Raw genomic sequence first — 115,343 nt, 5'->3', positions numbered from 1 at the left:
GTTGAGGCCGAACTTCATGTTGCTGGTGCCCGATGCCTCGAAGCCTGCGGTGGAAATCTGCTCCGACAAATCCGCGGCCGGAATGATGCTTTCCGCCAGACTGACGTTGTAGTTGGGCAAGAACACCACTTTGAGCAAACCGCGCACGGTCGGGTCGTTGTTCACCACCCGGGCGATGTCGTTGGTCAATTTGATGATCAGCTTGGCCTGGTGATAACTGGCCGCCGCCTTGCCGGCGAAGATCTTCACCCGGGGCACCCAATCGACTTCCGGTTCGGCGCGAATCGCCTGATACAGCGCGACGGTGTGCAAAAGGTTCAGCAACTGACGTTTGTATTCGTGGATCCGTTTGACTTGCACGTCGAACATCGCGGCCGGGTTGACCGCAACGCCAAGTCGCTCATGAATGATGTACGCCAGGGCTTTCTTGCTGTGCAGGCGCTGCTCGGCGAAGGCCTTGCGGAACGCGGCTTTCTCGGCGAAGGGTTCCAGGCCGAGCAGACGCTCTTCGGCGTTGTCCAGCAGATCCGGGCCGAGGGCGTCGACCATCATCGAGGTCAGCTCAGGGTTGGCCTGGTAAAGCCAGCGGCGGAAGGTGATGCCGTTGGTCTTGTTGTTGATCCGGTCCGGGTAGAGCTTGTGCAGTTCGGAAAATACCGTTTTGCGCATCAGCTGCGTGTGCAGCCCGGACACGCCGTTGACGCTGTGGGAGCCAAGGAACGCCAGGTTGCCCATGCGCACACGGCGGCCGTTGTCTTCTTCGATCAGCGACACCGCGCGCAAGACCTCGAAGTCATGGATACCCTTGGCCCGCAGCGAATCGATGTGCTGGGCGTTGATCAAATAAATGATCTGCATGTGCCGTGGCAGCATCCGCTCCATCAAACCGACCGGCCAGGTTTCCAGCGCTTCCGGCAGCAGCGTGTGGTTGGTGTAGGACAGCGTGTCGACGGTGACCTGCCATGCCGCATCCCACGCGACGTCATAGACATCGACCAGTTGCCGCATCAGTTCGGCCACGGCAATCGAGGGGTGCGTGTCGTTGAGCTGGATCGCGGCATGATCGCCCAGGGTCAGGACCGAGGTGTGCATGTTGCGATGGCGGCGCAGCAAGTCCTGCAAGGACGCGGCGACGAAGAAATACTCCTGACGCAGGCGCAGTTCCTGGCCGGCTTCCGTGCTGTCCGCCGGGTAGAGCACCCGGGAAATGCTTTCGGCCCGGGCGACTTCTGCCACGGCGCCCAAGTGGTCGCCGGCGTTGAAGCGTTCCAGGTGCAAATCTTCCATGGCCCGGGCGCGCCACAGGCGCAACGTGTTGACGCTCGCTCCGCGCCAGCCGACGACCGGCGTGTCATACGCAATCGCGCGAACGGTTTCCGCTGGCGTCCAGACTTGCTTGGACTTGCCGGCTTCGTCGGTGACGGTTTCGACACTGCCGCCGAAACCGATCGGGTAAACGACCTCTGGCCGCTCGAACTCCCAAGGATTACCGAAATCCAGCCAGTGCTCGGTCTGTTCCTGTTGCCAGCCGTCGACGATGGCCTGGCGGAACAAACCGTGTTCGTAACGAATGCCATAACCGTGGCCGGCAATGCCGAGGGTCGACATGCTTTCCATGAAGCACGCGGCCAGACGACCGAGGCCGCCGTTGCCCAACGCTGCGTCGGGCTCCAGCAGGCGGATGCGCTCAAGGTCGACGCCGAGTTCAGTCATGGCCTCGCGGGCGACGTCCAGCAGGCCAAGGTTGCTCAGGCTGTCGTAGAGCAGACGGCCGATCAGGAATTCGAGGGAAAGGTAATAAACCCGCTTTTGACCTTTGCGGTAAATCTGCCGGGTGTGATCCATCCAGTGCTCGACCATGTGATCGCGCGCCGCCAGGGCAATGGCTTCGAACCAGTCGTGGTCGAAGGCGTGATCCGGGTCTTTGCCCACCGCGTAGGTGAGTTTGGTCAAGACGGCGTCGCGAAATGCGGCCACCTCTGCTTCGCGAACAAGTGGTTCTTGAGTCATTGAAAGGACCTCGAGCGAGCGTGGAGTTGTTGAGCCTAGACGGTCTGACAGGCCGTTGGAACTCTGGTTCGGCAGTTTTTCCCGTTAGTGTGAGATAGATCGACATTACCTTGCCGCGCACCGGAAAGAATGCAGGGGCCGTGCCGGGTTACAGGTGTTATCGGGCGAAATACGAAAAAATCTGGCGAAAGGTTGTTCAAAAATCCACCAGTCCCGGTATGATCGCGCGCCCTGATGCACGCTGGTAACAACCGATGATGAAGTCCAACCTGATCGCCGCCGCGGAGATCGATCGCCTCGATACCTGGGCCAAGTACTCCGCCCCGATGTGTGGTTCGTGTGTTTCCAGCTGCTGCACCCTGCCGGTCGAGGTCAAGATCAAGGATCTGATCCGTATCGGCATCGTCGATGAATTCGAGCGAGGCGAGCCGCCGAAGAACATCGCCAAGCGTCTGCAGAAGGAAGGGATCGTCGAGCGTTACAACCAGAAGTCCGAGATCTTCACCCTTCAGCGCATGAGCAATAACGATTGCCTGTACCTGGATCGTAAGAGCCGTCTGTGCACTATTTATGAAAAGCGCCCGGATACTTGCCGCAACCACCCGAAAATCGGGCCGCGGCCGGGGTATTGCGCGTATAAGCCCAAAGAAGTGGCGCGCGAGACCAGCGAGAGCCGTCGCACCCTCGAAAAGTTTTAACCCAACCCTGATCGTTCCCACGCTCCGCGTGGGAATGCCTCAACGGACGCTCCGCGTCCGCTTTAGGGACGCGGAGCGTCCCGGGCTGCATTCCCACGCAGAGTGTGGGAACGATCTTCAAACCCCAGACAAACAAAAACGCCCCCGACCTTGCGGTCGGGGGCGTTTTTTTAGCAGCTAACTAAGTCGAAACTCAGTTACCGGCTTTCTTGGCAGCGCGGGTACGCTCGCTTTCGCCCAGGATCTTCTTACGAAGACGGATGGACTTAGGAGTGACTTCGCACAGTTCGTCTTCTTGCACGAACTCAAGAGCTTGTTCCAGGGTGAAACGGATAGGCGGAACCAGAGCGATGGTTTCGTCTTTACCCGAGGCACGCATGTTGTCGAGCTTCTTGCCTTTGGTTGGGTTAACGCCCAGGTCGTTGTCGCGGCTGTTGATGCCGACGATTTGACCTTCGTACACGTCTTCACCGTGACCCAGGAACAGTTTGCCGCGAGCTTGCAGGGTTTCCAGCGAGTAAGTCAGAGCCTTACCGGTAGCAACCGAAACCAGCACGCCGTTCTGACGGCCGGACATGTCGCCGGACTTCATCACGTCGTAACGGTCGAAGATCGAGGTCAGGATGCCTGCACCGGAGGTCAGGGTCAGGAACTCGTTACGGAAACCGATCAAGCCACGAGCCGGGATGTTGTACTCAAGGCGCACACGGCCCTTGCCATCCGGAACCATGTTGGTCAGGTCGCCCTTACGGATACCGATCTGTTCCATGATCGAACCTTGCGATTCTTCCGGCAGGTCGATGGTCACGTTTTCGTACGGTTCGTGCTTGACGCCGTCAACCATGCGGATGATCACTTCCGGACGACCAACACCCATTTCGAAGCCTTCGCGACGCATGGTTTCGATCAGTACCGAGAGGTGCAGCTCACCACGGCCGGAGACTTTGAACTTGTCGGCGGTGTCGCCTTCTTCAACGCGCAGGGCAACGTTGTAGAGCAGTTCCTTGTCCAGACGTTCCTTGATGTTACGGCTGGTGACGAACTTGCCTTCTTTACCGCAGAAAGGCGAGTCGTTTACCTGGAAGGTCATGGAAACGGTTGGTTCGTCAACGGTCAGCGGCTTCATCGCTTCGACGTTCAGTGGGTCGCACAGAGTGTCGGAGATGAACAGCTGGTCGAAGCCGCTGATGCAGACGATGTCGCCGGCAGCTGCTTCTTCAACGTCGATACGGTGCAGACCGTGGTGACCCATCAGCTTCAGGATACGACCGGTACGCTTCTTGCCGTCGGCGTCGATAGCGACAACCGGAGTGTTCGGCTTGATGCGACCACGAGCGATACGGCCAACGCCGATAACACCCAGGAAGCTGTTGTAGTCCAGAGCGGAGATTTGCATCTGGAACGGACCTTCACGGTCGACTTTCGGCGCAGGTACGTTGTCGACGATCGACTGGTACAGCGGGGTCATGTCTTCAGCCATGTCGGTGTGTTCCAGACCGGCAATGCCGTTCAGGGCCGAGGCGTAGACAACTTTGAAGTCCAGCTGTTCTTCGGTAGCACCGAGGTTGTCGAACAGGTCGAAGATCTGGTCCAGAACCCAGTCCGGACGCGCGCCTGGACGGTCAACCTTGTTGATCACCACGATTGGACGCAGGCCGGCTTCGAAAGCCTTCTTGGTCACGAAACGGGTTTGCGGCATAGGGCCGTCTTGAGCGTCAACCAGCAGCAGAACGGAGTCAACCATCGACATTACGCGTTCAACTTCGCCGCCGAAGTCGGCGTGGCCCGGGGTGTCCACGATGTTGATGTGGTAGCCGTTCCAGTTGATGGCGGTGTTTTTCGCCAGAATGGTAATACCGCGCTCTTTCTCCTGGTCGTTGGAGTCCATCACGCGCTCGTCGTTGAGCTCGTTGCGCTCCAGGGTGCCGGATTGACGCAAGAGTTTGTCTACCAGGGTGGTCTTACCATGGTCAACGTGAGCAATGATGGCGATGTTGCGTAGATTTTCGATCACTTGTGTATCTCGATCAGAGGATTCGGTGTGCTGACAAGTCTTGGCAGCGATTTACAGTAGAGTCAGGCCTTGCCGTTACAGCTTGACGGCAGGGTCGGGGGGCCGGTGACGCAGGCCACAGGCATACAGCCCCGGGCTCTTAGCTCGGTCGATAAACGCGCACATTGGCATGCCCCTCACTGAGCAAATGGTGGGCATGCAGGCGACTCATCACGCCTTTGTCGCAATACAGCAGGTACTGGCGAGTAGGGTCCAGTTCCTTGAAACGAGCGTTCAATGCATAAAACGGCATCGTCTGCACCTCAATGCCAGCGAGTTCAAGCGGCTCGTCTTCAGCGGCATCCGGATGACGGATGTCGATGATGATCTGGCCCGCCAGAGCTTCGCTGACTTCTTCGATCTGCAAATCCTGGCCCAATTCGTCGATTACGCGATCGATCGGCACCAGTTTGGCGTTTTCGAGCGCACGCTCGAGCACTGCCATGTCGAACTGTTGTTCTTCGTACTCCACGCGTGGACGCTTGGCGTGGGTCTTGGGGTTCACCGAGATGACCCCGCAGTATTCCGGCATGTGCTTGGCGAAATCGGCAGTCCCGATTTCGTTGGCCAGGTCGATGATGTCCTGCTTGTGACTGGCGATCAGCGGTCGCAAGACCAGCTTGTCGGTCACGCAGTCGATCACGGACAGGTTCGGCAGCGTCTGGCTCGACACCTGGGAAATCGCTTCGCCGGTGACCAGCGCTTCGATCTCCAGCCGATCGGCAATACGGGAAGCAGCGCGCAACATCATACGCTTCAAAACTACGCCCATATGACTGTTATCGACTTTCCCGAGAATTTCTCCCAGTACTTCCTCGAAAGGCACACTGACAAATAACACGCGTTGGGAGCTGCCGTACTTCTTCCAGATGAAGTGCGCGACTTCCATAACGCCCAGTTCATGGGCTCGTCCGCCCAGATTGAAGAAGCAGAAATGGCTCATCAGCCCGCGGCGCATGATCTGGTAGGCAGCTACAGTGGAATCGAAGCCGCCGGACATCAGTACAAGCGTCTGTTCCAAGGCCCCCAGCGGATAACCGCCGATGCTGTTGTGCTGGCTGTGGATCACGAACAACCGTTTGTCGCGAATTTCGATGCGAACTTCGATTTCAGGCTCTTTGAGCGAGATTCCGGCGGCGCCGCACTGACGACGCAGTTGGCTGCCGACGTATTTCTCGACATCCATCGAGCTGAATTCATGCTTGCCGGCACGCTTGCAGCGCACCGAAAAAATCTTCCCGGCCAACGCATCACCGAAGTGTTGCTTGCACTTGGCGACGATGTCGTCGAAGTCGCCCAGCGGGTATTCGTCGACTTGCAGGAAATGCGCGATGCCCGGCATGCAGCTCAGGCGCTCGGTCATCTCCTTCAGGGCTTTGGGCTCGCTGACGCGGGTTTCCAGCTCGAGATTGTCCCACACACCGTTCACCACCACGGCCGGGTCCAGGTCGCGGAGCACGGTACGGATGTTTTTGGCCAACTGGCGGATGAAACGCATCCGTACCGGGCGGCTCTTGATGGTGATCTCGGGGAAGACTTTTACGATTAGTTTCATGAAAACAGCGCGCGCTGGGCCAGCCGAAAAAGGGGGGCGCGGATTATAGCGGAAATTGCTCAAGGTTTAACCAGTTAATGTGCAGAAGGTTTTGCGCGCACCAAAACAGGTCATTTGTGGAATATGGCGCTACATTACAGGGCGCTATTTCCAGCTTTGCTGCGCTTTACCTCTATATAAGCGTGAAAATGGGGCAAAAAACCCATGGTGGGGCACTGGCATGCAATTTGCTCCCTTGTGAGGCAGGTTGCCTTGGCAGAGTATTCGCGCCGGCATCACCCACATTCTAAGGGCATCCACTACTAAGCCCGAAGCCACCCGGAGGACACTATGTCGAAGTCGGTTCAACTCATCAAAGATCATGACGTCAAGTGGATTGATCTGCGCTTCACGGATACCAAAGGCACTCAGCATCACGTGACCATGCCGGCTCGCGACGCGCTGGATGAAGCTTTCTTCGAAGAAGGCAAAATGTTCGACGGTTCCTCCATCGCTGGCTGGAAAGGCATCGAAGCCTCCGACATGATCCTGATGCCGGACGACAGCACTGCCGTTCTCGACCCGTTCACCGAAGAGCCAACCCTGATCCTGGTTTGCGACGTGATCGAGCCTTCGACCATGCAAGGCTACGACCGTGACCCACGTGCGATCGCCAAGCGTGCCGAGGAATACCTGAAGTCGACCGGTATCGGCGACACCGTATTCGTTGGTCCAGAGCCTGAGTTCTTCATCTTCGACGAAGTGAAGTTCAAGTCCGACATCTCCGGCTCGATGTTCAAGATCTACTCCGAACAGGGTTCGTGGATGTCCGACCAGGACGTGGAAGGCGGCAACAAAGGCCACCGTCCAGGCGTCAAAGGCGGCTACTTCCCTGTTCCGCCGTTCGACCACGACCACGAAATCCGTACCTCCATGTGCAACGCCATGGAAGAAATGGGCCTGGTCATCGAAGTTCACCACCACGAAGTGGCGACTGCCGGCCAGAACGAAATCGGTGTGAAGTTCAACACCCTGGTCGCCAAGGCTGACGAAGTTCAGACCCTGAAGTACTGCGTACACAACGTTGCTGATGCATACGGCCGCACCGCGACCTTCATGCCTAAGCCGCTGTACGGCGACAACGGTTCGGGTATGCACGTTCACCTGTCCATCGCCAAAGATGGCAAGAACACCTTCGCTGGCGAAGGCTATGCCGGCCTGTCCGACACTGCCCTGTACTTCATCGGCGGCATCATCAAGCACGGTAAGGCGCTGAACGGCTTCACCAACCCGTCGACCAACTCCTACAAGCGTCTGGTCCCAGGTTTCGAAGCGCCAGTAATGCTGGCCTACTCGGCTCGCAACCGTTCCGCTTCGATCCGTATTCCTTACGTATCCAGCCCTCGCGCCCGCCGTATCGAAGCTCGCTTCCCGGATCCGGCAGCCAACCCGTACCTGGCCTTCGCTGCCCTGGTAATGGCCGGCCTGGACGGTATCCAGAACAAGATCCACCCTGGCGACGCAGCTGACAAAAACCTGTACGACCTGCCGCCTGAAGAGGCGAAAGAGATCCCACAAGTTTGCGGCAGCCTGAAAGAAGCCCTGGAAGAGCTGGACAAAGGTCGTGCGTTCCTGACCAAAGGCGGCGTTTTCAGCGACGACTTCATCGACGCTTACATCGCCCTGAAAAGCGAAGAAGAAATCAAGGTTCGTACCTTCGTACACCCACTGGAATACGAGCTGTACTACAGCTGCTGATCCGGTAGCGCCAGCACACGCGGCGTAACAAATGAGGCCTCCTTCGGGAGGCCTTTTTTGTGGGCGTAAGTTTTCAGGCAAAACATTTTTTGAAAATAGTTCTGTGAAACTTCCAGGCAATTTTCATTTACTGTCCCGGGACTTTTCGGAAGGACCATCAGATGAAATCAGCATCGGCCTCTATTTATTCACTAGCGTTGTTTCTTGCGGCGCTGACACCTGCCTGGGCCGCATCGGATAGTTCCCATACCACTGGTCAGGGCAAACACTGGCTGGTGGAAAAATCTTCCGATTACAGCCGGTTTCAAATTGCCCTTCTCAGCGGAAATACGCGCTATGAGGGCAAAACCGGCGAGGCCCTATTGGCGATAAGTTGTCATCCTGATAACCCGATGAGAATGTCCCTGACTATCCCGACCCAGCGACTTGGCTTCAATGCCGATGATTATGAAGGCCCGGGCGCGCCGGCAAACGGACCATTGCGCCTGACAACCGGCACACGCGCGCCCATCAGCTCTCTGGTCAGCGGTTCGGGCTCGGTAAGGAGCCTGCAAGAAGACGGTTGGGTATTCGAGTTTGGTACGAGCATCGACAAGCGCGAGTTGCATTACTGGCTCACTGACACAGCCCGTGGTCAACCTGTAACGTTGACACTGCCTTCGCTCAAGGGTGATACCCCACTGATTGCAGAGTTTGTATTGCCAGAAGACGACAGCGGGTTGCGCAAGGTTATCGGGCCTTGCATGGAAGCATCCGGATGAGCCGCTCTGCAATTTCTGACAAGCAATCGATCCATCTCCCATGACATTCACAGTTTCGTCTGGCATCAATCCATTTGAGTTGCTCGTAGCCTGTACCGACTTGCCTGCACTCAACGGATGGAACGATGAAGATCTACATGCTTACAACCCTGCTTGGCACCTTGACCGCAGGTGCCCTGTCGGGCTGCAACCCAGCAGCATCGACGGCGGCAATCGAACGTAAAGTTCTACTTCAAAGCAGTGCATCCTGGGACGACACGCCTTACATCGCCTACCCGAAGGCAGCACCTGAGCTGTCGCTCCTGAAACTCAAGATACCTGCGAACACTGCACTCGACTGGCACACCCATCCAATCCCCAATGCCGCGTACATTCTTGCCGGCGAGCTGACAGTCGAGAGCAAGGACAGCGGCCAGATCCGACGCTTCAAGCAGGGCGATGCGGTGGCTGAAATGGTTAACATCACCCATCGCGGCAAAACCGGTGACAAGCCGGTAGAACTCATTGTGTTCTATGCTGGCAGCCAAGGTATTCCACTGTCGGAGTAACCTTGATACCCACAGGGAGTCTGGATGCGGTCACTTTTGATATTTCTGCTGCTGTCTTTCGCTTGCCCTGTGATGGCGCAGATCTACAAGTACACCGACGCCGACGGCAACACCGCCTACAGCAATCAACCGCCCGATGGCGTGAAGGCTCAACCGGTCGAGTTGCCACCGCTGAACAGGGTTGAGCCCCAGGCGCCTCCTGCGCCACCGGCTGAAGCCAGCAGTCGCGAACAGCCGCGCAGCGCTTACGAGGTGCTGGAACTGACCAACTTGCCCACCACCGAAGCGCTGCGTGCCAACAACGGCACCTTCACTGTTAACGTGCTGATCAAACCCCGCCTGCAAGGCCCACATTTGTTCAGGCTGTTGCTGGACGATCAGCCTTACGGCCAGCCGAGCAACGTGCCAATCCTGCAACTGGTCAATATTGATCGCGGCACGCACAGCCTCGCGGTGCAGGTGATCGACGGGGAAACCATCGTTCAACAAAGTCCCACCGTGACGTTCACCGTACAACGGGTGCATAAGCCGTGAGGCTGTGGCTGCTGATCATCTGCTTGATCGCCCTGCCGGTGACGGCCGAGGTATTCACCTACATCGACGCCCAGGGCAATCGGGTTTACACCGACCAGCCAGGCTCCGGCAATGCCAAGCGTGTCCCGATGGCGCCGAGTAACCGCATGTCCGCCAACCCTGGCGGCGCAGCACCGGTAGCTGGAAAGAAGGCCGCAACAAAACCACTGTTTCACTACGACATGCTGAGAGTACTGGTGCCGGAGCCAGACGCCACGGTACGCAGCAGCGCTGGAGAGATTATTGTCAGCGTCACCAGCGAACCCGGTCTGCAACGTGGCCATCGCTACCGATTGCTCCTCGATGGCCAACCCACCGCAGATCCCGGCTTGAGCCCGGTGTTCGCCCTGAGCAACATCGATCGCGGCAGCCACAACCTCTCGGTGGAAATCCTCGACGAGCAGGGCCGCACGGTCGAGCGCACCGCCAACCAGCCGTTCCACATGCTGCGCATCTCTCTGGCGCAGAAGCGCCAGGTCAGACCCTGCACCCTCCCCGATTACGGCCAACGGCCGGAATGTCCGCTTAAAGACAAGCCCGCAGAGGAAAAAAATCCCTTCCTGCGCTTCTTCTAACGCCATTCAGGTTTGCGCACTATATTGGTGCAATTGGTTGCACCATACCCATATACCAACCCATTTTGGTTCGAAAGTACCCGTCAAAGCTGGCAGAACGCCACGCAAACGAGCGTCAAACGCCCGTTTCAGGCCTTAAACGCTTCTTTTCGGAGCCTTGGTTTGGTTTTTGCATTTTCCTCGCATCAGCGCTTTATTCATGCGCGCGCCCTGCTCCAAAAGAGGTCCTGATGACCATTAGCGACGCACTGCATCGATTGCTACTCGACAACCTGACCACCGCCACCATTCTGCTCGACGCCGAACTGCGCCTCGAGTACATGAACCCGGCGGCGGAAATGCTCCTGGCCATCAGCGGTCAGCGTAGCCATGGGCAGTTCATCAGCGAGTTGTTCACCGAATCCACCGAGGCGCTGAACTCCTTGCGCCAGGCGGTCCAGCAAGCCCATCCGTTCACCAAGCGCGAAGCGATGCTCACCGCCCTCACCGGCCAGACGCTGACCGTCGACTACGCGGTGACGCCCATCCTGGCCAACGGCGCCACCATGCTGCTGCTGGAAGTCCACCCCCGCGACCGCTTGCTGCGAATCACCAAGGAAGAGGCGCAGCTGTCGAAGCAGGAAACCAGCAAGATGCTGGTGCGCGGCCTCGCTCACGAGATCAAGAATCCCCTCGGCGGGATTCGCGGCGCGGCGCAATTGCTCGCTCGCGAACTGCCGGAAGAAAGCCTGCGCGACTACACCAACGTGATCATTGAAGAGGCCGACCGCCTGCGCAATCTGGTCGATCGCATGCTCGGCTCCAACAAGCTGCCGTCACTGGCGATGTGCAACATCCATGAAGTGCTGGAACGGGTTTGTCATCTGGTGGAAGCCGAAAGCCAGGGTTGCATCACTTTGGTGCGCGACTACGACCCAAGCATTCCCGACGTGTTGATCGACCGCGAACAGATGATTCAGGCCGTGCTGAACATCGTGCGCAATGCGATGCAGGCCATCAGCAGCCAGAACGAGCTGCGCCTTGGCCGCATCAGCCTGCGCACCCGCGCCATGCGCCAGTTCACCATCGGCCACGTGCGCCATCGCCTGGTGACCAAGATCGAAATCATCGACAACGGCCCGGGCATTCCCGCGGACTTGCAGGAAACCATCTTCTTTCCCATGGTCAGCGGCCGCCCGGACGGTACCGGGCTGGGCCTGGCCATTACCCAGAACATCATCAGCCAGCACCAGGGCCTGATCGAATGTGACAGCCATCCAGGCCACACCACCTTCTCGATCTTTCTGCCACTGGAACAAGGAGCCACATCGACATGAGCCGTAGTGAAACCGTGTGGATCGTCGATGACGACCGTTCTATCCGTTGGGTCCTGGAAAAAGCCTTGCAGCAGGAAGGCATGACCACGCAAAGCTTCGACAGCGCCGATGGCGTGATGAGCCGCCTGGCGCGCCAGCAGCCGGACGTGATCATCTCCGACATTCGCATGCCGGGTGCCAGCGGTCTGGACCTTCTGGCGCGGATTCGCGAACAGCACCCACGGCTGCCGGTGATCATCATGACTGCGCACTCCGATCTGGACAGCGCTGTCGCGTCCTATCAGGGCGGCGCGTTCGAATACCTGCCGAAACCGTTCGACGTCGACGAAGCGGTGTCGCTGGTCAAACGCGCGAACCAGCACGCCCAGGAACAGCAAGGCCTGGAAGTCCCGGTCGCCTTGACCCGCACCCCGGAAATCATTGGCGAAGCGCCGGCGATGCAGGAAGTGTTTCGCGCCATCGGACGCTTGAGCCACTCCAACATCACTGTGCTGATCAACGGCGAATCCGGTACCGGTAAAGAGCTGGTGGCACATGCACTGCACCGTCACAGCCCGCGTGCGGCTTCGCCGTTCATTGCGCTGAACATGGCGGCGATCCCGAAAGACCTGATGGAATCCGAGCTGTTCGGCCATGAGAAAGGCGCGTTCACCGGCGCGGCCAACCTGCGTCGCGGGCGTTTTGAACAGGCTGACGGCGGCACGCTGTTCCTCGATGAAATCGGCGACATGCCGGCAGACACCCAGACTCGTTTGCTGCGAGTGCTGGCGGACGGCGAGTTCTACCGCGTCGGCGGCCATGTGCCGGTGAAGGTCGATGTGCGAATCATCGCCGCGACGCACCAGAATCTGGAGACCCTGGTGCATGCCGGGAAATTCCGTGAGGACTTGTTCCACCGCCTCAACGTGATTCGTATCCACATTCCACGGCTGTCGGACCGTCGCGAAGACATCCCGACCCTGGCCAAGCACTTCCTCAGCCGCGCCGCGCAAGAACTGGCGGTAGAGCCAAAGCTGTTGAAAAGCGAAACCGAGGAATACCTGAAAAACCTGCCGTGGGGCGGCAACGTGCGTCAGCTGGAGAACACCTGCCGCTGGATCACGGTGATGGCTTCGGGTCGCGAAGTGCACATCAGCGACCTGCCGCCGGAGCTGCTGAACCTGCCGCAGGATTCGGCGCCGGTGACCAACTGGGAGCAAGCGCTGCGCCAGTGGGCCGATCAGGCGTTGGCTCGTGGCCAGTCGAGCCTGCTCGACAGCGCTGTACCGGCATTCGAGCGGATCATGATCGAAACCGCCCTCAAACACACCGCCGGCCGCCGCCGCGATGCCGCCGTTTTGCTGGGCTGGGGGCGTAATACCCTGACGCGCAAGATCAAGGAATTGGGGATGAAGGTTGATGGTGGGGATGATGATGAGGCGGATGAGGGTTAATCCCCCCACCTGATCGTTCCCACGCTCTGCGTGGGAACGATCCTCACCACTCTTCCGTGCACCGCAGCAATGCACCGTGAACCGCAATCGCGCATGGCAACCGATCCAAAACCCCGCCTTCATCTGCAAGAAAATCCCTATCACAGAAACACGAAAGCCCCGGAATACGGGGCTTTCGACGTTTCAGCGCGACATTCTGTTTCAACTTGTTAAAACCTGGCACGCCCCCTGCAATAGTCCATTCAGTGATTCGATTCACTACCCGGTTTCGGGGACCTTGGTACAGGCAGGCCGGGGATTCCCCTCTTTTACATCGGGCTCACACCGCACAAGCGACGAGCCCAAGCAGTTTTGGGGCCCTTGATACAGGCAGGTCAGGGGTTCCTTCTTTACACCGGGCTCACGTCGCAATGCGCGAGCCCTGCCGTTTTGGGAACCTTGGTACAGGCAGGCCGGGGATTCCCTCTTTTATTGCTCCCGGAGATGGATCTCCAGCCGCCAGCGGTCATCGACCTCGCTACCGGCCCACTCGCCCTGCAGTGGCCGGGCCGCCACCACCGTCAGCAACAACCCCCCATCGCTCAAACGCACGCGCCAGTTCGCGTTCTTGTCGTTGATTTTGAGCTGACCTTTCTGTGACTTTCCTTCAGCCTCGAACAGCAACGCGAGGCTACCGTCGACGAACTCGCCGTGAGCCTTGGGTTCGTTGTTGAACCACACCACCAGCCCATCGTTCGTCACCTCGACCTGCTGCAATTCGCTGGGGTCGGGAGTGGTCAGGCGACCGATCATCAGCCCCACCATCACCCCGACAATCGCCAGCGAAGCCATCACCCGCGGGAATAGTTTCGAACGGTTGTCCACAGGCGGCGTAGAATGCCGCTCATCTTTACCTTCGGAGCCGTGCATGTTTCACGTCATCCTTTTCCAACCAGAAATTCCGCCGAATACCGGCAACGTTATCAGGCTGTGCGCCAACAGTGGCTGCCACCTGCATTTGATCGAACCGCTGGGCTTCGAGATGGACGACAAGCGTCTGCGCCGGGCCGGTCTCGATTACCACGAGTATGCCACCCTGCAACGCCACGCAGACCTCGCCAGCTGTCTGGAAAGCCTTGGGCATCCTCGATTGTTCGCCTTCACCACCAAGGGCTCGCGGCCGTTCCACGATGCCAGCTTCGCCGAGGGCGATGCGTTCCTGTTCGGCCCGGAAAGCCGTGGCTTGCCGGCAGAAGTACTCGATGCCCTGCCCAGTGAACAGCGCCTGCGCCTGCCGATGCGTGAAGGCTGCCGCAGCCTGAACCTGTCCAACACCGTGGCGGTCGCCGTGTACGAAGGCTGGCGCCAGCTCGGTTTTAAATAACACCGCATAACAAATGTGACTGATCGTTCCCACGCTCCGCGTGGGAATGCCTCTAGGGACGCTCCGCGTTCCAGCAGCACCACTGGCGTCGAGCCTGGCACCGGTTGACGCGGAGCGTCACGGGCTGCATTCCCACGCAGAGCGTGGGAACGATCATCGCAACGCACCCAGCAGCATCATTCCGCCCATGAAAAAAGCGCCTGTTATGGCGCTTTTTTCGTTACTGCATCGAACGCTTACTGAACGGTTGGAGTCTCGCCAGCCGCCTGCATGCGTTGCAGCTCTTGTGCGTACAGCGCGTCGAAGTTCACCGGGGCCAGCATCAAGGCCGGGAACGAGCCGCGGGTCACCAGGCTGTCCAGGGTTTCGCGAGCGTAGGGGAACAGGATGTTCGGGCAGAACGCGCCGAGGGTGTGGCTCATCGAAGCGTCGTCGAGGTTCTTGATCAGGAAGATCCCGGCCTGTTGCACTTCAGCAATGAACGCCACTTCTTCACCGTTTTTCACGGTAACGGACAACGTCAGTACGACTTCATGGAAGTCGCCTTCCAGAGCCTTTTGACGGGTGTTCAGATCCAGACCGACGCTCGGTTCCCACTGCTGGCGGAAGATTGCCGGGCTTTTCGGTGCTTCGAAGGACAAGTCACGTACGTAGATGCGCTGCAAGGAGAATTGCGGTGCGGTTTCTTCTTCGCTAGCTGCAGTGTTCTGTTGGTCAGTCATCTCAGATCCTTTCTGATCTTGGGGTCTTATAGGGAAGGCATTCAGGCCTTGAGCATGGCGTCGAGCTTGCCGGCGCGCTCAAGGGCGAACAAATCATCACAACCACCCACGTGGGTGCTGCCAATCCAGATCTGCGGCACGGATGTACGTCCGGCCTTCTGAGCCATGGCGGCACGCACCTGCGGCTTGCCATCGACCTTGATCTCTTCGAAGGCCACGCCTTTGTTCTCGAGCAGGTACTTGGCTCGCGAACAGTAAGGGCAGTAATCGCTGGAATAGACGACGACGTTGCTCATTTCACTTCACCAGCGGCAGGTTATCGCCTTTCCAGCTGGAAATACCGCCGGAGAGCTTGGCGGCAGTAAAGCCGGACTTCATCAGTTCGCGGGCATGAGTACCAGCGGTCTGGCCCATGGCATCGACCAGGATGATGGTCTTGGCCTTGTGCTTTTCCAGTTCGCCGACGCGAGCGGTCAGTTTGTCGTGAGGAATGTTCACTGCGCCAACAATGTGACCGGCGGCAAAGTCCTTGGTCGAACGAATGTCGATCACAACGCCCGCGTCCTTGTTGACCAGCCCGGTCAGTTCACCAGTGCTCAGGCTGCGGCCGCCGCCTTGCATCTGATAAGCGATCAGCAACGCCAGCAGTACGACGAAGATACCGACGAGCAGATAGTGGTTAGTGGCAAATTCAATCAGGTGAGCAACCATCGAAGGAGGTTCCAGGGCGTTAAAATGTCGGCCAGTATACACAGCCACTATGGTGGGCCAAACCCCGTCCGGCGGTGACGCCGTCGGAACTTAGCTTTAAACTGCCACTCCCTTTTCCATCGCCCTCTATTAACTCAGCCACGAGTGGAATCCATGACTACCACGCCTAAACCTTTGGTCCTGATTATTCTCGACGGCTTCGGTCACAGTGAGAGCCCTGAATCCAACGCCATCTTTGCGGCGAAGAAGCCCGTACTGGACCGTCTGTGGGCCACCGTGCCGAACGGCCTGATCTCGGGCAGCGGCATGGACGTCGGCCTGCCGGATGGCCAGATGGGCAACTCCGAGGTCGGCCACATGAACCTCGGTGCCGGCCGCGTGGTGTATCAGGACTTCACTCGCGTGACCAAATCGATCCGCGACGGCGAGTTCTTCGAGAACCCGACCATTTGCGCCGCTGTCGATAAAGCCGTCGCTGCCGGCAAAGCCGTGCATTTCATGGGCCTGCTGTCCGATGGCGGCGTTCACAGCCATCAGGATCACCTGGTGGCCATGGCCGAACTGGCTTTCAAGCGCGGCGCCGAAAAAATCTATCTGCACGCCTTCCTTGATGGTCGCGACACGCCGCCGAAAAGCGCCCAGTCGTCCATCGAACTGCTGGATGCGGCCTTCCAGGCTCTCGGCAAAGGCCGGATCGCCAGCATTATTGGCCGTTACTACGCCATGGACCGCGACAACCGTTGGGACCGCGTGTCCCAGGCTTACAACCTGATTGTCGATGGCAACGGCGAATTCAACGCCGCCACCGCTCAGGAAGGCCTGCAAGCCGCTTACGAACGCGGCGAGAGCGACGAATTCGTCAAAGCCACCAGCATCGGCGAGCCGGTGAAAGTCGAAGATGGCGACGCTGTGGTGTTCATGAACTTCCGCGCAGACCGTGCCCGCGAACTGACCCGCGTGTTCGTTGAAGACGATTTCAAGGAATTCGAACGCGCCCGCCAGCCAAAACTGGCCGGCTTCGTCATGCTGACCCAGTACGCCGCCAGCATTCCTGCGCCATCGGCCTTCGCCGCGGGCAGCCTGGACAACGTGCTGGGCGACTACCTGGCGAAAAACGGCAAGACCCAGCTGCGCATTGCCGAAACCGAGAAGTATGCCCACGTGACCTTCTTCTTCTCCGGCGGTCGCGAAGAACCGTTCCCGGGTGAAGAACGCATCCTGATCCCGTCGCCAAAAGTCGCCACCTATGACTTGCAGCCCGAGATGAGCGCCCCGGAAGTCACCGACCGCATCGTCGATGCCATCGAAAACCAGCGTTACGATGTGATCGTGGTCAACTACGCCAACGGCGACATGGTCGGCCACAGCGGCGTGTTCGACGCCGCGGTAAAAGCCGTTGAATGCCTGGACCTGTGCGTCGGCCGTATCGTCGATGCGCTGGAAAAAGTCGGCGGCGAAGCCCTGATCACTGCCGACCACGGCAACGTCGAACAGATGTCCGACGAGACCACCGGCCAGGCGCATACCGCACACACCACCGAGCCGGTGCCGTTCATCTATGTCGGCAAGCGTGACTTCAAGGTTCGCGACGGCGGCGTACTGGCAGACGTGGCTCCGACCATGCTGATGTTGATGGGTCTGGAAAAACCGGCCGAGATGACTGGCACGTCGATTCTGGTGTAACCCGCCCTATCAAACACCGCCAAAACCTTGTGGGAGTGAGCCTGCTCGCGATAGCAATCTGATAACCAACATCGATGTTGAATATTAGGACGCCATCGCGAGCAGGTCGAATCGTCGCACCGTCGCTCCCACATTGGTTTTGGGTGGTTTGATAGAACAATTTTCTCCGCAACCCGGTCCAGTCATCACACAGCCCCAATTGGGCGTTTTTTTTGCAGCGCTTGGCGGGCATACTAGGCCGTCCCTTTCCCTGGTGTCGCCCGCCTCTATGCTTCGCGTCCTGATAGCCCTTGCCCTGACTTGCCTGCTCCAACCGGCCTTTGCTGACGAGCGCGCGCAAACCCAACAACAGTTGGACGCCACGCGTCAGGACATTGCCGAGCTGAAAAAACTGTTGGGTAAACTCCAGGAAGAAAAAACCGGAGTGCAGAAAGAACTCAAGGGCACCGAAACCGAGATGGGCAAGCTCGAGAAGCAGGTCGAAGCCCTGCAAAAAGAGCTGAAGAAAAGCGAATCCGAGCTGCAGCGACTCGATGCCGAGAAAAAAAAACTCCAGAGCGCGCGCATTGAACAGCAACGACTGATCGCCATTCAGGCCCGCGCGGCCTATCAGAACGGCCGTCAGGAGTACTTGAAGCTGCTGCTCAACCAGCAGAACCCGGAAAAATTCGCCCGCACCCTCACCTATTACGACTACCTGAGCCAGGCCCGCCTGGAGCAGCTGAAGAATTTCAACGAAACCCTGCGCCAACTGGCCAATGTCGAAAAAGACATCGCCATGCAACAGGCGCAATTGCTGGTGCAGAAAAGCAGCCTCGACAGCCAGCGTGACGAACTCGACAAAGTCCGCAAGGAGCGCCAGCAAGTCCTGGCCAAGCTCAGCGACGACGTGAAGGCCCGCGATCAGAAGCTGGCGGCCCGCGAGCAGGATCAGGCAGACCTGTCTAAAGTCCTTAAAACCATCGAAGAAACCCTGGCCCGCCAGGCTCGAGAGGCAGAAGAAGCGCGGCAAAAAGCGCTGATCGCCCAGCAGGAAGCCGAAAAAAAGCGTTTACGTGAGGCCCAGGCTGCAGCAGATGCTGACGCCACTGACGCCCCACGCAAACCCGTTAGATCGACACCCGGCGCCCTGGTATCAAGTTCAGGCGAGACCTTCGGCGGTCCCTTTGCTTCAAGTCGGGGAAAACTTCCCTGGCCTGTTGATGGTCGACTGCTGGCACGCTTTGGCGAATCCCGTGGCGACGACGCCCGCACCAAATGGGACGGTGTGATGATCAGCGCCTCCGCCGGCAGTCAGGTGCACGCCGTGCATGGCGGTCGCGTGGTGTTCGCCGACTGGTTGCGCGGTGCCGGGCTGCTGGTGATTCTCGACCACGGCAACGGCTTCTTGAGTCTTTATGGTCACAACCAGACGCTGCTCAAGTCTGCGGGTGACGTGGTTAAAGCCGGTGAGTCCATCTCCACTGTGGGTAACAGTGGCGGGCAGGACACACCAGCGCTGTATTTCGCTATTCGTCAGCAGGGTCACCCGAGTGATCCAGCGCAATGGTGTCGCGCGCAAGGATAAGCACGCGACCTAATTCAGGAGTTCGTTAGACATGCTGCATTTGTCCCGCCTTACCTCGCTGGCCCTGACGATCGCCCTGGTGATCGGCGCGCCTCTGGCGTTTGCCGCTCAACCGGCCCCGGTGATCGCGCCTGCGGGCACTGCTGCGACCACCAAGGCGCCGTTGCCTCTGGAAGAGTTGCGCACCTTTGCCGAGGTCATGGATCGGATCAAAGCCGCGTATGTCGAGCCGGTGGACGACAAGACCCTGCTGGAAAACGCGATCAAGGGCATGCTCAGCAACCTCGACCCGCACTCCGCCTACCTGGGCCCGGAAGACTTCGCTGAATTGCAGGAAAGCACCAGCGGCGAATTCGGCGGCCTGGGCATCGAAGTCGGTGCCGAGGACGGTTTCATCAAGGTGGTTTCACCGATCGATGACACGCCGGCCTCCAAGGCTGGCATTCAGGCCGGCGACTTCATCGTCAAGATCAACGGCCAGCCGACCCGCGGCCAGAGCATGACCGAAGCCGTGGACAAGATGCGCGGCAAGATCGGCCAGAAAATCACCCTGACCCTGGTGCGTGACGGCGGTGCGCCGTTCGACGTGACCCTGACCCGCGCCATCATTCAAGTGAAGAGCGTGAAGAGCCAACTGCTGGAGTCCGGCTACGGCTACATCCGCATTACCCAGTTCCAGGTCAAGACCGGCGACGAAGTCTCCAAGGCCCTGGCCAAGCTGCGCAAGGACAACGGCAAGAAGCTCAAAGGCATCATCCTCGACCTGCGGAACAACCCGGGCGGCGTGCTGCAAGCGGCGGTGGAAGTGGTCGACCACTTCATCACCAAGGGCCTGATCGTTTACACCAAGGGCCGTATCGCCAACTCCGAACTGCGCTTCTCTGCCACCGGCAAGGACGAAAGCGAAGCGGTGCCAATGGTCGCGCTGATCAACGGCGGCAGCGCCTCGGCCTCGGAAATTGTCGCTGGTGCCTTGCAGGATCAGAAACGCGCGGTGGTCATGGGCACCACCAGTTTCGGCAAAGGCTCGGTACAAACCGTGCTGCCGCTGAACAACGACCGCGCACTGAAGATCACCACGGCGCTGTACTACACGCCGAACGGTCGCTCGATCCAGGCTCAGGGCATCGTCCCGGACATCGAAGTGCGCAGGGCCAAGATCACCAACGAGCAGGACGGCGAGTACTTCAAGGAAGCCGATCTGCAAGGTCACTTGGGCAATGGCAACGGCGGCGCCGACAAACCGACCGGTTCCGGCGGCAAAGCCAAGGCGATGCCGCAGGATGACGATTACCAGTTGGCCCAGGCCCTGAGCCTGCTCAAAGGACTGAGCATCACCTCCGGCCGCTGAGATGAGCCTGCGGTTGTTCCTCGGCCTGCTGTGCTGTCTGGTGGGTGTCGCTCACGCGGCGCCTGCCACAACAGCAGCCACACCTCACAAGGCTTATCTGAGCCTGATCATCGATGACCTGGGGCAGAACCTGCCCCGGGATCGTCGCGTGCTGGCCCTGCCCGGCCCGGTCACCGCAGCAATCATGCCCGACACACCCCACGCCAGCGAATTTGCCCGCGAGGCCCATCGCGCCGGCAAGATTGTCATCCTGCACATGCCCATGGACCCGGCCACCGGCCCGTTCGCCTGGCACCCCGACCTGCCCATCGACGAACTTGAAAAACGCCTGAACGCAGCGTTCAAGGTCGTGCCCTACACCGCCGGCATCAACAACCACATGGGCAGCCGCATGACCTCTCAGCCGGCGGCCATGGCCTGGTTGATGGCGGACTTGCAGCGTCGGCACAAGCTCTTCGTCGACAGCCGCACCAGTGCGCAAACCGTGGCCGCCGCCGAGGCGCAGAAGATTGGTCTGGCAAGTGTTTCGCGGGATGTGTTCCTGGATGACGAGCCCACTGAAGCGGCAATTTTCACTCAACTGCAGACCGCTATCAGCCTGGCGCAAAAGCAAGGTTCTGCGGTAATGATCGGGCATCCGTATCCGCAGACATTAGCGGTGCTTGAACGTGAATTGCCCAAGCTCAAGGCTCAGGGCATTGACTGGATCGACATCAAACAGATGGTCAGTGTGCGCGGCAATCGCGCTACAGCCGCACACGGCAAGGATGGGCTTTACCGCATCCCTCCTGCCCGCTGATTGATCGGAACTTCTGATTTCACGATAACTATATATGTCTCTTGGTACTCAGCCTAATGCCACGATAGTGCTTATCTGAATTCCCGAGGAACAGTCATGAGAAATAAACTTACGCTAATTAAATACTGCACTTTTCTGATACTTTTGCTGTCCCAAGCCTCGCACGCAAGTGATCTCGGCGAGGGACTGACCAACCAATCAAATCCGATACTTTTGAAAAACAAGGATGCTAAATACAACCATTGGAATGGTATTGGAAAAATTTTCAAAGACAGCAAACCACTGTGTACAGCCAGCCTGTTAGATACCCGAGACGAAGACAACAATGCACTGGGCCCGGCTTATCTGCTCACGGCAGGACACTGTGTAGCCCAAGGTCTGGAACACCCTGTCACCGATATACCTTTTGAGGCAAGCGTAACATTTAACTTCTTCATCGATACCTCGGATGAATACAAGAGCTACAAAATTCAAAAAGTAAACTGGGCTAGCATGTCCACCACTGACATTGCTATTTTGGAGCTGGACACCCCTCTGTCTACGCTACTTGAAGATGGGGTGACACCACTGAAGCTGGCATACAGAGCCTCCAAGATAGCTAACGATATACTCGTTGTCGGCGCACCAGATAATCTTCCAGAATCCGGTCTGCGCCTAGCTGCTTGCTATCAGGAATCAACAGAAGCAACGCTTGTGTTGAAATGGTGGGCCTTTCCGAACACCCTGAAAAACAGGTGCAAGGGTATTCGTCATGGCGCTTCCGGGAGCCCTGCCCTTGATCGTGAAACAGGAAGTATTGTCGGCGTGTTATTTGCTTCTACATTTGTATCGTCACTAGATGAATTATGTTTCAACACCGCTTGTGAAGTGAAAAATGAAAAAACCGAATTGTCTCCTGAAACCAATTACAGCCACACGGCCGATTACTTACCAAGTTGTTTTGCAAAAGGAATTTTCAGCACCACATCTAGCTCTTGCACGCTGGAACCAACTTTCAATTTAGAACTGAACGATTACGCTCCATTGAGATACGCCACCGTACCATCTACTGGAAACCCGACGGTGCCTACATGGGGTCTGGATTTTTCGATGGACAAGCCTTACTACCGCTTTAAAACTGTCCGCGACGCCAGGGACTGTTTGTCCCCTCACTACTACAGCGACGTAATAAGCACCATCGGCGCTTTGATCAATACTCCTACAGGTCGCAAAGCAGGCATGTATTTTCTCTGCGTACTGGGCGTTGAATCAGCAGAGCAGACTCCGACAGCAGGGCTACTGAGAACCGTCTGGATTTCTCCAGCACAACTCGTAGAGGCAGAACCCGTCAGAATGGCAGAACCCATTATTACGTTGGGAGCCGACTGGAATTACAACGTCACATGGCGTCATTCGTTACCTTTGTATTTTAATAGCTTCTACTACGCCGGCCCGACAGACAAAACAAACTGCGGCGACATAAAGCGTGAAGATTATATTTATGCTTATGAAAATAACGCAGTGACTTTTACTGCCGAGCAGCTTCCTCTAACACTGTGCAGCTACAACAACAGCCTGGACTCCCGGTCCTCTGCGGTACGCACCGACTTGCTGACACTGCCTTGACACGATCTGACAGCTTCAGCTATCCATATAACCGACCGCCCCACTACGCACCGAAATTAACCAAATTAAATATATCGCCAAGGAATGGCCATGAACTACACACGCACCGTACTAATCGGTTGTTTATTCAGCAGCTTCCTTAGTCCTGCCCAGGCAGCCCCAAGAGACATTGGTGAAGGACTCAGAAATAATTCCATATCGAAAGCACTGAAAAATAGCGAACAACAATATTCGCTCTGGAGTGGTATCGGCTACCTGACCACTCAAGACAGTGCTTGCACGGCGACCCTTATCGACACCAGAAATTTTGAGAACAAAGCTGTTGGACCTGCTTATTTAATCACCAGCGGTCACTGCGTAACAGCTGAAATCGGAACGGCCAAGTTAAACCAGACATTTGATGCGAGCATAACTTTCAATTATTTTTATGACACGCCCGACAATCACAAGACATATAAAGTTCGAACAGCCAATTGGACCAGCATGGTCGGCACGGACATGGCTTTACTTGAAGTCGATAAACCTCTTGCACTGCTAATTGAAAACGGAATTGTCCCGCTCAAACTTGCACCCCTCCCGCCCCTGGACAGGCATGACGTACTCAATGTGGGCGCACCTGGAAAATTCGTGGAGAAGGGGCTGCGCTTGAGCGCATGTACTCAAGAGGTTTCCAGAACCATGTCCGACAGCATCTCAAGGTTCCCCGGGGGCTTAACGAATCAGTGTGCTGATTTACACCCAGGAAGTTCCGGGAGCCCGATGCTGGATCGTCGTACAAACGAGATCATCAGCATTACCTCAGAAAAAGGCTATAGCTACGCGGCAAATTTTATCTCCGACTGTTTTATTAATGGAGTCTTCACAAACAACTCAGAAAACTGCACATTACGGGAAGTTGATATTACTATCGACCTACCGAGTCTTTTCACAACACATACATACTCTCATTGGAATTCAGCGGGGAAAGAAATTTTACCGACATGGGATTACAAGTTCAGTATCAACAGCCCTTACTATCGCTACAAAACCACACGCGACGCCATAAATTGCCAAGACCCCAACCGGTACAGTGCCGCTATTAGTTCGACAAGTCCTCACATAAACAGCGCTATTGGCCCTCAGACTCGCATGCACGTCTTGTGCATTATTGGTGTGGAGTCACAAGAGCAGAAGCTCTCCAGTGGATTACTACGAAATACTTTCACGCACGCTGTCTATCTGGCAGAGCCGGCTCCTGTACCGAATATTACTCTGAACTCCAATCGGCACATCAACATCACATGGGAAAATTCATATCCAGAATACACCTCCCACTTTTTTCACTTAGGCCCGGCCGACTCCACACAATGCGGCAATCATGATGACCCGCGTTACAAAACCATAGCCGACAGCGGAGTTTTATACTTATTCTCACCTGTCAAACTCTGCAGCTACGCCCGCCGAGATACTGAACCACACCTATCCGCGATACGCTTTGACGTGATCACCCTTCCTCCAATCGAGCGGAATACAACATCCACTACAAGTACCGCGCCATGATGTCGTCGACCACGCCTTCCTTGCGTAGCTGATCCAGCGCGGCTTGCAACTTGGCCACGACGTCATCCGACACATCCTTGTTCAACGCCAGGTACAACTCGGCGCTGTTGAAGCGCAGCACGGTCTTGAGCCCGTTCACGCCGTCCTGACGCGCCAGATAGCGGCCTGCCGGATCACCCGTGGCCCACAGGTCGATCTGGCCGTTGACCAGTTTTTTTGCGTTGTCCTGATCGCGCAGCACAACGATCGGTTTCAGTCCTTGTTTGGCCAGCGTCTCGGCAATTGCATCACCCTTGTAGGCGCCAATCTTGTACTTGCGCGCCTGATCCAGCGTCTCGAGGGTGATCTTGCTATCGGCCTTGGCCAGCATGATCCAGTCATCCGGACCAATCGGACCGACCCACTTGAAGAGTTTCTCGCGGTCCGGCAACCGCGCCATCACGAACACGCCATAACCGGGTTTTTCCAGGGCGAGTTTGTAGATTCGCTCCCATGGGAAACGCAGCGTCAGGCTGTAGGGGATGTCGGCGCGCTTGAACATCTCACGGACAATGTCCACGGCAATGCCGTCGATGTTCTCGTCCTGAGCGAAGTTCTTGCCGTTCTTTGCCATGTTGTACGGCGGGAAGTTTTCCGTCAGTAACACCAGACCGGTGCCCTGATTTTCTGCGGCGTGAACTCCGTTGATGAACAACAGAGAAGCGCTGGCGAAGGCAAGAAGAAGACGTTTAAGCATGTCGGGCTACCGGAATCCATGGCGTGTCCAAGAGTGCCTTGAGCCCGCCATGCTGTCCACTGGCCTGTACCGTTTGTTTAACGCATCACGATGCCGCGATGAGCCATGTAGGCCTTGGCTTCCTGCACGGTGTATTCGCCGAAGTGGAAAATACTCGCCGCCAATACCGCACTGGCGTGGCCTTCGAGGATGCCGTCGGCCAAATGCTGCAGGTTGCCGACACCGCCCGACGCGATGACCGGAATCCCCAGCGCATCGCTGATGGCGCGGGTGACACCCAGGTCGAAGCCGTTTTTCATGCCGTCCTGGTCCATGCTGGTCAGCAGGATTTCACCGGCACCGAGGCCTTCCATCTTCTTCGCCCACTCAACGGCGTCGAGACCGGTTGGCTTGCGACCGCCGTGGGTGAAGATTTCCCAGCGCGGGGTTTCGCCCGGACCGGACACTTTCTTGGCGTCGATGGCGACGACAATGCACTGCGAGCCAAAATGCTGAGCCGCTTCGCCGACGAATTCCGGGTTGAACACCGCAGCGGTGTTGATCGAAACCTTGTCCGCGCCGGCATTCAGCAGATTGCGAATGTCCTGCACGGTACGCACGCCGCCACCCACGGTCAGCGGGATGAACACCTGGCTGGCCATGCGCTCGACGGTATGCAGCGTGGTGTCGCGACCGTCGACGCTGGCGGTGATGTCGAGAAAGGTAATCTCGTCGGCGCCCTGCTCGTCGTAGCGACGGGCGATTTCCACCGGGTCGCCGGCGTCGCGAATGTTCTCGAACTTGACGCCCTTGACCACCCGGCCGTTATCCACGTCCAGGCAAGGGATGATGCGTTTGGCCAGCGCCATGGTCAGTCCTCAGCCTTTGTACGAATCGCAGAAAGCTTGCGCTTCGGCGACATCGAGGGTGCCTTCGTAAATCGCCCGACCGGTGATGGCGCCGATGATGCCTGGCGCCTTGGCGTCGAGCAGCGACTTGATGTCACCCAGATTGTGGATACCGCCGGAAGCGATCACTGGAATCTTCGTCGCAGCGGCCAGGGCGGCGGTGTACGAAACGTTGCAGCCCTGCATCATGCCGTCTTTGGCGATGTCGGTATAAACGATCGCGGACACGCCGTCGGCTTCGAATTGCTTCGCCAGGTCGATCACCTGAATGGTGCTGATTTCAGCCCAGCCGTCAGTGGCGACAAAACCGTCTTTGGCATCCAGGCCGACGATCACTTTGCCCGGGAATGCGCGGCAGGCTTCAGCAACGAAAGCCGGATCTTTCACGGCTTTGGTGCCGATGATCACGTAGCTCACGCCCGCTTTGACGTAGTGTTCGATAGTTTCCAGGGAACGGATACCGCCGCCGATCTGGATCGGCAGGTTCGGGTAGCGCTTGGCGATGGCGGTGACCACTTCGCCGTTGACCGGCTGGCCTTCGAAGGCGCCGTTCAGGTCGACCAGATGCAGACGACGGCAACCGCCCTCCACCCACTTGGCAGCCATGCTCACCGGGTCATCGGAGAACACCGTGGAATCTTCCATGCGGCCCTGGCGCAGACGAACACAGGCACCGTCTTTAAGATCGATAGCGGGAATAATCAGCATCTGGCAAACCTTCAAATTCGAGTATTCAGCTTCGCTCGGAAATCAGTTTTTCTCGAGCGCCCACAGGTCGCTTTCGATGCTTTCGAACCTCTCTTTGAGGTGCGTCTGCACATCGAAAATCGCCCTGTTGTAATAGTGCGGCGCAATTTCACGGGTAAACAGCTCAAGGATTTCAGCCGCTTCGAACGAACCCAGGTCCAGTTCGAAGCGATCTTCCATAAAGCGTTTGATCTTGTGATTAGCCTCGTTCTCCTGTTCAGGAGTGAGGGTCAGGATCGGCGGCTTTTTCTTGACAGCCATTTACCAGCGACCATCCCACGCAGCGAAGTTCTGCAGCAATTGCAGGCCATGGGTATGGCTCTTCTCCGGGTGGAACTGCACGGCGAAACGCGAGCCATCGGCCAGCGCCGCGGCGAAATCAACACCGTAGTGACCGCCACCCACCACTTGCCGCGGGTTGCCGGCAGCGATGTAGTAGCTGTGCACGAAGTAGAAACGCGCCAGGTCCGGAATGTTGTGCCACAGCGGATGGGTGACCGTCTGCTTCACTTCGTTCCAGCCCATGTGCGGGACTTTCAAATGCTCGCCATCTTCGTGCAAATCCTTGCCGAAGAACTTCACCGCGCCAGGAAACAGGCCGATGCAGTCGACGCCGTCGTTCTCTTCGCTGCTGTCGAGCAAGGCTTGCATGCCGACGCAGATGCCGAGGAACGGGCGGTCCTGGCTGACTTCGCGCACCAGCGAATCGAAGCCCAGGCGGCGGATCTCTGCCATGCAGTCGCGAATCGCGCCGACGCCGGGGAAAACCACCCGGTCGGCTTCGCGAATCACAGCGGCATCGCTGGTGATCAGGACCTTGCCGGCACCGACGTGCTCGAGGGCCTTGGCCACCGAGTGCAGGTTGCCCATGCCGTAATCGATAACCGCGACCGTCTGCATTACAGAACGCCTTTGGTCGACGGCATCTGACCGGCCATGCGGTCATCCAGCTCTACGGCCATGCGCAGGGCGCGGCCGAAAGCCTTGAACACGGTTTCGATCTGGTGGTGAGTGTTGGTGCCGCGCAGGTTGTCGATGTGCAGGCTGACGAGTGCGTGGTTGACGAAGCCCTGGAAGAATTCCTGGAACAGGTCAACGTCGAAGCCGCCAACGGTGGCGCGGGTATAGGGAACGTGCATCTGCAGGCCTGGGCGGCCGGAGAAGTCGATCACCACGCGCGACAGCGCTTCATCGAGCGGCACGTAGGCGTGGCCGTAGCGACGGATGCCTTTCTTGTCGCCGATGGCTTTGGCAAAAGCCTGACCCAGGGTGATACCGACGTCTTCCACGGTGTGGTGGTCGTCGATATGCAGGTCGCCCTTGCTGACAATATCCAGGTCGATCAGCCCGTGACGGGCGATCTGGTCCAGCATGTGCTCAAGAAAAGGAACACCGATATCAAATCGGGCCTTTCCGGTGCCATCCAGGTTGATCGAGGCTTTGATCTGGGTTTCCAGAGTGTCGCGCTCGACTGACGCCTTACGTTCGGCCATCACCAGCTCCGCAAAATCATTGGGCGAAAAAGGCAATCATTATAGGGGCGCGGGGCCGAAACAGAAACACGCGACGTGATATCCCTGACGGGCTGAACCCGCTGTTGTCGGGGATAGACATGTCCATACAACTCATTTCGGCCCCTCCAAAAACAACTGTAGGAGCGAGCCTGCTCGCGATGGGGACCTCACATTCAACATCTCTGTCGACTGTCAGACCGCTATCGCGAGCAGGCTCACTCCTACAAGGGGTAATGCGCTTACTTAACTTAGTGGAACAAAACTGCAGTCTTCTGCAGGGTCACCCAAACACCCCACGCCAACGGAATACCCACCACCAGCCACGCAGCCACTGCCAAAGGCTTGGTGCCCGGATCCGCTTTCCACTCCAACACGGTGCTGCTGTCAGCCCCTTTGTCGTGGCCCAGCGCCTGTTCGGCGGCCAGTTCAGCGTCGGTCATGAAGTACTTGTCAGCCACCGGACGCACCAGCAGGTTGCAGATGAAACCCAGCACCAGCAGGCCCGCGAGAATGTATAGGGTGATGTCGTAAGCCGCGGCGCGTTCAACGCCAATGCTCAACTGATACTCACGCAGGTAGTTCACCAACACCGGACCCAACACGCCCGCCGCCGCCCAGGCCGTCAGCAGACGACCGTGGATCGCGCCGACCATTTGCGTACCGAACAGGTCCGCGAGATACGCAGGAACCGTCGCAAAACCACCGCCGTACATCGACAGGATGATGCAGAAGGCCGCCACGAACAGCGCCACGTTGCCCAGGTGACCGAGGTTCGGGATCAGCGCGTACAGGGCAAAACCCAGGGCGAAGAACACGAAATAGGTGTTTTTGCGACCCAGGTAGTCCGAGAACGAGGCCCAGAAGAAGCGGCCGCCGATGTTGAACAGACTCAACAAACCAGTGAAACCGGCAGCAATCGCCGCGATCGAGGCCAGTTGCGAAGCATCCAGCTGACCGAATGTCAGGCCGTTACCCAACAACGTGCCGGCAAACACTTCCTGCAACAGCGGCGAAGCCATGCCGAGGATGCCGATACCTGCCGAAACGTTCAGGCACAGCACCAGCCACACCAGACGGAATTGCGGAGTTTTCCACGCCACGTTCACGTGGACGTGACGGTGGGTGATCATCGAGTTGGAAGCTTTCTTCGCCGGAGCGGTCCAGCCTTCAGGCTTCCAGCCGGTTGGCGGAACGCGATAGGACAGTGCGCCACCGATCATGAACACAAAGTAGATCGCGGCCATCACCAGGAAGCTCTGCCATACGCCGACGCTGGTTGGCGAAGCGAAGTGGCCCATCAAGGCTGCAGCCAGCGGAGCACCGACCATCGCGCCACCACCGAAACCCATGATCGCCATGCCGGTCGCCATGCCGCGCTTGTCCGGGAACCACTTGATCAGGGTCGAGACCGGCGAGATGTAACCCAGGCCCAGGCCGATACCGCCTATGACACCGGAACCGATCCACATCAGCCAGATCTGGTGGGTATAGACCCCCAGCGCTGAAATCAGCAGACCGCCACACCAGCACAGGGCCGATACAACACCAGCCTTGCGAGGCCCGGCGTGTTCCAGCCAGCCGCCCCAAATGGCTGCCGAGCAACCGAGGAAGATAAAGAACAGGGTGTAGATCCAGCCGAGCATCGAGATCGGCCAGTCACATTCGGACGAGAAGACTTGCGAGATGAAGCTCATCTCCGGCGCGCAGGCCACGGCCTTGGTCACGCCCAGGGCTTTGGACAGTGGCAACCAGAACACCGAAAAGCCGTAGGCCATGCCGATGCACAAGTGGATGGCCAGGGCGGCCGGTGGTACCAGCCAACGGTTGAAACCGGGCTTGGCGATGATGCGCTCCTTGGACAGGAACGCGGGCTGGTCGGCTTTCAGGCCGTCCGCCGTGATGCTCGTGGTCATTATGTTTCCCCCAATTATTAGAATGGTTCGTCAGCGCTCCTCCCCCCCAGCCTTTATGCGCACGCATGACTGTTTTTGAGGTAAGGCTTCATTTTGGTGCGACTTCACGTCGCAGAAGGACGGACGAACGGGCAAAGGTTACCATCTGTACGTGACAGAAAAATCAAAGTGATATCACCTTTTGTATGTCATCAGTTCTCGTACCACCGAAGGAGCCCTCATGCCGATCATTGTCGAGCCGCTAAACGAAGCCACTTATCAGGATCAGCAAGATCTGCAGAAGATCTACCGCGATGCTCCGGACTGGCTGTTTGCCCCGTTTGCCGGGGAATTGCAGCTGATCGAAAGCTGTCTGCTGGACGGTTCGCTGATCGCCGGCCGCTTCAACGATCGACTTTTGGGCGCGGCACGTCTGCAACGGCACTCGGATGTCTGGCATTTGTCCCAATTATGCGTACGAAAAATTACCCGTCGTCGTGGCGTGGCCGAGCGCCTGGTGAACGAAGCGCAGAAAATGGCGTCGCAAGCGGGTGCGACATTGCATTTGTTGGCGCCTGCCGGGCATCTGGAGGCACAAGCGCTGGCGGCCAAACTGAAAATACCGCTGGATGAGTGGCCGACGTGATCGCTGACCGATCGTCCGCTGCGGGGCGCTATACTCCCCGGCTAAATTTCGAATTCGATTAACTACAAGGACTCGCCCATGAAAGCGTTCGGCAAAATCCTGGGTCTGGTACTTCTCGGGCTGTTGCTGATCATTGTGGCGCTGGGCTTTGCCCTGACCCACCTCTTTGATCCCAACGACTATAAAGACGAGATTCGCCAGATAGCCCGCGACAAGGCCCACATCGAGCTGACGCTCAATGGCGATATCGGTTGGAGCCTGTTCCCGTGGTTGGGCCTGGAATTGCACGAAGCCAGCGTTGCGACCCTGGCCAAGCCCGCTGAGCCCTTTGCTGATTTGCAGATGCTTGGTCTGTCGGTCCGCGTGCTGCCGCTGCTGCGCCGCGAAGTGCAGATGAGCGATGTGCGCGTCGAAGGCCTGAACCTGCGCCTGAACCGCGACAAGGACGGCCACGGCAACTGGCAAGACATCGGCAAGGTACCGGCGCCGGCTACCCCAACCACACCGTCCGCGACCACTGCTGAACCAGCGACCGAGACCACTGCCCAAGCGGAAAAACCGGCCCAGCCGATCCGCCTGGACATCGACAGCCTGACCGTCAACAACGCCCGCGTTGAATACAGCGACGAGAAAACCGGCAAGCAATTCAGCGCCGAAAGTATCCAGCTGAGTACCGGCCCGGTGCATGACTCCACGAATATTCCGGTCAAACTCACCGCATTCCTGGGCACCAATCAGCCGGTCTTGCGTGTGCGCACCGAGCTCAACGGCGAGTTGCGTTTCGAGCGTGCCCTGCAACGCTACAAATTCGAAGACATGAAACTCTCCGGCGAAGTGGCTGGCGATCCGCTGCAAGGCAAAACCATGACCTTCGCCGCACAAGGTCAGTTATTGCTGGATAAAGCAGCGAACGTCGCCGAATGGACCGGCATCAAGATCTCCGCCAACCAACTGCGCGCACTGGGCGAATTGAAGGTCAACGACCTCGACAAAACTCCGCAAATCAGCGGCGGCCTGTCCATCGCACAATTCGATCTGGCGAAATTCATCGACAGCATCGGCCAGAAGCTTCCAGCGATGGCTGAAGGCAGCCTGAGCAAAGTCGAACTGGTCAGTCGCCTTGCCGGCACGCCGACCAGCGTGATCCTGGACAACATCAACCTCAAAGTCGACGACAGCACCTTCAGCGGTCGCATCGCCGTCGAGGACTTCGCCAAACAATCGCTACGGGCGAATCTCAAGGCCGACACCTTCAACGTCGACCGTTATCTGCCACCAAAATCCGCCGAAGCCAACAGTGCGACGCAGGTGCGTCAGGCCGAAGTGGCCAGCACCGAGGCCGACGCCATGGCTGGTCCGGGCAACACCCCGCTGCCGAACGCCCCCACCAAAGATGCCTGGAGCAACGAGCGCCTGTTGCCGGTGGAGCGCCTGGCCAAGCTCGACGTAGACGCCGACCTCACCTTCGGTCAGTTGACCCTCGATAAATTGCCGATCCAGAACGCTGCACTCAAGGCCACAGGCCAGGGCGGCCTGCTGACCCTGGAAAGCCTTCGCGGCGACCTGTACGACGGCAACTTCGACGCCAAAGGGACGCTCGACGTGCGCCAACAGGTGCCCGCGCTGAACATGCAGACGAGCATCACCAAAGTACCCGTGGAAAAAATCCTCGAAAGCCAGGGTAAAAATCCGCCGGTCAAAGGCCTGGTGACACTCAACAGCAACCTGACCGGCAGCGGCAACAGCCAGAAAGCGCTGATCGAAACCCTCAACGGCAACGCCAGTTTCATCATCAACAACGGCGTGCTGCTCAATGCCAACCTCGAACAACAGCTGTGCAAAGGCATCGCCACCCTGAACCGTAAATCCCTCAGCGGCGAACCACGGGGCAAGGACACACCGTTCCAGGAACTCAAGGGCAACCTGACCTTCCGTAACGGCGTGGCCAGCAACCCGGACCTGAAAGTGCGCATCCCGGGCATGACCGTCAACGCCGACGGCGATGTCGATCTGCGGGTGCTGGGCATGGATTACCGCGTGGGCGTTATCGTCGAAGGCGACAAGAGCGACATGCCGGACCCGGCCTGCCAGGTCAACGAGAGGTTTGTCGGCATCGAGTGGCCGCTGCGCTGCCGTGGCCCGCTGGAACTGGGCGCCAAGGCTTGCCGCCTGGATAACGACCGCATGGGCCAGGTCGCAAGCAAACTGGCTGGCGAACGGATCAGCGAAAAAATCGATGAAAAGCTTGGCGACAAAGTCAGCCCTGAGCTGAAAAACGCGTTGAAGGGGCTGTTCAAGAAATGAGAGCCGAGCAGTTTTCATCGGCGGTGCTGGACTGGTACGACCGCCACGGCCGCCACGACTTGCCCTGGCAACAAGGCATCACCCCGTATCGGGTGTGGGTCTCGGAAATCATGCTGCAGCAAACCCAGGTCAGCACGGTGCTGAACTACTTCGATCGGTTCATGGCCTCTTTGCCGACGGTCGAAGCCTTGGCCGCTGCGCCGGAAGACGAAGTCCTGCACCTGTGGACCGGCCTCGGTTACTACACCCGTGCGCGCAATTTGCAGAAGACCGCGAAGATTGTCGTCGCCGAGTACGGCGGCGAGTTTCCGCGGGATGTGGAAAAACTCACCGACCTGCCGGGCATCGGCCTGTCCACGGCCGGCGCCATCGCCAGCCTGAGCATGGGCCTGCGGGCGCCAATCCTCGACGGCAACGTCAAACGGGTGCTGGCGCGCTTTACCGCGCAAGAGGGCTATCCGGGCGAGCCCAAGGTCGCCAAACAGCTCTGGGCGAATGCTGAGCGCTTTACACCGCATGACCGGGTCAACGCCTACACCCAGGCGATGATGGATCTGGGCGCCACACTTTGCACCCGGAGCAAGCCGAGCTGCCTGCTCTGCCCGCTCGAAAAAGGCTGCGAAGCGCACATGCTCGGCCTGGAGACGCGCTACCCGATCCCCAAACCGCGTAAAGCCGTGCCACAGAAGCGAACGCTGATGCCGATGCTCGCCAACGGTGACGGCGCGATTCTGCTTTACCGTCGCCCTTCCAAGGGCTTGTGGGGCGGCCTATGGAGCCTGCCGGAACTCGACGACCTCGACGACCTGCAACATCTGGCTTCGCAGCATTCGCTGGAGCTTGGCAGCCAACAGGCGCTGCCGAGCCTGGTACACACCTTCAGTCATTTTCAGTTGTCCATCGAACCCTGGCTGGTTCAGGTCCAGGAGGCCGGCCATCACGTGGCCGAGGCCGACTGGCTCTGGTATAACCTCGCCACCCCGCCGCGCCTGGGCCTTGCCGCCCCGGTCAAAACCTTGCTCGAACGCGCGGCTGCCGTATTGAACGCAGGAGAGTCGTCATGACCCGCACCATCATGTGCCGCAAGTACAAAGAAGAACTGCCCGCCCTGGAGCGCGCTCCATTTCCTGGCGCAAAAGGTCAGGACATTTTTGACCACGTCTCGGCCAAGGCCTGGGCCGACTGGCAAAAGCACCAGACCCTGCTGATCAACGAAAAACGCCTGAACATGATGAACGCCGAAGACCGCAAATATCTTCAGGGCGAGATGGACAAGTTCTTTTCCGGCGAGGAATACGCCAAGGCTGACGGCTACGTTCCGCCGGCAGAATAATCCCGCTTTTTCGAGGGTCGGAACGTAAGCGACGGTAATAATTAAAATTTTTTTGAAAACTTTCTTGACGACCCCCTGAAAAACCAGTTTAATGCGCCCCGTTGCCCAGATAGCTCAGTCGGTAGAGCAGGGGATTGAAAATCCCCGTGTCGGCGGTTCGATTCCGTCTCTGGGCACCAAATACCGAAAACCCTGAATCGCAAGATTCAGGGTTTTTTTTATGCTCGCGATTTGATCAGGTATCGTGCAAGCGTCTCTCTTCGGCTAGTTTTCAGTATTCCAGTGGAAAACCAGATTGCGAGCGGCACCACTTCCTATCTCCGCCGTATCACGCCGTTCCTCACCATTGCGTGTCGCGACGACGGTGTACTTGCCTGGTGGCAGCTGTACGTAAACCAACGGGCCAGCCTCGCTCAGCGTCAGCACGGGTTGCCCCGGATCTTTCTGAATGACCAGATTTACATCCGGAACATATTTGCCCTCCGCCCCGATGGAGAAAGTCATGTGCAGGTTGTAGCCCTGCGTTTGCTGGATAGCTTTCGCCTCATCCTCTCCGATCCCCCCGTTCAGGTAAGTAATCCCGTTTTGCTGTTGCTGTTGCACTTGCACACCTGTGCTGTCGATCGGTTCAAGACTGGCGGCGTTAAGCACGACTGGCAACATCAGTACGCCGACGGCGGCGATGGGCAGCATGAATGAATGGACGTTCTTCATGATGGCGACTCCCGGGTTGCTTGGAACCCAATCGTTACTCCTTTTAGATTTGTTACCGAATGTTCAAGTTTTAGATCGATTAGCACTTGAGCTCACTGCGAATCGGACTACGAGATGTACTCCTCTTACACGGGCTATCGTCGGCCTGGTCCTGCAAAGCAAACTCGCCTTTCCTTCCGATTTACCAGCAACGCCCGGCATCGCGGACTACCACTCTTTTGCCATCCTTTTCCGCCTGTTTCCTTCAGCCGCGGAAAATGTCATGAGTCCTCTCAAACCCGGTAACACTCAAGATTCACAGATCATTTCACTGCTCGGAAATCTTGGCGAGTTGATCCGCGAAGCCCGCCAGAAAGTGTTGCGAGCGGTCGATACCGTCCAGGTGCAAACCTGTTGGCAGATCGGACGGCATATTGTGGAGTTCGAGCAGGAGGGGGCCCGGCGGGCGGGATATGGGAAGCAGTTGCTGGCGACGCTGGCGAAGAGTCTGACAACAGAGTTTGGCAAAGGCTTTGACATCTCCAACCTTCGCTACATGCGCCTGTTCTATCAAGCATTCCCAATTCGTGACGCACTGCGTCATGAATTGAGCTGGACCCACTACCGCAGATTGCTACGAGTCGAGAACGATCACGCTCGCCATTGGTACATGAACGAATCAGCGATGCAGAACTGGTCAAGTCGCGCCCTCGAGCGCCAGATCAATACCCTCTATTACGAACGCTTGCTGGCGAGTCGCGACCGGCCGGCCGTCAAACAGGAAGCCGCCACCCATATCGAGCAGATGAACGCCAGCCCTCGGGATTTCATCCGCGACCCCGTGCTACTGGAGTTTCTCGGCCTGCCCAATGCGGGCTTGGTCCAGGAAAGCGAACTTGAACAAGCCTTGATCAATCAACTACAGGGCTTCCTGCTCGAACTGGGCAAAGGCTTCGCCTTCATCGCTCGCCAGCAACGCATCAGTACCGAGAGCAAAGACTTCTACATCGACCTGGTGTTCTACAACTACCTGCTCAAGTGCTTCGTCATCTTCGACCTCAAGCGCGGCGTACTGACCCACCAGGATGTCGGCCAGATGGACATGTACGTGCGCATGTACGACGACCTCAAGCGCGGACCGGAGGATGGCCCCACCGTCGGCCTCATTCTCTGCGCACAAAAAGATGAATCGGTGGTGCGCTATTCAGTGCTGCAAGGCAACGAACAACTGTTCGCCAGTACCTACAGACTGGTACTGCCGAGCGAGGAGGAACTTCGCGCGGAGCTGGATCGGGAATGGGCGGTGCTTGAGGAGCGAATACTCAAGCACAGGCTCCGATAAGCACGGGTGGATTGTTCATGCGCTGCGCGAAGACTATCGTTGGCAGCTACCCGCAAAGGTCCGACGCCGATGAATTTGCAGGACATGCCCTCACTGGCCCCCACTCAAGCCGAGTTGCCACCGCGCATATCTACGGCAGGCGAACCGTTCAAGGAGCCCGCCGCAGACGACTACAGCCTCGGCGGCTTTACCTGGCGGCACCCCCGTCACGACGCTACCCGCCCGGTGGTCATCATCAACGCCGCCACCTCCGTCCGCTGCCGCCACTACTCGCGATTCGCCGATTACCTGTTCGCCAACGGTTTCGACGTGATCACTTACGACTACCGTGGCATCGGCGAATCGCGACCCGCATCGCTGAAAGGGTTACGGGCTTCATGGTCAGATTGGGGCGCGCTGGACTTTGAGGCGATGCTCAAGCGCGCTCAGCGTGAATTCCCCGGGCAACCCATCGATGTTGTAGGCCACAGCTTTGGAGGCTGTGCAGCGGGCCTGGGAGCTTCCGGGCATTTGATTCGACGTCTGCTGACCGTCGGTGCGCAATTCGCTTACTGGCGCGATTACGCACCCGCCTATCGCTGGCGGATGTTCGGCAAGTGGCATCTGGCGATGCCGTTGATGACATTGCTTTGCGGCTACTTCCCCGGCAAACGTCTCGGCTGGCTAGAGGACACCCCCGCTGGCGTGGTTCGCGACTGGAGCATGCCCACCGCGCACTACGAGAAACGCCCCAGCGGTCGCGTTCTTCACGCAAAGACCGGGCGCCTGCCCTTCTCATCCGTCACCGCACACACCCTGGCCATCAGCATCAGCGACGATCCTTACGGTACGATTCCAGCCATCGAACGGCTGCTGGGTTACTTCACCAACAGCACGAATGCCCACTTGCGAATCGCCCCCGAAGACATCGGCGAACAAGAAGTCGGACATTTCGCCTTTTTTCGTAGCCCATACCAAGCCACACTATGGCCCATTGCATTGTCCTGGTTGCAGACCGGCAAACTGGCCCCCGACACACCCGGGCGGCTAGTGCCACGCAACTGACTGATGCTCCCACTCATCGGAATACGGAACGAGCCCATGGCATCCGCCAACAAGCAGAACAAACGCGCCACCCGCGCCAAAGCCAAGGCCAAGCAGAACCGCACCCAACGGGCCGCCGCGCCGGTCGAGTTGGACCCGAACGACGACCGCATCGACTTTGAATCGGTGGACCTGACCGACCTGTTCAAAGAAATGAGCGACGCGCAAAAGATCAGTCAGCAAGCCATGTGCAAGGCATTCCTTGAACACCCGCTGCTCGCGCTGGTGCTGGAGCAGGAGGGCGAAGAAACAGCGACAGATTTCATCATCGCTGCGCTGATCGAGTACCGCCAATGGTCCACCGAAACGGACGAAGCCAGTGCCCTGGCCTGGATTGAGTCCCCGGCCTTCCAAACTGATTACGTGGCAGCTTCCGAAGCTATCGCGGCCCAAAACCAACAGAAACCGAACTGAGTTCCCATGGCCTCCCTGAACAAGCAACAGAAACGCGCCAAACGCGCCAAGATCAAAGCGAAGCAAATCAATATCCACGGCAGAAAACCCGCTGCACTGGACGATGACCTGGGCGAAATCGGCGAGCCGATCCCGGAATACACCCTGGCGATGTTCAGCAAAATGCGCGATGCAGAGGCCACCAGCCGCAACGACATGCTGCTGACCCTGCTGTCAGACCTCGCCGAAATCATCAGCGACCATCCAGAACTGCTGGACATGGAAAACGCCGACAACGAAGCCATGGCCGCCACTCACCTGGCCGCCGACATGCTGATCGATTACCGCATGTGGGCCGACGGCATGGACCGCGACACCGCCCAGGCCTGGCTGACGGATCCGCAGTTCATCACTGACTTCGGCGCGGCGCTCGACAGCTATCGCGAGTCGCTGGATGCTCAGGAAGTAAAGGCCGAGTAAACACTCGCCTCAGAAACAAAAACGGCCGCTTGTCATCACTGACAGCGGCCGTTTTGCGTTATGCGGTGCGAATCAGTTCAGCACCACCGCCCCCATCTTCTGCAGCTTGCGACGACGAGCCACAAACAAACCGGCAGCCACCACCAACAAACTCAGCAGACCAGTAGAGAGAATCTCCACGCGATGCGCTTCCTGGAACAGCATGATGGTCAGGGCCGCCACGATGAATACGATCACCGCGTAGGTCAGGGCCGGGAACAGCCACATGCTGAAAGCGATTTTTTCACCGCGTGCCATGCGCTGCTTGCGCATACGCAGTTGCGAAATCGCGATCACCAGATACACCAACAACGCGATAGCGCCGGAGCTGGCCAGCAGGAATTCGAACACGGCGGCCGGGGCCACGTAGTTGGCGAAAACCGCAATGAACGCAGCGCCGGTGGACAACATGACGGCCCAGTACGGCGTGCCGCTCTTGTTGGTGCGCTGGGAAACGGCCGGTGCATCACCGCGCTTGCCCAGAGAGAACATCATGCGCGAAGCGGTGTACAGCGCCGAGTTCAGGCAACTGGTCACAGCAACCAGCACCACGATGTCGACGATCAGCTTGGCATTCGGGATGCCCATGCGCTCAAGCACGGTCTGGTAGGAGCCGACGGCTGCCAGTACCGGATCGTTCCACGGCACCAGGGCCACAACGATGAAGATCGACACGAGGTAGAACAAGCCAATCCGCCAGATCACCGAGTTGGTGGCCTTGGAGATTTGCTGGCCAGGGTTCTTCGATTCCGCGGCCGCGATGGTCACGATTTCGGTGCCCATGAAGGAAAACATGGTGGTCAGGATCGCGCCCAACACTGCGCCCATGCCGTTCGGCAGGAAGCCCTGAGTGTCAAACAAGTGGGAAACGCCGCTGACCTGGCTGGTCGGCAGGAAGCCGAAAATCGCCAGAACGCCGAGGCCGATGAAGCCGACGATCGCGATGACTTTGACCAGGGCGAACCAGAATTCGAATTCACCGTAGTTCTTCACGCTGAACAGGTTCGTCACCGTCAGCAGCAAGGTGATGACCAAGGTGAAGGCCCAGATCGCCACATTCGGGAACCAGGCGTGCAGGATGGTCGCGGCGGCGTTGGCTTCCAGCGGAATCACCAGTACCCAGAACCACCAGTAGAGCCAGCCGATGGTGAAACCGGCCCAGTGACCGATCGCGCGATCGGCGTACGTCGAGAAGGAGCCGGTGTCGGGTGAAGCCACGGCCATTTCGCCAAGCATGCGCATCACCAGCACCACCAGCATACCGGCGGCAGCGTAGGCCAACAGCACGGCCGGGCCTGCAGCAGCGATGGCGTGGCCCGAGCCGACGAACAGGCCGGCACCGATAACCCCGGCGATCGACAGCATGGTCACATGACGCGGTTTGAGCCCCTGTTCGAGGCCATTGGAGCTTGGGGTACTGCTCATTGAAACTACCTTTTGTAAGGAAAAGCGATGACGTCCACCCGGCGTGGCGTTCCTTCTCGTAAAAAGAAACCAACAGGGCGTTCCGTATTCTGCACGCAATAATTGCGCCAAAATATTACAAAGCACCCAAACATGGGGCTCTCCGCCGGACCGGACAGTCATCGCAAGTCATTGAGATTAATGGCAATTCGCCAGAGCGTTACCCTGCGACCCACTTTCAGGAACGAAGTGGCGCACCAGAAACACACCCAAAAATAACGCGATGCACAATAAAAGTGCGGATCAGGAACGTTTGGCCGGTTAGCGCTTCCAACCCCCCGTCAAAGCTGGCAACATCGCGCCCTTTTTTACGGGACAGCCCCAGCCTTTTTATCGACAGGCAGGGTTCAAACGGCTGTTCGGTTGATAGCAGCGCGACAGTCTGCTGTACCGATGCGACAACCTGCCACACGCCAGCTGTTTAGCGTCCGTAGCGCTGTTGGCTGTCATTCAGACGCTATGCTAGCTTGGCCGCCTCGCCAGGAAGGCCGCCAATAGCAGGAGCGAAATACTTATGAGGAACGCACATGGCTGAGGCCACGCCCGCGCTTGAAATCCGCAACTTGCACAAACGCTACGGACAGCTCGAGGTACTCAAAGGCATCTCGCTGACCGCCCGCGACGGCGACGTGATCTCGATCCTGGGTTCTTCCGGTTCCGGCAAGTCCACCTTCCTTCGTTGCATCAACCTGTTGGAAAACCCGCATCAGGGACAAATCCTGGTGGCCGGCGAAGAACTCAAGCTCAAGGCCGCCAAGAACGGCGAACTGGTTGCTGCCGATGGCAAGCAGATCAACCGCCTGCGCAGCGAGATCGGTTTTGTATTTCAAAACTTTAATCTCTGGCCGCACATGAGCGTGCTCGACAACATCATCGAAGCGCCGCGCCGCGTACTCGGCCAGAGCAAGGCCGAGGCCATCGAAGTCGCCGAGGCCTTGCTGGCCAAGGTCGGCATCGCGGACAAACGCCACGCCTACCCGGCGCAACTCTCCGGCGGTCAGCAACAACGCGCGGCCATTGCCCGCACGTTGGCGATGCAGCCCAAGGTGATCCTGTTCGACGAACCTACCTCCGCCCTTGACCCGGAAATGGTCCAGGAAGTACTTAATGTCATCCGCGCATTGGCCGAAGAAGGCCGCACCATGCTGCTGGTCACCCATGAAATGGGTTTCGCCCGTCAGGTGTCCAGCGAGGTGGTGTTCCTCCACCAGGGCCTGGTAGAAGAGCAAGGATCGCCACAGCAGGTGTTCGAAAACCCGCTTTCGGCGCGCTGCAAACAATTCATGTCCAGCAACCGCTAACGGAGCTACCCGCATGCAGAACTACAAAAAAATCTTCCTGGCGGCTGCCGTCACCCTGGCCTTCAGCGCCGGTGCCGCCGCCGAGACCTTGAAGATGGGCATCGAAGCGGCCTACCCGCCGTTCAACAACAAAGATGCCAGTGGCAATGTCGTCGGCTTCGACAAAGAAATCGGCGACGCCCTGTGCGCCAAGATGAAAGTCGAATGCACCGTGGTCACGTCTGACTGGGACGGCATCATTCCGGCCTTGAACGCCAAGAAGTTCGACTTCCTGATCTCCTCGATGTCGATCACCGACGAGCGCAAGCAAGCGGTGGACTTCACCGACCCGTACTACTCCAACAAGCTGCAATTCATCGCGCCGAAAAACGTCGACTTCAAAACCGACAAGGCTTCCCTGCAAGGCAAAGTGATCGGCGCACAACGTGCGACCCTCGCTGGCACCTGGCTGGAAGACAACATGGAAGGCGTCGAAATCAAACTTTATGACACCCAGGAAAACGCCTACCTCGACCTGACTTCCGGTCGCCTGGACGCCATCCTGGCGGACAAGTACGTCAACTACGAGTGGCTGAAAAGCGACGCCGGCCGTTCTTATGAGTTCAAAGGCGACCCGGTGGAAGAAAGCGACAAGATCGGTATCGCTGTACGTAAAGGCGATGAGATTCGTACGAAGCTGAACACCGCACTGAAAGAAATCGTCGCTGATGGCACCTACAAAAAGATCAACGACAAGTATTTCCCGTTCAGCATCTATTGATTCTGACCTGTCGGGCCGGCGCCGTTATCTGACGGCGCCAGTCCCTGGCATTGCCTGCGCGATTTGAAAAGAAATCCATGACTATCGATCTCTACGGATTCGGCCCGGCGCTCGCCGCTGGCGCGCTGATGACTGTGAAACTGGCACTCTCGGCCTTGTGCCTGGGGCTGGTGCTCGGTCTGCTCGGCGCCTTGGCCAAGACTTCCCCGTACAAGCCGCTGCAATGGCTTGGCGGCACTTATTCAACCCTGGTTCGCGGCATCCCTGAATTGCTCTGGGTACTGTTGATCTATTTCGGCACGGTCAACCTGATGCGTGCCCTGGGCGAGTTCTTCGGCAAGCCCGACCTCGAACTCAATGCCTTCGCCGCTGGCGTGATTGCGCTGGGGCTGTGCTTCGGCGCCTACGCCACGGAAGTGTTTCGTGGTGCGATTCTGGCTATCCCCAAAGGTCACCGCGAAGCGGGTGTGGCGTTGGGGCTGTCGAAATTTCGCATCTTCACCCGACTGATCATGCCGCAGATGTGGCGCATCTCACTGCCGGGGCTGGGCAACCTGTTCATGGTCCTGATGAAGGACACGGCACTGGTGTCCGTCATCGGCCTGGAAGAAATCATGCGTCATGCACAGAACGCCGTGACCTTCGCCAAGCATCCATTTACGTTCTTCATGGTCGCGGCCTTCATGTATCTGGGCCTGACAATACTGGCCATGGTTGGCATGCATTTTCTGGAAAAACGCGCCGCCCGCGGCTTTGTGAGGACGACGTAATGGAATGGGAAGTCATCTACAAATGGCTGCCGAAGTTCATCCAGGGCGCCACCCTGACATTGGAGCTGGTGGGCATCGCCGTGATTCTCGGCCTGCTGCTGGCCATCCCATTGGGCATCGCGCGCTCGTCCAAGCTTTGGTACGTTCGCGCGTTTCCCTACGCCTACATCTTTTTCTTTCGCGGCACACCACTGTTGGTTCAGTTGTTCCTGGTCTATTACGGCCTGGCGCAGTTCGACGCGGTGCGCGACAGCGTCCTGTGGCCTTACCTGCGAAGCCCGTTCTGGTGCGCCACGGCTACCATGACGTTGCACACGGCGGCTTACATTGCGGAGATCCTGCGCGGCGCGATCCAGGCGATTCCGCCCGGTGAGATCGAAGCGGCACGCGCATTGGGCATGTCCAAGGCCAAGGCGCTGTTTTTCATCATCCTGCCGCGAGCGGCACGGATCGGCCTGCCTGCCTACAGCAACGAAGTGATCCTGATGCTCAAGGCCAGTTCTCTGGCGAGCACCGTCACCCTGCTGGAACTCACCGGCATGGCGCGCACCATCATTGCCCGCAACTACCTGACGGTGGACATGTTCTTTACTGCCGGTGTGTTCTATCTATTGATGTCGTTTGTATTGGTGCAGGCGTTCCGTCAGTTGGAGCGCTGGCTGCGCGTCGATGCCTGCCAAGGGCGTTGATTCTTACGTGCTGACGGGCGAGGCCCTGCTCGCCCGCTTCACGGCGCTGGATGCTTTTCTGACAAAGCATCAGGCGCTGTGGAAACCTCGTCCATTTACTCACCTGCGGCTTCCGTGGGAAGCGTCCTACCCCGAGTTGTCTGCATGGCTACGCGGCAGGTCATTGGACGATGCGGAAAATGCTCATAACCAACCTGCTCTTCTGCAGGCGCCGGAGCCATTCGCTTCACTGGCGGCGCTATCCCTCGAACTGAGCGCTGTAGCTGAATTGCCGCCTCACGCACTCGAATCAGCTGGCCATCGGCTGAATGTCGATGTGCCGGGGCGCAAGTGGCAGCAGATCGAGGCGTTTGCCAGTCGGCTGAAATTTGCTGAGGCGCCGAAGCATTGGCTGGATTGGTGTTCGGGCAAAGGACATCTGGGGCGACGCCTGTTACAAACCGGTCAGCAGCTCACTTGCCTGGAATATGACCCGACGTTGGTCGCCAGTGGCCAGGCACTCAGTCAGCGTCATCATTTGCATGCGCTTCACGTCGAGCAAGACGTGCTCGCGCCGGGGGCTGCCTCTTTACTGAAGGCCGGCCACACGCCGGTAGCGCTGCACGCCTGCGGTGATCTTCACGTGCGGCTGATGCAACTCGCGAGCGCCACCGGTTGCAAGCAGTTGGCCATCGCCCCTTGCTGCTACAACCGGATCAGTGTGAGTGAATATCAGGCGCTTTCCTCTGCGGGTATGCGATCCGACCTACAACTGTCGCTCGAAGATCTCTCGCTGCCGATGAACGAAACCGTCACCGCCGGCGCTCGCGTCCGACGCCAGCGCGACACCTCCATGGCCCGGCGCCTGGGTTTCGACCTGCTGCAACGGCAACTTCGCGGCGTTGACGAATACCTGCCCACCCCGTCGCTGCCCAGTGCCTGGCTGGATAGATCCTTTGCCGATTACTGCCATCATTTAGCCGCGCTCAAGGAGTTATCCACAATCGGAGCGCACGATTGGCCAGCGCTCGAAGCCACCGGTTGGCAGCGACTGGCTGAAGTGCGCAATCTCGAGCTGCTGCGCGGACTTTTCCGACGCCCATTGGAGCTTTGGCTGGTACTCGATCGTGCCCTTTTCCTCTCCGAGCAGGGGTATGCGGTCCGCCTCGGCACCTTCTGCGAAACCCCGCTTACACCGCGTAATTTCCTGATCCTGGCTGAGCGCCCTTAAAACGCTCCAGCCTGTGGATAACTCTGGGGATGAAATTATCGTGGATCCAATATATCCGGCTGTTTCGGGGCAGAAACACAACTGTACAATTTTCGTACACCTGTAAAAAAAGCGGGAAAACAGGTATTTGCGAGCAAATGAGAACGGGTCCGCAAATTTGCCTCTAAACAGGTGCGGTACAGATCCCGTTGTGCATAAGCATTAAGACAAAACAACATAACGACCGGCGAAACCTCAACTATCGTTGCCAAACGCCAGATTTTCCTGGCGCTCAAACAGCAAGGAGCTGGGAAGATCATGAGCACATTGAACAGTGCACAGGAAGCCGTCGATACCGTCGCCAACCAAGCCATTGAAGCTGCGCTGCAGCAAACCTTCGCGGTGGGCGGCGCCATCATCAACAACGCAACGGGCGAGGTCATCGCCGCGCTGCACAACAACGTGCTGATGCCTATCCCCGGCGGTGGCACCACGTACTTTCTACCTCATGACCCGACCGCCCACGGCGAACGGCAATTGGTGGACTGGTACTACGAAAACGCCGCGCCATTGAACCTGCCACCGCCCAATCAGTTGACCGTCGTCACCACGCTAGACCCGTGCGCCATGTGCGCCGGTTCGCTGCTGACTGCAGGATTTAACGTCGCCGTCAGTGCGATCGATGACTACGCAGGCATCAACTACAACAGCCAGTTCACCTTTCCATCGCTGCCGCCGCAGATCCGCCAACAGGCGCAAGACACCTGGGGTTATTACGCGATTGCGGCGCCGGTCAGCCGTGCCTATCAGGGCTCGACCAGTCCGGTGTTTGCTGGCCAGACCATCGACTCGGCGGCTTACTTCCTCACCAGTTCGATCTTCTCCGCCAGCGTCAACACCGTCCGCGAGGCCAGCAACAACAGCGGTCTGCCGCCGGATCAACTGCAAAACCCGGCAAACCTCCCGGCCACCAGCAAAGTCCGCCAGGCACTGACTGCGCTCAGCCCGTTTGCATTGACTGTGCAATCGGCCAACCCGCGTGACCCCGGCGCAGAACTCGCTCCGCCGCTATTGAAGACTGCGCAACAAAGCACAGTGTTCAACTCGGTAGCCCTCATCGATCCGTTCGGCAACCTGCTGGTGTGTCTGGGCGGCGTCGAGAACCAGTCGCCGATTCGGACAGCGTTCATGGAAACCACCCGCAACTACGCGGTCATGCGCTGGACCCTGATGAACGACCCCGACCCAGCGGTTCGCGCCCAGGCCGAGCAATACCTGACGCATCCAAAATACGGCACCTTCGTCTTCCTCTACGCCCCCGACCCCACCACCCCGCAGGCCGTGATGACCTTCGGCGCGTACGGTTCGACCATGGAAGGCCCGGTTCCACAGAGCTATCCGTCCAACCTCCAATACGTGCTGCTGCCGGGCAACACCACCCCGCAAGCCTTGTCGACACTGGCCCAGAACCTGCCGCCGTTCTACACGCAAAGCGTGCAAGTGGCGCCCGCGCAGGTGCTGAGCCAGGACTTGATCAACGCGGTTAAAAACGGCGTGTAACGCTTTAAAGCAATCGCATTGGCCGGCCCCGCAGAAGCGCCCGTGGGGCGGGCCTGACGCCTGCGCAAAAATAGTCTGAATTCAGGGGTTTACAGAACCAACCCAATCGCTATAATCGTCGCCCAACACGCCGGTATAGCTCAGTTGGTAGAGCAACTGACTTGTAATCAGTAGGTCCCGGGTTCGACTCCTGGTGCCGGCACCACATTAGGCTCCATTGCATTCCACCGAATGCTCTGGAAGCCCCGAAAACCCGCCCTTTGGCGGGTTTTTTCGTTCCAGGACCCTCTGTCGGGATCCAACAAAATCCCCCTTCCCCGAGGGTATGTTAGGGGTACTGCGATTTTCCGGTCAGGAGCGCGTACCCCTATGCCACGTCTAGCGATCCCTCTCAGCGACCTGCAATGCCGCACGGCCAAAACCCGCGAACGCGCCTACAAACTGTTCGACGGCGGCGGCATGTACCTTTTCGTCAAACCCAATGGCGTGAAGACCTGGCGCTTGAAGTACACCAAGCCCAGCGGCAAGGAAGGTACGCTCATCATCGGCAATTACCCCATCGTTACCCTTTCCGTCGCACGACGTAAGCGAGACGAAGCCAAGGCGTTGCTGCTCGACAATCTCGACCCAATGGAAGAAAAGAAGAAGGCCAAGATCGTAGCCCAGCGGGCGGCACTGCTTTTCGAAACCGTTGCTCTGGAGTGGCACACCGACATGTCCCGTCGCTGGACCGAAGGACACGCAAAAACCGTGATGAGCCGACTGCGTACCCACGTCTTCCCGTTGATCGGCCAACGCCCCATCGCTGAACTCGATACCCATGACCTGCTAGAGATCACCCAGCGCATCAAGGAACGCGGCACCATGGATGTGGCGTTAAGGGTACAGAACTACTTATCCACCATCATGCGCGGGGCCAAAAGGGCTCGGCAGATCACCATGAATCCTGCACTGGATCTGGCAGGCTCGATTCACGCGCCGCGCACAGTCCATCGCCCGGCCCTATCCCTCAACCGCCTACCCGAACTGCTACACCGTATCGACAACTACAACGGCCGCGAGCTGACGCGCCTTGCTGTGCTACTGACTCTGCATGTATTCGTCCGCTCCAGCGAACTGCGCTTCGCTCGATGGAGTGAGTTCGACTTCCAACGTGCCATGTGGGAAATCCCCGATACGCGCGCACCGATTGAAGGGGTACGCAACTCCACACGCGGGACCAAGATGAACGGCGACATTCAAATGGTTCCGCTATCGCCGCAGGTCATCGAAATACTGGAGCGCCTGCGCAGCCTCAGTCGCTTTTCAGAGTTGGTGCTACCGGGCGACCACAAGTACTGGAAGCCCATGTCCGAGAACACGGTGAATACCATGCTCCGCAACGTCGGCTATGACACCAGCAAGGACGTGTGCGGCCACGGCTTCAGGACCATGGCCTGTAGCGCCCTGCTGGAGTCCGGGTTATGGACCGACGCAGCCATCGAAAGACAAATGAGCCACAAGGAACGCAACCGCGTGCGTGCCGCGTATATCCACAAAGCTGAATTTCTGGAGCAGCGCCGGCTGATCATGGCGTGGTGGAGCAACTACATCGACGCCAACCGCCATGGGCATGTGACGCCCCACGAATTCGCTCACCCCGTCGGCGACAACATCACCGCCCTACAAAATAGCCGTGGCGCATCCAAACGTGGGTAAGCCTGTGAGATCACCGTTGTCCGCCCTTCCACGCGGGTCCATCCAAGCGGGGCTGCAAAGCCGCCCTGCTTGGATGGACCTCACTTAAAAAATCTAAAGCCCACGCAACTGTCTGTGGAAAACCACGGATTTCCACCGGTGGATAATTTCATCCACAGCCGCAGAACTCCCGAAAATTCGAGCCTTGACCCGAATTATCCACAGGCGTAGAAAAGATCGGGCAAAGCGCTGTCGTTGACAGCAACCCAGGTAGCCAGAACCTTTAAGGCTACGCCACACCGTGGTGGTTCTCCCAAAGTGCGATTAGCGTCCGGTGGCTCGCACGGTCACTCGCCGAGTGATGGATGCCTACTTTTACCAGTGTGCCCACTGCGGCAACTCATCCCCTTTCATAGCTGCCCTGCAGCAACCTATCCGCTTGGCCACTCCCGTGCGCCAACCTGCGCCCGTCTCTTTCTCCCGGAAAGAGACGGGCGCTCCAACCGCTGCTGCAGCCCAACTCGTACAAGGCTTTGCGGCATTCCCCCTCGTGACAATCGGCGTGACAAACACCGAAGTCACCGGCAACAGCGATGCAGATGATGGTGCCGCAGCCCAGAGAATGGACTGCACCTGACTGACAGTCAGGCACGCCCCGGTCATCGCATCACTGCCTTCACCTAACTCAGGATCTCGCGGCGCTGGCCTCGTCAGCCAGTGCAGCCTCCACCCGCCCACTTCTTCGGAAGTGCTCAGGAGGTCAGATCATGAGATGCCCAAGCTCCCGGTCGTAAGGAGCCGCCAGTCCCGCGTTAGTGGACAACCCTCACAGGTCGCAGGGGCCTTGATCCCTGATAACACTCAGCATTCTTGGCGGGATGACGTGAGGAAGGTTTTAAAAGTTTTGGCTTAGAGAGGAGTTCGATCATGGCATTGGTCGGTAGACGGGATGGGCGCAATTTTGGCTATGGCCGGCAATTGAGCTATGCGGGGCCGCAAGCGCTGAAAGATCTGTTTGGCGGTGGGCATTACGGGACGGTCAAAGCGCACACTGATCGCTGGCAGGCGTTTGTACGCTGGTGTCGGTCGGAGGATGGACCAGGATTTAACGATGCGCGGCAGATTAATTGGCAGACCTTGCTGGACTACGCCGGACATCTGCGCCAACAAGTTGAACGAGGTGAGATGGCCATCGCGACTGCGCAAAACCGGTTGTCCAGTGTGAATCGGACCATGGCCGCGCTTCGCGGTGATCCGTATGTGAAAGTGCCGAGCCCGAGTAAGGCGCTGGGAATGCAGCGCACCAGTGTTCGTCGTTCAGTGCCGCAAGGCCAGGACCGCGAACAGGTGAAGCGGATCGTAGAGGTGCTTTGCGAAAACCAGCAGCCGCGCGCCGCGGCCATCGCTCAGTTAGCGCGAGCCACCGGTATGCGCTTGCGCGAGGCGATTTTGGCCGACCTTCCCCGTCTAAAACGTGAAGCCAAGCAATTCGGAAAGATCAACATCCAGGACGGCACCAAAGGTGGCCGTTCAGGCGCATCAGCACCTCGTTGGATTACGGTAGATGATCATATTCGTGACGCACAGAGGTTTGCCGAACAGGTCTCGCCCGACGGTAGCCGCAACCTACTTGCACCGAACGAACGCTACCTCGATTTCTTGCAGGGAATCGTCAGCCCCGCACGGGACATCATCCATAAGCACGACCTCAAAGGCTTCCACGAATTGCGGGCAGCCTATGCTTGCGAACGCTATGAGCAAATCACCCATCATCTCGCCCCCATCAACGGAGGCAATTGCTATCAACTCGACCGGCGCCTAGATCAGGATGCCCGAGTACAAATCAGCTATGAGCTGGGGCACGGCCGTATCGTCGTGGTGGCCGCTTACATTGGTGGTCGAGCGTGAGCACGGCATTCGATATGGATCTGTTCCTGGTGAGCGTCCTGACCGGGTCGTATACCACGCGTCAACGCCACCTGCGTCAGGCGAAGGCTATCCAAACAGCAATCGCTGAGCGCTGGCAACGCGACAATCCATGGACTTGGCAGAGAAAACACCTTGCGTGGTTTTTGAATCACCACCTAAACCAGCACACTGAATCGACGCGCTATTACTATTTGCTGACCATGCAATTACTCACTTATCGCCTAGGAAAACCTTGGCAGTTCAACCGCTAGACGAAGGTCAGAAAACGGCCAAGAGAGGACGTTGGTGGACAGCGGCCGCCGGCCCATCTGCCATTCGTAACCACAGCTATCAGCCTAAAAGATGTATTTCAACGGGACTACGCGCCTGAAGGCATTTCACTTGATAGCAGGGCGAGATCTGGGGCCGAACGATACTGCTGAGCATCTTGATTCCGCTGCTACAATATTGACATGCCTTATAATAGCCGGCCAAATATGCTTGGCACACCAGCCGCATTCAAGGACGCTTTCAATGCGCCATTCTTTTTCAGGGATAATCGTCAGGTATTTATCTGACACCGAGACACCAGTTCAATGTGACTGCGATCAGAGAAAAGCGGTCCCTTCAGGCGATCAGCCAAAGCAGACAGCCCCGACGCCCTCCACTGCATCTGAAGGCGAGTCCGATAGCCACGTAGATAATGATGCTCACTTTTCAACTCGTAGCTGGAAAGCTTTTACAAAAAAAGCAAATGCAGAACGTATTGCTGAGAAAGAGGCTGAAAGACGTAAGGCCACTGGTGATCTATGTGAGAGGGAGCTAGAGGACGAACTCCATGTAAATCTTTGGGAGACGGGGCGAGATCGTATTTCTCCATTTATGGATGTTGGAGTAATGATTGGTCAGCGGGACAAGTACTGCGCGGTCGTAGTTGACTTGCCATGGAAAGTCGAGCTGAAGGATGTTAGCGATTTAGGGGCAAGATTAAATGGCGAAAAAAGCGTAGCTGCAATATTTAACGAAGTTGTACACTACGATGGTTTCGCGGAAGGAAATTTCGCCAATATTAGCTTTCGAAAAGATGGCAAAGATGAAAAGCCGTTTTCACTTCTTAGGCTCAATACGCAGCTTTTTAAAGTTGAACCCATATTCTTGAGCGATGAGAACCTTTGTACTCGATTAACTATTGCACTACCAAGTCGTCCCGGCTTTGTAAAGCCAGAAGATAAGCGACAATCAGCTTATATAAGATTTCGAATCAGAAATATCCCATCAACCGTATATAGCGTGAATTTCTTACAGAAAGACCGAGCGCTCATTAGTTCCAATACAGAAACTCGCATTATTGACTTTAGAATTAATGTTTTACGTGGAGTCCCTGAAGAACTATTAAGCGGTAACGAAAAACTAGAATTTCCGAAATTCAAGCGAATTCATTGTTTTTTGACAACTATTCGCGATGAAGTCTGCGTTTCTGACACTAAAGACTATAAAGGTTATCGCTCCTTAATGGACGAAGAGGTCTGGAATGAATATATTCGCTTGGATAATAGCGTAGGGATTTCGGAAGAGAATAGTGTTAGAAACTATCTGGGATACCAATGGACGGCAAGTAGAGAGGACAGCACAAGAGTAAAGGACTTGATAGTGCTCGGTCGATTTTCCAAGGTGAAATCGGATTATCTATCGATTATTAGATTTATAGCACTAGTACTGATATTCGGAGTTGCTGGTAGCGCTTTGTGGGAAATCACCAATGAGTGCGTAATACAAAAATTCCCTAATGGTTGCGGTGTAAAAACTGGCTGGCTTTCTATGTACCTAGGTATTGGCCTCCTAATAATCGGGTCGAAGCCATTATTTGAAAGTGCAAAAAAAAGAATGCTACGATATTTACGTAGTAAAAATTAACTTCCTTTGGTCGCTCGAAACACGTTTAAAGCTTGGCTCAGGCTCGATCAAGCCGTTGAAGCTCAGCTCGTCTTTCCGCGGACGATAATAACTATAGTATTTTTTTGCAAGCTCGAAGCCATAATATTTAAAAAGCTTCTCAAATACATGCTTTTGCTCTTCGGCGATTGAAAGTAATGGCGCGCTATTATTCAGCGCCTCGAAAGATCTTTCAAACAGCTTCAGACCTACACCAGTTCCTTGGAACTTCGGCAGGACACGTAAACAGCACAGTTTCTGTTCTACTGAATCATCCTTCACGATTGCTAGGCCAGCGAGTTGACCACGGCTGTGCTCCAAGAGTATTGATCTCTCACCCGATACTAGACCAGGAATAACCTTATGATCCAGCCATTGATTAAATTCTGGATAATAACCAGATAACTCGTAAAGGTGCCCCATGATAAGAGGCATTAATTCATCGTGCGCCCACGGATTCGCAATAAGAAACTTACGATCAATGACTTTCAATAAGCTAGAATCCCACGCCATATCCCCCCCGAACACTGGTCTTGTCACCACTGAGAGCTCCTATACAAGCTCAAGCTCTCGCTGCTGGTCACAGTCGGCAGCTTTAATATAGCAGAAAGATTGAGGGGGAGAGATCCCCACCCCGATATCCGATAGGTTTTTAGGCTTTTCATATTCGTGAACAGCACCAACCGCAATCGCCACCGCTAAGCTTTTACCTTCGTAGTAGCTGTCGAAATATTTTTTATCAATACCCGCATAGCGCTTCGTCCGCTTCCAGATATTTGTAGGTGAATCACTATAAATCTTCAAAACCTCAAATTCACCAACGACTTTACCAACTGGTTTTGTTGCATAAATCACTACAGTTTTGATTTCGCTATTAGTAAAAGACACTTTTCGAAATTCAAATTTCTTTTCACCGCTAAGGATTTTGCTGGCATACTCGGGCTTAATTGACAATAATACTTTCATTTATTTCACCTTTATCCGCGATCCATCTTAGCTGAGCTTCTGTAATCCGGGTGAAATCCCATCGAGTACGAGTGCTAATTAAACATTCTTCAATTAATCGCTTTCGGATAATTCTTTTTTTCAATGCTGCATTGTAAGTAAATTTTATTATATATGATTTTTGCTTGCTGGTAAAATACTCTTTTAACTGCTCAATAGTAAATATGCTATAAGGCTTTGCATATTTAATAAACTGAGACTCATTTTTGAATGATCTTATTTGACGAACCTCTTCTACCACGCCTAATGATGAAACCACTGAACGGTAATACGCTTTTCCCTTCCCATCGTTGGTTCGGTAAATAGCAATAATGTCGCCGGACTTCAGGCACTTTGTACGATTTATGCCTGAGATATAAATTTTGTGAATGCTGTTCGTGTGAGAAACATCTTCCAATATGTCATGGCTCTCTCCATTTAGTATCGAGTCAGGCAAAAATGAGGAATGGTATTGGGGATAGATAGCCAATAAATAATATTGTTTATTGGAAACATCGAAGTGAGGAAAATCTTTGACTACATCTCCAGAAATCTCGTTCAAAGTTCGGATCAAGACGTGTTCTGATCCATTATGACTAATTTTCTCTCCCCGCTTTTCAAATCCATAACGCTCTAGTAATGCAATGAGCCCATCGTGCTTGTCGAACACTGTTACGTAAATATAATCAACACCTAGGCTCATTGCATGATCAAAAACTTTTTTTACGAATCGTTCTCCAAGCTTTGTGCCATGGGCGTTGATTTTCAATGTGCCCACTTTAAGAGCAGTCCCCGCCGGGAGAGGTGGATCGATAGTAATGTCAGAGGCAGCTTCCTTTTTTAAATATAGGAAGCCGTCCATCCTACGGCGGGAATTATAGAAGACGTAGGCTTCCTCTCCCGCGTCTGACTTCTTCAAAAACCAATCTGCGAACTCACTATAGTCAGCTTTTAATGAGTCAAAAAAAATGTCATTGATGTTAATCTCGGAGAATTTCTTATATTGCAGGCCGTTCACTTGCCGCTCCTTGATCCGTAGATCATCTTTTATTGCTACTTTCGAGATCTGATATAAATTTCACAATTTCTTGCAATTCATCTCTTTGAAAAATCGCAATAGGAATACCACTTTCTCGATGAAATCTGAGCGCGCCTTCTCGCTCTGCTATAACTAAGTTTTCTAATACATACAATTCCCAGCTGGCAGAATCTCGTAGATTTAAGCGTGCTAGTATTTCTGCGGGCTGATCCTCAATCAAAAGTACTGCGTCAATGTTTAATGCTAAAAAAACATTAATGTCGACCGTCAGGATTTTTCCGGCATTATCTAAAAGCGCGAAGTGGCCATCCAGAATATTCTTTTGATTGGTATTTTGAAGATCATGTACTGCTTGTATTAAATGATCCTGATTTGTTGAAATGTCACTCGTTCTTTTTACGTCGTCCCAAGTCGTCTCGCCCCGACGCTGTTTAATTAGTGCGCTAGCGCTGACGGCAACATAGCCCAGACTACTTGCCAGAAAGTTGCAAATAGTTGTTTTGCCAACACCATATACACCCGCCACAAATATCATCATTGGGCGAAAAAAGCATAGTGGTTGCATCGAGTTACAACGGAAGGCTTTGCGATAGTTGCGTTATACATAGAATCCGTCCCGTAGCCTGTCAGTGGACTACCACCCTTTGCATGACGGTACCAACGTCAGTAACGCATGTCCATGGCTCTCGAGGCGAATACTATTCCATCTGCTTGAGCGATTACGTGCCGGGATGGTGACTGACCAATAAAGGCCGCTATAGACCATTGCAGTCGCTGGCAGTAGTGAACTTTAACCGCTCATCTCTCGCCAAAACGGCGAGCCGATCGCAACGTTTCTTGATACCTCAATGCAACGAAATTTTATACCCGTAACTCATTATGAGTTATTAGAAACTGTGTCGATGAGCAAGAGTTCATCGGTTAGGCACCGGTAAGGGGCCGTACGGTCTGTGCCGCTGAAGCCTGTTCTCATGTTTCCCCTCTGTGCATTAGTACCCGCCGTCGAGTCTGTACCCCCGACGAGAAACGACGAGGGCCGGCATCGATCATCTGGCGAGCGTATTGGCCGTCTGCTGCCTGTCGCCACGGCAGCTTTTGGCGGATTCCTGCCTATTCTCTACGGAAGGGATGATCGACAACGTTCGAATTCAGGAGGTTTACCATTCGTATGCGGCTCTGAATTACTTACAGACCGACAATGTACTGACATCTAAAAAATCCCGAATTCGATTCCACCTAACGCCATAACTAGCTGATTTATTTATAGTTACTAGTTGGGGTACGTCGAATTTTCCAACGAACTCCAGACGCCCGAAAAACCTCGTCTCGCCGAAACATACCGTTCGTCTGGTGCCGGCACCATACAAAACAAAGGCTCGCAGAAATGCGGGCCTTTCGTTTATGCGCGATACGTAATAAGTCACGTAATAAGCGCAAAACCTTCTAGGCCACTTACGACAGCGCGGCGTCTGCAATGGAAGCGAGCACATGAAATGGAAAGTGCTGGACTGGAAGTTTGCGCTTACGAGTCTGATCGCCATCGTCAGCGTGGTGATACCTTTCTATTTCTGGAAAGCAGACTTTACCGCTCATTCACTCACAGTCCGCCTTGTCTCTTCATCAGACCTTGAGCTGCCTTCTGACTCAAAGATTCACGATCTCCAGATAACCGTTAACGGATCGAAAATCGATTCACCCCATATTTACTCACTTGCACTTATCAATACCGGCTCGAAACCTATTCTCAGCGCCGACTTTGAAACATCGCTCGAAGTACGCACAAAAAACGATTCCAAGCTGATTACGGCTCAGATCACAGGGTCAGACCCTGCAGGTATACCCGCCAAAGTATCGATCGAAGAAAACAGGCTTAAGTTTCTGCCTTTCCTCTCGAATCCAAAGGATCAAGTCACTGTCACCATCGTGAGTTCAGGTCCACTTGATCTAGTAGCGCACGCTAGGATCGCGGGCGTGCGAGACATTATTTTTGAAGACATGACGCAAAATCAGTCGCGGCCATTTACAGCATCTCTCACTGGCGTCGTAGCCGTGACTAGCTTGACCTTCTACCTGTTTTTCCTGGGTATAACTGACTTTCGATCGGTTACTAAGATTGGACCAATGATAAAAATCCCTACGACCATGGTCTGTGTGATGTCAGGTGTGTATTTCGCAAGCAAAACCTGTTCAGAGCTGGGTTTAACGGGCTATTTCATTGCCGGAATGATGTTTCTAATTTTCGCACTCGCATGGGTATTCGCGACCTTCCTGACCCGAAGTAATCGCGCTCTGAATCCACCAAGCCCGTGATCCGGTCAAGCTGATAATGAGCGTTCAGGAAAAAAGGGGACGGATCTATTTTTCCGTCTGATGCCGGCACCATACAAAACAAAGCCCTCGTAGAAATACGAGGGCTTTTTTGTTTCCGGGGTTTGGAAATCTGCTTTATCCCCTTGGAAAATAATGCTCTCTGACTAACGTTTTCCCGAGTAGCTACCCTTCACAACACGCCCGATGTAGCTGTTCAACCCCCGCCCCGCCACTGCTAAACGTTGCATCTCAGCGACCATCACTGTGCCGGGCCTAGCCGAGTCGTAGATATACGTCTTATGCGTGCCGCTAGCGAATTGAACAGTGATTGATCCTTGTCCTAGCTCATAAGCGACAACATTCGAATCGCCACTGAGATTTTTATACCGCTCCATCGAATCACCTATAGATAATGCGTGGCGAAATGCCACTCATCACCCCACGATAGTTCGGATTCACTGCAGCCTCAGGTTATTTTTTCAAAATAATCTCTGATCTCATTCAAGTCCGCGCATCCGATTGAAACAGCGTCAGAAAGGACAAGATTTTTTCATTTTTTGCATCCCCCTCACAAACTCATCAGTTCCGTTTCTCTACAAAAAAAGCCCTCGTATTTCTGCAAGGGCTTTGTTGTTTCCAGGGTTGGGAAAAACGGCCTTAGTGACCCGCACTCTGCCCACCATCCACATGCAGGATCTCGCCAGTGACAAAGTTCGCGCTGTCCAGATAAACAACAGCCTGCGCAATATCACTGATCTCGCCCATATGCCCGACCGGGTGCAGATTCCCCAGCGCTTCATGAGTTTCTTCACCATGCATCGGCGTCTTGATGATGCCCGGGGAAACCGCATTCACCCGAATCCCGCGCTTGGCGTATTCAATGGCCAGGGACTTGGTTGCCGCGTTCAATCCACCTTTAGTCAGCGAAGCCAGTACCGACGGCACGCCGTCGATGGCGTGGTCCACCAGGCTGGTGGTGATGTTGACGACGTGGCCTTTGCCTTGTTTTTCCATCTCGGTGATCGCGAGTTGGGTGATGTAGAAGAAGCCGTTCAGGTTCACCGACAGCACGTTGGCGTAGTCTTCCGCGGTGTAAGCAGTGAACGGCTTGGCAACGAAGATCCCGGCGTTGTTGACCAGGGTGTCGATGCGGCCGAAACGTGCGATGGCTTCACGGATGACTTGCTGGGCGACTTCCGGGTTGCCGATGTCGCCCGCCACGGTGAGGATGTCCGGGTCGGTGGACGGTTTGATCGAACGCGAAGTGGCGACAACTTTGTAATCCAGATCACGGAAAGCTTTGACCATGCCTGCGCCGAGACCTTGGGAAGCGCCAGTAATTACGATGACTTTTTTCGAGTTGCTCATGATGAACCTCAACTAATAAATGGTGGTTTGAAAAAGTAAGTAATCAGGCTTCGGCGGGGGCCTTCGCCATTTGTCTCAACATTTGTTCGTAGTACTCGACCGACTGCGAACCAGACACCAAGTGACGACCGTTCAGCACCATGGCCGGAACCGAATTGATGCCGCGCTGGCGGTAAAACTCTTCAAGCTCACGCACTTCTTTGGCGAACGCGCCGGACGCCAACACCTCTTGAGCAGCCGCCGCATCCAGTCCCGCTTCAGCAGCCAGACCCACCAGCGTCTCGCGATCGCTCGGGTTCTGGCCGTCGGTGAAGTAAGCGCGCAGCAGGATCTTCTTCAGTGCGACCTGCCGCCCTTCCTGCAACGCCCACATCAACAACCGGTGAGCATCAAACGTGTTGTAGAAGTGGCTGCGTTTCTCCAGATCAAACTTGAAGCCGATGGCCTCACCGCGAGCGATCTGCATCGCTTTGCCGGCGGCGACGTCTTCGGCGGTTCGTCCATATTTGCGCATCAAATGCTCAACCGCTTTCTCGCCGACTGCCGGCATGTCCGGGTTCAACTCGAAGGGCTTGTAGGTCAGCTCCACCGAAACCTCACCGGCCACGTTCTCGATCGCCTGCTCCAGCGCCGTTGCTCCCAAGGCGCACCACGGGCACACCACGTCGGAGATGAAATCGATGGAGACGGTCGCGGTCATGACTGCCCCTCCCCCTCAGCCAGCTGCTTGCGGTACTGGGTGGTGGTGATGCCGGCGTAGCCCCAGTTATCGGTGTCGACTTCTTCGATCACGATGTGGGTCAGGTGCGGGTCCTTGTTGAGGACGCGTTGCAGGGTTTCAGTGATTTCGGCGATCACCTGAGCTTTCTGCTCAGAGGTAACGCCATCGCGGGTGATGCGTACGCTTACGAAAGGCATGAGGAATCTCCAAGTGACCTTCCCTTCGGAATGAATGGGTCGGCGTTGGAGCTCAATGTATGGGGTTGGCTGGAGGGGATAAAGGTGGGGGCGGGAACATCATTAGTTACTTGATGTAATGAGTTATGTCTCGCAGACACAATACGTTTGCATCAAAAACGATCAATCGACTAGCCTGCGTTTATCGCAAATTTTAGATAACTCAAAGTAGGGAGGCGTTCATGGCAGTTCAATTTTTCGACAGCCCATTCCATGCCACGCATGACAGCGAAGTCGCTAGCAAAACAGCGTTGAAGATGGAGCTATCGATATTTATCACTGACTACATCAAAACCCTGGGCCTCAAACAAAGTGAGGCTGCAGCCAGGTTGAACGTGACCCAATCACGCGTCTCAGAACTCACCACTGGCAAGATCGAGAAATTTACGATCGATGCGATGATGGACATGCTGGATAAACTCGGTTTTCGAACGACTTTTACCCTGCCGTCCAACGATGCCGGGGCTTTGCCTCAGATCGTCATTTCACAAGCTAACGGCTGCTAGACGTTGTGCGATTTTGCAGTAGGACTCAGCCCCTTCTGTTGTAGTCCGTCTTGTTACGTGTCGCTATTTTCCTGTTTCGGCGACACGTTCTTGGGATGTGTCGCTGAGGACGACACGTAAGTGTCGATGCAATCTTGTATTCGCAACGGCCTGGTCTTGGAGACTTGAGCCGCGCGGCTCTCATTCATTTCGCGTACAGATTCCAGCAAATCCTTTTGAAACTGATCCAATTCAATGTCCATTCCGAATATCTCCTTCAACAAGTCGGCAAGGCCATCAGCATGCCTTCTTCAAAATTATGAAAGTTATGGCTGCCCAATAATCATTGCCCAGCCATAAAAATCACTAAAACCTTCAACCCACGCCACCACCTAGCCACGATTGCGCATCCTCCGCCCGCAAGCTACCTTCAACCCGTCGCTGCCAATTCGGCGACCGGGCCTGATAACCCGAGTAAGATACAGGCGCACAAGCGCCCCAAATCACGATTGCTGGCGTTTTTTTTGTGCCAACATTTCCGTGTAATGGCGGCTGTGCGTGGGAGACCTTCGGGTCTGCCGGGTTCCTGTATCTCCGGTTTATCAGCCCGCGCATAGCTGCCACCCATTCGCCTGATAACGAACGTGGTAGCTCTAACTTTGATTCAGGAGTTTTTGCTAATGCCCGCTATCGATCCGTCCAAAATTTGCGTTACCGCTTCACTGGTTACCACCCACCACCGCCCAAAAACCGGAGGTGCCCAATGACCAATCCCCAAGACCTGAAAACCATCGGCCTCACGCCTTTCTCCTTCCACGGCAACCAACCGCTGTTCCGCATCAACGCCGGCGTCCCGGTCATCCAGGCCCTCTCCCACGCCTCAGATCTGCTCCACATCGCCAAACTTCTCGCATCTGACGCCGCCATGGTTCGTGACACCGACCGGCATGCCTGGGCGTCGCATTTTTTGCAGGAGATGAGTAAGGCGATCATCGATGACGTAGCGAAGGTGCTCGATGCACCGGGTAACAACCGAGCCAGTAACGTCGCGCCCTAAACAAATCGCACACAAGAAAAAGCCCCGAATCAATCGGGGCTTTTTGCGTAAGTCGGTCATCGACCCACTGGCTGATTCGGGTGATATCGATCACTCACGCTACTGTCTATCGGCTCCTCCCCCCGAACCGACTGAGCCACAGCTTCGATAATGGCGGCCCAAATATCCGGCCTTGCCAGCACAGGCATTTCCTTTGCCAATACGTTGCTCAGCTTCCCTTCGTTCTGCTCTATGGATCGCAAGAGCCGATCAGCCTGTTGATCAGGCATCTCAACGACCTCCTTGATTGCCTGCCTGGCCCTTATGTGACTGCGCAAATACCGCGACTCTTCACGCATCTGTTCGGTGATGGTGCGGCGAATGACGTTAGACATGAAAACAACGTGTGGCCCCAGGTTCGGATAGCGCCACACCGGGCGGGCCTGATCCTGGCCTGTGAATTCAATATTCGAGACCACGCCGTCAGGATATTGCGTACGAGTGTTGGCGAATGCTACCTGGTCTCGTATGCCTTGCATGAGCGGTTTTGAAACCTGATCCAGCACGCTGTCATAAAGACGCCGCTCAGCAGAGTCGTCGGTGATAACAGCTGAAATCGGAAGAATCACCGGGTCTGGAATGGCCCCATCACGACGCAGAATGTCGTTGATCAGGAAGCGATGGACCCGGCCGTTGCCGTCGGCCAGCGGATGGATATACACAAAAGCGAACGCTGCTACAGCACTGCGCATGACTGGGGATTGCCCTTGAGTACGATTCAGAAAGATGCGAATGCCTTCCAGCATCCGCTCCAGATCGCTTTCCGGGGGAGCGACATAATGGACAATTTCCTGATAACGAACAGTTTCGCCAACAAACACCGGAGATTGCCGGATCCCCAGGCGTGTCAGTGTGGTCACTGCTCCGAGGATTTCTTCTTGCATCTCAGCTAGTGCGGCATCGGTGAGCGGCAGTTCGCCCTGACCTGTTCGTCGCGCCAACACATCTGCGAAACGCTGGATACGTGTTGAACGATCTGCCTCCCCTTCAATGGCGAAGCTGGCTTTACTTTCCCTGAGCGTCATCCATGCGGCGGCGCGCAGCAGAAGCGCTTCGCCAAACTCTGCGGTGAGTTGGCCAAAGAGGTGAGGCACATCAAGGTCCGCTGCTGACTTGACTGCTGCAGTCTTGACGACAATTGGGCAGAAGTAGTTCGAGCCCGGCAGGTTGTCATTCACTCGCCAACGCGGCACTTTCACCGCCTCTTCAGGTGAAGCCGCCACCATTAGATCGGCGTTGATGGCGTCGACATACTTACCGCCTATAGGTTCTGGCGCCTGCAACCGCTCGCCAGTGAGCCACTCAAACAAGAACGCCGACCTACGGGCATATTGGCCGGTGGGCTCGTCATTCAACCAGCCTTGTACCGGTGCAGGACCCACCTTGGTAAACAGTCTGGTCAAGAACTCAAGGTTCGGGACTTCATGCCGCAGGTGAAATTGCAGATGGGATGAAAGGTCCGGATCGGGGCGCATGTTTTCCGTATAGGTCTCAAGACGAAACCCGTCTTCGACCTGAGTTGACCGTCGACTACCGACCTGACTTAACACGGATAGCCGTGCCATCGGCCGCACGTCAAATGTCGTTGCCAGCCAGGCAGCACCGATGGGGTCTACGGGAAACTCGCTCACGTCACACTCCTTTTAAACCTCGACCAAATCAAACCACTACAAATGGAGAGTAACGATCAAAATCAGATCCCGCTGCATAAAAATGATTATTTTTCGGTGCTGATGCATAAAAACGAACATTCAGAGCACATAAAAATTGAGCTCCGCTATTGAATTGGGCACCGTCGAACTGACCCCAACCGCATAAAAACGATTTTACTTGCTCAAAAACGATCATAAATCTGGCTTTTTGCACAAAACCGTTTCGAATCCGGACATTCCCACTGAGCCCCTCACGCAATGAAACCCGCAACGCCGCCCCCTTTCATCCAAAAAAAAGCCCCGAACCAGTCGGGGCTTCTTCTTTCTCAGCCTTGCATCAGGCCTCGATAACGCAACCGATCATCAGAAAATGTTGATCGGGTAATCCACGAACACACGCACTTCATTACCGCTGGAGTTGTACTCACTCGATTTCTGCGACACACGCAGGATCGAGCTGCGCAGTTTCACGCTCAGGTCTTTGGCCGGGCCGCTTTGCACGACGTACTTGAACTGGTTGAAGATTTCGCGCTCGGTGCCGCCTTCGCTGGTGGAAGTGGTGATGTTGTCGCCGCGCACGTAGGCGAAGTTGTAGCTCAGGCCTGGAATGCCGAAGGTGCTGAAGTCCAGGCCGTAGCCCAGCTGCCAGCTGCGTTCGTCTTCGGCGTTGAAGTCGGACCAGTAGGAGTTCGCCAGGTAGATGGTGTTGCCGCCATCGCCGACGCGACCTTGGTCCTTCTGGTAGCCACCGTAGGCATAGCCCAGGTTGCTGTCGCCGGTGCTGCGCTGGTGGGCGAGCGTGAACGAGTGCGCGCCGGTGGCGAAGGTGGCGGCCAGGCTCCAGATCTTGTTGTCGTCGCCGGTGACGATGCTTTGGCCGGGCACGGTGTTTTCGCGGACGTAGGAACTGTCCAGCTTGGTGCGGTAGCCGTTGAAGTCCAGGGTCAGGGACTGATCCTTGTCGATCGGGAACACGTAGTTGGCGTTCACGTATTGCTTCTTCAGCACGTCTTCGACGTCGGAGGCGTACAGCGCAGCCTTGAACTGTTCGGTGAACTGGTAACTGCCGCCCAATACGTTGATCGACTTCAAGCCGCCGCTGTCATGGCCTTCAGCGCTTTTGCGCGATTCGGCGGTGAAGCGGCCGGCGTTCAGTTCCAGGCCGTCGATCTCCTTGGAGGTGATCAGCGTGCCGGTGTAGCTTTCCGGCAGCAGGCGACCGTTGTCGTAGCTCAACACCGGCAGCACTGGCATCTGGTCGCCGTAAGTCAGAACGGTGCTGGATACGCGGAATTTTACTGCGCCGCCGGCTTTGGCCAGGTCGCCGGCCGGGTTACCGCTGTCGCCTTCCTTGAAGAAGTCGATGCCTTGGCCGCCGCTGTGGCTACCACGGTCCAGACGCAAGCCGTACAGACCGAAGGCATCAACGCCCACGCCGACGGTACCTTGGGTGAAGCCCGAGGTGTAGGTGCCGATGGCAGCCTGACCCCATTCACGCTGGTCGGCGTTGCCGTCTTTTTTGTCGCGATTGATGTAGGCATTGCGCAGCAGCACTTTGAGGCTGCTGTCTTCAACAAAACCCTTGGACTCGGCCTGGTCGTTAGCCATGACCTGTGTAGCACTCAACATCCCCAGAGCGATCAGGCTGATTCGCTTGTTCAACATTTTGTTCTTTTCCTTATGATCGGTTGATACGCACTGTGTCGAACGGCTGAAACGGCGCTATCGCACTCTTTTTTCACCCCAAACAAAAAGGCCCGCGCACGAAGAAATCGTGGCGGGCCTTTTTGTTATTTTTATGAGTCGTGGCGGTTGGCCACAGGCGTGGGGCGAATCCTAGCCGCGCCCTTAATGGTGTGTCAATTTCATGAATCGTCTGTGAATAGGCGAAAAACGTCTAAGAAATCACTTGTAAACGTCAATCGGCGCAGCCGTTCAGGCCACAGGCTTGAAGCTCCGATGATGACGTTTGTGCGGGAAGCGACTGACTCAGCCATGCCGCGAAGGCTTGCGGCTTGCCGAGCCACGGGCCGATATCGATCAGGGTAAATTGGCCGTTGCGTTCCAGGGCGAAGGTAGGGAAACCCTGGCCGCCGACTTCGGCCAGCAACGCTCGACTGTCCTTGATGTGGCGATCGGTTTCAGCTTCCTTGAAAGCAGCCTGGAACGCTTGAGGTTCCAGACCGAGGTCTTTCGCGAGTTCTAACAACACCGCTTCATCGGCAATGCGCCGACCTTCCTCGTAGTGAGCACTCTGCAATCGCCCCAGCAACTCCAGCCCTCGGCCGGCAATCTGCTCGGCCGCCAGCACTGCGGCAATCGGCGGTGCGGAATCGAACACCGCCGTCTCATCACGCAGCAATCCCTCGAAATACGCCTCGCCGAACGGCTGGCCGGTGTACTCGGCGATACGCCGGTCATGGGGCATCACGTAGTTGCGCAGTTGTGGCGAGACGGTCTGGCGATTGGCGCCGGTCATCATGCCGCCGCCGTGGGCGATCACTGGCAATACAGCCTGGGCGGCGTGCACCAGCGGTTTTGCGCCATAGCACCAGCCGCATAACGGGTCGTAAATGTAGTGAAGGATCATGGGAAGGCTCCGGCAAAAGCGTAGGAAAACGAGATGCCGGCAGATTAGTCCTCCACCCGTTTCTGAAAAACGCTGGAATGGCTTTCAGTCTGTTTCATGAATCGGTCGAATGGCCTCACGGCCCCACTGTAGCCATCTCGACACAATTAGAAATAATCAAACAGCGGAACCTTTCAAGAATAATTAACGGAAGCAAATAACAAGCATTACCATTCGCGCCCTCGAATTTCTCTACCCTTTCGGATGCGCTTCAGATGCCTGCCCCCTTTCGCCTCACACCCGTCACCCTTGGGCTTTCTGCATTTCTCTCGGCCGGTTTTGCCTGCGCCGCCCCCACTGTTTTACCCGAGACGTCGATCAGCGCCGAAGCCGAAGCCGATGACCCACGCGTGAAAGAAACCAGCACCGCGACCCGCACCGCCACGCCGGTGCGCTACGTTCCACAAGCCATCGACTCGATTAAAACCGCGAACGTCGTGGATTACGGCACCAACGACCTGGGCACCGCGTTGAGCGGCATCCCCAACGTCAGCAGCGGCGCCGACACTCGCTTCGACAGCCTGCGCATCCGCGGTTTCGACGCCAGCAACGACTTCTACCTCGACGGCATCCGCGACGACAGCCAATACGTGCGCGATTTGCACAACATCGAACGCATCGAAGTGCTCAAAGGCCCGGCCGCTGTTTTGTATGGTCGTGGCAGTCAGGGCGGGATCGTCAATCGGGTCAGCAAACTGCCCGAGTTCGGTCGCCGTTCGACCCTCGAGGCCCAGGGCGGCAGCGACGATTTGCGCAGCCTCTACGCCGACCTCAGCACCGACCCGAGCGAGAACATCAGCCTGCGCCTGAACATGGGCAACATGGATCAAAACAGCTTCCGCGATGGCGTGAGCGGCAATCGCCAACTGTTCGCTCCGTCGATGAGCTGGCAACTGACGCCGGACCTGAACTGGCTGGTGCAGTACGAATACAGCCGCTACAACCGTACGCCGGATCGCGGAATCCCCGGGGTAAACGGACGCCCGGCGGACGTAGGACGGGATACGACCTACGGCAGCGAGCACGATTTCATCGACGACAAGTCGCAATCCCTGCGCTCGAAGCTCAGTTATGAACTCAGCGACAACTGGCAGCTGCGCCATACCCTGGGCGTGTTCAAGCTCAACAGCGATTTCGACAACACCTACCTGACCGGTTACACCCCGGCGACCAACAAGGTCACGCGCCAGCACTGGCAACAGGACCTGAGCACCCGCAACGTCTACAACAACGTCGAGCTGGAAGGCGGTTTCGACACGTTCGGCCTTGAGCATCGCTTGCTGACCGGTATCGAAATCGGTAGCCAGCGGCGCGACCCTACGCTGTACAACGCGGCCACCGGGCGCGGGACTCAGCCAGTGCCGGCGCTGGACCTGTACAACCCCGACCGCAATTTGCGCCATACCGGGCGGATGCAAGTGTCCAGCAGCTCTCACACCGAAGTCGAAAGCCGTGCGGTGTACGTGCAGGATCAACTGCGCCTGAACGATCAATGGCAACTGCTGGCGGGTTTGCGTTACGACACTTTCGATATCGAGTCGACCAACAAGCTGCGGGACATTTCCGAAGATCGCGACAGCCATAGCACCAGCCCACGTGTAGGACTGGTATGGACGCCGCTGCAGAATCATTCCTTCTACGCCTCCTGGACCAAGACCTTTTCCCCGGTCGGCGGCGGTTTGATCGGTATCACCCCAGGCGCCGCCGGCAACAGCAACGACCTGAGCCCCGAGCTGACCAAGCAAAAGGAAATCGGCGTGAAAAGCGATTGGCTCGATGATCGCCTGAGCACCACGTTGGCGATCTACGAACTGGAACTTTACAACCGTCGTACCAGCGATCCCGATAATCCGACCGTCACCTTGATGACCGGCCTGCAACGTTCCCGCGGGATCGAGCTGACGGGTACCGGCAAAATTGCCGGCAATTGGTACGTGCGCGGTGGCGTGGGTGTGCAGGACGCGACGGTCGAGAAGGACAACAACGGCTTTGAAGGCAAACGCATCAGCAACGTGGCCAAGCACAACGGCAGCCTGTTCCTGACGTGGAAACCGGAAATGGGCTGGTACGCCGAAACCGGTCTGACCCTGGTGGGCCAACGTTACGCCGACAACCTCAACACCACCGTGCTGCCGGGTTATGGCCGCTGGGATGCCTTGGCCGGGTTCCGGCAGAAGGATTGGGACCTGCGCGCGGCGCTGAACAACATCAGCGACAAGACCTATTACTCGTCGGCCACCAGTGCGGCGCAGATTCAACCGGGCGAACCGCGCAGTGTGGTCGTGACCGGGACCTACAGCTTCTAAAAAACACCCCCGACTTGATCGTTCCCACGCTCCGCGTGGGAACGATCAAATCAGCACGATCATCTCCAGTGATCACGAAAAAACCTTCGCCCATAAAAAAAGCGCCGCCATCCCGGCAGCGCTTTTACCAATCCGTTGTTTTTCTTCTTATCCTTCCATCACATCCCACAACGCTTCCAGTTCCGCTTCGCTGAATAAACCAGCGGGGTAGCGTTCGATCATCGTCCGGCGCGGATCAGGTTCTCTGATCTGACGCGTTCCATTGGACTTCAACCAGTGCGCCAGGATCTGGAGCGATTCGCTGTTTACTGCCAGGGGATGCAACGCCCGCTCGCTCACTACATTCATTTCGGCGTTCATTTCCGCGCTCTCTCCTGGATTGTGAGCGGCTAACTTATCCAAGGTTTATGACAGAACATCGCAGTTCTCCCCCTCCCTGTTTACCCCCTGAGCGATACAAGAGCTGTGCCAAAGTTTCATAACTGTCGACGAGCGGATACAAAAAAGCCCGCAGTCCTGTAGGGCTGCGGGCTTTGTGCCAAACCGTGAGCGAAAACGTTTGCCTGGATTATTTTGCAATCAACTCAAGCTGTTACAACCGCACTCACTCTTTGTGGGAGGCTGGCTGTTGTTGGGTAAGGCAGTGGATGTTACCGCCTCCCAGTAACAGTTCGCGGCCGGGCACCATCACCACTTCGTGCTGCGGGAACAGATTCTGCAAAATCTCTTTTGCCGGGCCATCCAACGGATCATCAAAGCTTGGCGCGATAATGCCGCCGTTCACGATCAGAAAGTTCACGTAGGAACCGGCCAGACGCACGGTCGGATTACGTTCCTGAGTCCCGTCAACCGGATCCACACCGGCGCACTCTTCTTCGGTCGCATACAGCGGCCCCGGAATCGGCATTTTGTGCACCGTGAATGGGCGACCCTTGGCGTCGGTGCTGCTCTCCAGCACTTTCATTGCCGCCTGGCAGCGCGGGTAGTTCGGATCCTGCGGGTCATCGGTCCAGGCCAGCAACACTTCGCCCGGGCGCACGTAGCAGCAGAAGTTATCCACATGACCGTCGGTTTCGTCGTTGAACAAACCGTCCGGCAGCCAGATGATTTTATCCACAGCCAGATTCGCGCTGAGCACCGCTTCGATTTCTGCACGGTTCATGTGCGGGTTGCGATTGCGGTTAAGCAGGCATTCTTCGGTGGTGATCAGCGTGCCTTCGCCATCGACGTGGATCGAACCGCCTTCAAGCACAAAGCCCTCAGTGCGGTAGCGCTGGCTGCGCTCGATCTCGAGGATTTTGCCGCCGACCTGGGAATCGCGATTCCACGGCGAGTACAACCCACCGTCGAAACCGCCCCACGAATTGAAGTCCCAGTTCACACCACGGACTTCGCCACTGTTATTGATGACAAACGTCGGGCCCGTGTCGCGAACCCAGGCGTCGTCGCTGGACATTTCCACCACACGAATATTCGGCACGTCCAGGCGGGCACGGGCGTTTTCGTATTGACCGGCGGAAACCGCCACGGTCACCGGTTCGAAACGCGCAATGGCTTTGGCCACCGCGACGTGCGCGGCTTGCGCCGGTTTGCCACCCAGGCGCCAGTTGTCCGGGCGCTCGGGCCAGATCATCCAGGTCTGGGTTTGCGGCGCCCATTCGGCGGGCATGTAAAAGCCATCGGCGCGAGGCGTGCTGTGCAAAGTGGTCATGACAATCAGGACTCCAGGGAACCGTCGAGGGTTTTCAGTGTGCCATACAGGTTCGGGCGACGATCACGGAACGAGCCCCAAGCGCTGCGGATGTGTTCCAGTTCGTCCAGGTCGAAGCTCTGAACCAGTACGCCTTCTTCGGTTTCGTTGAGTTCTTGAACCTTCTCGCCGAACTGGTTGGCGATGAACGACGAGCCGTAGAACGTAATGTCGTAGCCGTCCTGCTCTTCGTTGCCGATGCGGTTGCTGGCGATCAGCGGCATCAGGTTGGCGCCGGCATGACCTTGTTGCACGCGCTGCCAGTGATCGCGGGACGAAATGCTCTTGTCGTGTGGCTCGCTGCCGATCGCGGTCGGGTAGAACAGGATTTCCGCGCCGAGCAACGCCATGCTGCGGGCGCATTCCGGGAACCACTGGTCCCAGCAGATGCCCACGCCGATTTTCGCGTAACGGGTGTTCCAGACTTTGAAGCCGGTATCACCCGGGTTGAAGTAGTACTTTTCGTGGTAGCCAGGGCCGTCCGGGATATGGCTTTTACGATAAATCCCGAGGTTGCTGCCGTCGGCATCGATGATCGCGATGCTGTTGAAACGCGCACGGCCCGCCCGTTCGTAGAAGCTGATCGGCAGAACCACTTGCAGTTCTTTGGCAACTTTCTGGAAGTGCTTGATGGCGACGTTCTCTTCAACGGTCGTGGCCAGCTGCAGGTAATCCGGGTTTGGCTTCTGGCAAAAGTACGGAGCCTCGAACAGTTCCTGGATCAGGATGATCTGCGCGCCTTGCGCCGCGGCCTCACGGACCAGCCGCTCAGCGGTCTCGATGTTGGCTTCAAGGTCCCAGGAACAGGCCATCTGGGTGGCAGCAACGGTAACGATACGGCTCATGAATCATCTCCGGGGCAATGCTTGAGGGTCGAGTGTGGCAATCGACCGATGACAGAAATGGGAAGCACCAGGCGTGGTGAGGCCACACCGGAGCAGCGGTGACTTTATAACCGATAAAAATCGGCTTTTAAAGCCACCAACAAACTTTTTGTCATATTTTCTTGAAGATAAGCCGATATCTATCGAATTAGCGCCGTACCAATGTGGGAGTGAGCCTGCTCGCGATTGCGGTCGAATATTCAACATGGATATCGACTGATCCTGCCCAATCGCGAGCAGGCTCACTCCCACAGGGATGTGTGTTTACAGACCCTCAGCGAGACCCTTACTGATCATTCCCAGCGTGGGAACGATCAGAGTCTAGAGCCCCTCGTCCAGGACTTTGGAGAGCATGTCCACGAAGAAGTCCACGCTCCGGCGCGAGGTCACCATCGGCGGTTTGATCTTGAGGACGTTCAGGTAATCGCCCGTCGGCTGCATGAAAATCCCCAGCTCGCGCAATCGGTCACACAGCGCCGTGGTTTCTTCGGTCGCCGGTTCCAGGGTTTCGCGATTGCGGATCAACTCGACGCCCAGATAGAAGCCGGAACCATGCACCGCGCCCACCAGCGGATGACTATCGATCAGCGCTTCAAGCCGTTCCTTGAAATACCCGCCCACGACCTGAGCGTTTTCCCAGAGCTTTTCTTGCTCCATCACATCCAGCACCGCCATGCCGATCTGGCAACTGACCGGGCTGCCGCCGGCCGACGAGAAGAAGTAACCCTCGGCCTCCAGCGCTTCGGCGATTTCCCGACGGGTGATCACTGCGCCCAGCGGCTGGCCGTTGCCCATGCCTTTGGCCATGGTGATGATGTCCGGCACCACGCCCTGCTCTTCGAAACCCCAGAAAAAGTTGCCCATGCGGCCATAACCGACCTGCACTTCGTCGGCGATACAAACGCCGCCCTGAGCACGAACCAGCGCATAAACCTGCTTCAAATACCCTGGCGGCAACGAGATACCGCCGGCATTGCCGTACACCGGTTCGCAGATGAAACCGGCCAGTTGGCGCTTCTGCTCGGCAATTTTCGCCAGGTTGTGTTCGACGCTGCGCACGTAGTCCGGGGCGCTATCCGGGCCACGGAACTCGCCACGATAGGTGTTCGGCGCGGTGACCGGATGCACCCAGTCCGGACGGCTGCTCAAAGCCTTCGGGTTGTCGGCGATCGAGGTCGAGACCGCGTCCGCGCCCACTGTCCAGCCGTGATAGGCCTCCAGCACGCTGAGCATGTCGCGACCACCGCTGTAGGCCCAGGCCAGGCGAATTGCCAGGTCATTGGCCTCGCTGCCGCTGTTGACCAGGAATACCCGGTCCATGGAATCCGGCGACAGTTTCAGCAAACGTTCGGAGAACTCGGCCACCGCCGCGTAGTTGAACCGCGAGTTGGTATTGAGCAGCGACCACTGACGACTGGCGACCGCGGCCATACGCGGATGACCGTGGCCAAGCACCGCGACGTTGTTGAGCATGTCGAGGTAGGAACGGCCTTGCATGTCGATCAGGTGATTGCGCCAGCCGCGTTCGATGCGCGGCGGGTCGACGTAATAGTGTTTCTGCGTGCGGGCGAAACTGGCGTCACGGCGCGCCAGCAAGGTCTGCGAATCGAGCTCCTCTTCGGCGTCACAGGCCAGCCCCAGCAGCATCGCCGGTGACGGGCACAACGCTTGCCAGGCCGCGGCGCGGGACGGCGTGCAAAACAACGGCGCCGTGAACGAAGCGCCGCGGCACAACTGCACGATCAACGGCCCGCTGACCGAACCCAGCACCTGGCCTTTGACCAGCGCAGCGCCCGTGTGCAGCGACGGCGTCACGCCCCATAGGCGCACGCTCAACTGCGGACCGTCCAGTTGCAGCACGCCCACCGCAGGCTGATGCACCACCCCGGCGAACGGCGATTCGACCGCCGTGCCGTGGGGCACGCGCAATTCGACGTGCAATGGACACGTGTCGGGTTCAGTGGCGCAGTCCGGGCGGGTGCGGGACAAGCGATATTGCCCGTAACGACTGGCCGCCAGACCATGAGCCACGGCAGCTTCAGTCAGCAGACGCTGATCGATCCCCTCCTGCTCCCAGTTGCCGGCCTCGAAATGCGGACTGAGCACGCCCAAATCGATCAACGCAAACTCACGCCCCACCAGGCTCGGCAGCAGCGGCGCGAAACCTTCGCTGCCGATGCTCGGCAGGTTCTGGCCGACGGCGGTGAGGATCGCCGCTTCCATCAACGCCAACGGCACCGAGGTGGCAACGCGGAAAATTTCCCATTCGTGGCTGAGGTTGTCGCGGCTGTATTCGTTGCCCGGATCGATGCTGACCTGCTGTTCGCCGCTGAGCACCAACACCGCCGCGCGGGCGACGATCAGCGGCCAGAGCGCCAGGAGCTCTTCATGGGTGAGCGGATTGACCGCGTGATAGGCCTGAACCGCCGGCAAAATGTAAAACGGATCACCATCAGCGTGGTGCAGCAGCGCCGCGCAGGTTACCGACAGATCAGTGATACGCCAGGTACGAACCAGGTCGCCGAAATCGATCACCCCCTGCAGTTGCCACTGGCGTTGCGAATCTCGCTGCCACACCACGTTGTCGTCGGTGATATCCATGTGAATGGCCTGCACCGGCAACTTATCCACAAGCGGCTGCAAATGACGCTCGGCCTGTTCGGCCACATCGGCGATCAACCCGCGTTGCTGGTCGTCGTTGATGACCGGCAGCAAATGCGCGATCAGCGCGCTGGCGTGGCGGGCGTCCCATTGAAGCGTGCGCTCAAGGCCCGGATGGTCGAAACCGGCCAGCGCCAGGTCCATTTCTCCGCAGAGCCGACCAAAACCGGCCACCACTGGACCGGGCAGATGATCCAGGTGCGTGAGCGACTGGCCTTCGATGTAATCGAGCAAACGCACATGCACCGCTTGGCCGCCGACCTCCAGGGTGAGAAGGTCTTCACCGTTTTTGGCAGGAATCACTCGTGGCACATGCACATCTGGGTGTTCCGCCAAATGCTTGAGCCCTGCGTGCTGGGCGTGCAGCTCCTGCGCCGAGTAATCGCCACGGCAGATTTTCAGGACAAAACGCCCCTGGTCGCTGTCGACCCGATAGTTAAGATCCTGCTGGCTGCCGAGGGCCTGTAACCTTCCACTCAGGCCGAAATGTTCCTTCAGCAGCTCAAGCGCTTGCTCCGCAGTCACTTGCGGGCTGGGCAAACTGGCGCGATGAATCAACGTGGCAAGTGGCATACAACGACCCCTGAAATTTTATTAGGCGCCTATATCGCCACTGCTTTGGGTGATACGCAACCCCCCTCGCCAGCCTGCCCCCTTCCTGAGGCTCGGATCAGTGGATGAATCAGCAAAGAAATCACCCCCCTCGCACCGGCCGCCACTTTGCGCAAGAATGTCGCCCATTAACGCCTATTGCTGGAGAAACCCCATGAATGTAGTCACCACCGACCTGCCTGGCGTTCTGATCATCGAACCCAAGGTATTTGGTGACGAACGCGGTTTCTTCTATGAAAGCTTCAATGCCAGGGCTTTCAAAGAGGCGACTGGCCTGGAGACGAATTTCGTTCAGGACAACCATTCCCGCTCGCAAAAAGGCGTATTGCGCGGTCTGCATTACCAACTGGAAAACACCCAGGGCAAACTGGTTCGCGTCACAACGGGCGAAGTCCTCGACGTGGCGGTGGACATTCGCCGCAGCTCGCCACATTTCGGCAAATGGGTGGCCGTGCGTCTGTCTGCCACGAACCATCGTCAAATGTGGGTCCCGGAAGGCTTCGCCCATGGTTTTGTGGTGCTGAGCGAGTTCGCCGAATTCCTCTACAAAACCACCGACTATTACACCCCATCCGCCGAGCGCTGCATTCGCTGGGACGATCCGGACCTGGCCATCGATTGGCAATTGGACGAAGCACCACAACTGTCTGGCAAAGATCAGGCCGCCGCGCTCTTCAAGGACGCTGACGTCTTTTCCTGAAACGCCGTCTGAATCTTCGCCGCACAGGCGTGCCCGACACGGCGCGCAGACTGCGCCCGCAAGCCTAGGCATAATGCGCCTGTACCCACAGGCGCTCGATGCTCATGACTCCGACCCTCCCCCGCAGACCCCGCTGGCGCAGCCTGGCCCTGCTCGCGCTGTGCCTGGCGCCATTGCTGTGGCCGCTGGAACATCTGGCCGAGCGTTACTACCGCAGCGAACTGGCGGGGCAGAACCGGCAGACCCTCGACCTTTACGTCGCCAACCTGCTGGGCACCCTGCACCGCTATGAAGTGTTGCCGCAGATCCTCGGCGATCTGCCGGCCCTGCGAGCGGTCCTCGGCGCGCCCGACGATGGCGTCACCCAAGGCAACGCCAATCGCTTGCTGAAAAACATCAGCGCCCAGACCGGCGCCGAAGTCATGTACCTGATGGACACCACGGGCAAGACCCTGGCCGCGTCCAACTGGGACAAACACGACAGTTTCGTCGGGCGTAATTTTTCCTTTCGGCCGTACTTCAGCGAAGCCATGGCCGGGCGGCTCGGGCGTTTTTTCGGTTTGGGCACAACCTCGGCCAAACGCGGCTATTTCTTCGCCGCCGCCGTGCGTAGTGGCGAAAAAATCATCGGCGTGCTGGTGGTCAAGGTCGACCTGGACCACACCGAAAGCCTCTGGGGCAAAACCCCGGAACAACTGCTGGTGACCGACCATAACGGCGTGGTCATTCTCACGTCGCGGCCCGAGTGGCGATTCCGCTCGACCCGCCCGTTGGGCGAAGAAGAACGCAAGGCGATTACGGCGATTCAACCTTATCCGACCCGTGATCCCAAACCATTGCGGCTCAACCCCAACGCCTGGCTGACGCAAACCCAGCCCATCGCTGAAACCGGTTGGAACGTCAGCATCCTGGCCCCACGCACCTTGATCGATCGCCCGGTACGCACGGTCGTCGCCATCGGTGGCGCGGCGTTGCTGGTGTTGATGTTGCTGCTGGGGCTGATGATGCAGCGCCGTCGTCATTACCTTGATCGAATCGCCTTCGAAGCCAAGGCCCGTCGCGAGCTGGAAGGCCGGGTAGCCGAGCGGACCAGCGACCTCGAAGGCCTCAACCGTCGACTGAAACAGGAAGTGCTGGAACGCGAACACGCCCAGCAAGAACTGGTTCGCGCTCAGGATGATCTGGTGCAGGCCGGCAAACTGTCGGCCCTTGGCACCATGTCGGCGAGCATCAGCCACGAATTGAATCAACCGCTGGCGGCGATCCGCAGCTACGCAGAAAACGCCGAGGTGCTGCTCGATCATCAGCGTACCGACGAAGCGCGGGGCAACCTCAAGCTGATCAGCGACCTGACCGGGCGCATGGCGTCGATCATCGCCCACTTGCGCGCCTTCGCTCGACGCGATCGCCACGCCCCGGAAAGCGTCGCCCTGCAACCGGCGCTGGACGATGCACTGGCGCTGCTGGCCAAGCGTCGACGCAGCATGGAAGTCGAGCTGATCCGCGACTTGCCGGCCGCCACCCTGTGGGTCGAGGCCGGGGAAACCCGTCTGCGTCAGGTGCTCGGCAATCTGCTGGCCAACGCCTTGGACGCCCTGACGGAAAAAGGCCCGCCGCGTAAGCTCTGGTTGAGTGCCCAATCCACTGCCGACGGCGTCAACCTGTACATTCGCGACAATGGCCCGGGGTTCTGCCTGGAGGCACTTGGCCGCGCCAGCGAGCCTTTCTACACCACCAAGACCCGCACCCAGGGGCTCGGGCTAGGGCTGGCGATTTGCGAAACCCTGATGCGCGCCTTCGGCGGTGAACTGTCGTTCGCCAACCACAAGGAAGGCGGCGCCCTGATTACCCTGAAGTTGCGTGCAGGCGCACCGGGTGTGAACCTGCAACCGTCCGAGGACCGAAGTGCATGACCATCGACAACCGCATCCAGGTCGTGCTGATCGACGACGATCCGCACCTGCGCCAGGCCCTGAGCCAGACCCTGGACCTCGCCGGCCTGAAAATCCTGCCGCTCGCTGAAGCCAAGGGCCTGGCCGCGCAACTGGAACGCGACTGGCCCGGCGTGGTGGTCAGTGACATCCGCATGCCGGGCATGGACGGTCTTGAACTGCTGACTGAACTGCATGCCCAGGACCCGGAACTGCCGGTGCTGCTGATTACCGGCCACGGCGATGTGCCGCTGGCGGTGCAGGCCATGCGCGCCGGGGCTTATGACTTTCTGGAAAAACCCTTTGCCAGCGACGCCCTGCTCGACAGTGTGCGCCGCGCCCTGGACCTGCGCCGTCTGGTGCTGGACAACCGCAGCCTGCGTCTGGCCCTGAGCGATCGCAATGCGCTGAGCGCCCGACTGGTCGGGCAATCGGCGCCGATGCTGCGCCTGCGCGAGCAGATCGGTGCATTGGCGGCGACCAAGGCCGATGTGCTGATCCTTGGCGAAACCGGCGCCGGCAAAGAAGTTGTCGCCCGTGCATTGCACGATCTGTCGAGCCGTCGCAACGGTCCGTTCGTGGCGATCAATGCCGGCGCCCTGGCCGAGTCGGTGGTAGAAAGCGAGCTGTTCGGTCATGAGCCAGGCGCCTTTACCGGCGCGCAAAAGCGCCGCATCGGCAAGTTCGAATTCGCCAATGGCGGCACGTTGTTCCTCGATGAAATCGAAAGCATGAGCCTGGATGTGCAGGTGAAATTGCTGCGTTTGCTGCAAGAGCGGGTCGTCGAGCGCTTGGGCGGTAATCAGCTGATCCCGCTGGACATCCGCATCATCGCGGCGACCAAGGAAGACCTGCGTCAATCCGCCGATCAGGGCCGCTTCCGTGCCGACTTGTATTACCGCCTGAACGTTGCGCCGCTGCGTATTCCGCCGCTGCGCGAGCGCGGCGAAGATGCGCTGATGCTGTTTCAGTATTTCGCCGATGAAGCGAGCGCTCGCCACGGTCTGCCGCCCCACGAATTGCAACCGGGACAACGCGCCCTGCTGCTGCGCCACACCTGGCCGGGCAACGTGCGGGAACTGCAGAACGCGGCCGAACGCTTTGCCCTGGGCCTGGAACTGGCCCTGGACAATAGCGCCGCCGATGGCGCTGCCGGCATGACGGTCGAGCTGGTCAGCGGCGGTCTCAGCGAACAAGTGGAAAACTTCGAGAAGAGCTTGATCGCCGCCGAACTGGCGCGCTCTCACAGCTCGGTGCGCAGCCTCGCCGAAGCCCTTGGCATCCCACGCAAGACCTTGCACGACAAACTGCGCAAACACGGGCTGAACTTCGCCGACGGTGGCAGCAGCCACACCGACGAAGCCGATTGAGCTACCGTCAAATCATCATCTTCGAACAAGAGATCCGTGCATGAGCCGCGACAGCCGTCATCTGGAATCAGTCCTCCATCGCGACATCCCCCTGACGCGGGATATGGGCCTCAAAGTGCTCGATTGGCACGACCAGCAACTGCGCCTGCACTTGCCGCTGGAGGCCAACGTCAATCACAAAAGCACCATGTTCGGCGGCAGCCTGTATTGTGGCGCCGTGCTGGCCGGTTGGGGCTGGCTGCATTTGCGCTTGCATGAAGAAGGGGTTGAAGGCGGGCACATCGTGATTCAGGAAGGACAGATCAGCTATCCGCTGCCGGTGACCATGGACGCGACAGCGATTTGCCATGCGCCGAGTGCGGCGGTGTGGAAGAAGTTTTTGGCGATGTATCGGCGGTATGGACGGGCGCGGTTGACGCTGCAATCGCGGATCGTCAATGCCGACAGTGATGACGATGCGGTGAAGTTTACGGGGCAGTACGTGCTGCACCGGTGATCGTCGGTGATCGTTCCCACGCTCTGCGTGGGAACGATCTTAACGGCGGGCGAGTTCCAGCAGTTTTTCGCGCCACGCAGCCTTGGCCGGCAGCGCCAGGAAAAACTCATTCAACAACGATTCCCGCGCCGGATAACTGAACGGCGCACCGCTCAAATCCAGCACCTCACCGCCCGCGCCTTCCAGCACGCCTTGCGCCGCCGCCGTGTCCCACTGCGAAGTCGGCGCCAACCGCGGATAACAATCCGCCGCCCCCTCCGCCAACAAACAGAACTTCAATGAACTGCCGATATTAGCCAATTGCAGTTCACCCAGACTGTCGCTCAACCCGGCCAGCAGGCGCTCTTGTTCAGGGCTGGAATGCCGACGACTGGCGACCACCGTAAAGGCTTCACCTTCAGCAGGAACCTCGCGAACCTGAATCGGCGAAGGCGCCGCGTCTTTGTCGCCACGCCACGCGCCCAGACCCGCACCACCGACGTAGAAGCGCCCGTTGGTCGGCATCGACACCACGCCAAACACCACTCGCCCCTGCTCGATCAGCGCGATGTTGACGGTAAATTCTTCGCTGCCGGAGATGAACTCCTTGGTCCCGTCCAGCGGGTCCACCAGCCACCAACGCTGCCACCCGGCGCGCACGCTCTGGGGAATGTTGGCGTCTTCTTCGGACAGCACCGGGATGCTCGGGTCCAGCGCCGTCAGCCCGGCCAGGATCACATGATGAGCGGCCATGTCGGCGGCCGTGACCGGGGAATCGTCAGCCTTGGCGGTTACAGCCGTACCGATGCGCCAGAACGGCAGTATCGCTTCACCGGCCTTCAGCGCCAGTTCAACAACAGGCGCCATCAACGGATGAGGGAAAATCATGGCTGGAATGCTCCACGCTGAGTCAGTAGATCACGGGCCAGATACAGCGCTGCCAATGCACGGCCCTCAGTGAATCGCGGGTTCTGGGCCAGGGCCGACAACTCACGCAGGTTGATTTTGTCCACGCCCATCGGCTCAGGCTCATCGCCTTCCAGGCTTTCTTCGTACAGATCAGTGGCCAACACCACTTGGATCTTCTGGCTCATGTAACCGGGCGACAGCGACAATTCAGTCAAATGCTCCAATTGCCGCGCGCCGTACCCGGCCTCTTCCTTGAGCTCCCGCTCGGCCGCCGCCAGCACGTCCTCGCCCGGCTCGATCAAGCCTTTGGGCAAGGACAGCTCGTATTCATCGGTGCCGCCGCAATACTCTTCAACCAGCACGGCGTGGTCCGCATCCAGCATCGCCACGATCATCACCGCGCCATAACCGGCGCCCTTGCCGACCAGTCGCTCATACGTGCGCTCTACGCCATTGGAAAAGCGCAACTTCAGCTCTTCGACGCAAAACAAACGGCTGGTGGCGACGATCTCGCGGGCGAGGATGGTGGGTTTCTGGCGCATGAGCGGCTCCTTGGCGATAGCGCGTTACTATACCCGGCCTATCCTGATTGTTTACGTCGGATATCTTTTTTACCGCTGGAGAAGTTTTTTATGTCCCTGCTGCCCTGGCGCGACATCGACACCGTTCTGCTGGATATGGACGGCACGCTGCTGGACCTGCACTACGACAACCATTTCTGGATGGAACACCTGCCCCAGCGTTACGCCGAATTGCACGGGGTGAGCCGGGCCATGGCCGAGATGGAATTGCAGCCGTTGTTCGAACGCAACGCCGGCCAGTTGCAGTGGTATTGCCTGGATTTCTGGAGCGCCGAGCTCAAGTTGTCGGTGCGCGAACTGAAACTGGAAACCGCGCATTTGATTGCCCTTCGTCCGGATGCGGACACCTTTCTGGCCGCCATCAAACAGGCGGGTAAACGCGTGGTGCTGATCACCAATGCGCATCGCGATTCGCTGTCATTGAAACTGGAAAGAATCGAACTGGCGCCGTATTTCGAGCGGTTGATCAGCTCGCACGATTACGGTTTTGCCAAGGAGAACCCGCAATTCTGGGATGCCTTGCAGGCGGACATCGGCTTTGATCCGGCGCGCAGCCTGTTTATCGACGACACCTTGCCGATCCTGCGCAGTGCGCGGAATTTTGGGGTGGCGCATTTGTTGGCCGTGAGCGAGCCGGACAGCCGCAAAGGGCCGAAGGATACGGCCGAGTTTGCGGCGGTGGGGGATTATCGGGAGTTGATTGCCGGGCTCTGAGACCGCGTCGCCTGCATCGCGGGCAAGCCACGCTCCCACAGGATCTGTGTCGTTCGCATCCATCGTGAACGACACAGATCCTGTGGGAGCGTGGCTTGCCCGCGAAGGCCATCACACGGTCTTAGCGTTACTCAGGAATACGCAACGACTGCCCCGGATAGATCTTGTCCGGGTGAGACAGCATCGGCTTGTTGGCCTCGAAGATTTTGTTGTACTTGTTGGCGTCGCCGTACTCAGCCTTGGCAATCGCGCTGAGGGTGTCGCCCTTTTTCACAGTGACGAACCGCGCCGCCTGAGCAACCGGGCCCTTTACGGTGATCTGGTCATCCACACTAGCGACACCGGCAATATTGCCCACCGCCAGCAGGATTTTTTCCTTCTCTTCCTGACTGGCGACTTCGCCGGTCAAGGTGACTTTGTCGCCCTCCACCGTCGCCTGCACATTCGGGTTACCCAGGCCGACTTTGCTGATGTGTTCCTTCAATTGCTCGCTGGCATTGGCGTTGCCTGGCGTCAGCAGATCGATAAGTTTTTCGCCTGCTTCTTTCACAAAGCTAAAAATACTCATGGTGCGCTCTCCTTGGGTTTTGGGTTCCAGACGCAAAAGCCTAGCCCAAGGCCGTCACTTGCGGTTCCAACCCGACCAATGACGCCGCTTCCCCGCAAGCGCTAGAATCCAAGCCTTCCCGCGCCCTGGAGCGAAGATGGACATCAAGCAACTTAAATTCCTCATCGCCCTCGACGAAACCCGGCATTTCGGCCAGGCCGCCGCGCGTTGTCACATCACCCAGCCGACCCTGTCCATGCGCCTGCGCAGCCTCGAAGAAGAACTCGAGTTGCCGCTGGTCAATCGCGGACAGCGCTTCGAAGGTTTTACCGCACCGGGTGAACGGGTGCTGGCGTGGGCCCGCACCGTGTTGGCGGCCTACGACGGCTTGCAGGCCGAAGCGGCTGCCTGTCGCGGCAATCTGGTCGGTACGTTGCGTCTGGGCGTGGTGCCGCTGTCGAGCTTTGATCCGCTGCCGCTGATGCAACGCCTGCACGCCGAACACCCGAACCTGCGCTTCGAACTCTCGGCACTGAGTTCCGAGCAGATCCTCGAACAACTGGCAAACAATCGCCTGGATCTGGGCGTTTCGTACCTGGAGCGACTGGATGGCGAACGCTTCGATTCCCTGGCATTCAACGAAACCCGCATGGGCCTGCTCTACGATCAGCGCTTCTTCAGTTTCGACGAGGCGCCGCTGAGTTGGGAATCGCTGATCGAACTGCCGCTGGGCATGCTTTCCAGCGGCATGCATTTTCGCCAGTCCATCGACCACAACTTCCACAGTCGCGGCCTCACCCCGCAACTGTTGCTGCAAACCGATGCCGTCCACCAATTGTTACAAGCGGTGCACGGTGGATTCTGCTGCGCCGTGATGCCAATGGACGGCGGCCTGGAAAAACTCACCGATCATTTGCGTCTGCACCCCATCGAAAATGCGCAAACCCTCGCCCGGCTGGGGCTGATCATGCGTCGCAGCGCCCCGCGGTCGGCGCTCGCGGAAGCCTGTTTCGCGATACTTCAGCAATCGCTGCCTAGCTCTTGATCGACGTCATCTATCGGTAGATCAGTATTAGCGATTAGACGCGACAAGTTGACGCGCCTAGGCTTAAGGCAGCCTAACCCTTCGGTGATACCTCATGAACGCCAAGCGCCCTGCCTGCGCGGCGCCAGCCCTCGAAACGCCAGCGCCCGCCGCAAGCCAGACCTACAGTTACTGCGACCTTCAAGACACGGAATCGGCCAGCACCGCGCTGGCCGAAGAAGTCGCGTTGGCGATCGCTTATAACGGCATCAGTCAGGCGGTCATGCTGGTGACGCCGACGGACCTTGAAGACTTCATCGTCGGCTTCAGCCTCGGCAGCGGCATCATCGAAGACGCCTGCGACATCTATGACCTGCAACTCAGCGGCTCGGGGTCAGCGCAATACGCGCAAGTGACCATCGCCAACCGCGCCTTCTGGAACCTCAAGCAACAGCGTCGGCAAATGGCTGGCACCAGCGGTTGCGGCCTTTGCGGCGTGGAAGCGGTGGAACAGGCATTGCCCGATCTCAAGGTGTTGCCCGGCGCGCCCTTGCCGCCCGCCGAATGGCTCGATGGCTTGCGTCAGCGCATCGGAGCATTCCAGCCTCTTGGCCAGTACTCCGGCGCGGTACACGCCGCCGTGTTCATGGACAGTCAGGGCCAATTGCTGCTGGGTCGCGAAGACATCGGCCGACACAACGCCCTCGACAAACTGATTGGCGGACTGATCCGTCAGAAGATCCCGATCACCGGCGGGCTGGTGATTGTCACCAGCCGTTGCAGCCTCGAATTGATCCAGAAAGTGTTGCGCGCAGGTATCCAGACCCTGGTCAGCCTGTCGTCGCCCACGGGCCTTGCCGTGCAATGGGCCCGTCGCCACAACCTCAATCTCATCCACCTGCCGCAGAAAAATGCGCCGCGGGTCTACAGCCCCGCGACGGAGAACCCAGCGTGAGTCAACATCAACAAGCCGACCAGAAACCCGTTCCGCGTTACAAGCCCTACAAAGGTCCAGCCGGTGGCTGGGGCGCGCTGGCCAGCGTTGCCCGCGCCTGGTTGACCAGCGACAACGCGCTGAAAAACCTGCGCATGATGCTCAAAACCAACAAGAACGGCGGGTTCGACTGCCCCGGTTGTGCCTGGGGCGACTCCAAGGAAGCCGGCATGGTGGCGTTCTGCGAGAACGGCGCCAAAGCGGTGAACTGGGAAGCGACCAAGCGCCGTGTCGACGGTGCGTTCTTTGCCAAACACAGCGTCAGTTCGTTGCTGGATCAAAGCGACTACTGGCTGGAATATCAGGGTCGTCTGACCGAGCCATTAAGCTATGACGCCGAAACCGATCGCTACAAGCCGATCAGTTGGGACGCTGCGTTCTCCTTGATCGCCAAGCATTTGCAGGGCCTGTCGAGCCCGGATCAGGCCGAGTTCTACACCTCGGGCCGCGCCAGCAACGAAGCGGCGTACCTGTATCAATTGTTCGTGCGTGCCTATGGCACCAATAACTTCCCCGATTGCTCGAACATGTGCCACGAGGCCAGCGGTGTGGCCATGGCGCAAAGTGTCGGCGTCGGCAAAGGCACCGTCACCTTCGACGACTTCGAACACGCCGACGCGATTTTTGTCTGGGGCCAGAACCCTGGCACCAACCACCCACGGATGCTCGAACCGTTGCGCGAAGCGGTAAAACGCGGTGCTCAGGTGGTCTGCATCAACCCGTTGAAAGAGCGCGGCCTGGAACGTTTCCAGCACCCGCAACACGCGATCGAAATGCTCACCAACGGCGACAAGCCGACCAACACCGCGTACTTCCGTCCGGCATTGGGCGGCGACATGGCGATCATGCGCGGCATGGCCAAGTTTCTGTTGCAGTGGGAGCGTGACGCACAGAAGGCGGGTGAGCCTGCCGTTTTCGACCACGACTTCCTCAATGAACACAGTGTCAACGTGCTGGAATACCTGGGCATCGTCGACGACACCTCGTGGGAGCAGATCGTCCAGCAATCCGGACTGACGCTGGTTGAAATCGAGCAAGCGGCGCGGATGTACGCCAAAGGCAAGAACGTGATCATGTGCTGGGCGATGGGCATCACCCAGCATCGTCATTCGGTGGCGACCATCCAGGAAATCGCCAACCTGATGTTGTTGCGCGGCAATATCGGCCGGCCCGGCGCCGGTCTGTGCCCGGTGCGCGGCCACAGCAACGTGCAGGGTGACCGGACCATGGGCATCAACGAGCGTCCGCCGGTGGCGTTCCTCGACTCACTGGAGCGTCGCTTCAAGTTCAAGGTGCCGCGTGAAAACGGTCACAACGTGGTCGAGGCGATCCATGCCATGGCCGATGGCCGCGCGAAAATCTTTATCGGCCTGGGCGGCAACTTCGCCCAAGCCACCCCGGACAGCTCACGGACCTTCCAGGCCCTGAGCAACTGCGACCTCACCGTGCAAATCAGTACCAAGCTCAACCGCAGCCATCTGGCCCACGGTAAAGAGGCGCTGATTCTGCCGTGCCTGGGCCGTACCGACATCGACATCCAGACCGAAGGCCCGCAAGCGGTGACCGTCGAAGACTCGTTCAGCATGGTTCACGCCTCCAACGGCCAGTTGCAGCCGCTGTCGAACCAGATGCGCTCGGAGCCGGCGATCATTGCCGGCATCGCTGCCGCGACCCTGGGCAGCCAACCGGTGGACTGGAACTGGCTGGTGGCCGATTACCGGCGCATCCGCGACCTGATTGCCGACACCGTGGTGGGCTTCAAGGACTTCAACGAAAAGATCCAGAACCCGGGCGGGTTCTACCTCGGCAACAGCGCCGGTGCTCGCCGTTGGAACACCGCGTCGGGGCGCGCCAATTTCCGTGCGAACGTCCTGCCCAAAGACCTGGTGCACGAACGCACTCGCGCCACCGGCGTATTGCCGGACCTGATCATGCAGTCGATGCGTTCTCACGATCAGTACAACACCACGATTTATGGGCTTGATGACCGCTATCGCGGCGTGAAAGGTCAGCGTGATGTGTTGTTCGTCAACGAAGCCGACATCATTCGGCTGGGGTTCAAGCCAGGGCAGAAGGCTGACATCGTTTCGATCTGGGACGATGGCCGCGTGCGTCGGGTGAAGGGCTTTACGCTGCTGGCGTTTGATATCCCTGCCGGGCAAGCCGCGGCTTATTACCCGGAAGTGAATCCGCTGGTGCCGCTGGAGAGCATTGGGGATGGCAGCCATACGCCAACGTCGAAGTTTGTGGCGATCCGGTTGGAAGCGGCGAGTGAGACTGGACTCATCATGGCCAAGTCGGCCTGACCCTGATCGTTCCCACGCTCTGCGTGGGAATGCCTCGATGGACGCTCTGCGTCCGCTTTGGGACGCGGAGCGTCCCGGGCTGCATTCCCACGCAGAGCGTGGGAACGATCAATCGAATATTCCGGATCAATCACTTTCCAAACGCCCACAAAAAAGGCCGTTTTGCATGAAAACGGCCTGTCCGAAGTAGTTAAAGACCGGCGAAAAACGCTTAAGTTCCGACTAAAAAACAGTAACTTATAGAAATGTGCTCAAGTCGTGTTACTCGTCGGATTTCGATTGTCACGACCATGACACGGCCTCAGGATCGCGCCGTCATCCCCTTGAGGTTCCTCTATGAAGTTCTCCTCGATTCTCTTGTTGTCCCTTGGCCTGGTCAGTGGCTTCGCTTCTGCCGGCGGCACCACCGAAGCAGGTGTGGGCGGCGCATTGGGCGGGGTTCTTGGCTCGGTCGTCGGTCAGTCATTAGGCGGCAATACAGGTTCCACCATTGGCGCGGCGCTGGGCGGCGCGGGTGGTAGTGCTGTTGGCGCAGACAAACGCAGCCGTGGCGAAGCCGCTATTGGCGGTGCGTTGGGCGCAGCAGGCGGTAACGTGGTCGGCCGCAGCGTGGGCGGCACCACCGGCAGCCTGATCGGCTCCGCAGCAGGCGGCGGTGCCGGTGGTGCGCTGGGTAACTACATGGGCAACAAGAGCGATGACGATGATGATGATCGTCGTTCCTATCGTGGTGGCCATGGTGATCGTCGCTACTACCGCGACGGCCATCCGGGGCGCGGTCACGCCTATGGTCATCGCAAGCACAAACATCGCTATCGCGACTGAGGTTGAATCACCTCGTTGACCGGTAGATCAAAAAATCGCAGCCCAAGGGCTGCGATTTTTTTTGCCCGTCAAACCACCAACCGCTGCAGTGCCTCGCGCAAGCCGGCAGGAATCGCCACCGGCTGATTAGAGGCCCGATCCACAAACACATGCACAAAGCGCCCTGCCGCGCAGGCTTCGTCTTCCCCGGCCTTGAACACCGCCAATTCGTATTGCACCGAACTGTTGCCCAACTTGCCCACCCGCAAACCGATTTCGATTCGGTCAGGGAAGGCAATGGACGCGAAGTAATCGCAAGCCGAACTCACCACAAAGCCCACCACTTCGCCATCATGGATATCCAGCCCCCCGACTTCGATCAGGTAGGTGTTCACTGCTGTGTCGAAGAAGCTGTAGTAAGTGACGTTGTTGACGTGACCATAGGCGTCGTTGTCATGCCAGCGGGTGGTGATGGGCTGGAAGTGCGGGTAGGTGGCGCGTTGAGTCATGGGTTCTCGCCTTGAGGATCGTTCCCACGCTCTGCGTGGGAATGCAGCCCGTGACGCTCTGCGTCACATTCAGGAGCGGACGCAGAGCGTCCATGGAGACGTTCCCACGCAGAACATGGGAACGACGATCAGCCGTAGTGGAGTCTACCGATCCGAAAACCCTTTACCCTCCGCCGCCAATTCCCCGATCAACCGCGCCGGGTTCCATTGATCGCCCTGCCTCGTTTCAAGTGCCAGCAACCGTTGGTGAATATCCGCCAGCCCTTGTTGATCCGCCCACGCCATCGGCCCGCCCTTGTCCGCCGGGAAGCCGTAGCCATTGAGGTACACCAGATCGATGTCGTGCGCCGATTCGGCAATCCCTTCCTGGAGGATCTTCGCCCCTTCATTGACCAGTGCCAGCAAGCAGCGCTCCAGGATCTCTTCGGGGCTTATCTCGCGGCGCTGGAACCCTAGTTCTTCGCTGACCTGCAAAACCAGCGCATCGACTTCAACATCGTGCTCAGCCTGGCGACTGCCCGGCTCATAGTGGTAATAGCCATTGCCACTCTTCTGGCCGAAACGACCCAATTCGCACAGACGATTGTCCACCTGAACCTCAGGCGCATCCTGCCCTTCACCCGCCAACTGCCGAGCGCGCCACTCCAGATCGATGCCGACCACGTCGTACATGCGGAACGGCCCCATGGCGAAACCAAAACCTTGCAGCACCGCATCGACCTGATGTGGATAAGCGCCTTCGAGCAACATCTTGCGCGCTTCGAGCACATACGGATGCAGCATGCGGTTGCCGATGAAACCATGGCAGTTGCCCGACACCACGCTGACCTTGCCCATGCGTTTGCCCAGTGCCAGGGCGGCCTCAAGCACCGCCGGTGAAGTCTGTGCACCGCGAACGATTTCCAGCAGTTTCATGATGTGCGCCGGGCTGAAGAAGTGCAGGCCCAACACCTGTTGCGGACGACGAGTAGCCGCAGCGATGGCATCGATATCCAGCGCCGAGGTATTGCTGGCCAGAATGGCTTCGGGTTTGAGCAGACCGTCCAGTTCACGGAAGATTTTCTGCTTGAGTTCGAGGTTTTCGTACACCGCTTCGATCACCAGATCGACATCGCGGACCGCCGCGTAGTCAGCAGCCGCCGTTACTCGTGCAATGCGTGCGTCCGCCTCGGCCTGATCGATCCGTCCCTGAGCCACGTTGTGGGCGTAGGTTTCCGCCACGGTGGCCAGCGCCTGTTCAAGCATCTGTGGATTGTTATCGACCCATTGCACCGGGACGCCGGCGTTGGCCAGGCACATGACGATGCCACGGCCCATGGTGCCTGCGCCAATGACGGCGGCGCGCTGAATAGTGAACGGTGTCTGGCTCATGGTTGTTCTCTTGTTGGCGATCCAAAGACAGCCTTCACCATAGTCAGCCACCGCGCGTTTTTGAAATTTATTCCTGTGATGAGCGACATTCAGCGGATGGATGACCGCCCACCTGATCATTCCCACGCTCCGCGTTCGGCTGTGAAAGGGACGCGGAGCGTCCCAGGCTGCATTCCCACGCAGAGCGTGGGAACGATCTAGCGTGGCAAATACGCCTCGGCCCACGTCCGGACTTCGGCATACGGATAATCTTCCAGCGCCGCAAACCCGGGAATCGAGCGAGCCTTGAGCTTGGTGAACAGCGGCACGCCGATGCCACATAAAAACCGCGTCACGCGCTCCGCAGACGGAACGTTGCCGGTGTGCTGTTCATGCCTGTGGATAAAATCACCGCACAACGCCTCGAAGTTTTTATCCACAAGCACCGGTAATTCCGGTGGCGTCGGCAACCGCGCCACATCCCCGTGACACACCGAACAATGCCCGCACTGCTGCGGCGCATTTTCATCGCCGAAATACTCGGCCAGGCGATAACCCAGGCAATGGTCCGTGGCGAACAGATCCAGCATGGCGTGAATCCGCGCGATCTCGGTTTGCTCATGGCGGGTGAAATAGGCGTGCAACTCTTCGCTCAAGGCTTGGGCATCAAAGTCGGTTTGCAGCAGGCTGTAGACCTCGGTCATCTGCTTGCTTTCGAGCTCGACCCAGCCCTTTTCCTGGAAATAATCCAGCGCCTTCACCACCCGATTACGCTCGGCCTGATGCTGTTCATAAAGCGCATCGAAATTCACTGTGGCCCAGGTCCGTGCGCGGCTCGAGGTCTGGATGATCGCCGCGACGAAATCCTTGCGCTCACCCTCGAAGCGGGCCAGCAAAGCCTCTGGTTCCTGCAAGTATTTGAAGCGGTATTCGGCGTAATAGGCGTAACGCGGTGCAATGATTGCGCGCAGTTCCAACTGCACCAGCAAGGTCTTGAGCGGCAGTTGGCGGATGTTGCTTTGGTCCGACAACGGCCCCAACAGAAACTCCCACTGCCCCTCGGGCGCGGCGGCTTGCAACTCGTCGAGCACATGGCGGATGCCATCGAGCTCAGGCGTATCGCCGTAGACAAAGTTTTCCAGCACATTGAGGCTGTCGCGGTTGGCCAATACCAGGCAGTCGGACGGCTTCCCGTCACGCCCGGCGCGGCCGATTTCCTGGCTGTAGTTTTCGATCGATTTGGGCAGGTCGAAATGCACCACGTTGCGGATGTCGCTCTTGTCGATGCCCATGCCGAACGCGATGGTGGCGACGATGCAATTGGACCGCCCGCCCATAAAGCGCTTTTGGATGGCTTCCCGATGTTCGTGGGGCAAACCGGCGTGATACGCCTCGGCCTGTATGCCGTTGCGCCCCAGGTGTTCGGCGATGTGCTCAGCGGTTTTCTGCAAGGTGACGTAAACGATGCTCGGCTGGCCTGGACGTTCGCTCATCCATTCGACAAGGCGTCGGCGTTTGTCCTGACCGCGCACCGGTTCCACTAACAGATTGAGGTTTGGCCGATAGAAACCGGTGGTCACCACATCGTCGGCGGCAATGGCGAACTTGGCCTCCATGTCGGCGATCACCTTGGGTGTTGCGGTGGCGGTCAGCAGCAGCGCCTGAGGGATGTTGAACTGGCGCTGATAGTCGGGAAGCTTGAGGTAATCGGGGCGGAAATTGTGGCCCCATTCCGAGATGCAGTGCGCCTCATCCACCACCAGCAACGAGATGGGCACTTGCTGCAGGAAATTGCGGAAACGCTCGTTCTTCAGGCGCTCCACGGAGATCATCAAAATCTTCAGCTCGCCAGACTTGGCCCGAGCCATGACGTCGCTGGCATCATCGCGGCTCTGGGCCGAATCGATACTGCCCGCCGCAATGCCGTGGCGCTGCAGAAACGCCAGTTGATCCTGCATCAACGCCAACAGCGGCGAGACCACCAGCGTCAGGTGCGGCAGCAGCAAGGCCGGCAATTGGTAACACAGGGACTTGCCCGAGCCGGTGGGGAAAATCGCCGCCGCCGAACGCCCGGCCAACACCGCGCTGATCGCCGCTTCCTGGCCGGGCCGAAACTGCGGATAACCGAAAACCTGTTCCAGGGTGTTGTGCATAAGCTGTCACTCCGTTGACCGCTGCGAAGCCCAAAGCCTAGCCGGCAAACGCAGCGAGTCGAGAAAAGGTCAGGGACCAAAACGATACGGGATGATACAGCGTCTATCGGGACGAACCTTCGCCACAGGCTGAAACATACAAGGCACTTTGCCGCTAATTCCCCGCTCCATTCCACTGGTAAGGTTCAACTTCGAGAAAAATCACTATCCGCGAAAATGGTCATCACGGCAGGACGCCTGGTGTACGCGGATATTCATGAAGGAACGACCATGCTTCAAATACCCAGTTTTTCAATTATCTTCGCGCTTTTGTTGCCATTCCTCTTAAGTGGATGCCTGACAAACCCCACGCAGCCCCCCATCGATCCGGCCCCGTTCGAAACACTGGAGTATCGAGCCCAAAAGGGTTTGGCGATCGTTCACGCTTCAACCCTTTACGCCCGCGGTGGCACCGGTCAAGGCGTGGCCGTGGCACTGGTCGATTCAGGCCTGAATAGCAACTTGGCGGAATTCCAGGGAAGAATCCGCGATCCGGGCTTTGACCATGTCGAGAACCAGGTCGGTACCGTTGACAGAATCGGTCACGGCACCCAGATGGCTGGCATTCTGGCGGCCAACAAGGATGGTCAGGGCATGCATGGCGTTGCGTTCAATGCACAACTGATCCCCTTTCGTTTCGGTGACGACAACGAGCCATTTTTCTTCGACCGTGAGATTGCGCAATCCTGGCAGTCCGGTTTCGACAAGGGCACGCGCATCTTCAATAATTCGTGGGCCAACGCCATTCCCGCGACCGAGATCAATGAGGCCCGTTATAAGCAGGTCATGCCTGAGTCGCTGGTGACCGCCCGAAAACTGGTCCGGGGCGGCGCGGTATTTGTGTTCCCGACCGGTAACGAACTGAAACGAGAGCCGCTGGTCGAGCCCGGTTTGCCGATCGCCATACCTGAACTGGAAATGGGCTGGATCGCGGTGGTTGCGCTGAAGAACGACGGCAGCGCCATCAATGCAAAATCCAACTACTGCGGTGTGGCTGCGGCCTGGTGCATCGCCGTGCCGGGCGGCGATTCGGGCGCCGACCAAGGTCTGCTGACCACCCACAAGGATGGCCAATACGCCCAAACTGCCGGCACCTCTCCTGCGGTCGCGCTGGTCAGCGGTGCCCTGGCAGCACTGCATAGTCGCTATCCTGAGCTCACCGCGCAGCAAGTGCGCGAACGCCTGCTGGCGACCGCGAACCGGACCGGCATCTATGCAAACAGTGAAGCCTACGGCCAAGGATTGATGGACCTGGACGCAGCCTCGCGCCCAGTCCCGGAATCCGAGATCGGTGCGACAGGGCAATCAGATTTGTCGTCCCCCATCTAGGGCACCAATACCGTCACCCATAGCTGCTCTTTTAAGCACCTTCTCGTGAAAAACCTGGCTCTTGCTCGCCAAAATGGCATGGGCCGGGCTGATTTCGCCGGTGACATCTACAGCATCCACCGCACCACATGCCCCGGCCCACAACAACAAAATCGAGGCCATTGCATACCTAATTCGTGATAAGCGTTGGGCGGACATTTGGAAACGTCCTACTGATTCTGGCGCGCCCCATACAGAGGTTTGATGGGTTGCGCCTGACAACCCCGTAGGAAATCTGCCGTCTAAGGGTTTGGGCATAAAAAACCTCGGAAAACACGTAGGTTCGGTCCGAAAAGGCAGGAAAAGCCCCTACAAAACCTGTCCATCGAAGCCGTATTGCCGCGCGGCGCCGTGCCCTTCTATAGTCTGCGGCGCGGCTGAAATCAGGGTGTCGGCCTGCCGGCGAGATTGCCCGAATTCCTATAGGACTGACCTAAATGCAAGACCGCTATCGTCCCCTCAAAACCAGCTACAGCGAAACGCCCGTCCTCGTCATCGACACCACGGCCAGCACCGGCGCCGTCCTCGACGCTGCGCACCAACGTCTGCGCGCGGCCAGCGATTTGCTCGAAACGCTTTATTGTCTGTGCTTCAAACAAGCCGACGTTAAAGACATTCCTCATATCGTGAATGCTCTTTATTTATTAACGCAGGATGGTTGCGAACTACTGGAAGTTGCCAAACAAAGAATAGGGCACTAAAACCTCTAACACACTACAACCCCGGTAACAACTAACCACTTCATTATTTAAATAACTCAAACTAGCCTGTACGCTCTTAAACCAAACAAGAGCACAACAATGACTACATTAACTATTTTCTTTTGCGGTACCGGCTCGACCAAATTCGACAACCAAAACCCAACTTACTGGAATGGCGAACTGGTTTCGGCACTCGCCTCCCATCATGCTGGCCGAGAGTTTGCCGAATGGATCGTGATCGACGGTCCCGGCACCAGCAACCTGCAAGCTGATGAGATGTTCACTCAATCCAAGGACTATGGCCTGAGCGGCACGCTGTTCGGCAAGGGCTGGGAGGAGAACGTCAAACACGCCATCAACATCATCAAAGGCCAGTGTGACTGGCAACGTGAAAAACTGACCGAGACCGAATACAACCGCCTGAAGGCTGCAGGCATTCCAATCGAAGACGTGATCGTCGAAGGTTCCTGGCTGTGGCGTAAATATAACTATGGCGACCGCAGCGTGACCCAGCAGAAGTTGCAAGAACAAATCATTAAAACGTTTCGCAAGGACGGCGTTATTCCAACCAAGGTCAACTTGGTAGGCTGGAGCCGCGGCGGTATTAGTTGCCATATGCTGGCCAATGCCATGTTCAAGGACAGCGCACTGAAGAACATCCCGGTCAATATCTTTGCGATTGATCCGGTACCGGGCATCGGTAACTTTCAGGAGGACAAAGTAAAACTGAATGCCAACGTAAAAGAATACGTCGGCTTCTACGCCCGAGACGAGCGCTCCAAAGGCTTCAGCTGCGTCATCCCGCAAACGGCCACCGGCACCCGAACCCACATTTACCCGATGCCCGGCCGTCATGGCACGCTGGTTGGCAACGCCGCAGCAGACGGTGTCAGCGGCCCTAAAGTGCTGGCCGAACCCGGCCTGATCGTCCGCCACTTTGCCGAAGTGTGCCTGAAGCGCTGGGGTGTGCCGCTGAACAAAACCCTCAACCTGAGCGCGGCCGACCTGCAGAAACACCACAACACCATGGCCAGCGCCGCCGCGAAATACAAAGCGATGGAAAAGTGCTCGTACACCTACTTCACCGAGCTGGACCAGGGCGAGCGCTACGTTTCGCTGGGCAGTAATGGGGTCAGGTTCTCGGCAGTGAAAGGCACGATCTATGCGCCGGCGACCGGGCTGAGCACCGACCTTCTGGATGTGGCTTCGTATCAGCATATTCGTTGAGGTGATGGGCGCGGGAGGGTGGAAAGCGCGAGAACATTCTTCGCGAAAATTCCTATAGAAAGGGCCTAGCCGAGGTTCGGCCCGATCCTACAAGCGGGGACTCTTTATCGTCTATCGCTGCCCGGCGGCTGACACCTATAGTCGGGCTGTCGCTGCCAAATCAGCGACTCGGGCTTGGTCACCTGAATAGCTCATATCTACGCGTCCGTTGTATGCTGCCGGCACTTCAAGTGCCTGCACCCTATATGGTGGCTGTGTTTGGGACGCCCTCGGGCGTGCCGGGATGTGAGCCTCATCGGTTGACCAACCCGAACACAGTCCGCCTCCTATCGCTTGGTCACGATAGCGCGGGTTATTGCTAACGCATTTGAGGCTACAAACAATGAAAACGTTGAACCCATTCCCCGATCGCTACCGCCCACTAGAAACAAACCTCACCGACTCCCCACCCCTGATCATCGACACAGAAGCCAACCCGCAAGACATCCTCGAAGCCGCACTCCAGCGCATCCGCGCTTCCAGCGACCTGCTCAAAACCCTACATTGCCAATGCTTCAAAAACGGTGACGTGGAAGACATCCCGCACATCACCCACGCTCTCTACCTGTTGACCCAGGACGGCTGCGACCTGCTGAAAGTCGCCCAACAACGCATGATGGGCTGGAAAGCACCAACCTGACACCGAGCCAGGATCGTTCCCACTGCGTGGGAACGATCAAATCCCGGGGATAACCTTGAGCAAGTTTTTTGATGAGCTGATGAAAAGCGTGCAACAAATGAACGAGATCGTACGAGGTGAGCGCCAGCCTTCCCGCGAACTCCACGTTCGCTGCTCTGATCGACACCCAACACATCGCAAGATCAGGCTTAATCCGCCTCACGAAATGGCCCTGAACAGAAGACGCCCCATGAACCTCGCCCCAAACTTCCCCGACGACCACGCCATGCACCTGCTCATGCAGCTGCTGCACGAAGAACTCGGACTACCCGAACGCAAAACCATCAGCCTCACCACCTCGATCAACTTCGACCTGGACTGCGACGGTGCCGATGCGCGGCATTTGATGGAAGCGCTGGAAGAACAGTTTGGGATCGACTTCGTGGACTACGACGCCTATCGCTACTTCCAGCCGGAAGGATTCGATGTGTTCCTCAAACGCCGAGCCAAAGGTCGTGGCGACAAAGCCCCACTGACCATTGGCATGCTTTACCAAGCGGTCAAGTTGCAACGGTGGGATACAAAAGCTCTGGAAGGGATCTAGCCACACTTAAGTGGCAATATTCTGGCTGTTTTTAGCGATTTAGGTTGGAATAATGGCAGTTTCAATAATCCCGCCTCCGACGTCCATCTGGAGCGGCCGTACTGGCAGAGAGAGACTTGCTACACGTTGGGGCAGCCCAGCAAATCATCACATAAGTGCTATTATTCTGGCAGTTAAAGCCTAAAAACGAAGGAATAATGGCACATGGCTAAAAAAACAGCGCCGCTCCTGCCAGCAGCAGCCAAGCTGCTCTCTGAATTTGGCGAGCGGCTCAAACTCGCTCGGTTGCGCCGCAAGCTGACAGCCAAGCAGGTTGCTGAAAGGGCTGGCATGTCACTGACAACACTGCGCTCTCTAGAGTCAGGTGGATCAGGCGTGACAATGGGGGCTTATTTGTCAGTGATGCAGGTGCTGGGCTTGGAGAAAGACCTGAGCAAACTCGCCGCAGTGGATGAGCTGGGGCGCCAGCTGCAAGACGCTCAATTAACCCCGAGAGCAAGCCTCGCGGCCAGTAAACGCCAACGAGTACGCAGCGTAGCGCCAGCGAAGGTATCGCCACCTATTCGCGACAGAGAGACGGGGGCATTTGACAGCCCCTCTGAATCGGACCTTGGTGCCGATTTCCCTTTGAACACTCACTCTTTATCCAATTTGTTAACCAAGAAAAACCCCAAACCTACGACGGGTAAAAAATGACATTGATCTCGGTGTATGCGGATTGGGAATCCTTGAACGGACCAAGGCGTCTTGGGTTCCTCCATGCCAGAAAGGCTCGTGCCACCAACGTGTTCGAGTTTGAGTACGACGCGGCGGCGTTGGCCGATCCCGAGTTGAGCTTCACATCCCTGGACCCCCGAATCGGCCTTTTTGAGGGTCGGCAGTTCCCTGGCCAACATCAGACCCGGTTTGGCGTTTTTGCCGATTCAAGCCCGGATCGATGGGGCCAATTGCTGATGAAGCGGCGGCTGGAACGAGACATCCGTGACGGGTTGACCCCTAAAGGCACCAAGCTGTACGAGTCAGATTTCCTTTTAGGTGTTCATGACCTCTATCGGGTTGGAGCTATCCGCTACAAGCTCAATGACGAAGGCAATTTTCTGGATGATCGCGATGGGTTGGCCGCCCCACCCTTTGTCGAGTTACGCGCGTTGGAGCAGGCAAGCCGAGCCTTGGAAAACGATCCAGACAATACGTCACTCGACGGGCGCGAGTGGCTGAGGATGCTGATAGCGCCTGGTGGCTCACTAGGTGGCGCCAGACCAAAAGCCAGCGTTGCTGACGAGCATGGTCATTTATGGATCGCCAAGTTCCCGAGCACTCGTGATGACTATGACGTCGGTGGCTGGGAAATGGTGGTGAATGCCTTGGCGAATCATTGTGGCTTGCGGGTCGCGACCGGCACTGCACGCCGTTTCGCGAGCGAACATCACTGCTTCATGGTCAAGCGCTTCGACCGCACCGAACAGGGTGGTCGACTGCATTTTGCTTCAGCAATGACCCTGACCGACCGTGTTGACGGTGACGATGCATCGGTGGGCGCCAGCTACCTTGAGTTAGCAGAAGTGCTCATGGAACACGGCTCGGAAACCAACGCAGATCTTCGCGAGTTATGGTCTCGTATCGTGTTCAACATCCTGGTCTCCAATACCGACGACCACCTGCGCAATCATGGCTTTATCCTTGACCCCGGTCGGGGATGGCGCCTGTCTGATGCCTACGACATGAATCCGGTAGCCCACGCCGATGGATTGAAGCTCAATATCACCGATGCCGACAACGCTTTGGATCTCGAACTTGCTCGCGAAGTGGCGGAATACTTTCGGGTCAGTCGTGCCGATGCGGAAAACATTATTGAGAGTTTCCAAGGAGTCGTCAGCCAATGGCCAACGCTGGCGGGTGCGTTGGGGTTATCGAGGCGTGAACAAGACAACATGGCGCCAGCGTTTCGGCTTTCTGGTAATTAGTATCTCTGGGAGTAGGTGTAAATGAAGGTCATGCCATCTCCCCTCTAACCCCGAGGCCGCGCCTACAAATCCCCCCACTGACCGTCAAGGCCATCGAGGCCATCGAGGCCTAACGCCTGGACCCTTCCCCAAGCGTCAGAAACCGTCAGTAGCTTATATCGCAACCCCAAAATTGAACCGCCCCTATCTACTGGCAAACGCCCGCCATCAGGACTAGTCTCGAGCAACCCAATCTCGTGGAGTGATGCGAACCTCGAGATAACCAACGGATTGAAAATCTCATGACAGCAGTTCCTCATTGCCCGTACAGACAATCCATTCTTCTCCAGCAAGCATTGGCCCCCGATAAAATGCGTATAGCCTTCCTCCTCGGAGCGGGGTGCCCGGTCTCGATACGCTTACCTACCGACCCACCATCATCCAGCACAAAACCACTTATTCCCGATATAAGAGGATTAACTACTCTGATTCATGAAAAATTGAGCACGCCTGGAGAGTTTGAAGGTGACTACTCTATTTTGATGAATAGATTTAAAGATGGAATTCCAGCCAACCCAACATTAGAAGATATTTTGACCCATATCCGTGCTCTTCAAGATGTTGTTAGAGAGGGGAATATTGATGGGCTGACCAAATCATCACTAGCTGCGTTGGACAAAGAGATTTGCAGGTTGACCACTGCCGAGGTAGGCGTTGATCTTCCGACAAAAAAAACACCTTACCACCAGCTCGCAACATGGATAGGGGGAATTAAACGTGAGCACCCAATCGAAATATTCACCCCAAACTACGATTTGTTGGTTGAGCAAGCCCTAGAAATGCACAAAATCCCATACTTTGATGGGTTTGTTGGGTCAAAAAATGCTTTCTTCGACCTTACATCTATAGAAAATGAATCTCTGCCTCCTAGATGGGCAAGGCTATGGAAACTGCATGGCTCGGTAAATTGGTGGCGGACGGAAAGTGAAGAGGTTATTCGTCGCGAAGCATCTAGTGATGAAGACAGGCAAATGATCTATCCGTCCCACCTTAAATATGACCAAAGCCGTAGAATGCCATATCTTGCGATGCAAGATAGACTGAGATCATTCCTTGGTAGAGGGCAAGCAGTTTTAATAACCTGTGGATATTCTTTTGCTGACCAACATCTGAACGAAGTTATATTACATGGACTACGTAGCAATCCAACAGCTATATGCTTTGGGCTTTTATTCGGCAATAGAGCCGACTATCCCGAAGCAATAAGCAAAGCAGCCAAGCACCCAAACTTAAGTTTATTGGCTGCCGACGGTGCAGTGCTTGGCACTTTAGATAAGTCTTGGAAAACTGAGGAACAGAGGGACCATCCACTTCATAACGTCAGCGTCATAAAGCGCCAAAATAATCCTGCAGCACCGGAAGAAATCTCTAGTGAGTTCAAACTTGGAGACTTTAAATATTTTGGAGACTTTCTCGCTCGCCAACTTGCATGGACTGGAGACGACCAGGTGACTCAAAATGCTCCGTGACCCGACCTTTATTGGAACAGTTCAAGATGTACACGGAGCAACTATAACTGTTGAACTTAGTAATGACACAGTTACAGGCCTTGGCTTCGTGCATGGGGAAGGATATCGCATAGGGCAAATTGGTAGTTTCGTACGTATTCCACTGGGATTTGTTGACCTATATGGTGTTGTATCTCAAGTAGGAGCAGGAGCGGCCCCCTCCGGCGAGCAAGATAAAAAAATCTACGGAAATCGTTGGGTCACAGTACAGATGGTTGGCGAAGGTCAAAGAGGAGGAAAATTTGAGCGAGGGATTTCACAACATCCCACGATTGAAGATCGAGTACATATCGTCACCGAAGCAGACCTATTAGCAATCTACGGTGCAGGTGAGCCTCAAGACTTTGTTTCCGTGGGGCACCTAGCGAGCGCTGAGTCCATTCCATCGTTAATAAATATAAACAAGCTAGTTACGCGCCACTCTGCAGTTGTGGGCACTACGGGCTCAGGAAAATCTACAACCGTAGCGGGACTACTTAGTGCCTTGTCTGATAGCGAGCGCTACCCTTCCGCAAGGATCGTAGTATTAGATATCCACGGAGAGTACTCACGTGCGCTATCAGATAAAGCGTCTGTTTTCTCTATTTCGGGTGACATAGCTAGAGCGCGATCATCACTTTACATACCATTTTGGGCATTAAGCTTTGAAGAATTCACCACACTAGCATTTGGAAAATTATCAGACACTCACTCGTCAAGTGTGGCCGACTTTGTAGTGCAACTAAAAAAAGAAAGCCTAGTAAGCCAACCTCGAAATGGAGTTGATATATCGCAAGTTACCGTCGATACCCCCACTCCGTTCTGTTTACACAAGCTTTGGTTTGAACTCCATAAGCGCGAACACTTAACGCTCATCCCAAGACCCGGCGGTGCCACCGACGAAGTTGATCCAGCCTATGTTTTAGACGCTTTAGGAACGCCTGTTGAATTGGGCGATGCGATGTCGGTTACTCCACCACTCTACCGAACAGTCAAAACAACTGGACCTGCAAACGAGCGAGTGCAGTTGAGCAGAGATGCTATTGGCATGAAGCAACCACTCGCAGGGCTAGCCTCAAAGTTACGAGACCCTAGGCTAGCGTTTATATTCAACCCTGGAGACTGGCTCCCTAACATTGATGGCAGAACAGCTTCCGATCTGGATATGGTTCTTCAGAGCTGGATTGGAGGACCAACCCCGATAACTATACTCGACCTATCCGGAATCCCTTCTTCTATTCTCAATGATCTTATTGGAGCGCTTTTACGTGTTTTGTATGATGCGATTTTTTGGTCGAGAAACTTACCCGAAGGTGGCCGCGAGCGTCCTTTATTGTTAGTTTTAGAAGAAGCTCACACTTACTTATCCAAAGAAAACTCAGGCATGGCGGCTGCCGCCGTAAGGAAAATAGCTAAAGAGGGTCGTAAGTACGGAGTCGGAATGATGATTGTAAGTCAACGCCCTTCTGAAATTGACTCCACCATACTTTCGCAATGTGGCACTATTTTCGCCCTTAGATTATCGAACGAAGTTGATCGCGGACATATATCCAGTGCAGCTTCCGACAACTTGAAGGGATTATTTGATATGCTGCCCGTTCTGAGAACTGGCGAGGCCATTATTGTTGGCGAAGCAGTAAGCCTGCCTGTACGCACCTTAATTACACCCCCTCCGCCCAATCGTCGACCGGATAGCGTTGATCCAAAGGTGGTAGTAAGAAGCTTACTCGATCAAAACCAAATCGCTTATGAAGGACCCGCAGGTTGGGGACAACGCCGTGACCCTAACGATTACTCTGCGATGGTTAGACAATGGCGAAAACAGACTCCGCACTATGAGCATCAATCCCCTGCAACAAATCCTGCTGCAGACACGTCAAATGAACAAGGAGAGTGAGAAATGGAATGGCAATCTACACCAGAGTCTTCTAACTTAGCCCGGATCGGCTTTGATGAAAACACAAGCGTTTTGAAAGTAGAGTTCAAAAACGGAAGTTTGTATGATTACTTTGATGTGCCTCAGAATGTATTTGATGCGTTGAGAAATGCACCTTCCAAGGGGCAGTTCTTAGCCGAAGAAATAAAAGGTCGGTTTCGTTATGCCAAGACTTGATGCATGTTTTTTTTGATATAAAAAAGCCGCCCCGAAGGGCGGCTTTTTCATTCGCTAAATCCAAGCCTTACAGCTTAGGCCCAGCAGCCTTGATCGCGTCGCTCACTTCAAACTTCTTGAAGTTTTCAACAAACAACCCAGCCAGTGCTTTAGCCGCTTCATCGTAAGCAGCCTTGTCAGCCCAGGTGTTGCGTGGGTTCAACAGGCCGGTTTCAACGCCCGGTACGGCCAGTGGCACGTCGAGGTTGATGGTGTCGAGGTGCTCGGTTTCAACGCCGATCAACGCGCCGCTCTGGATCGCTGCGATCACGCCGCGAGTGGTCGGGATGTTGAAGCGTTTGCCGACGCCGTAGCCGCCGCCGGTCCAGCCGGTGTTGACCAGGTAGACCTTGGAGCCGAAGCCGCGGATGCGCTTGATCAGCAGTTCTGCGTATTCGCCGGCCGGACGCGGGAAGAACGGTGCGCCGAAGCAGGTGGAGAAGGTCGATTTGATGCCGCTGCCGGAACCCATTTCGGTCGAGCCCACCAGTGCGGTGTAGCCGGACAGGAAGTGGTAGGCCGCTTGTTCTTCGCTGAGGATCGACACTGGCGGCAGCACGCCGGTCAGGTCGCAGGTCAGGAAGATCACAGCGTTTGGCTCGCCACCGAGGTTTTTCTCGGAGCGCTTGGCAACGTGCTCCAGCGGGTAGGCGGCGCGGCTGTTCTGGGTCAGGCTGACATCGGTGTAATCGGCGTGCTTGGCGTCGTCGATAACGACGTTTTCCAGGACTGCGCCGTGCTTGATGGCTTTCCAGATGACCGGCTCGTTCTTCTCGGACAAGTCGATGCATTTGGCGTAGCAGCCGCCTTCGATGTTGAAGACAACGCCTTCACCCCAGCCGTGCTCGTCGTCACCGATCAGGTAACGGCTTTCATCGGCGGACAGGGTGGTTTTGCCGGTGCCGGACAGACCGAAGAACAGGGTCACGTCGCCCGCTTCGCCGATGTTGGCGGCGCAGTGCATTGGCAGTACGTCGGCAGCCGGCAGCAGGTAGTTCTGCACCGAGAACATGGCTTTCTTCATTTCACCGGCGTAACGCATGCCGGCGATCAGCACTTTCTTCTGAGCGAAGTTAAGGATCACGCAACCGTCGGAGTTGGTGCCGTCACGCTCTGGCACGCACTCGAAGTTGGCAACGTTGAGCACTTGCCACTCATCACGGCCAGCCGGGTTGTACTTTTGCGGGTTGATGAACAGGCAACGGCCGAACAGGTTCTGCCAGGCAGTCTGGGTGGTCATCTTCACGGCCAGGTAGTGGTCTTCGGACGCACCTACATGCACATGGGAAACGAAATGATCTTGCGCGTTGTTGAACGCTTCAACGCGGTCCCACAGGGCATCGAACTTGTCGGCCGGGAACTTGCGGTTGATCGGGCCCCAGGCGATGGAAGCCGAGGTGGACGGTTCGTCAACGATGAAACGATCGACTGGCGAGCGGCCGGTGCGGTGACCGGTGCGAACAACCAGCGCGCCGGTATCGGCAAGCTCGCCCTCACCGCGACTCAGAGCTTCTTTTACCAGATCATCAACACTCAGATCGGTGTACACGGCGTTATTGGCTTGCGTCATGAGATTCCCCGTCGGCCATTGGCCGAGTGTGCTCCAAACGTTTTGTAGTAGAAAGTCGTGCACTACTACCGCGACAAAAAGTGGGCCGGATTATGCCAGAAAAGCCCAAAAATAGTAGGGCCCTCCCGTCAGAACGGCGTTATTCCGGCACAAACCAGTGAATTTACCTGCGCTGAACCGTTTTAGTGCCGGGTATCTGACGGTGTATCGACACCCGCTCCAGCGAATAATTGAGCGATATCGGCGGCATCGAACAGGTAGCGCTCGTTGCAAAACTGACAGTCGATCTCAATGTTGCCGCCATGTTCGATCACGAGCGACTGGGCATCTTCCAGACCCAAACTGACCAGCGCATTGGCAGAACGTTCGCGCGAGCAGCTGCAACGGAAGCGCAATTTCTGCACATCGAACAGACGAACCTGCTCTTCGTGGTAGAGCCGATGGAGGATGGTTTCGTTGTCCAGGCTCAGCAATTCATCGGCGGTCAGGGTGCTGGCCAGCGCGGTGAGGTGCTGCCAGCTGGCGGCGCGTTCTTCTTCATCTTTCAACCGATCAGCAGGCAGTTGCTGCAGCAGCAGGCCACGGGCGCGACGACCATCGGCGTACAACCAGAAACGCGTGCCGACTTGTTGCGACATCACGAAGTAGTTGGTGAAGCACTCCGACAGGGTTGCGCCGTCGAGGTCGACGATGCCCTGATAACGCTTGCCTTGGGTCGGGTCGACGGTCAGCGCCAATACGCCGTTGGGCATCAGGTCGGCGAGGGTCGCGTCGGGGGCGATCTGGTCGGCTTCGTATCGGGCCAGGCCACGGATTTCGCGCTCGCTGGAGCATTCGATCATCAGCAGCGGGATCGGGCCATCGGAACGGGCCTGGAGAATCAGCAAGCCATCGAACTTCAAGGTGCCGACCAACAACGACGCCGCCGCCATCAGTTCGCCGAGCAGTTGTGCCACCGGCTCCGGGTACGGGTGTTTAGCGAGGACTTCGGCGTAGCTACGCTCCAACGCCACCAGCTCGCCGCGGGTGTCGCTGTCATCGAAGATGAAGCGTTGGGTGTAGTCGGTATCCGGTAGATCGGTCATAGGTCTGGGTATCTGAGGTAATGACAAAATGATTTCTGACAGCGAGAAATTGCGTCTCTGCAGCACCGTTTTGGTGCGCGATGTTCAGCCGTGAGCGGCATTTTAAGAACAATCCGGGTTTGTTCCAAGCAAGGTGGAACGCATGCCGGGGCGCTTATGCAGTTTCTTGCCTCTGGCGCTGCTGGCTTTCTGGTTATGGCCTACGGCTCAGCAGCTGTGGGTGGTTTTCGACGAATGGCACTTTCACCCATCCAACGCGCTGCCGGCGATTAACCCGATATGGCTACACGGTTGGGCAATTGCAAGTCTCGCTCCCAGGACTGCGCGTACCTGTGGGAGCGAACTGGCTCCGGGCGGCGATCCGACGAAGGCTGCTTCACAGGCAATACAGAAGTTAACTGACTTACTCGTCGTTACTGCTTCCACGAAACTTGAACAAATCCCGTCGCTGCTTCTTGCTCGGTTTGCCATCAGTGCTCACGCCCAGCGCACCGGACTTGCGCATGGCCGCAGCCGCCTCGCGCTTGGCGATGCTGGCGTCGGTTTCGGCATAGAGCGCCTGAGCCTCTGGCGCGCCACGGCGTACGATCGACAGCGCCTGAACCACCACCGTGCGCTCTTCGAACCCAGTACGAATCTGAAACTCGTCGCCGATTCGTGGTTCCTTGCCCGGTTTGCAGCGCTCGCCCCGGCAATGCACCTTGCCGCTTTCAATCGCCGCCTTGGCCAAGGCGCGTGTTTTATAAAAACGCGCGGCCCACAACCATTTATCGAGACGGACTTTGTCGTCCTCTTCGCTTTTTTGTGCCATGGAATTTCCTCATTCTGAAATATTGCTGAACTGTACTACCGTTTCTGTCGTGCCATGAATTACGCCGGCTCGGATTACAATGCACACGTTCCAGCGCCTCCCTTGAGGGCTGGAAATCCGGGCCGTAGATATCTGTCGCCTTTTACCCATTATTCTGCGTGAATACCGCGAATTCGGCCGCGTGCGGCCTGAGCGGTTTCTACCGGTTGAGCACCTTTGAAGACATTTGACCATTTGACCGTTGTCGGTCTGCGCGAGTGGGTGGCGCTCCCAGACTTGGGAGTCGCAGGCCTGCGCGCAAAAATCGACACCGGCGCCAGCACCTCCAGCCTGCATGCCACTGATATCGAACCGTTCGAGCGCGACGGGGAACAGTGGGTGCGCTTTACTGCTCACTTGGGCACGGTGGTGCAACTGCGTCACCGGCGCTGCGAAGCCCCCCTGGTGACGATGAAAACCATCAAAAGCTCCAACGGCCACGCGCAGATGCGTTACGTGGTCAGCACTACCCTGGCCCTCGGTGATCGGGTCTGGCGGGTCGAATTCACGCTCGCCTGCCGCAAGTCCATGCGTTATCGCCTGTTACTCGGTTCCAAAGCCTTGATCGACGGCCAGTTGGTGGTCAATCCGGGCATCAAGTACGTACAAGACAAGCCGGTGTTCCCGGTATCTACCTTCTCCACAGGTGTTGCATGAAGATCGCTGTGCTGTCGCGGAACCCGCGTCTGTATTCCACCCGTCGTCTGGTCGAAGCCGGTACCGAGCGTGGCCATGAAATGGTGGTGATCGACACCTTGCGCGCCTACATGAACATCGCCAGCCACAAGCCGCAGATCCACTACCGCGGCAAGCCGCTGGAGGGTTTCGATGCGGTGATCCCGCGGATCGGCGCGTCGGTGACGTTTTATGGCTGCGCGGTGTTGCGTCAGTTCGAAATGATGGGCGTGTTTCCACTCAATGAATCGGTGGCCATCGCCCGTTCTCGGGACAAACTGCGATCCCTGCAATTGCTGTCGCGCCGGGGGATCGGTTTGCCGGTCACCGGTTTTGCGCACTCCCCGGATGACATTCCCGACTTGATCGAGATGGTTAACGGCGCGCCGCTGGTGATCAAGGTGCTGGAAGGCACCCAGGGCATCGGCGTGGTGCTGTGTGAAACGGCCACGGCGGCGGAGTCGGTGATCGAGGCCTTCATGGGCCTGAAGCAGAACATCATGGTTCAGGAATACATCAAGGAAGCCGGCGGCGCGGACATTCGCTGCTTCGTGGTGGGCGACAAGGTGATCGCGGCGATGAAACGCCAGGCCAAGCCCGGGGAGTTTCGCTCCAACCTGCATCGCGGCGGCAGTGCCAGCCTGATCAAGATCACACCGGAAGAACGCATGACGGCGTTGCGCGCGGCGAAGGTCATGGGGTTGGCGGTGGCGGGTGTGGATATCCTGCGTTCCAATCACGGGCCGCTGGTGATGGAAGTGAATTCGTCGCCGGGGCTTGAAGGGATTGAAACCACCACCAGCAAGAACGTGGCGGGGATCATCATTGAGCATCTTGAGAAGAATGGTGGGCCGAATATGACGCGCACCAAAGGCAAGGGCTGAAGCTGACTCGGTGATCGTTCCCACGCTCTGCGTGGGAATGCAGCCCGGGACGCTCCGCGTCCCCTCCAGAGCCGAACGCGGAGCGTCCGAAGAGGCATTCCCACGCAGAGCGTGGGAACGATCGGGTTAGACGGCATCCCGCGGCAGCATCAACCCAAGCGGCAACCGCACCCGCGCTTCAAGCCCGCCACCGGACCGATTGCGCAACTCAACATTCCCGCCATGCATCGAAGCAATCCGCTTCACGATCGCCAGCCCCAACCCGGTTCCCTTTCCGCCACGGGCTCGATCACCTCGCGTAAACGGGTTGAAGATTGCCTCCAGCTCCGACGGATCAATCCCCGCCCCACGGTCCATGACACTCAGCACCACATACGGCGCGCTGGTGTCCCCGGACACATAAGCCGCCACCTCAACCCCGCTGCCCGCGTGATGCAAGGCGTTGCCAATCAGGTTGTTCAGCAGCCGCTTCATTGATACCCGACGCAATGGAAACGGCTGGATCGGCTCCAGGCGCAGGCGCACTTTCTCTTCGTTCTGGTTGTATGGCGCCGCGACTTCGCGCACCAGATCACTCAGGTCCACCTCTTCCACCGACTCGTCACGACCATCGCGAATGAACGCCAGGAACTGGTCGAGAATCGCGTCCATGTCTTCGATGTCGCGGATCATATCGTCCGTCAGGTCGCTGTGGTCGCCCATCAGCTCCAGGGACAGCCGCAAACGGGTCAGTGGCGTGCGCAAGTCGTGCGACACCCCGGCGAGCATCAGTTCGCGCTCGCGGCCGGCCTGCTCGACGTCTTCCGCCATCTGGTTGAAGGCGCGGTAAACCTCGGTCATTTCACTTGGCGTGTCGCTGATCGGCAGACGCACACTGCGGCCCTGGCCGAGTTGCCTCGCGGCATAGACCAGACGTTTCAAAGGTTGATTGAGCTGGCTGACGAAGATCCACGCCGAGGCAGTGGACAGCAGGCCGATAGCGAGGAACCAGCCGAGTACGTTCCAGATTTTCTGGCCGCGCAACGGATGCGGATAAAGCGGCACTTTCAACCAGCCATCACCCAGGCTTGGCGCCCGAACCCACAGGGCCGGCGGCGAATGCATGCGCAATCGGACTTCAGTGTCGGCACCGAGCTCTGCCTGCATCTGCCGCTGATAGATCTCGCTGTAAGGCCAGTGTTGCTCACCTTCCGGCACGCCAGCACCGACTACCCGGATCAGGGTCGCGGCATCGGCAATCTTCGTGCGGTTTTCTTCATCGGCCGCCCAATAGGCGCGTAGCGTCAGGGCGACGCCGTGGCTGTATTGGCGGTCCACCAGCACGTCTTCGTTCATCAACAGATAAACCAGGGTCAGCGCCTTGGAGAACAGCACGACGATCAGCACCAGCCAAAGGGTGCGGGAGAAGAAACTCTGGGGGAACCAAACGGGGGTTTTCATGGATAACCGCTACACACTTGCAGGAGCGAGCGATGCTCGCATATTGCGGATCGCGAGTCTGCGAGCAAAGTCATCTGACCCGTTGCCCGCAAGACCCGCTCCTACAAATCGCCGATCACTTGGTGGCGGCGCCATCCGGAACGAACACGTAACCCACGCCCCAGACTGTCTGGATGTAACGCGGCTTGGACGGATCGGGCTCGATCATCCGGCGCAGGCGTGAAATCTGTACGTCGATGGAGCGCTCCAGGGCGTCCCACTCGCGGCCACGGGCCAGGTTCATCAGCTTGTCGCGGGTCAGTGGCTGACGGGCGTTCATGACCAACGCCTTGAGCACCGCAAATTCACCGGTGGTGAGCATGTGCACTTCGTCGCCGCGCTTGAGCTCGCGGGTCGCCAGGGACAGTTCGTAGTCACCGAAGGTCACGCTTTCGTCTTCGCTGCCCGGAGCGCCCGGTACCGGAGCCGACTGACGACGCAGGACCGCTTTGACACGAGCCATCAGCTCGTCCGGGTTGAACGGCTTGGCCAAGTAATCGTCGGCGCCCAGTTCCAGGCCCTTGATGCGGCTCAGCTCATCGCCCTTGGCGGTCAGCATGATGATCGGAATCTGGTTGTTCGCGGTGCGCAGGCGGCGGCAAGCGGTCAAGCCGTCTTCGCCGGGCAGCATCAGGTCGAGGACGACCAGGTTGAACACTTCACGCGCCAGCAGGCGATCCATTTGTTCCGTGTTCGGGACGGCGCGGGCGCGGTAGCCCTTGCTGACGAAAAAACGTTCCAGCAGGCTGCTCAGCCCTGGATCGTCGTCAACAATAAGAATTTTTTCGCCTTCAGCAATGTTTGCAGTGCTGCTCATTAGATGCTCCTTTGATCTCGGCGCGCATTATGGCGTAGCTGCCGTTATACGCACCGTGTGCATTGTTAGCAGATTTTTCCTTCATCGCCACAAATCCGGCCCTTATGCCTACAGCCTGCGATGCCCCCGAATGACAGAACGCTGGTTATAATGCGCGGCCTTTTGTGTCAGGCAACGTCTGATCATTACTGTAGGTGGCCGTTTTTTATTTTCATGGCGCAGGCAGTAATTGTTCGATTTCACGGGTCAACGGGATGCCTGTTGATCCAGGTAGCGGCGCAGGCCAGGCCGCTCAACCAGACTCGCCGAGGCCTTATCTCTGCGCCTGCGAGCCTGCTTTCACAATTTGTCAGGTGGTTTTATGGACAGCATCAACAGCCGCATCGCCGAGGAACTCGGCGTCCGCCCACAACAGGTCGAAGCGGCCGTCGCGCTACTCGATGAAGGCTCCACGGTGCCTTTCATCGCCCGCTACCGGAAAGAAGTGACCGGCAGCCTCGATGACATCCAGTTGCGTCATCTGGAAGAGCGTCTGCGCTACCTGCGAGAACTCGACGAACGGCGCATCAGCATCCTCGCCAGCATTCAAGAGCAGGGCAAACTGACCCCGCAACTCGAACGCGACATCAAGCTCGCCGACACCAAGACCCGCCTCGAAGACTTGTACCTGCCGTACAAGCAGAAGCGCCGCACCAAGGGCCAGATCGCCCTGGAAGCCGGCCTCGGCGAGTTGGCCGACGGCCTGTTCAACGACCCGACCCTGACGCCAGACGCTGAAGCCGCGCGCTTCGTCGATGCCGAAAAAGGCGTCGCCGATGTCAAGGCCGCCCTCGAAGGCGCCAAGTACATCCTGATGGAACGCTTCGCCGAAGACGCCGGCCTGCTGGACAAGCTGCGCAGCTACCTCAAGCAGGAAGCCATCCTCAGCGCCCGCGTCATCGCCGGCAAAGAAGAGGAAGGCGCCAAGTTCCGCGACTACTTCGAACACGATGAACCGCTCAAAAGCATGCCGTCGCACCGCGCGCTGGCGATTTTCCGTGGCCGCAACGAAGGCATTCTGAGTTCGGCGCTGAAAGTCGGCGACGAATTGCCAGGCGCCATGCACCCGTGCGAAGGCATGATCGGCCAGCAATTCGGCATCCAGAACCAGAACCGCGCCGCCGACAAATGGCTGGGCGAAGTGGTGCGTTGGACCTGGAAGGTCAAGCTCTACACCCACCTCGAAACCGACCTGCTGGGCGAACTGCGCGACGGCGCAGAAACCGAAGCGATCAACGTGTTCGCCCATAACCTGCACGACTTGCTGCTGTCGGCGCCGGCGGGTCCTCGCGCCACATTGGGGCTCGACCCGGGCCTGCGTACCGGTTGCAAGGTGGCCGTGGTCGATTCCACCGGCAAGCTGCTGGATCACGCCACGGTTTACCCGCACGTACCGCACAACAAGTGGGACCAGACCATCGCGATTCTGGCCGCCCTGTGCGCCAAGCATGCCGTGGACCTGATCGCCATCGGCAACGGCACCGCCAGCCGTGAAACCGACAAGCTGGCCGCTGAGCTGATCAAAAAATACCCCGCCATGAAGATGACCAAAGTCATGGTCTCCGAGGCCGGCGCATCGGTTTACTCGGCGTCGGAACTGGCCTCCAAGGAATTCCCGGACCTCGACGTGTCGATCCGTGGCGCGGTGTCGATTGCCCGTCGCCTGCAGGATCCACTGGCTGAGCTGGTGAAGATCGATCCGAAATCCATCGGCGTCGGCCAGTACCAGCACGACGTGTCGCAGCTGAAACTGGCACGCGGCCTGGACGCGGTGGTCGAAGACTGCGTAAACGCCGTGGGCGTCGACGTCAACACTGCCTCCGTGGCGCTGCTGGCCCGTATCTCCGGCCTCAACGCGACCTTGGCGCAAAACATCGTCAGCCACCGCGACGAACACGGCGCGTTCAAAACCCGTGCGGCGTTGAAGAAAGTCGCGCGTCTGGGCGAGAAAACCTTCGAACAGGCCGCTGGCTTCCTGCGCGTCATGAACGGTGACAACCCGCTGGATTCGTCTGCGGTTCACCCGGAAGCCTATCCGCTGGTCCAGCGCATCGCCGCTGAGACCGACCGCGATATTCGCTCGCTGATCGGCGACGCCAGCTTCCTCAAGCGTCTTGATCCGAAAAAGTACACCGACGAAACCTTCGGTCTGCCAACGGTCACCGACATCCTGCAAGAGCTGGAAAAACCTGGCCGCGACCCGCGTCCCGAGTTCAAGACCGCCGAGTTCCAGGAAGGCGTCGAAGACCTCAAGGACCTGGAGCTGGGGATGATCCTCGAAGGCGTGGTGACCAACGTGACCAACTTCGGTGCTTTCGTCGACATCGGCGTGCATCAGGACGGTTTGGTGCATATCTCTGCGCTTTCGGAGAAGTTCATCAAGGATCCGCGTGAAGCGGTGAAGGCCGGCGACGTGGTGAAAGTGAAGGTCATGGAAGTCGACATCCCGCGCAAACGCGTTGGCCTGTCGATGCGCATGAGCGACACACCGGGCGAGAAAATCGACGGTGCCCGTGGTGCACGTCCGGGTTCGGCGCCACGCCAGTCCCAGAACACCGCGCCGCGTAAAGAAACCACGGCGGCGGCCCCGGCCAACAACGCCATGGCTTCGCTGTTCGCCAACGCCAAGCAGTTGAAGAAACGCTGATGGAGATCCCGGCCGGGCTGACCGAAAGCGCTTTTTTCAAGTTGCTGGGATGTCGCTTGCACAGCCTGGAAACCGGGGTGGCGCAAGTCGCCCTGGGGCTTGCGCCAGAACTGCGCAATCGCGGCGGCAAACTGCACGGCGGGGCCTTGTTCAGCCTGGTGGACATTGCCATGGGGCTGGCCTGTTCCAGCACCCATGGTTTTGACCAGCAGAGCGCGACCATCGAGTGCAAGATCAACTACATTCGCGCCGTCGCCGACGGTGAAGTGATGTGCACGGCGCGGGTGATCCACCCGGGCCGCCGCACGCTGGTGGTCGAAGCCGATGTGATGCAAGGCGACAAACTCGTCGCAAAAGCACAAGGCACGTTCGCTGTCCTGTAGATGAATGCCATCGATTTGAGTTAATTTCGACGCTGTGACCGCAGCGTCGGTGTTTCCTGTGGGAGCGCCTGTGGCGAGGGGGCTTGCCCCCGTTGGGCTGCGAAGCAGCCCCAAAATCTCGGATGTTCAAGGATCTTGTGAGTGCTACGCACTCAAACGGGGGCAAGCCCCCTCGCCACGGCCCGCTCCCACAGGGATTGTGGCGATCCAAAACCAGGCGAAAACGCCAGTTTCAACTTCACCCTTGTAGACCGTCTTGCCCACCCCCATATTGGGGCGACTGACGCGTGAAGGAATCCAACTTGAGCGAACTTCTCAACCGCCGCCTGGCTCTGCTCGGCGAGCGCGCTAACCTCTCTCTGCTCGAACAGTGCCTTCACGGCATCGAACGTGAATGCCTGCGCGTGACCAGTGAAGGTCGCCTGGCGCAAACGCCGCACCCGGAAGCATTGGGTTCCGCGCTGACCAATGAACAAATCACCACCGACTATTCCGAGTCGCTGCTGGAGTTCATCACGCCCGCCCTGCCCGACCCGGCGGACACCCTGGCGAGCCTCGACAGCATTCACCGTTTTGCCTACAGCAAGCTCGGCAACGAGTACCTGTGGAGTCCATCGATGCCGTGCCCATTGCCGGCCGAGGAAGACATCCCGATTGCCTATTACGGCACCTCCAACATCGGTCAGCTCAAGTACGTCTACCGCAAGGGCCTGGCCCTGCGCTACGGCAAGACCATGCAGTGCATTGCCGGGATTCACTACAACTTTTCCTTGCCGGAAAAGCTCTGGCCGCTGCTTAAAGAGGCTGAAGGTTTTGTCGGCACCGACCGCGACTATCAGTCGTCGGCCTACATCGCGCTGATCCGCAACTTCCGCCGCTACAGCTGGCTGTTGATGTACCTGTTCGGTGCTTCGCCTGCGCTGGACGCCGGTTTTCTGCGTGGTCGTTCGCACCAGTTGGAACAACTGGACCCGGACACTTTGTACCTGCCGTACGCCACCAGCCTGCGCATGAGTGACCTGGGTTACCAGAGCAACGCCCAGGCCGGCTTGACCCCTTGCTACAACGATCTGGCGAGCTACACCGACAGCCTGCGCAAAGCGGTCGCCACGCCTTACGCGCCCTACGTCGAAATAGGCACGCACCAGGACGGTGAGTGGGTTCAGCTCAACACCAACATCCTGCAGATCGAAAACGAGTACTACTCCAACATCCGCCCGAAACGCGTGACTTACACCGGCGAACGGCCGATCCAGGCGCTGGTGGCTCGCGGCATTCAGTACGTCGAAGTGCGTTGCCTGGACATCAACCCGTTCCTGCCGATGGGCATCGACCTGCCGGAGTCGCGGTTCCTCGACGCATTCCTGCTGTATTGCGCGCTGAACGACAGCCCGCTGCTGACCAATACCTCGTGCAGCAACGCGACCTCGAACTTCCTCAGCGTGGTCAAGGAAGGTCGCCGTCCGGGCCTGCAACTGCAACGCGACGGCCATCCGGTGGACCTGAAAGAGTGGGCCAGCGAGTTGCTGGAGAAGATTGCACCCCTGGCGGCGATGCTGGATCAGAGTCATGGCGGCGACGCGCATAGCAAGGCGCTGGATGCCCAACTGGCCAAGGTCAAGGATCCATCCCTGACACCATCGGCCCAGGTGCTGGCGGCGATGGCTGAGCACAAGGAGAGCTTTGCTCAGTTCTCCCTGCGTCAGAGCCAGGTGCATGCGGAGTTTTTCCGCAGCGAGCCGCTTTCAAGCGAGGACCAGGCGAAATTTGAAGAGCGGGCGCGTTCGTCGCTGGCCGAGCAGATTGAGCTGGAGCAGAACGAAGTCGGCGATTTCGATGTGTTTGTCGGGTCGTATCAGGCGAGCATTCTGGCGATCAGCAACTAATCTCCCAGTGCAAGTCCCCTGTGGCGAGGGGGCTTGCCCCCGTCCGGCTGCGAAGCAGTCGTAATGCAGGCGACTCGGTTTTTCCGAAATATGGGGGGTGTCGGTTTTGGGACTGCTACGCAGTCCAACGGGGGCAAGCCCCCTCGCCACAGGGTACCTGCTTAGAATTTTCCGCTCATAAGCTCATTCGAAAAAGTTATTTATTTTCGGATTCTTAGATCATTTAGTCTTCTTTTCACGCCGCCTCTCGGTCGTCTGAAAAGGAGCTTCTCAATGAAACTGACTTTCCCCCTTCGCCTCCTGGCCGCCGCGTCTCTGGCTGCGGTGAGTTTCTTTGCCCAGGCGGCTGACGTCACCGTCGCCTACCAGACCACCGTAGACCCGGCGAAAGTCGCCCAGGCCGACGGCGCGTACGAGAAAGCCACCAACGCCAAAATCGACTGGCGCAAATTCGACAACGGCGCCGACATCATCGCCGCCATCGCTTCCGGCGACGTGCAGATCGGCTACCTCGGCTCCAGCCCCCTGACGGCGGCAATCACTCGCAAAGTCCCGGTAGAAACCTTCCTCATCGCCACGCAGATCGGCGCCGCTGAAGCCCTGGTGGCCCGCGACGGTTCAGGGATCAAAACCCCGCAGGACCTGATCGGCAAGAAGATCGCCGTGCCGTTCGTTTCCACCGGCCACTACAGCCTGTTGGCCGCACTGAAGCACTGGAACATCGACCCCTCGAAGGTCACCGTCCTCAACCTTGCCCCGCCAGCCATCATTGCCGCGTGGAAACGCGGTGACATCGACGCCACTTACGTGTGGGACCCAGCCCTCGGAGTGGCCAAGGAAAACGGCAAAGTGCTGATCACCTCCGGCGAACTGGCCAAGTTCGGCGCGCCGACCTTCGATGCGTGGATCGTGCGTAAAGACTTCGCCGAGAAGCACCCGGAAATCGTCACCGCGTTCGCCAAAGTGACCCTCGATGCCTACGCCGACTACCGCAAAGACCCGAAAGCCTGGCTCGCCAATCAATCCAACGTCGACAAACTGGTGAAACTCTCCGGCGCCAAGGCCAGCGACATCCCATTGCTGCTGCAAGGCAACGTCTTCCCGCTGGCGGCAGATCAGGTGATCACCCTCGGCGCGCCGACCACCAAGGCCATCACCGACACCGCCGCGTTCCTGAAAGAACAAGGCAAGGTTGACGCCGTACTGCCCGATTACGCCCCTTACGTCAGCGCCAAGTACATCACCAACTGATCGGAGTTAACTGCGATGGCTTTGCTTCAGCTGGAGCGCATCAGCGCACAGTACCCCGGCGCCGCCGAACCGGTACTGGCGGATATTTCCCTGAGCCTTGGGCCCCGGCAATTGCTGGTCGCCCTCGGCCCGTCCGGCAGTGGCAAGACTTCGCTGTTGAACCTGATTGCCGGTTTCGTCGAGCCCAGCGCCGGGCGCATCACCCTCGATGGCGTGCCGGTCAAAGGCCCGAGCGCCGAACGCGGCGTGGTGTTCCAGGACGATGCCCTGCTGCCCTGGCAGGACGTGCTGGCCAACGTCGGTTTCGGTCTGGAACTGGCCGGCATTTCCCGAGACAAACGTGAATTCCGCGCCCGGGAAATGCTCGCGTTGGTGGACCTTTCCGGCTTCGAAAACCGCCGGATCTGGCAGCTTTCAGGCGGGCAGAAGCAACGTGTCGGCCTGGCCCGTGCCCTGGCGGCTGATCCGCGGGTTTTGCTGATGGACGAACCCTTCGGCGCCCTCGATGCCTTCACCCGCGAACAGATGCAGGAGCTGTTGCTGCAAGTCTGGCAGCGCACCACAAAACCGGTTTTTCTGATTACTCACGACATCGAAGAAGCGGTGTTTCTCGCCACGGACCTGATTCTGCTGGCGCCGAATCCAGGGCAAATCGTCGAACGCCTGAGCCTGGATTTCGGTCAGCGTTACGCCGCCGGTGAGTCCGCTCGGGCAATCAAGTCCGACCCGCGCTTTATCGAAACCCGCGAACACGTGCTCGCCAAAGTGTTCTCCCAACGCAGCGCCGCCCAGCGGCAGGAGCGCGCATGAGCAGCTATGAAATTCCCGCCGCGACGGTGAAACCGGGCTCGATGGTAATCCCGCTGCGTCGCAGTTTGAACACGCGCTGGATCAGCATGCTGACACTGGTCGCTCTCATTGCCATTTGGTGGGCCGTCACCGCCACTGGAATGATCGAGCCGCTGTTCCTGCCGCCACCGTCCGCGGTGCTGCAAAAAGGCTGGCTGCTGGTGACCACCGGCTACATGGATTCAACGTTGTGGCAGCACCTTGGCGCGAGCCTCAGCCGAATCGGTCTGGGCCTGGGCTTCGCGGTGCTGACCGCCGTGCCCGTTGGAATCGCCATCGGCCACAACCGCATTGCTCGCGGCATTCTCGATCCGCTGATCGAGTTCTACCGCCCTATTCCACCGCTGGCTTATCTGCCGCTGATCGTGATCTGGTGCGGCATCGGTGAGCTGTCGAAAGTCTTGCTGATCTACCTCGCGATCTTCGCCCCGATCGCCATCGCTACGGCGACCGGCGTGCGTACCGTCGACCCGGCAAAATTGCGCGCCGCGCAGTCGTTGGGCGCGACCCGGGCGCAGTTGATTCGCCATGTGATTCTGCCGAGTGCGCTGCCGGATATTTTGACCGGTGTGCGGATTGGCCTGGGTGTGGGTTGGTCGACGCTGGTCGCCGCCGAATTGATCGCCGCCACCAGTGGTTTGGGGTTCATGGTGCAGTCGGCCGCGCAGTTCCTGGTCACCGATGTGGTGGTGCTGGGGATTCTGGTGATTGCGCTGATAGCCTTCGCCATGGAAATGGGCTTGCGCGCCCTGCAACGCAAACTGGTGCCGTGGCATGGCCAGGCTCACTGAAAAATCATCATGTGAATAACCCTGTGGGAGTGAGCCTGCTCGCGATGGCGGTGTATCGGCCACAGCCATGTCGCCTGACACTGCGCTATCGCGAGCAGGCTCACTCCTACAAAAGCCCGGCGCCCCGAATTGAAGAGAAAGACCATGAGCCACCTGACCATCGTCCCCTTAAGCTACGCCCTCGGCGCACACATCAGTGGCGTCGACATCAGCCAACCGCTGAACCTGGAACAGCGCGATGCCATCGAGCAGGCGCTGCTCGAACATCAAGTGTTGTTCTTCCGCGATCAGCCGATCACGCCGCAGCAACAGGCGCGTTTCGCCGCCAATTTCGGCGACCTGCACATTCACCCGATCTACCCGAATGTGCCGGAACAACCCGAAGTGCTGATCCTCGATACCGCCGTCACTGACGTGCGCGACAACGCGATCTGGCACACCGACGTCACCTTCCTGCCGACCCCGGCCCTGGGCGCGGTACTCAGTGCCAAGTTGCTGCCGGAGTTTGGTGGCGACACGTTGTGGGCCAGCGGTATCGCGGCGTATGAAGCGCTTTCGGCGCCGATGAAAACTTTGCTCGAAGGGCTGACGGCCACCCACGATTTCACTCGTTCGTTCCCGCTGGAGCGCTATGGCACCACACCCGAAGCCTTGGCCCTGTGGGAAGAAGCGCGCAGGAAAAACCCGCCGCTGTCCCACCCGGTGATTCGCACTCATCCGGTGAGCGGACGCCGGTCGTTGTTCGTCAATGAAGGCTTCACGTCGAAGATCAATGAGCTGTCGGAAACCGAAAGCGAGGTGATGCTGAAGTTCCTGTTTGCCCACGCGACACGGCCGGAATTTACCATCCGCTGGCGTTG

General features: G+C 57.6%; 108 protein-coding genes, 2 tRNA genes and 1 pseudogene (2 of these 111 only partly in view). 68 read left to right on the top strand and 43 right to left on the bottom strand.

Going from position 1 to position 115,343, the window contains the following annotated elements; translation table 11 throughout:
• Positions 1-2,010, bottom strand: the 5' portion of a protein-coding gene (locus BLW70_RS06910) for a glycogen/starch/alpha-glucan phosphorylase (RefSeq protein ID WP_074872762.1). It extends 441 nt beyond the left edge of the window; 2,010 of the gene's 2,451 nt are visible here — the first part of the coding sequence; it begins with the start codon at positions 2,008-2,010; its stop codon lies off the left edge, out of view.
• Between the two features lie 254 nt (positions 2,011-2,264).
• Here BLW70_RS06910 and BLW70_RS06905 point away from each other — a divergent pair, with 254 nt between their 5' ends.
• Positions 2,265-2,708, top strand: coding sequence for a YkgJ family cysteine cluster protein (locus tag BLW70_RS06905; protein ID WP_008149447.1), 444 nt, complete (start codon positions 2,265-2,267; stop codon positions 2,706-2,708).
• A 193-nt stretch (positions 2,709-2,901) separates the two neighbouring features.
• On the opposite strand, the gene typA is transcribed toward BLW70_RS06905, so the two are convergent.
• Together typA and thiI are read right to left on the bottom strand one after the other, a co-directional pair.
• Positions 2,902-4,722, bottom strand: a complete 1,821-nt coding sequence (typA, locus tag BLW70_RS06900; protein ID WP_008149445.1) for a translational GTPase TypA — start codon at positions 4,720-4,722, stop codon at positions 2,902-2,904.
• A gap of 139 nt (positions 4,723-4,861) precedes the next feature.
• Positions 4,862-6,316 (bottom strand): tRNA uracil 4-sulfurtransferase ThiI, encoded by a 1,455-nt coding sequence (gene thiI / locus BLW70_RS06895; RefSeq protein WP_074872759.1) that lies wholly within the window; start codon positions 6,314-6,316, stop codon positions 4,862-4,864.
• A 330-nt stretch (positions 6,317-6,646) separates the two neighbouring features.
• Here thiI and glnA point away from each other — a divergent pair, with 330 nt between their 5' ends.
• From glnA to ntrC, 7 genes are all read left to right on the top strand, one after another.
• A complete protein-coding gene (gene glnA, locus BLW70_RS06885) occupies positions 6,647-8,053 on the top strand; it encodes a glutamate--ammonia ligase (protein ID WP_046045568.1) in 1,407 nt (468 codons plus the stop codon).
• 161 nt (positions 8,054-8,214) lie between these two features.
• On the top strand, positions 8,215-8,814 hold the full coding sequence (locus BLW70_RS30070; protein WP_139273363.1) for a hypothetical protein: 600 nt from the start codon (positions 8,215-8,217) through the stop codon (positions 8,812-8,814).
• Positions 8,815-8,939: 125 nt separating this feature from the next.
• Complete coding sequence (locus BLW70_RS06875; protein WP_083383345.1) at positions 8,940-9,362, top strand: cupin domain-containing protein; 423 nt, start codon at positions 8,940-8,942, stop codon at positions 9,360-9,362.
• A 24-nt stretch (positions 9,363-9,386) separates the two neighbouring features.
• Positions 9,387-9,896: a DUF4124 domain-containing protein gene (locus BLW70_RS06870; RefSeq protein WP_074872753.1), complete on the top strand. Its 510-nt coding sequence runs from the start codon at positions 9,387-9,389 to the stop codon at positions 9,894-9,896.
• A complete protein-coding gene (locus BLW70_RS06865; RefSeq protein WP_074872750.1) occupies positions 9,893-10,510 on the top strand; it encodes a DUF4124 domain-containing protein in 618 nt (205 codons plus the stop codon). The genes BLW70_RS06870 and BLW70_RS06865 overlap by 4 nt, the downstream gene beginning before the upstream one ends.
• A 230-nt stretch (positions 10,511-10,740) precedes the next feature.
• Positions 10,741-11,826, top strand: coding sequence for a nitrogen regulation protein NR(II) (gene glnL / locus BLW70_RS06860; RefSeq protein WP_074872746.1), 1,086 nt, complete (start codon positions 10,741-10,743; stop codon positions 11,824-11,826).
• Complete coding sequence (gene ntrC, locus BLW70_RS06855; RefSeq protein WP_074872742.1) at positions 11,823-13,259, top strand: nitrogen regulation protein NR(I); 1,437 nt, start codon at positions 11,823-11,825, stop codon at positions 13,257-13,259. The genes glnL and ntrC overlap by 4 nt, the downstream gene beginning before the upstream one ends.
• Before the next feature lie 468 nt (positions 13,260-13,727).
• On the opposite strand, the gene BLW70_RS06850 is transcribed toward ntrC, so the two are convergent.
• Positions 13,728-14,168 (bottom strand): hypothetical protein, encoded by a 441-nt coding sequence (locus tag BLW70_RS06850; RefSeq protein WP_074872739.1) that lies wholly within the window; start codon positions 14,166-14,168, stop codon positions 13,728-13,730.
• Here BLW70_RS06850 and BLW70_RS06845 point away from each other — a divergent pair.
• Positions 14,167-14,622, top strand: coding sequence for a tRNA (cytidine(34)-2'-O)-methyltransferase (locus tag BLW70_RS06845; RefSeq protein ID WP_008068783.1), 456 nt, complete (start codon positions 14,167-14,169; stop codon positions 14,620-14,622). The two genes, BLW70_RS06850 and BLW70_RS06845, sit on opposite strands and share 2 nt — an antisense overlap.
• 236 nt (positions 14,623-14,858) lie before the next feature.
• Here the strand turns inward: BLW70_RS06845 and secB are convergent, their stop codons facing one another.
• The 3 genes from secB to BLW70_RS06830 are packed head-to-tail and all read right to left on the bottom strand — an operon-like array spanning position 14,859 to position 16,055.
• Positions 14,859-15,344, bottom strand: coding sequence for a protein-export chaperone SecB (gene secB, locus BLW70_RS06840; RefSeq protein ID WP_007897410.1), 486 nt, complete (start codon positions 15,342-15,344; stop codon positions 14,859-14,861).
• Positions 15,345-15,385: 41 nt separating this feature from the next.
• Positions 15,386-15,640, bottom strand: a complete 255-nt coding sequence (gene grxC, locus BLW70_RS06835; RefSeq protein ID WP_008149430.1) for a glutaredoxin 3 — start codon at positions 15,638-15,640, stop codon at positions 15,386-15,388.
• 1 nt (position 15,641) lies between these two features.
• Positions 15,642-16,055 carry a rhodanese-like domain-containing protein gene (locus BLW70_RS06830; RefSeq protein WP_008149429.1) on the bottom strand — a complete coding sequence of 138 codons (414 nt, stop codon included), beginning with the start codon at positions 16,053-16,055 and terminating at the stop codon, positions 15,642-15,644.
• A 153-nt stretch (positions 16,056-16,208) separates the two neighbouring features.
• On the opposite strand from BLW70_RS06830, the gene gpmI reads away from it, so the two are divergent.
• From gpmI to BLW70_RS06800, 6 genes are all read left to right on the top strand, one after another.
• Positions 16,209-17,738, top strand: a complete 1,530-nt coding sequence (gpmI, locus tag BLW70_RS06825) for a 2,3-bisphosphoglycerate-independent phosphoglycerate mutase (protein ID WP_074872736.1) — start codon at positions 16,209-16,211, stop codon at positions 17,736-17,738.
• A 268-nt stretch (positions 17,739-18,006) separates the two neighbouring features.
• Positions 18,007-19,305 (top strand): murein hydrolase activator EnvC family protein, encoded by a 1,299-nt coding sequence (locus BLW70_RS06820; protein WP_074872733.1) that lies wholly within the window; start codon positions 18,007-18,009, stop codon positions 19,303-19,305.
• A gap of 31 nt (positions 19,306-19,336) precedes the next feature.
• Positions 19,337-20,656 carry a S41 family peptidase gene (locus BLW70_RS06815; RefSeq protein WP_074872730.1) on the top strand — a complete coding sequence of 440 codons (1,320 nt, stop codon included), beginning with the start codon at positions 19,337-19,339 and terminating at the stop codon, positions 20,654-20,656.
• A gap of 1 nt (position 20,657) precedes the next feature.
• Entirely contained in the window at positions 20,658-21,455 is a 798-nt protein-coding gene (locus tag BLW70_RS06810; protein ID WP_074872727.1) for a divergent polysaccharide deacetylase family protein, read from the top strand.
• A 96-nt stretch (positions 21,456-21,551) separates the two neighbouring features.
• Positions 21,552-23,060, top strand: a complete 1,509-nt coding sequence (locus BLW70_RS06805) for a trypsin-like serine peptidase (protein ID WP_074872724.1) — start codon at positions 21,552-21,554, stop codon at positions 23,058-23,060.
• Between the two features lie 90 nt (positions 23,061-23,150).
• A complete protein-coding gene (locus BLW70_RS06800) occupies positions 23,151-24,599 on the top strand; it encodes a trypsin-like serine peptidase (protein ID WP_083383343.1) in 1,449 nt (482 codons plus the stop codon).
• Here BLW70_RS06800 and BLW70_RS06795 read toward each other — a convergent pair.
• The 7 genes from BLW70_RS06795 to BLW70_RS06765 all read right to left on the bottom strand — a co-directional run bounded on the left by BLW70_RS06795 (position 24,580) and on the right by BLW70_RS06765 (position 30,396).
• A complete protein-coding gene (locus tag BLW70_RS06795; RefSeq protein ID WP_074872721.1) occupies positions 24,580-25,335 on the bottom strand; it encodes a substrate-binding periplasmic protein in 756 nt (251 codons plus the stop codon). The two genes, BLW70_RS06800 and BLW70_RS06795, sit on opposite strands and share 20 nt — an antisense overlap.
• A gap of 77 nt (positions 25,336-25,412) precedes the next feature.
• On the bottom strand, positions 25,413-26,183 hold the full coding sequence (gene hisF / locus BLW70_RS06790) for an imidazole glycerol phosphate synthase subunit HisF (RefSeq protein WP_007897430.1): 771 nt from the start codon (positions 26,181-26,183) through the stop codon (positions 25,413-25,415).
• 9 nt (positions 26,184-26,192) lie between these two features.
• Complete coding sequence (hisA, locus tag BLW70_RS06785) at positions 26,193-26,930, bottom strand: 1-(5-phosphoribosyl)-5-[(5-phosphoribosylamino)methylideneamino]imidazole-4-carboxamide isomerase (RefSeq protein WP_007897434.1); 738 nt, start codon at positions 26,928-26,930, stop codon at positions 26,193-26,195.
• A 42-nt stretch (positions 26,931-26,972) separates the two neighbouring features.
• Complete coding sequence (locus BLW70_RS06780) at positions 26,973-27,230, bottom strand: DUF2164 domain-containing protein (protein ID WP_008024930.1); 258 nt, start codon at positions 27,228-27,230, stop codon at positions 26,973-26,975.
• Complete coding sequence (hisH, locus tag BLW70_RS06775) at positions 27,231-27,869, bottom strand: imidazole glycerol phosphate synthase subunit HisH (RefSeq protein WP_074872718.1); 639 nt, start codon at positions 27,867-27,869, stop codon at positions 27,231-27,233.
• The gene (gene hisB, locus BLW70_RS06770) at positions 27,869-28,462 is read right to left on the bottom strand and encodes an imidazoleglycerol-phosphate dehydratase HisB (RefSeq protein ID WP_003218037.1); all 594 of its coding nucleotides are present in this window, start codon (positions 28,460-28,462) and stop codon (positions 27,869-27,871) included. The genes hisH and hisB overlap by 1 nt, the downstream gene beginning before the upstream one ends.
• A gap of 269 nt (positions 28,463-28,731) precedes the next feature.
• The gene (locus tag BLW70_RS06765) at positions 28,732-30,396 is read right to left on the bottom strand and encodes an OFA family MFS transporter (RefSeq protein WP_074872715.1); all 1,665 of its coding nucleotides are present in this window, start codon (positions 30,394-30,396) and stop codon (positions 28,732-28,734) included.
• A 220-nt stretch (positions 30,397-30,616) separates the two neighbouring features.
• Here BLW70_RS06765 and BLW70_RS06760 point away from each other — a divergent pair, with 220 nt between their 5' ends.
• From BLW70_RS06760 to BLW70_RS06740, 5 genes are all read left to right on the top strand, one after another.
• Positions 30,617-31,021: an acetyl-CoA sensor PanZ family protein gene (locus tag BLW70_RS06760; protein WP_074872713.1), complete on the top strand. Its 405-nt coding sequence runs from the start codon at positions 30,617-30,619 to the stop codon at positions 31,019-31,021.
• A gap of 78 nt (positions 31,022-31,099) precedes the next feature.
• A complete protein-coding gene (locus BLW70_RS06755) occupies positions 31,100-33,325 on the top strand; it encodes an AsmA family protein (protein WP_074872710.1) in 2,226 nt (741 codons plus the stop codon).
• Positions 33,322-34,389, top strand: a complete 1,068-nt coding sequence (gene mutY / locus BLW70_RS06750; RefSeq protein WP_074872707.1) for an A/G-specific adenine glycosylase — start codon at positions 33,322-33,324, stop codon at positions 34,387-34,389. The genes BLW70_RS06755 and mutY overlap by 4 nt, the downstream gene beginning before the upstream one ends.
• Positions 34,386-34,658, top strand: a complete 273-nt coding sequence (locus tag BLW70_RS06745; RefSeq protein WP_008149405.1) for an oxidative damage protection protein — start codon at positions 34,386-34,388, stop codon at positions 34,656-34,658. Before mutY ends, BLW70_RS06745 begins: the two co-directional genes overlap by 4 nt.
• A 103-nt stretch (positions 34,659-34,761) precedes the next feature.
• A tRNA-Phe gene (locus BLW70_RS06740) sits at positions 34,762-34,837 on the top strand.
• An 85-nt stretch (positions 34,838-34,922) separates the two neighbouring features.
• Here BLW70_RS06740 and BLW70_RS06735 read toward each other — a convergent pair.
• Positions 34,923-35,372 carry a hypothetical protein gene (locus BLW70_RS06735; RefSeq protein ID WP_074872704.1) on the bottom strand — a complete coding sequence of 150 codons (450 nt, stop codon included), beginning with the start codon at positions 35,370-35,372 and terminating at the stop codon, positions 34,923-34,925.
• A gap of 262 nt (positions 35,373-35,634) precedes the next feature.
• Between BLW70_RS06735 and BLW70_RS06730 the strand changes: the two genes are divergently transcribed.
• From BLW70_RS06730 to BLW70_RS06715, 4 genes are all read left to right on the top strand, one after another.
• The gene (locus BLW70_RS06730; RefSeq protein WP_074872701.1) at positions 35,635-36,693 is read left to right on the top strand and encodes a PDDEXK nuclease domain-containing protein; all 1,059 of its coding nucleotides are present in this window, start codon (positions 35,635-35,637) and stop codon (positions 36,691-36,693) included.
• Positions 36,694-36,762: 69 nt separating this feature from the next.
• Complete coding sequence (locus tag BLW70_RS06725; RefSeq protein ID WP_074872696.1) at positions 36,763-37,737, top strand: alpha/beta hydrolase family protein; 975 nt, start codon at positions 36,763-36,765, stop codon at positions 37,735-37,737.
• A 36-nt stretch (positions 37,738-37,773) separates the two neighbouring features.
• Entirely contained in the window at positions 37,774-38,190 is a 417-nt protein-coding gene (locus tag BLW70_RS06720; protein WP_074872692.1) for a hypothetical protein, read from the top strand.
• 6 nt (positions 38,191-38,196) lie between these two features.
• Positions 38,197-38,649, top strand: coding sequence for a hypothetical protein (locus BLW70_RS06715; protein WP_074872687.1), 453 nt, complete (start codon positions 38,197-38,199; stop codon positions 38,647-38,649).
• A gap of 72 nt (positions 38,650-38,721) precedes the next feature.
• On the opposite strand, the gene gabP is transcribed toward BLW70_RS06715, so the two are convergent.
• Positions 38,722-40,113: a GABA permease gene (gene gabP, locus BLW70_RS06710; RefSeq protein WP_074872684.1), complete on the bottom strand. Its 1,392-nt coding sequence runs from the start codon at positions 40,111-40,113 to the stop codon at positions 38,722-38,724.
• A 566-nt stretch (positions 40,114-40,679) separates the two neighbouring features.
• Between gabP and BLW70_RS06705 the strand changes: the two genes are divergently transcribed.
• The 11 genes from BLW70_RS06705 to BLW70_RS30060 all read left to right on the top strand — a co-directional run bounded on the left by BLW70_RS06705 (position 40,680) and on the right by BLW70_RS30060 (position 51,920).
• The gene (locus BLW70_RS06705) at positions 40,680-41,453 is read left to right on the top strand and encodes an ABC transporter ATP-binding protein (protein WP_007897462.1); all 774 of its coding nucleotides are present in this window, start codon (positions 40,680-40,682) and stop codon (positions 41,451-41,453) included.
• Between the two features lie 13 nt (positions 41,454-41,466).
• Positions 41,467-42,213 (top strand): ABC transporter substrate-binding protein, encoded by a 747-nt coding sequence (locus BLW70_RS06700; protein WP_074872681.1) that lies wholly within the window; start codon positions 41,467-41,469, stop codon positions 42,211-42,213.
• Positions 42,214-42,290: 77 nt separating this feature from the next.
• Positions 42,291-42,983, top strand: coding sequence for an ABC transporter permease (locus tag BLW70_RS06695; protein WP_074872678.1), 693 nt, complete (start codon positions 42,291-42,293; stop codon positions 42,981-42,983).
• Positions 42,983-43,672, top strand: coding sequence for an ABC transporter permease (locus tag BLW70_RS06690; RefSeq protein WP_074872677.1), 690 nt, complete (start codon positions 42,983-42,985; stop codon positions 43,670-43,672). Before BLW70_RS06695 ends, BLW70_RS06690 begins: the two co-directional genes overlap by 1 nt.
• Complete coding sequence (locus BLW70_RS06685; protein ID WP_074872673.1) at positions 43,653-44,882, top strand: methyltransferase; 1,230 nt, start codon at positions 43,653-43,655, stop codon at positions 44,880-44,882. Before BLW70_RS06690 ends, BLW70_RS06685 begins: the two co-directional genes overlap by 20 nt.
• Before the next feature lie 297 nt (positions 44,883-45,179).
• Positions 45,180-46,421 carry a nucleoside deaminase gene (locus BLW70_RS06680; RefSeq protein ID WP_074872669.1) on the top strand — a complete coding sequence of 414 codons (1,242 nt, stop codon included), beginning with the start codon at positions 45,180-45,182 and terminating at the stop codon, positions 46,419-46,421.
• A gap of 129 nt (positions 46,422-46,550) precedes the next feature.
• Positions 46,551-46,626: transfer RNA gene (locus BLW70_RS06675), tRNA-Thr, on the top strand.
• A 164-nt stretch (positions 46,627-46,790) separates the two neighbouring features.
• Positions 46,791-48,119 (top strand): tyrosine-type recombinase/integrase, encoded by a 1,329-nt coding sequence (locus BLW70_RS06670; protein ID WP_074872667.1) that lies wholly within the window; start codon positions 46,791-46,793, stop codon positions 48,117-48,119.
• A 906-nt stretch (positions 48,120-49,025) separates the two neighbouring features.
• The gene (locus tag BLW70_RS06660) at positions 49,026-50,006 is read left to right on the top strand and encodes an integrase domain-containing protein (protein ID WP_074872661.1); all 981 of its coding nucleotides are present in this window, start codon (positions 49,026-49,028) and stop codon (positions 50,004-50,006) included.
• Positions 50,003-50,278 carry a hypothetical protein gene (locus tag BLW70_RS06655; RefSeq protein ID WP_074872658.1) on the top strand — a complete coding sequence of 92 codons (276 nt, stop codon included), beginning with the start codon at positions 50,003-50,005 and terminating at the stop codon, positions 50,276-50,278. Before BLW70_RS06660 ends, BLW70_RS06655 begins: the two co-directional genes overlap by 4 nt.
• A gap of 262 nt (positions 50,279-50,540) precedes the next feature.
• A complete protein-coding gene (locus BLW70_RS30060) occupies positions 50,541-51,920 on the top strand; it encodes a hypothetical protein (RefSeq protein WP_139273362.1) in 1,380 nt (459 codons plus the stop codon).
• On the opposite strand, the gene BLW70_RS06650 is transcribed toward BLW70_RS30060, so the two are convergent.
• From BLW70_RS06650 to BLW70_RS06635, 4 genes are read right to left on the bottom strand one after another with little or no spacing between them, the layout of a single operon-like run.
• Positions 51,903-52,478 carry a GNAT family N-acetyltransferase gene (locus tag BLW70_RS06650; protein WP_218022564.1) on the bottom strand — a complete coding sequence of 192 codons (576 nt, stop codon included), beginning with the start codon at positions 52,476-52,478 and terminating at the stop codon, positions 51,903-51,905. The two genes, BLW70_RS30060 and BLW70_RS06650, sit on opposite strands and share 18 nt — an antisense overlap.
• Positions 52,479-52,490: 12 nt before the next feature.
• Positions 52,491-52,904, bottom strand: coding sequence for an ASCH domain-containing protein (locus BLW70_RS06645; protein WP_074872650.1), 414 nt, complete (start codon positions 52,902-52,904; stop codon positions 52,491-52,493).
• The gene (locus BLW70_RS06640; protein ID WP_074872647.1) at positions 52,882-53,940 is read right to left on the bottom strand and encodes a GNAT family N-acetyltransferase; all 1,059 of its coding nucleotides are present in this window, start codon (positions 53,938-53,940) and stop codon (positions 52,882-52,884) included. The genes BLW70_RS06645 and BLW70_RS06640 overlap by 23 nt, the downstream gene beginning before the upstream one ends.
• 22 nt (positions 53,941-53,962) lie before the next feature.
• Positions 53,963-54,487 carry an ATP-binding protein gene (locus tag BLW70_RS06635; protein WP_159439157.1) on the bottom strand — a complete coding sequence of 175 codons (525 nt, stop codon included), beginning with the start codon at positions 54,485-54,487 and terminating at the stop codon, positions 53,963-53,965.
• Between the two features lie 962 nt (positions 54,488-55,449).
• Here BLW70_RS06635 and BLW70_RS06630 point away from each other — a divergent pair.
• The gene (locus BLW70_RS06630; protein WP_074872641.1) at positions 55,450-56,271 is read left to right on the top strand and encodes a hypothetical protein; all 822 of its coding nucleotides are present in this window, start codon (positions 55,450-55,452) and stop codon (positions 56,269-56,271) included.
• A 657-nt stretch (positions 56,272-56,928) separates the two neighbouring features.
• Here BLW70_RS06630 and BLW70_RS06620 read toward each other — a convergent pair.
• The 3 genes from BLW70_RS06620 to BLW70_RS06610 are packed head-to-tail and all read right to left on the bottom strand — an operon-like array spanning position 56,929 to position 58,557.
• Positions 56,929-57,639 (bottom strand): SDR family NAD(P)-dependent oxidoreductase, encoded by a 711-nt coding sequence (locus BLW70_RS06620; RefSeq protein ID WP_074872636.1) that lies wholly within the window; start codon positions 57,637-57,639, stop codon positions 56,929-56,931.
• A 43-nt stretch (positions 57,640-57,682) separates the two neighbouring features.
• A complete protein-coding gene (locus BLW70_RS06615; protein WP_074872634.1) occupies positions 57,683-58,339 on the bottom strand; it encodes a DsbA family oxidoreductase in 657 nt (218 codons plus the stop codon).
• Positions 58,336-58,557, bottom strand: a complete 222-nt coding sequence (locus BLW70_RS06610; protein WP_074872632.1) for a tautomerase family protein — start codon at positions 58,555-58,557, stop codon at positions 58,336-58,338. The genes BLW70_RS06615 and BLW70_RS06610 overlap by 4 nt, the downstream gene beginning before the upstream one ends.
• A gap of 221 nt (positions 58,558-58,778) precedes the next feature.
• Here BLW70_RS06610 and BLW70_RS06605 point away from each other — a divergent pair, with 221 nt between their 5' ends.
• Positions 58,779-59,102 (top strand): helix-turn-helix domain-containing protein, encoded by a 324-nt coding sequence (locus tag BLW70_RS06605; RefSeq protein ID WP_074872629.1) that lies wholly within the window; start codon positions 58,779-58,781, stop codon positions 59,100-59,102.
• 53 nt (positions 59,103-59,155) lie between these two features.
• Here BLW70_RS06605 and BLW70_RS06600 read toward each other — a convergent pair whose 3' ends face one another.
• Positions 59,156-59,344, bottom strand: coding sequence for a hypothetical protein (locus BLW70_RS06600; protein WP_074872626.1), 189 nt, complete (start codon positions 59,342-59,344; stop codon positions 59,156-59,158).
• A 500-nt stretch (positions 59,345-59,844) separates the two neighbouring features.
• Between BLW70_RS06600 and BLW70_RS06595 the strand changes: the two genes are divergently transcribed.
• Positions 59,845-60,138, top strand: coding sequence for a DUF3077 domain-containing protein (locus tag BLW70_RS06595; RefSeq protein WP_074872621.1), 294 nt, complete (start codon positions 59,845-59,847; stop codon positions 60,136-60,138).
• 56 nt (positions 60,139-60,194) lie between these two features.
• Here the strand turns inward: BLW70_RS06595 and BLW70_RS06590 are convergent, their stop codons facing one another.
• The 3 genes from BLW70_RS06590 to BLW70_RS06580 all read right to left on the bottom strand — a co-directional run bounded on the left by BLW70_RS06590 (position 60,195) and on the right by BLW70_RS06580 (position 64,419).
• A complete protein-coding gene (locus BLW70_RS06590; protein WP_074872619.1) occupies positions 60,195-61,808 on the bottom strand; it encodes a Fic family protein in 1,614 nt (537 codons plus the stop codon).
• A 384-nt stretch (positions 61,809-62,192) separates the two neighbouring features.
• Positions 62,193-63,494 carry an OprD family porin gene (locus BLW70_RS06585; protein ID WP_074872618.1) on the bottom strand — a complete coding sequence of 434 codons (1,302 nt, stop codon included), beginning with the start codon at positions 63,492-63,494 and terminating at the stop codon, positions 62,193-62,195.
• 253 nt (positions 63,495-63,747) lie between these two features.
• Positions 63,748-64,419, bottom strand: coding sequence for a DsbA family protein (locus tag BLW70_RS06580; RefSeq protein ID WP_074872616.1), 672 nt, complete (start codon positions 64,417-64,419; stop codon positions 63,748-63,750).
• Between the two features lie 254 nt (positions 64,420-64,673).
• Here BLW70_RS06580 and BLW70_RS06575 point away from each other — a divergent pair, with 254 nt between their 5' ends.
• The gene (locus BLW70_RS06575) at positions 64,674-66,764 is read left to right on the top strand and encodes a TonB-dependent receptor (protein ID WP_074872614.1); all 2,091 of its coding nucleotides are present in this window, start codon (positions 64,674-64,676) and stop codon (positions 66,762-66,764) included.
• Positions 66,765-66,911: 147 nt separating this feature from the next.
• On the opposite strand, the gene BLW70_RS06570 is transcribed toward BLW70_RS06575, so the two are convergent.
• The 4 genes from BLW70_RS06570 to BLW70_RS06555 all read right to left on the bottom strand — a co-directional run bounded on the left by BLW70_RS06570 (position 66,912) and on the right by BLW70_RS06555 (position 72,632).
• Positions 66,912-67,124, bottom strand: a complete 213-nt coding sequence (locus BLW70_RS06570) for a hypothetical protein (protein ID WP_074872612.1) — start codon at positions 67,122-67,124, stop codon at positions 66,912-66,914.
• 244 nt (positions 67,125-67,368) lie between these two features.
• Positions 67,369-68,475, bottom strand: a complete 1,107-nt coding sequence (gene aguA / locus BLW70_RS06565; protein ID WP_074872610.1) for an agmatine deiminase — start codon at positions 68,473-68,475, stop codon at positions 67,369-67,371.
• Between the two features lie 5 nt (positions 68,476-68,480).
• Positions 68,481-69,359 (bottom strand): N-carbamoylputrescine amidase, encoded by an 879-nt coding sequence (aguB, locus tag BLW70_RS06560; RefSeq protein ID WP_074872608.1) that lies wholly within the window; start codon positions 69,357-69,359, stop codon positions 68,481-68,483.
• Positions 69,360-69,719: 360 nt separating this feature from the next.
• A complete protein-coding gene (locus BLW70_RS06555; protein ID WP_074872606.1) occupies positions 69,720-72,632 on the bottom strand; it encodes an aminotransferase in 2,913 nt (970 codons plus the stop codon).
• Between the two features lie 193 nt (positions 72,633-72,825).
• Here BLW70_RS06555 and rfbC point away from each other — a divergent pair, with 193 nt between their 5' ends.
• From rfbC to BLW70_RS06535, 4 genes are all read left to right on the top strand, one after another.
• Positions 72,826-73,371: a dTDP-4-dehydrorhamnose 3,5-epimerase gene (gene rfbC / locus BLW70_RS06550; RefSeq protein WP_074872604.1), complete on the top strand. Its 546-nt coding sequence runs from the start codon at positions 72,826-72,828 to the stop codon at positions 73,369-73,371.
• 104 nt (positions 73,372-73,475) lie between these two features.
• On the top strand, positions 73,476-75,284 hold the full coding sequence (locus BLW70_RS06545) for a sensor histidine kinase (protein WP_074880443.1): 1,809 nt from the start codon (positions 73,476-73,478) through the stop codon (positions 75,282-75,284).
• Entirely contained in the window at positions 75,281-76,672 is a 1,392-nt protein-coding gene (locus tag BLW70_RS06540) for a sigma-54-dependent transcriptional regulator (protein WP_074872602.1), read from the top strand. Before BLW70_RS06545 ends, BLW70_RS06540 begins: the two co-directional genes overlap by 4 nt.
• 40 nt (positions 76,673-76,712) lie before the next feature.
• On the top strand, positions 76,713-77,168 hold the full coding sequence (locus tag BLW70_RS06535) for a YiiD C-terminal domain-containing protein (protein ID WP_074872601.1): 456 nt from the start codon (positions 76,713-76,715) through the stop codon (positions 77,166-77,168).
• A gap of 39 nt (positions 77,169-77,207) precedes the next feature.
• Here the strand turns inward: BLW70_RS06535 and cysQ are convergent, their stop codons facing one another.
• Both cysQ and nudE read right to left on the bottom strand, forming a co-directional pair.
• Positions 77,208-78,035 (bottom strand): 3'(2'),5'-bisphosphate nucleotidase CysQ, encoded by an 828-nt coding sequence (gene cysQ, locus BLW70_RS06530; RefSeq protein WP_074872599.1) that lies wholly within the window; start codon positions 78,033-78,035, stop codon positions 77,208-77,210.
• A complete protein-coding gene (gene nudE, locus BLW70_RS06525; protein ID WP_008149334.1) occupies positions 78,032-78,598 on the bottom strand; it encodes an ADP compounds hydrolase NudE in 567 nt (188 codons plus the stop codon). Before nudE ends, cysQ begins: the two co-directional genes overlap by 4 nt.
• 90 nt (positions 78,599-78,688) lie before the next feature.
• On the opposite strand from nudE, the gene yrfG reads away from it, so the two are divergent.
• Complete coding sequence (gene yrfG, locus BLW70_RS06520; RefSeq protein ID WP_074872596.1) at positions 78,689-79,351, top strand: GMP/IMP nucleotidase; 663 nt, start codon at positions 78,689-78,691, stop codon at positions 79,349-79,351.
• A gap of 127 nt (positions 79,352-79,478) precedes the next feature.
• Here yrfG and lysM read toward each other — a convergent pair whose 3' ends face one another.
• Entirely contained in the window at positions 79,479-79,919 is a 441-nt protein-coding gene (gene lysM, locus BLW70_RS06515; protein ID WP_074872594.1) for a peptidoglycan-binding protein LysM, read from the bottom strand.
• A 136-nt stretch (positions 79,920-80,055) separates the two neighbouring features.
• Between lysM and BLW70_RS06510 the strand changes: the two genes are divergently transcribed.
• The 4 genes from BLW70_RS06510 (at position 80,056) to BLW70_RS06495 (ending at position 85,047) form a co-directional block, all read left to right on the top strand.
• Positions 80,056-80,943 carry a LysR family transcriptional regulator gene (locus tag BLW70_RS06510; RefSeq protein WP_074872593.1) on the top strand — a complete coding sequence of 296 codons (888 nt, stop codon included), beginning with the start codon at positions 80,056-80,058 and terminating at the stop codon, positions 80,941-80,943.
• Positions 80,944-81,037: 94 nt separating this feature from the next.
• Complete coding sequence (fdhD, locus tag BLW70_RS06505) at positions 81,038-81,877, top strand: formate dehydrogenase accessory sulfurtransferase FdhD (RefSeq protein ID WP_074872591.1); 840 nt, start codon at positions 81,038-81,040, stop codon at positions 81,875-81,877.
• Positions 81,874-84,222 (top strand): FdhF/YdeP family oxidoreductase, encoded by a 2,349-nt coding sequence (locus BLW70_RS06500; RefSeq protein ID WP_074872589.1) that lies wholly within the window; start codon positions 81,874-81,876, stop codon positions 84,220-84,222. Before fdhD ends, BLW70_RS06500 begins: the two co-directional genes overlap by 4 nt.
• A 336-nt stretch (positions 84,223-84,558) precedes the next feature.
• Positions 84,559-85,047, top strand: coding sequence for a glycine zipper domain-containing protein (locus BLW70_RS06495; protein ID WP_074872587.1), 489 nt, complete (start codon positions 84,559-84,561; stop codon positions 85,045-85,047).
• 68 nt (positions 85,048-85,115) lie between these two features.
• On the opposite strand, the gene BLW70_RS06490 is transcribed toward BLW70_RS06495, so the two are convergent.
• From BLW70_RS06490 to BLW70_RS06480, 3 genes are all read right to left on the bottom strand, one after another.
• Complete coding sequence (locus BLW70_RS06490; RefSeq protein WP_074872585.1) at positions 85,116-85,535, bottom strand: acyl-CoA thioesterase; 420 nt, start codon at positions 85,533-85,535, stop codon at positions 85,116-85,118.
• A 144-nt stretch (positions 85,536-85,679) separates the two neighbouring features.
• On the bottom strand, positions 85,680-86,906 hold the full coding sequence (locus BLW70_RS06485) for a 3-hydroxyacyl-CoA dehydrogenase (protein WP_074872583.1): 1,227 nt from the start codon (positions 86,904-86,906) through the stop codon (positions 85,680-85,682).
• 197 nt (positions 86,907-87,103) lie between these two features.
• Positions 87,104-89,038 (bottom strand): RecQ family ATP-dependent DNA helicase, encoded by a 1,935-nt coding sequence (locus tag BLW70_RS06480; RefSeq protein WP_074872582.1) that lies wholly within the window; start codon positions 89,036-89,038, stop codon positions 87,104-87,106.
• Between the two features lie 270 nt (positions 89,039-89,308).
• Between BLW70_RS06480 and BLW70_RS06475 the strand changes: the two genes are divergently transcribed.
• On the top strand, positions 89,309-90,406 hold the full coding sequence (locus BLW70_RS06475; RefSeq protein ID WP_074872580.1) for a S8 family peptidase: 1,098 nt from the start codon (positions 89,309-89,311) through the stop codon (positions 90,404-90,406).
• Here BLW70_RS06475 and BLW70_RS31000 read toward each other — a convergent pair.
• Complete coding sequence (locus BLW70_RS31000; protein ID WP_235864987.1) at positions 90,383-90,604, bottom strand: hypothetical protein; 222 nt, start codon at positions 90,602-90,604, stop codon at positions 90,383-90,385. The two genes, BLW70_RS06475 and BLW70_RS31000, sit on opposite strands and share 24 nt — an antisense overlap.
• Before the next feature lie 278 nt (positions 90,605-90,882).
• Here BLW70_RS31000 and BLW70_RS06465 point away from each other — a divergent pair, with 278 nt between their 5' ends.
• The 9 genes from BLW70_RS06465 (at position 90,883) to BLW70_RS30915 (ending at position 99,238) form a co-directional block, all read left to right on the top strand.
• Complete coding sequence (locus BLW70_RS06465) at positions 90,883-91,146, top strand: hypothetical protein (protein WP_074872576.1); 264 nt, start codon at positions 90,883-90,885, stop codon at positions 91,144-91,146.
• A 99-nt stretch (positions 91,147-91,245) separates the two neighbouring features.
• Positions 91,246-92,373: a hypothetical protein gene (locus tag BLW70_RS06460; protein ID WP_074872574.1), complete on the top strand. Its 1,128-nt coding sequence runs from the start codon at positions 91,246-91,248 to the stop codon at positions 92,371-92,373.
• Positions 92,374-92,755: 382 nt separating this feature from the next.
• Positions 92,756-93,052: a hypothetical protein gene (locus BLW70_RS06455; RefSeq protein WP_074872572.1), complete on the top strand. Its 297-nt coding sequence runs from the start codon at positions 92,756-92,758 to the stop codon at positions 93,050-93,052.
• Positions 93,053-93,281: 229 nt separating this feature from the next.
• Positions 93,282-93,635: a DUF1493 family protein gene (locus tag BLW70_RS06450; protein ID WP_074872570.1), complete on the top strand. Its 354-nt coding sequence runs from the start codon at positions 93,282-93,284 to the stop codon at positions 93,633-93,635.
• Positions 93,636-93,839: 204 nt separating this feature from the next.
• A complete protein-coding gene (locus BLW70_RS06445; RefSeq protein WP_074872568.1) occupies positions 93,840-94,331 on the top strand; it encodes a helix-turn-helix domain-containing protein in 492 nt (163 codons plus the stop codon).
• Positions 94,328-95,599, top strand: a complete 1,272-nt coding sequence (locus BLW70_RS06440) for a type II toxin-antitoxin system HipA family toxin (protein ID WP_074872566.1) — start codon at positions 94,328-94,330, stop codon at positions 95,597-95,599. Before BLW70_RS06445 ends, BLW70_RS06440 begins: the two co-directional genes overlap by 4 nt.
• Positions 95,600-95,880: 281 nt before the next feature.
• Positions 95,881-97,107 carry an SIR2 family protein gene (locus BLW70_RS06435; protein ID WP_074872564.1) on the top strand — a complete coding sequence of 409 codons (1,227 nt, stop codon included), beginning with the start codon at positions 95,881-95,883 and terminating at the stop codon, positions 97,105-97,107.
• Complete coding sequence (locus BLW70_RS06430) at positions 97,097-99,022, top strand: ATP-binding protein (RefSeq protein ID WP_083383338.1); 1,926 nt, start codon at positions 97,097-97,099, stop codon at positions 99,020-99,022. The genes BLW70_RS06435 and BLW70_RS06430 overlap by 11 nt, the downstream gene beginning before the upstream one ends.
• Positions 99,023-99,025: 3 nt before the next feature.
• Positions 99,026-99,238 carry a KTSC domain-containing protein gene (locus BLW70_RS30915; protein WP_083383336.1) on the top strand — a complete coding sequence of 71 codons (213 nt, stop codon included), beginning with the start codon at positions 99,026-99,028 and terminating at the stop codon, positions 99,236-99,238.
• 67 nt (positions 99,239-99,305) lie between these two features.
• Here BLW70_RS30915 and BLW70_RS06425 read toward each other — a convergent pair whose 3' ends face one another.
• On the bottom strand, positions 99,306-100,847 hold the full coding sequence (locus BLW70_RS06425; RefSeq protein WP_074872562.1) for a phosphoenolpyruvate carboxykinase: 1,542 nt from the start codon (positions 100,845-100,847) through the stop codon (positions 99,306-99,308).
• A 182-nt stretch (positions 100,848-101,029) separates the two neighbouring features.
• A complete protein-coding gene (gene hslO, locus BLW70_RS06420; RefSeq protein WP_074872561.1) occupies positions 101,030-101,932 on the bottom strand; it encodes an Hsp33 family molecular chaperone HslO in 903 nt (300 codons plus the stop codon).
• A gap of 80 nt (positions 101,933-102,012) precedes the next feature.
• On the opposite strand from hslO, the pseudogene BLW70_RS30995 reads away from it, so the two are divergent.
• Positions 102,013-102,248 (top strand): annotated as a pseudogene (locus tag BLW70_RS30995) (hypothetical protein); the annotation flags it as partial.
• Between the two features lie 87 nt (positions 102,249-102,335).
• On the opposite strand, the gene BLW70_RS06410 reads toward BLW70_RS30995, so the two are convergent.
• Positions 102,336-102,743, bottom strand: a complete 408-nt coding sequence (locus BLW70_RS06410) for an RNA-binding S4 domain-containing protein (RefSeq protein WP_074872559.1) — start codon at positions 102,741-102,743, stop codon at positions 102,336-102,338.
• A gap of 216 nt (positions 102,744-102,959) precedes the next feature.
• Here BLW70_RS06410 and rimB point away from each other — a divergent pair, with 216 nt between their 5' ends.
• Complete coding sequence (gene rimB, locus BLW70_RS06405) at positions 102,960-103,439, top strand: retropepsin-like aspartic endopeptidase RimB (RefSeq protein WP_074872557.1); 480 nt, start codon at positions 102,960-102,962, stop codon at positions 103,437-103,439.
• A complete protein-coding gene (rimK, locus tag BLW70_RS06400; protein ID WP_008149287.1) occupies positions 103,436-104,341 on the top strand; it encodes a 30S ribosomal protein S6--L-glutamate ligase in 906 nt (301 codons plus the stop codon). The genes rimB and rimK overlap by 4 nt, the downstream gene beginning before the upstream one ends.
• A gap of 126 nt (positions 104,342-104,467) precedes the next feature.
• On the opposite strand, the gene BLW70_RS06395 is transcribed toward rimK, so the two are convergent.
• Both BLW70_RS06395 and ompR read right to left on the bottom strand, forming a co-directional pair.
• Positions 104,468-105,781, bottom strand: a complete 1,314-nt coding sequence (locus tag BLW70_RS06395; protein WP_074872555.1) for an ATP-binding protein — start codon at positions 105,779-105,781, stop codon at positions 104,468-104,470.
• Between the two features lie 115 nt (positions 105,782-105,896).
• Complete coding sequence (gene ompR / locus BLW70_RS06390) at positions 105,897-106,637, bottom strand: osmolarity response regulator transcription factor OmpR (RefSeq protein ID WP_008149284.1); 741 nt, start codon at positions 106,635-106,637, stop codon at positions 105,897-105,899.
• Between the two features lie 361 nt (positions 106,638-106,998).
• Between ompR and BLW70_RS06385 the strand changes: the two genes are divergently transcribed.
• The 7 genes from BLW70_RS06385 to tauD form a co-directional block, all read left to right on the top strand.
• Positions 106,999-109,323, top strand: a complete 2,325-nt coding sequence (locus BLW70_RS06385; protein ID WP_074872553.1) for a Tex family protein — start codon at positions 106,999-107,001, stop codon at positions 109,321-109,323.
• Positions 109,323-109,706, top strand: coding sequence for a PaaI family thioesterase (locus BLW70_RS06380; RefSeq protein ID WP_007903088.1), 384 nt, complete (start codon positions 109,323-109,325; stop codon positions 109,704-109,706). The genes BLW70_RS06385 and BLW70_RS06380 overlap by 1 nt, the downstream gene beginning before the upstream one ends.
• 302 nt (positions 109,707-110,008) lie before the next feature.
• Entirely contained in the window at positions 110,009-111,592 is a 1,584-nt protein-coding gene (gene gshA, locus BLW70_RS06375; RefSeq protein ID WP_074872551.1) for a glutamate--cysteine ligase, read from the top strand.
• Between the two features lie 273 nt (positions 111,593-111,865).
• Positions 111,866-112,843 carry a taurine ABC transporter substrate-binding protein gene (tauA, locus tag BLW70_RS06370; RefSeq protein WP_074872549.1) on the top strand — a complete coding sequence of 326 codons (978 nt, stop codon included), beginning with the start codon at positions 111,866-111,868 and terminating at the stop codon, positions 112,841-112,843.
• Between the two features lie 15 nt (positions 112,844-112,858).
• Positions 112,859-113,653 (top strand): taurine ABC transporter ATP-binding subunit, encoded by a 795-nt coding sequence (gene tauB / locus BLW70_RS06365; protein WP_074872547.1) that lies wholly within the window; start codon positions 112,859-112,861, stop codon positions 113,651-113,653.
• Positions 113,650-114,483 (top strand): taurine ABC transporter permease TauC, encoded by an 834-nt coding sequence (gene tauC / locus BLW70_RS06360; protein ID WP_074872545.1) that lies wholly within the window; start codon positions 113,650-113,652, stop codon positions 114,481-114,483. The genes tauB and tauC overlap by 4 nt, the downstream gene beginning before the upstream one ends.
• A 144-nt stretch (positions 114,484-114,627) precedes the next feature.
• Positions 114,628-115,343, top strand: partial view of a taurine dioxygenase gene (tauD, locus tag BLW70_RS06355; RefSeq protein WP_074872544.1) — the 5' portion only. It continues 127 nt past the right edge of the window; 716 of the gene's 843 nt are visible here — the first part of the coding sequence; its start codon is at positions 114,628-114,630; its stop codon lies beyond the right edge, outside the window.

The organism is Pseudomonas frederiksbergensis (assembly GCF_900105495.1).
In the GTDB taxonomy this organism is placed as follows: domain Bacteria; phylum Pseudomonadota; class Gammaproteobacteria; order Pseudomonadales; family Pseudomonadaceae; genus Aquipseudomonas; species Aquipseudomonas frederiksbergensis.
The sequence above is the reverse complement of the archived record's forward strand: the minus strand, read 5'-3'. Positions and strand labels throughout refer to the sequence as shown.

Bases quoted from the DNA above. Each gene is read 5' to 3' on its own strand.
- BLW70_RS06905 (WP_008149447.1), top strand. From the start codon at position 2,265: ATGATGAAGTCCAACCTGATCGCCGCCGCGGAGATCGATCGCCTCGAT.
- thiI (WP_074872759.1), bottom strand. From the start codon at position 6,316: ATGAAACTAATCGTAAAAGTCTTCCCCGAGATCACCATCAAGAGCCGC.
- glnA (WP_046045568.1), top strand. From the start codon at position 6,647: ATGTCGAAGTCGGTTCAACTCATCAAAGATCATGACGTCAAGTGGATT.
- BLW70_RS30070 (WP_139273363.1), top strand. From the start codon at position 8,215: ATGAAATCAGCATCGGCCTCTATTTATTCACTAGCGTTGTTTCTTGCG.
- BLW70_RS06875 (WP_083383345.1), top strand. From the start codon at position 8,940: ATGAAGATCTACATGCTTACAACCCTGCTTGGCACCTTGACCGCAGGT.
- BLW70_RS06870 (WP_074872753.1), top strand. From the start codon at position 9,387: ATGCGGTCACTTTTGATATTTCTGCTGCTGTCTTTCGCTTGCCCTGTG.
- glnL (WP_074872746.1), top strand. From the start codon at position 10,741: ATGACCATTAGCGACGCACTGCATCGATTGCTACTCGACAACCTGACC.
- ntrC (WP_074872742.1), top strand. From the start codon at position 11,823: ATGAGCCGTAGTGAAACCGTGTGGATCGTCGATGACGACCGTTCTATC.
- BLW70_RS06845 (WP_008068783.1), top strand. From the start codon at position 14,167: ATGTTTCACGTCATCCTTTTCCAACCAGAAATTCCGCCGAATACCGGC.
- BLW70_RS06850 (WP_074872739.1), bottom strand. From the start codon at position 14,168: ATGCACGGCTCCGAAGGTAAAGATGAGCGGCATTCTACGCCGCCTGTG.
- secB (WP_007897410.1), bottom strand. From the start codon at position 15,344: ATGACTGACCAACAGAACACTGCAGCTAGCGAAGAAGAAACCGCACCG.
- grxC (WP_008149430.1), bottom strand. From the start codon at position 15,640: ATGAGCAACGTCGTCGTCTATTCCAGCGATTACTGCCCTTACTGTTCG.
- BLW70_RS06830 (WP_008149429.1), bottom strand. From the start codon at position 16,055: ATGGTTGCTCACCTGATTGAATTTGCCACTAACCACTATCTGCTCGTC.
- gpmI (WP_074872736.1), top strand. From the start codon at position 16,209: ATGACTACCACGCCTAAACCTTTGGTCCTGATTATTCTCGACGGCTTC.
- BLW70_RS06820 (WP_074872733.1), top strand. From the start codon at position 18,007: ATGCTTCGCGTCCTGATAGCCCTTGCCCTGACTTGCCTGCTCCAACCG.
- BLW70_RS06815 (WP_074872730.1), top strand. From the start codon at position 19,337: ATGCTGCATTTGTCCCGCCTTACCTCGCTGGCCCTGACGATCGCCCTG.
- BLW70_RS06810 (WP_074872727.1), top strand. From the start codon at position 20,658: ATGAGCCTGCGGTTGTTCCTCGGCCTGCTGTGCTGTCTGGTGGGTGTC.
- BLW70_RS06805 (WP_074872724.1), top strand. From the start codon at position 21,552: ATGAGAAATAAACTTACGCTAATTAAATACTGCACTTTTCTGATACTT.
- BLW70_RS06800 (WP_083383343.1), top strand. From the start codon at position 23,151: ATGAACTACACACGCACCGTACTAATCGGTTGTTTATTCAGCAGCTTC.
- BLW70_RS06795 (WP_074872721.1), bottom strand. From the start codon at position 25,335: ATGCTTAAACGTCTTCTTCTTGCCTTCGCCAGCGCTTCTCTGTTGTTC.
- hisF (WP_007897430.1), bottom strand. From the start codon at position 26,183: ATGGCGCTGGCCAAACGCATCATCCCTTGCCTGGACGTGGATAACGGC.
- hisA (WP_007897434.1), bottom strand. From the start codon at position 26,930: ATGCTGATTATTCCCGCTATCGATCTTAAAGACGGTGCCTGTGTTCGT.
- BLW70_RS06780 (WP_008024930.1), bottom strand. From the start codon at position 27,230: ATGGCTGTCAAGAAAAAGCCGCCGATCCTGACCCTCACTCCTGAACAG.
- hisH (WP_074872718.1), bottom strand. From the start codon at position 27,869: ATGCAGACGGTCGCGGTTATCGATTACGGCATGGGCAACCTGCACTCG.
- hisB (WP_003218037.1), bottom strand. From the start codon at position 28,462: ATGGCCGAACGTAAGGCGTCAGTCGAGCGCGACACTCTGGAAACCCAG.
- BLW70_RS06765 (WP_074872715.1), bottom strand. From the start codon at position 30,396: ATGACCACGAGCATCACGGCGGACGGCCTGAAAGCCGACCAGCCCGCG.
- BLW70_RS06760 (WP_074872713.1), top strand. From the start codon at position 30,617: ATGCCGATCATTGTCGAGCCGCTAAACGAAGCCACTTATCAGGATCAG.
- BLW70_RS06755 (WP_074872710.1), top strand. From the start codon at position 31,100: ATGAAAGCGTTCGGCAAAATCCTGGGTCTGGTACTTCTCGGGCTGTTG.
- mutY (WP_074872707.1), top strand. From the start codon at position 33,322: ATGAGAGCCGAGCAGTTTTCATCGGCGGTGCTGGACTGGTACGACCGC.
- BLW70_RS06745 (WP_008149405.1), top strand. From the start codon at position 34,386: ATGACCCGCACCATCATGTGCCGCAAGTACAAAGAAGAACTGCCCGCC.
- BLW70_RS06735 (WP_074872704.1), bottom strand. From the start codon at position 35,372: ATGAAGAACGTCCATTCATTCATGCTGCCCATCGCCGCCGTCGGCGTA.
- BLW70_RS06730 (WP_074872701.1), top strand. From the start codon at position 35,635: ATGAGTCCTCTCAAACCCGGTAACACTCAAGATTCACAGATCATTTCA.
- BLW70_RS06725 (WP_074872696.1), top strand. From the start codon at position 36,763: ATGAATTTGCAGGACATGCCCTCACTGGCCCCCACTCAAGCCGAGTTG.
- BLW70_RS06720 (WP_074872692.1), top strand. From the start codon at position 37,774: ATGGCATCCGCCAACAAGCAGAACAAACGCGCCACCCGCGCCAAAGCC.
- BLW70_RS06715 (WP_074872687.1), top strand. From the start codon at position 38,197: ATGGCCTCCCTGAACAAGCAACAGAAACGCGCCAAACGCGCCAAGATC.
- gabP (WP_074872684.1), bottom strand. From the start codon at position 40,113: ATGAGCAGTACCCCAAGCTCCAATGGCCTCGAACAGGGGCTCAAACCG.
- BLW70_RS06705 (WP_007897462.1), top strand. From the start codon at position 40,680: ATGGCTGAGGCCACGCCCGCGCTTGAAATCCGCAACTTGCACAAACGC.
- BLW70_RS06700 (WP_074872681.1), top strand. From the start codon at position 41,467: ATGCAGAACTACAAAAAAATCTTCCTGGCGGCTGCCGTCACCCTGGCC.
- BLW70_RS06695 (WP_074872678.1), top strand. From the start codon at position 42,291: ATGACTATCGATCTCTACGGATTCGGCCCGGCGCTCGCCGCTGGCGCG.
- BLW70_RS06690 (WP_074872677.1), top strand. From the start codon at position 42,983: ATGGAATGGGAAGTCATCTACAAATGGCTGCCGAAGTTCATCCAGGGC.
- BLW70_RS06685 (WP_074872673.1), top strand. From the start codon at position 43,653: ATGCCTGCCAAGGGCGTTGATTCTTACGTGCTGACGGGCGAGGCCCTG.
- BLW70_RS06680 (WP_074872669.1), top strand. From the start codon at position 45,180: ATGAGCACATTGAACAGTGCACAGGAAGCCGTCGATACCGTCGCCAAC.
- BLW70_RS06670 (WP_074872667.1), top strand. From the start codon at position 46,791: ATGCCACGTCTAGCGATCCCTCTCAGCGACCTGCAATGCCGCACGGCC.
- BLW70_RS06660 (WP_074872661.1), top strand. From the start codon at position 49,026: ATGGCATTGGTCGGTAGACGGGATGGGCGCAATTTTGGCTATGGCCGG.
- BLW70_RS30060 (WP_139273362.1), top strand. From the start codon at position 50,541: ATGCGCCATTCTTTTTCAGGGATAATCGTCAGGTATTTATCTGACACC.
- BLW70_RS06645 (WP_074872650.1), bottom strand. From the start codon at position 52,904: ATGAAAGTATTATTGTCAATTAAGCCCGAGTATGCCAGCAAAATCCTT.
- BLW70_RS06630 (WP_074872641.1), top strand. From the start codon at position 55,450: ATGAAATGGAAAGTGCTGGACTGGAAGTTTGCGCTTACGAGTCTGATC.
- BLW70_RS06620 (WP_074872636.1), bottom strand. From the start codon at position 57,639: ATGAGCAACTCGAAAAAAGTCATCGTAATTACTGGCGCTTCCCAAGGT.
- BLW70_RS06615 (WP_074872634.1), bottom strand. From the start codon at position 58,339: ATGACCGCGACCGTCTCCATCGATTTCATCTCCGACGTGGTGTGCCCG.
- BLW70_RS06610 (WP_074872632.1), bottom strand. From the start codon at position 58,557: ATGCCTTTCGTAAGCGTACGCATCACCCGCGATGGCGTTACCTCTGAG.
- BLW70_RS06605 (WP_074872629.1), top strand. From the start codon at position 58,779: ATGGCAGTTCAATTTTTCGACAGCCCATTCCATGCCACGCATGACAGC.
- BLW70_RS06600 (WP_074872626.1), bottom strand. From the start codon at position 59,344: ATGGACATTGAATTGGATCAGTTTCAAAAGGATTTGCTGGAATCTGTA.
- BLW70_RS06595 (WP_074872621.1), top strand. From the start codon at position 59,845: ATGACCAATCCCCAAGACCTGAAAACCATCGGCCTCACGCCTTTCTCC.
- BLW70_RS06585 (WP_074872618.1), bottom strand. From the start codon at position 63,494: ATGTTGAACAAGCGAATCAGCCTGATCGCTCTGGGGATGTTGAGTGCT.
- BLW70_RS06580 (WP_074872616.1), bottom strand. From the start codon at position 64,419: ATGATCCTTCACTACATTTACGACCCGTTATGCGGCTGGTGCTATGGC.
- BLW70_RS06575 (WP_074872614.1), top strand. From the start codon at position 64,674: ATGCCTGCCCCCTTTCGCCTCACACCCGTCACCCTTGGGCTTTCTGCA.
- BLW70_RS06570 (WP_074872612.1), bottom strand. From the start codon at position 67,124: ATGAACGCCGAAATGAATGTAGTGAGCGAGCGGGCGTTGCATCCCCTG.
- aguA (WP_074872610.1), bottom strand. From the start codon at position 68,475: ATGACCACTTTGCACAGCACGCCTCGCGCCGATGGCTTTTACATGCCC.
- aguB (WP_074872608.1), bottom strand. From the start codon at position 69,359: ATGAGCCGTATCGTTACCGTTGCTGCCACCCAGATGGCCTGTTCCTGG.
- BLW70_RS06555 (WP_074872606.1), bottom strand. From the start codon at position 72,632: ATGCCACTTGCCACGTTGATTCATCGCGCCAGTTTGCCCAGCCCGCAA.
- rfbC (WP_074872604.1), top strand. From the start codon at position 72,826: ATGAATGTAGTCACCACCGACCTGCCTGGCGTTCTGATCATCGAACCC.
- BLW70_RS06545 (WP_074880443.1), top strand. From the start codon at position 73,476: ATGACTCCGACCCTCCCCCGCAGACCCCGCTGGCGCAGCCTGGCCCTG.
- BLW70_RS06540 (WP_074872602.1), top strand. From the start codon at position 75,281: ATGACCATCGACAACCGCATCCAGGTCGTGCTGATCGACGACGATCCG.
- BLW70_RS06535 (WP_074872601.1), top strand. From the start codon at position 76,713: ATGAGCCGCGACAGCCGTCATCTGGAATCAGTCCTCCATCGCGACATC.
- cysQ (WP_074872599.1), bottom strand. From the start codon at position 78,035: ATGATTTTCCCTCATCCGTTGATGGCGCCTGTTGTTGAACTGGCGCTG.
- nudE (WP_008149334.1), bottom strand. From the start codon at position 78,598: ATGCGCCAGAAACCCACCATCCTCGCCCGCGAGATCGTCGCCACCAGC.
- yrfG (WP_074872596.1), top strand. From the start codon at position 78,689: ATGTCCCTGCTGCCCTGGCGCGACATCGACACCGTTCTGCTGGATATG.
- lysM (WP_074872594.1), bottom strand. From the start codon at position 79,919: ATGAGTATTTTTAGCTTTGTGAAAGAAGCAGGCGAAAAACTTATCGAT.
- BLW70_RS06510 (WP_074872593.1), top strand. From the start codon at position 80,056: ATGGACATCAAGCAACTTAAATTCCTCATCGCCCTCGACGAAACCCGG.
- fdhD (WP_074872591.1), top strand. From the start codon at position 81,038: ATGAACGCCAAGCGCCCTGCCTGCGCGGCGCCAGCCCTCGAAACGCCA.
- BLW70_RS06495 (WP_074872587.1), top strand. From the start codon at position 84,559: ATGAAGTTCTCCTCGATTCTCTTGTTGTCCCTTGGCCTGGTCAGTGGC.
- BLW70_RS06490 (WP_074872585.1), bottom strand. From the start codon at position 85,535: ATGACTCAACGCGCCACCTACCCGCACTTCCAGCCCATCACCACCCGC.
- BLW70_RS06485 (WP_074872583.1), bottom strand. From the start codon at position 86,906: ATGAGCCAGACACCGTTCACTATTCAGCGCGCCGCCGTCATTGGCGCA.
- BLW70_RS06480 (WP_074872582.1), bottom strand. From the start codon at position 89,038: ATGCACAACACCCTGGAACAGGTTTTCGGTTATCCGCAGTTTCGGCCC.
- BLW70_RS06475 (WP_074872580.1), top strand. From the start codon at position 89,309: ATGCTTCAAATACCCAGTTTTTCAATTATCTTCGCGCTTTTGTTGCCA.
- BLW70_RS31000 (WP_235864987.1), bottom strand. From the start codon at position 90,604: ATGTCCGCCCAACGCTTATCACGAATTAGGTATGCAATGGCCTCGATT.
- BLW70_RS06465 (WP_074872576.1), top strand. From the start codon at position 90,883: ATGCAAGACCGCTATCGTCCCCTCAAAACCAGCTACAGCGAAACGCCC.
- BLW70_RS06460 (WP_074872574.1), top strand. From the start codon at position 91,246: ATGACTACATTAACTATTTTCTTTTGCGGTACCGGCTCGACCAAATTC.
- BLW70_RS06455 (WP_074872572.1), top strand. From the start codon at position 92,756: ATGAAAACGTTGAACCCATTCCCCGATCGCTACCGCCCACTAGAAACA.
- BLW70_RS06450 (WP_074872570.1), top strand. From the start codon at position 93,282: ATGAACCTCGCCCCAAACTTCCCCGACGACCACGCCATGCACCTGCTC.
- BLW70_RS06445 (WP_074872568.1), top strand. From the start codon at position 93,840: ATGGCTAAAAAAACAGCGCCGCTCCTGCCAGCAGCAGCCAAGCTGCTC.
- BLW70_RS06440 (WP_074872566.1), top strand. From the start codon at position 94,328: ATGACATTGATCTCGGTGTATGCGGATTGGGAATCCTTGAACGGACCA.
- BLW70_RS06435 (WP_074872564.1), top strand. From the start codon at position 95,881: ATGACAGCAGTTCCTCATTGCCCGTACAGACAATCCATTCTTCTCCAG.
- BLW70_RS06430 (WP_083383338.1), top strand. From the start codon at position 97,097: ATGCTCCGTGACCCGACCTTTATTGGAACAGTTCAAGATGTACACGGA.
- BLW70_RS30915 (WP_083383336.1), top strand. From the start codon at position 99,026: ATGGAATGGCAATCTACACCAGAGTCTTCTAACTTAGCCCGGATCGGC.
- BLW70_RS06425 (WP_074872562.1), bottom strand. From the start codon at position 100,847: ATGACGCAAGCCAATAACGCCGTGTACACCGATCTGAGTGTTGATGAT.
- hslO (WP_074872561.1), bottom strand. From the start codon at position 101,932: ATGACCGATCTACCGGATACCGACTACACCCAACGCTTCATCTTCGAT.
- BLW70_RS06410 (WP_074872559.1), bottom strand. From the start codon at position 102,743: ATGGCACAAAAAAGCGAAGAGGACGACAAAGTCCGTCTCGATAAATGG.
- rimK (WP_008149287.1), top strand. From the start codon at position 103,436: ATGAAGATCGCTGTGCTGTCGCGGAACCCGCGTCTGTATTCCACCCGT.
- BLW70_RS06395 (WP_074872555.1), bottom strand. From the start codon at position 105,781: ATGAAAACCCCCGTTTGGTTCCCCCAGAGTTTCTTCTCCCGCACCCTT.
- ompR (WP_008149284.1), bottom strand. From the start codon at position 106,637: ATGAGCAGCACTGCAAACATTGCTGAAGGCGAAAAAATTCTTATTGTT.
- BLW70_RS06385 (WP_074872553.1), top strand. From the start codon at position 106,999: ATGGACAGCATCAACAGCCGCATCGCCGAGGAACTCGGCGTCCGCCCA.
- BLW70_RS06380 (WP_007903088.1), top strand. From the start codon at position 109,323: ATGGAGATCCCGGCCGGGCTGACCGAAAGCGCTTTTTTCAAGTTGCTG.
- tauA (WP_074872549.1), top strand. From the start codon at position 111,866: ATGAAACTGACTTTCCCCCTTCGCCTCCTGGCCGCCGCGTCTCTGGCT.
- tauB (WP_074872547.1), top strand. From the start codon at position 112,859: ATGGCTTTGCTTCAGCTGGAGCGCATCAGCGCACAGTACCCCGGCGCC.
- tauC (WP_074872545.1), top strand. From the start codon at position 113,650: ATGAGCAGCTATGAAATTCCCGCCGCGACGGTGAAACCGGGCTCGATG.